The following is a 115,343-nucleotide window of genomic DNA, read 5'->3' as shown; positions in this document are numbered from 1 at the left end:
TTACTGCGATGATGGGCGGGATTTTGGGAGTCAATATAGCTGGCGGCCCACAAAAGGCATAAGAAAAGCGCAAGCGCCTTGGTCAGCCCCGACAAGCGCTGGAGGGCTGACCGGTGAAGTCGTTCTTTGACTTCATTGGGCTGACCGAAGCGACTCGAGGGGCTAGGCGCTGGAGCTGGACAATTCTCAAAGTTAATTTTACACTTCCATATTTCGTAAAAAAAAGAAGCGGATTAATCCGCTTCTTTTTTTCATATTATTTCGCAAGCATGCCACCTGCAGATTCTCTTACATCGCGAATCGCAGCGCGGTCATATGTAAGACGGCTTCCATCTCCGCACTTAATGACAACAGTTCCTTCGTCAAGTGCATCAACAATTCCATGCAAACCGCCGATCGTTACTACCTTATCACCTTTTGCAAGGTCACTCTGCATTTGCTGAACCGCTTTTTGCCTCTTTTGTTGAGGGCGGATCAGTAAAAAGTAGAACAATACAAACATAAGCAACAGCGGGAATACTGTACCTACTAATCCTTCCATTCATTTCCCCTCCTTTCGTTGTTCAAGACTGCTTCCGCATAAATACGGAAGACCTTGGTAAGCAGTTTATTTAGAAGTTTTTGGCATTCGGCTTATTGTAGCCATATTGCTCAAAGAACTCTTCTCTAAAGTCCCCCAGACGGTCTTCACGGATTGCCTGTCTGACCTGCTCCATTAATTTTAGCAGAAAATAGAGATTATGGTAAGAAGTAAGTCGAATTCCAAACGATTCATCCGTTTTAATCAAGTGACGGATGTACGCCCTGCTGTAATTTTTGCATGTATAGCAATCGCAGTTCGGATCCAGCGGTCCAAAGTCACGCGCAAACTTCGCGTTCTTGACGACCAATCTTCCCTCGCTCGTCATCAATGTGCCATTCCTTGCAATACGAGTTGGCAGCACACAATCGAACATATCAATTCCGCGGATGGCACCATCAATCAATGAATCTGGTGAACCTACCCCCATTAGATAGCGCGGCTTGTCCGCTGGCAGCCATGGTGTGGTGAATTCCAGCACTCTGTCCATGACATCCTTCGGTTCGCCAACTGACAATCCCCCAACTGCATATCCTGGGAAGTCCATGGATACCAGATCCTTGGCGCTCTGCTTCCTTAATTCCTCGTATTCCCCGCCCTGGACAATGCCGAACAATCCTTGGTCCTGCGGACGCTTGTGGGCTGTGAGGCAGCGTTCTGCCCAGCGCGACGTTCTTTCAACCGACTTTTTCATATAATCGTATTCAGCAGGATACGGAGGGCATTCATCGAATGCCATCATGATATCTGAACCAAGCGCATTCTGGATCTCCATCGCTTTTTCTGGAGAGAGAAAAAGCTTGTCCCCATTAAGATGATTACGGAAATGGACGCCTTCTTCTTCAATCTTCCTGAACTCACTTAATGAGAACACTTGGAAACCGCCTGAATCTGTCAGGATGGCACGGTCCCAGTTCATGAATTTATGCAATCCTCCTGCATCTTGGACAATTTCATGGCCTGGTCGCAGCCATAGGTGGTAGGTGTTGCTCAGGATAATGCCTGCACCCATGTCGACCAATTCCTCGGGAGACATCGTTTTCACGGTTGCCAGGGTGCCAACAGGCATGAATATAGGAGTTTCAAATGAGCCGTGAGGTGTATGGACACGCCCAAGCCTGGCACCTGTTTGCTTACAAGTTTTAATTAATTCATAACGGATTGCTGACAATTATTATTGCTCCTTCCATTGAGTCATACATTGACCCAAATTCATTCCACACAAATTACTCTTTTCGTGGAAATCATTTTTTCTAAGGGTTATTTTAGATAAACATTTAAGCACTTATAGAATCAGCATCGCATCGCCGAAGCTGAAGAAACGATACCTTTCTTCCACTGCTGTATGATAAGCATTCAAGACATGATCCCGGCCAGCCAGAGCACTGACAAGCATGATGAGTGTCGATTTTGGCAAATGGAAGTTGGTGATCATGCCATCGATTGCCTTAAACTCATAGCCAGGATAAATGAAGATATTTGTCCAGCCATTTTCGGCCGCAAATTTACCGTCGTTAGCAGCAGCAATCGTTTCAAGCGTACGCGTTGAGGTCGTACCTACGGTAATGATCCTGCCGCCTTGTTCCCGTACCGAATTCAGCAGCGATGCTGTTCCTTCCGTCACCTGGTAGAATTCAGAATGCATATCATGCTCTTCTATTGAATCGACACTGACAGGCCTGAAAGTGCCTAGACCTACATGAAGGGTGATAAAGGCAATGTGGACCCCGATTTTTTTAAGCTCTTCAAGCAGCTCTTCGGTAAAATGCAAACCAGCCGTCGGGGCTGCAGCAGAACCGCGTTCTCTTGCAAATACAGTCTGGTATCGGTCCTTATCTTCCAATTGTTCCTTGATATAAGGAGGAAGCGGCATTTCGCCAAGCTGCTCGAGCACCTCATAAAATATTCCCTCATAAGAGAATTTCAGCTTTCGGCCCCCATGGTCAGCTTCACCCGTACATACCGCTGTTAGAATTCCGTCACCAAAGACGATTTTCGTTCCTTCCTTCACACGCTTTGCCGGTTTGATAAGGGTTTCCCACTCATCTCCCTCGATCTGTTTTAAGAGAAGGACTTCAATTTTGGCACCTGTATCCTCCTTCATACCGAAAAGCCGGGCAGGAAGTACTTTTGTATCATTCAGTACAAGGCAATCTCCTGGCTGAAGATACTCCTTAATATTCTTGAAAATGTCATGTTCTATATTGCCCGATTCTTTATTTAGAACCATCAGCCGGCTTTCAGCCCGCTGTTCCAGCGGCGTCTGTGCAATCAATTCTTCAGGAAGATGGAAATCAAACAAATCTACTTTCATGTTGTCACCCTTACTATTTTTTCTCTGTAAACTAAGCGAATCCCTACAACTTTACCATTCATCCTGAACAAAAGCTCTGCATTAATCAGAGCGTTGTTCAGCGGAATCTGCCGATAAAGTAAAAAATCGCTGATAAAATGATGCTTGCTACGATCGACGTAACAATTGGGAAGTAAAAGGTCGTATTTCCCTTTTTTATGACAAGATCTCCAGGCAGCCTTCCCAGGTTGATAAATTGCATGAGAAAACCGATGATAAAAATCACTGCTCCTGCAATCATCACAAACTTCGCTGCACCAGTCATCATTCTGGCACCTCCATCTGAAAATGTCGGTATACAGCCCCCGTTACTATTCTTCCCCTTGGAGTCCGCTGTAAAAAGCCAATCTGTAAAAGGTACGGTTCGTACACATCTTCAATCGTCTGGGACTCTTCTCCGATCGTGGCCGCGATTGTCTCCAATCCAACGGGACCGCCACGATATTTTTCAATGATGCCTTTAAGTAACTTATGGTCAATATGATCGAGTCCTAAGCGGTCAACCTGCATCAGCTCAAGTGCCTCTTTTGCGAGAGTGTCCTCAATCGCGCCGTTGCCCCGGACCTGGGCAAAATCTCGGACGCGTTTCAACAGGCGGTTCGCAATCCGTGGTGTTCCTCGCGATCTTCTTGCCAGTTCTTGCGCTGCAAGCCAATCGATTTCGGTTTCCAGCAACTCAGCTGTCCTGACAACAATATCAGTCAATTGGGTCTCATTATAGTATTCCAATCGGCTCAATACTCCAAACCTGTCTCTTAATGGAGCAGACAATGAACCAGCACGGGTTGTAGCCCCTACAAGCGTGAACGGCGGCAAATCAAGCCTGACTGAACGGGCACTTGGCCCCTTTCCGATGACAATATCAAGGCAAAAGTCCTCCATGGCAGGATAGAGAACTTCTTCAATCGTTCTTGGAAGCCTGTGGATTTCATCTATGAACAGGACATCACCAGGTTCAAGAGCAGTCAAAATCGCCGCAAGATCCCCCGGCCTCTCAATCGCTGGTCCAGAAGTCGTCCTCAGGTTAACCCCCATCTCGTTGGCGATGATCGCCGCAAGTGTAGTCTTTCCCAATCCAGGAGGCCCATATAGCAGTACATGATCAAGCGTTTCTCTTCTCATTCTTGCTGCTTGTATGAACACCTCGAGGTTGGCTTTAACTTTGTCCTGGCCGATATATTGCCTGAGTGTCTGGGGACGCAGACTTTGCTCAAATGAAAGATCTTGATCGCCCGCTTCACTGGAGATGATTCGTTCTTCCATCTGTTAATCACCCTTTTATCAATCTTGGTATTATCGTAAGGCTCTATTAAACTTGTCTGTTGATTTAAGCTCCAGGCACTCACTTTCCGCAGGGCGTCCGGTGAGCCCGCAGGAGTCGAGTACCCTCCACTCCAATCAACAGGTGCTAAAAATTAACATCGACCTTTAACACAGCTTATCTCAAAAGCTTCTGCAATGCCTTCTTAATATATTGGTCTGTCGTCAATTGTTCCTTTTTCAAATCAGGCGTAATCTTGCGGATTTCCTTCTCGGAATATCCAAGCGCCTTCAGTGCAAGAAGGGCCTCATCAAACTCTGTTGAATGACTGACCGTGGCGGCAACTTCGTCAGCATTGAATAAATTCGGGAAAAAGTCAGGCACCAAATCATGCAGTTTCCCCTTCAAATCTAATATCATTTGTCTGGCTGTCTTCTTTCCGACACCAGGGAACTTGACAAGGAAAGATTCATCTTCATTTTCTATTGCCTGTACAACTTGTTCCGGCTCCCCTGAAGCCAGAATCGCCAATGCCCCTTTAGGACCAATTCCGGAAACATTCAAAAGCCTGGTGAAAAGGGCTTTTTCCTCTCTTGTCTTGAAGCCGTAAAGAGCAATGAGATCTTCCCGAACATAATGATATGTATATATACGAATCTCTTTGCCTGTTTCTTTTGCAAATACGAACGGGTTTGGTGTCATAATTTGATAACCGATCCCGTTATTTTCAACTACTATATATTCTGGCCCGACAAAATCGACGCTGCCTTTAATGAATTCAAACAATACGCTCGCCCCTCTGCTTTGCTGTAACTCATTTTAACATACTATATTTAAAGGGATGAACAAAAATATGCTAAAAAGCGAACGTATGATCATTATTTGTTTCATACAGGGAAGTTAAACGCAAATAAGAGCCGGTCAGCCCGGCTCTTAATGATTTTCATTTAGTGTATATGGTTTAAATGTCTCGAGGACTTCTTCAAAGCAGTGTTTATTCCTGATGGGAATCCCCTTTTTTAATTGATCCCGCTTAATGCTTTCAAGCCTGCCAAGATCAATTTGAAAGAACGATTGGATGATATTCGATCCCTCTGGTCTGCCATTGAAAATCGTCAGGACCCCTTCATCCGACAATCCGAAATATCCATTTGCCTTCAAAAGCGGTGAGATATCATCTACATCCTGCCTGAAAACTGCCTTTTTCTTTTCCATATCGACAAGCTGCCATTTGTCATATTTCGCCCAAAAATCCTCCATCGACCAAATTGTTTCCTGGACCTTTTCCTCACTTATTTCTCCGTCCAGATAAACTCTTTGTAAAATGATCGTTACCTCAAGAGGTTCATTGATCTCTTGAACTGTTGCTTCAGGCTTCTCAGCAAAAGCAGGTTCTGTCCCAAATGCCAAACCTAAGCAGGAAAGACTGACTAGCAGCAGTACAACTGTACTGAACGCTTTTAACATATTTTTTGAACCCATTGCTGTCCACCTCTCTTTTACTTAAATATATTGTAACAAAGTATAGATGAAGACTTATCCAATAATAGTTTAGCCAAATTTATCATGTTTATCCTTTTTGGTAAATCTCTTTTGCTGAAGCTTCTGGATTGGTAAACGAGCACTAAAATAGAAGGCAAAGATCGACTTTGCCTTCTAAATTTACCTCTGATTCAAATTGATGCTTTCCCGTGGATTTCCGTTTTTTCTGTCGTAATCGATGTTCCTTGGCCTGCTGAAGGTACCTTCATCTGTTACGATGCGTAATTCCCGGCCACCGATGTAAGGAAGTACCGCTTTCCTGATTTCCTTCTTTGTCTGTTTTTCCAATGACTTGTCTTTATAAGAAACAGCGATTTCAACTTCTCTGCCATACAGGACGGACCTTACTTTATCAACATTGTCGACAGCTTCTGCCGCAATGCCAACCTTACGTGCCAGCTTGTTGTCTTGACTTGTATTGCTGTATATCCCCGCTTTTCCGCTTCCTCTTTCTTCATTCAAATGGCCATGATAATTTAAGTCTCCACGGCTAAACCTGTTATCTTTTTGAAAAAAGTTATGGTCGTGGTCAGATCGAGGGACTGTTGGATTGGGAGGATTGCCATTTTCATCTCTTGACTGAAGCTTTACTCGCTTCTGGTCCCTGGCCACTCTTCCCTCTTCCCCAAAGTTATGGTCCATTATCTCAGTCAATGGCCCTTCCCTGTCATCCATCACATCGACCTCATTGCCTTTTTCATTCGAATAATAGCCGATTGGCTGAGCCGGATTGGCATTTCGGTCCTGAATAGCGGTTTCATTATTTCCAGTACATGCTGACATCCCCATAACGAGCAGGGATGCAAAAGGAACGAACAACATCCTCTTATTCAAACGAAAGACCCCCATCCTAACTATACTGAGCATTTTATTATGCTCATTAATAGAGTGTGGATGGGGCAGGTTTTTCATTCTGACAGATAAGTCCAAAACAGGCTTGTGTGCTGGCTTATTTCAGCCTGGATTTGACATCCTCCTGAAATTGTTTCCTTTGTTGAAACTGGCTGACTGTCATTTCTACAATCGGTGCGGTCCTGAACGGGTTTGAATTTTGCCCTTCCCGGAGCAGCCGGTTCCATTCCCTTAAAATATCAGCTGGATATAGGAGTCCATACAAAAAAGCTTCATTATTCAGCCAGTTGTTAAGATGCTTTATATTTGCAAGAGATTCAAGCTTCCATTCCAAAAAAGGCAAAATTCGATTTGCATATTGGACCATATCGTATGCCCTTGAACCTGTGGTGATTAAATCAAAATCAATTAAATACAGTTTACCTTCTTTTGATCTTAGGAAATTATGATGAGCCACATCACCATGGAGGATGGCCGGACTATCTGTTTCAAGGATCTTTCTCTTACCGATGAAACCTTGTAAAGAAAAATCGGCCCATTCTAATAAATCCCTAGTCAGTTCTTTACTTATAAAATAATTGATTTGGGTCAGGTTTTTAGTGAACTCAATTCTTCTCTGCTGCCATTTCCTCACCAAATCAGTTTTCGGAATGAGAGAAGTATACGACGGTGCAAGCCCAATCGTTTTTTCATGGAACTTATTCAATAATTCAATGCCTTCATCCCTGTCATATTCGTGCTTATAGTGAAAAGCCGTTTCATGTGGTTCAATATATTCGATGCAACCATAATATTCATTTTGAAAATACAAGGTGAGCTTAGGCTGAATATAAAAGGAATATGAATGTGCAAAACCAGATTTGCGCAATGACGAGGTAAATGCTTCCTGTATCTTTAACTTCCGAATGTCCCTATACCCTTTCAAAATAAATCGAGAAGTTTTTGTATCTACCAGATATACATTGCCTCTTAATTGTTTAATCCCCAGGATATTTGCATCAAGTTCCTTTGATAAATAAGAGAAGAGACGATTATTAAAGAAATCGTCTCCCCCTTTCTTGATATTAATATTCATTGCTTTCTTCATCATAACGCGGCATTGGCATTCCATAGCCTGCACCCATTGGTCCAACTCCATAAGGGTTCATGAACCCTTGTGGCCCAGCACCCATCTGATAGCCCTGGGGTTGAGGATACATTCCATGTGCTCCCGGATATCCATGATGTGCCGGAGGGTTAAAACCTGGTCCCATCATTCCATAAGGAGCGCCCATGGAACCCCCGCAACCGCAATCGCTGCCCATTCCCTTGACACCTTGCTTAGGCATCGGCTGCTGCATCATTCCACCGACCTGCGGCATCTGATTATCCATCATCCCGCCCACTTGTGGCATCATCGGCATCTGATCCTGCATCATTCCGCCTACCTGCGGCATCATCGGCATCTGATCCTGCATCATTCCGCCGACTTGCGGCATCATCGGCATTTGGCCCTGCATCATTCCACCGACCTGCGGCATCATCGGCATTTGGCCCTGCATCATTCCACCGACTTGCGGCATCATCGGCATTTGGCCCTGCATCATTCCACCGACTTGCGGCATCATCGGCATTTGGCCTTGCATTCCGCCTACCTGCGGCATCATTGGCATCTGGCCTTGCATCATTCCGCCTACTTGCGGCATCATTGGCATCTGGCCTTGCATCATTCCGCCTACCTGCGGCATTTGCGGCATCTGATCCTGCATCATTCCGCCTACCTGCGGCATCATTGGCATCTGGCCTTGCATCATTCCGCCTACCTGCGGCATTTGCGGCATCTGATCCTGCATCATTCCGCCTACCTGCGGCATCATTGGCATCTGATCCTGCATCATTCCACCGACTTGCGGCATTTGTGGCATTGGCATTTCTGAGGATTCGTCATCCATCATGCCACCGACTTGCGGCATCATCTGGTTATCCATCATTCCACCGACCTGCGGCATTTGTGGCATCTGATCCTGCATCATTCCGCCTACCTGTGGCATCATTGGCATCTGATCCTCCATAACCCCGCCTACCTGTGGCATGTAAGGCATTTGCGGGTACCCATATGGCATTTGTCCATATGGAGGGCAGTAGCCTGAACCAGGCAAAACAGGAGATGTAGGAACACCATAGAATGTTGGCCCAGTCATTTGTGGAGAAACCTGTGACGGCATATTTTCATCCATTACAGGGCTTAACGGCATCTGCATTTGCTGTGCAAATGATGATGACTCGATATCTTCCACAGGCATTGCCATGTTCGGCATCATTCCCGGGAACTGTGAAACTCCCTGTACCTGGGGATAAGGCATCATTTGCTGCTGGCCTGGATATCCGTATCCCGGTCCTTGCATGGTTGGTGCTCCTGGATAACAATTATATGGATAAGGGATCATAGGCTGTTGGTAACCTCCTTGAACAAATGGCATCATAGAAGGTGCTTCATCCATGAAATCATTCTTTTCGATTTTAATTTCAGGTTTTATCTCTGATTTTACCGCGCTTGGCTTTACTTCAGCTTTTGGCTGTGGCTTCACCTGAGGTTTTACCTCCTGTTTTACTTGAGGTTTCACCTGCGGCTTCAATTCCGGCTTCACTTCTGGTTTTATTTCAGGGAAAATATTGTCTGGCTTTTGCGGGAGCTTTGGCTCCGGCTTTGGCTGTGGCTTTGGCTGTGGAGGCATCTGCATGTTTGCCATATTCAGCATATAATAATTGTTTATATCAATCTCAGGCATGATCTGTTTCGGCATTTTAGGAGCGTATGGTTTTACTGCTTCCTCTTTTTTAATTGGTTTAGGTGCTTCTTGCATAGGTACTTCTTGTTTAGGCATTTCCATCTTTGGCTGCTCCTTGACCGGAGCCTCCTTTGGCACTTCTTTTACAGGTGCCTCTTTTTTCACTTCGATCGGCATCTCTTTGGCAATCGGCATTTCCTTTTTGCCACCCATATTGATTTTTGCTTGAGGCGTTCCACCAGTAATTGGAGCTTCTTTCTTTACATTACCTCCACCAGTTGGAACTTTTATTTTCATACCGGGCATAATCATATCAGGGTTGCTGAGCTGAGCGTTCATCTTTTTCAGCTCTTCAAAGTTCACGCCGTACTTCTTGGCAATCTTCCAAAGAGTATCCCCTTTCTGTACGATATGGAGCTTCATTCTGATTCCCTCCTATGGCATAAGTCCATATATTCTATGTTGGTGTGGGCAAATTGCTAACAATCTTCAAAAAAACTTATGCTTCACTATTTATAAATATGTTTCTTCAAGCGACAATAAGCTTTTCCCAAAATAAAAATTCCTTCCCATTCGGGAAGGAATTTTTATTAAGCTTGCTGCAGCATTCGGTCGAGAGCAAGCTTTGCATTTTTCGAAGTGCCAGCATCGACATTGATGATATTGCCTTCCTGCCCTTCCATAATAGAGTCAAGACTCCAGGCTAGATGCTGAAGGTCAATTCTGTTCATCGTCAAACATGGACACATATGGGGATTCAAAGAAACGATATGTTTATCAGGATGCTGTGCAATCAAGCGATTCACTAAATTCATTTCCGTCCCGATCGCCCATGCCGAACCTGACGGAGATGCTTCTATCGCTTCGATAATATAATTCGTCGATCCGGCCATGTCCGATAGCCCGACAACCTCGCGCCGGCATTCTGGGTGGACAATGATTTTCATTTCCGGGTAAGCTTCGCGTACTTTCGCAACATTTTCAACAGTGAAATTCTCATGGACTGAGCAATGCCCTTTCCAGAGGATTACCTTCACTTTTTCAAGAGGGCCATCGAATTCAAGAATATTTTCTATCGGATTGTATACCGCCATCTCATCAAGGCCGATGCCGATATTATAAGCAGTATTTCTTCCTAAATGCTGATCCGGAAGGAAAAGCAAGCGCTCTTTTTGAGTAAAAGCCCATCGTACCATTTTCTCTGCATTTGAAGATGTAACGGTAGCTCCTCCATTTGCCCCTACGAATGATTTGATTGCTGCTGTTGAATTCACGTAGGTCAAAGGCAGGATTGTATCAGCGAATAATACCTGCAGGAATTCCCACGACCGTTCTGTCTGATATATATCTGCCATATCAGCCATCGAGCAGCCTGCCCTCATATCAGGCAGATATACCTTCTGGTTTTCCATTGTTAAAATGTCCGCAGTTTCAGCCATGAAATGAACTCCGCAAAAAACAATGTGCTCCGCTTCCTTGTTTTCAGCAGAGAGCTGAGCCAACTTTAACGAATCTCCAGTAACATCCGCGAACTGAATCACTTCGTCTTTTTGATAATGATGGCCTGGAATAAATAACCTCTTGCCCATTTTCACTTTAATATCGTTGATCAGACTTTCAAGCTCGAACGTGGACATGTTCCTGTATTTTTCCGGCAGCATCCGGGTTTTAGCTTCGAGAGACTCCAATATATTCATGAGGTAATTCCCCTTTCTTTTCGGCTATTACTTTTGCGCTTATATCCAATGACTTCACAGAATGAGTAAGGAAGCCAAGGGATATATAATCCACTCCACAGCTGCGGTAGCTGTTTAAGTTATCAAGGGTAATCCCCCCTGAAGCTTCCGTTAGAATCCCTTCTGGGACGATACCGATCCATTTCTCGATTTCTTCTGGTGTCCTGTTGTCAAACATGATGCAATCAACCTTTGATCCAATCGCTTCAAGGAGCTGAGCTTTCGTTTCAATCTCCACCTCAACTTTTACCATATGTCCTAGGCTTGATTTCACTGTTTCAACTGCTTTGCTGATTGAGCCTGCAAAGGTAATATGGTTGTCCTTGATCATTACCGCATCGTATAAACCGTAGCGGTGATTGTAGCCCCCACCGCAGCGAACCGCATATTTTTCGAGCATTCTTAATCCAGGCGTCGTTTTCCTTGTATCACATATCCTTGTTTTCACGCTGTCCAAGGCAATGACCGCTTCGTTTGTTTTCGTTGCAATGCCGCTCATTCGTTGCACGAGATTCAGGATGACTCTTTCAGCTTTAAGCAAAGCAGAGACCTTGCCCGAGATTCTTGCGAGCTCCTGCCCCTTTTCCACTTTCTCTCCATCTCTTACATTTATCTTGACCAGGCAGTGATCATCCATCAAACGGAAGCCCGTAGTGATAACCTGCTCTCCACAGAAGATTCCATTATCTTTTGCGATGAAAACCATATTTCCAGTTTGTTCGTTACCAAAAATCAGCTCACTCGTGACATCGCGGTCACCGATATCTTCAATAAAAAATTGTTCAAGTAGCAATCGCAGTTTGATTGAATTCATGCTTCCCATCCTTTACAGTTTTTCGTTGGTGGATGATCTGCCTTTTCATCCAGTTGTAATTATCTTCATGAGGAAAGTCATCCCTGTAATGACCGCCCCTGCTTTCTGTCCTTTCAAGCGCTGACTCGGTAATCATACAAGCGGTGATGTACATGAATAACTTATTTATTTCAATAGCCGTCAGATGATCGAGCGATGCCTCGAACCATTCATTTAACCCTAACTGATCAAGCCATTTCTTTTGGGCAGAGAGCGATTCCTTTGTCCGGACAATCCCGGTAAGGTCCATCATCCGTTTTTTTAATTCATTAATATCCGGCAAGTCCGGCCTTGAAAAATATTGAGATTGTATGACTTGAATTTCCGGTAATGAGTTGGCAGCACCATAGGTGTTAAGCCAGTCAGCGAGATTCCCGCCAATGAACATGCCTTCAAGCAATGAATTGCTCGCAAGTCTGTTTGCTCCGTGTATACCTGTATAAGCCACTTCCCCAATTGCATACAATCCCTGGATGCTGGTTATGCCATTAAGATCGGTTTTTACGCCGCCCATGATAAAATGGCTCCCTGGTACAACCGGAATGAGGCCCTTTTCAACATCAACCCCATGCTCTGTACAAAGCTGGGTGATTGTCGGGAACCTCGCACTGAAATTAGCAATCGCAGAAACATCCAAAAATATTTGCGTTCCTTTTTTTGAGTAGTCATAAATCGTTTGCGAAACAATATGCCTTGGCGCTAAATCCTTTAACGGATGGATTCCTTCCATGATTCGTTTTCCTCCGGCAGTTACCAGGATGGCGCCTTCACCCCTGACAGCTTCGGAAACAAGGCCCCGCGTTTTTCCATCTACAAAAAGCAGTGTCGGGTGAAATTGAACAAACTCCATATCTGCCAACTCCGCGCCGGCTCTATATGCAAGCGCCATTCCATCTCCCGTTGCGGATTCAGCATTGGAGGTAAAAGAATAAACCTGGCCGCATCCACCTGTTGCGAGAACTACATGGCCAGCATAAAACACTTCATTTGTCCCATCAGGAAGCTTTGCTTTTACCCCAACGCATCTATTTCCATCTAAAATCAACTCATAGACAAAAACAGATTGTTCAATGGAGATATTCTCTTCAAGGTTCGCAAGCAAAAAATCCACCATATGCTTACCTGTGGCATCACCGCCACTATGGACAATCCTATTCATGCTGTGAGCACCTTCCATGCCCAAAAGCAGCTTTCCCTGCTCATCTTCATCAAAACTGCAGCCGGCCTGCCATAAGCCCTTGATTATTTCCGGTGCCCCTTTGGTCATTTCAAGCACGGCTTCTGCATGATTATGGTGGGCACCAGCTTCAAGCGTATCTAGATAATGCAAATAAGGATCATCGCCTTGCGCAATCGCCGCTGCCACTCCACCCTGGGCCATATAAGAATTACCCATCGTTATATCCTTTTTTGTGAGAATCATCACATTTAAGCTCTTCGTTAACTTATTGGCCAATTGCAACGCGGCAATCCCACTGCCAATAATGATTACATCTGCATGTTTCATAGAATTATAGCCTCCTGGATTAACAGGTGTCTTGACATCTATATTTACACAGTTTTACACTGTTGACAAGAACTTTTAATCTAATCCGGTAACATCGCAGACTAGCGAGGAATCACTTAGCTTATTAATTTAATGTCAAAAACATTGGAGACAGAGATGAAATATTTCGATTACGCAGCAACGTGCCCGCTCGATCCCGAGGCGGCGGACGTTTTTATCAAGGCATCAACTGAATACTTTGCAAACAGCCAGAGCCTTCATGATGCTGGCAGTGCTTCTGCGAATCTTCTTGAAGGCTGCAGGCGGGAATTTGCCAGGCTTCTTCAAGTGGACAGCGCAGGTGTTTATTTTACAAGCGGAGGGTCGGAAGCAAACTTCCTCGGAATTATGGCCCTGCTTTCTTCTGTAAGAAAAAAAGGCAATCACATCATTACTGGAGCGGCAGAACATTCATCAGTCTATAATCTTATGAAAAAGCTTGAAGCAGAGGGCTGGGAGGTCACATTTTTATCTTTAAACCGCAGCGGGCAATATGAACTTGAAAGTGTTTTGGCAGCGGTCCGCGAAGAAACGGTGCTCATATCGCTTCAGCATGGCAACCCTGAAGTCGGATCGCTGCAGCAAATTGAGGAAATCGCTAGGTTTTGCACCAGCAAGCAAATTCTCGTGCACAGTGACTGCGTCCAAACTTTTGGCAAAATGCCACTTGAAAGATTAGCTCGTTCCGTTGGTTCCCTTTCAATCTCTGGCCATAAATTTTATGGGCCAAAGGGGACAGGTGCAGCTTATGTAAACCCAAGACTTGCCTGGAAACCTTTTATTACAGGAACTGCGCATGAGAAAGGATTTCGGCCAGGTACCGTTAATGTTCCTGGGATCGCTGCAATGACTGCTGCAGCCAAGATCGCTCATTCAAAAATGGATAGCGAACTGACAAGGATGAGAGAACTTAGAAACTCCTTCCTGTGTGCACTTTCAATATCGTCGGAGAGGATTCGTATTTTTGGTGCGGAGGAAGGCTCACAGATTCCTGGAATCGTGGGAATGAGCATTAAAGGGGTTGAAGGGCAATTCGTCATGCTTGAATGCAACCGAAGAGGATATGCCATATCAACTGGCACCGCCTGCAACGTCGGGATGATGTCCCCTTCAAAAACGATGACGGCTATGGGCACTATGGGTAAAGATGCAAAGGAATTTTTCAGAATTTCATTTGGAAGAGGAACAAGCCATGACGACGTGAAAGAGCTTGGGAAATTCCTTTTAGAACTGTCTGTTCATGTTTCAGCCGTTTAACTTTAGGTGTATTTATGGTAAAATTCTCGAATGAAGAAGTAGAAGGAGAGGATCGGATTTATGAAGGAACCTACCAAAATCCTCGGGGATGAACGCCGGGCATATATCCTTAAGCGGCTGCAGGATAGCAGCGAGCCGATTACCGGCAGTGATCTGGCATCGATTACGAACGTCAGCAGACAGGTGATTGTTGGCGATATAACACTGCTTAAGGCCAGGAACGAACCAATCATTGCTACCAGCCAGGGATATTTATATATGCACGCCTCACGCCCATCCGGAGCGGAAAGGACAATAGCTTGCTCCCATGATCCCGAAAAGACAGAAGAGGAACTCATCCTTCTTGTCGATCATGGTGTCACTGTCAAGGATGTCAGGATCGAGCATCCTGTGTATGGAGATCTGACAGCTTCGATCATGGTTTCAAATCGATACGAAGTGAAGCAATTCATGGAAAAAATCCGGGCGACAAACGCTTCTTATTTATCGGAACTAACAGATGGCATCCATTTGCACACAATCTCTGCGCCAACGGAAAAAGCGTTGGATGACGCAGAAGTGGCACTAAGGAAAGCAGACCTCCTAATTGATTTAGAATAGCGTAGAAATTAAACGCAAAAAAAGATCCATCCCCTGAGATGGATCTTTTTATATGTCATGGCTTGAGTAGCTGCCAAGAAACTTGACATTGCAGCCTAATGCCTCCAATTCTGCAATAGCTCCCGGAATCAGGACATCGTCCATTTTTAAGTTAATATCAATAATGAAAAAATACTTGCCAAGACCAGTCTTCATTGGCCTGGATTCTATTTTTGAAAGATTGAGCTTCCGCCATGAAAAAGCAGATAAGACTTGATGCAATGCCCCAGCCTGGTCTGATGGCAGAGTGATCATCAAGGTCGTTTTATAATTTTCTGTTGGCTCAAGGCTAATGGCCTGTCCTTCTTTTGCCAGAATTGCAAAGACAGTATGATTGTAGCTGTAATCATGGATGTTTTCCTGTGCCTTGAACAGACCATACTCCTCTGCCGCCAGGCCATTGGCGATTGCAGCGATATTCATTTCCGGATGGCCTTTAATAAATTTAGCCGCAGCTGCAGTTGAAGCCATATTTTCCAATTGAATCCCCTTGAATTCCTTGTGCAGGAACTTATGGCACTGGGCCAGTGCATGGGGATGGCTGCAAATCAAATCAGCTTCAGGCCACCTGTCCATATTTTCCGGATGCACAAGCAAATGCTGCCTGATCGGAACAACTGCTTCACCTGCAATTTGGAGTTCAGACTCATGGACCAAATAATCGATGGTAATATTGACAGAGCCCTCAATTGAATTTTCCAATGGTACGATGGCCGCATCAATCTCACCTGCAGCGGCAGCATCCATACATTCCGGTATGCTTACAAAGGGAATTCTCTCCGCTGCACTAAATAATTGCCTGGCCGCATAATCAGTAAATGTAGCCTTTGGCCCAAGATATCCTACTTTCAAGACTGTCCCTCCCCTGCAGCAAACAAACTACGTTTCTCTCTTTTTCAATCCTTGTTCTCTCTATAAATAGTCTTATCACTAACAAACATTAAGCACCCGAACCGAGCACTTCAACTTTTTCGACAAATTCAAGCCTCTTTAATCTTGCAAGCATATCATCCATTTCCACTCTCATCTCTGTTACATTCAAGCTTAATGTAACATTCGCCCTGCCCTGGAGGGGGATGGTCTGATGGATTGTCAGCACATTGCAGCCTGTTGACGCAACTGTGCCCAATAACTCTGATAAAGTGCCTGAACGATCCTCTAGCTGGAAGAAGAGGGTGATGATCCGCTCTTTAACAATTGTATGGAATGGGAAAACAGTGTCGCGGTATTTATAAAAAGCGCTGCGGCTTAAATCGACCCGCTGCACCGCATCCCAGACAGACTCTGCTTTTCCACGTTCGATCATTTCCTTTGCCTCAAGCGTTTTCTTCATCGCTTCCGGAAGCACATCTTCACGCACGAGGTAAAACTTTTTATCCTGATTCTGCTTCAATCTTCCTCACCCCAACAGAAAAGCGTAAGCACATTTTAAAAAGGAATGCCGATCAGCCACATCATGTGGTCAATCGACATTCAGCCAGCCTTAGGCAGTCCAGCGAGTTCCAAGCTTGTACAAGGCAACCCGCGTATTTAACAATGGACTATTCCACAAATTCGAATTCAAACTCGAGAAGTTTGACAGTGTCTCCGTCCTTTGCGCCTCTCTCACGCAGAGCATCGTCAATGCCCATGCCGCGCATCTGGCGGGCGAACCTTCTGATTGACTCTTCCCTTGAGAAATCGGTCATCTTAAAGAGCCTTTCAATGCTGTCACCTGTAATGACGAATGAGCCATCTGATTCACGTGAAATCTCGAATTCTTGTTCTGCCTTTTCATGCTTGTACATGACGCGGTTCACATCAGATTCTTCTTCCACTTCTTCAATAAGCGGGAATTCCGGCGTGTTTTCAACTAAATCAGCTACTGCAAATACTAATTCACGAAGGCCATCTCTCGTCACAGCTGAGATTGGAAAAATCGGATGGTCACCCTCTAGCTTTTCTTTAAATGCTTTCAAATTCTCTTCAGCATCAGGCATGTCCATTTTATTCGCAACAATCACTTGCGGCCTTTCAGTCAGCCTTAAGTTATATTCTTTCAATTCATTGTTAATTGTCAAATAGTCATCATAAGGGTCACGGCCTTCAGTGGCGGCCATATCAATAACGTGGACGATGACGCGTGTGCGCTCGATATGACGCAAAAACTGATGCCCTAGTCCAACGCCTGAATGCGCGCCTTCAATAAGTCCCGGCAAATCTGCAAGCACAAAGCTTCGGCCGTCTTCCGTCTCAACCATTCCTAAATTCGGAACAATGGTTGTAAAGTGATATTCAGCAATCTTTGGCCTTGCTGCAGACACTACAGACAATAATGTGGATTTTCCTACGCTCGGAAACCCGACAAGACCAACATCTGCAAGAAGCTTCAATTCCATGAGGATGTCTTTTTCCTGGCCTGGTTCTCCTTTTTCAGAGAGCTCCGGAGCTGGGTTATTTGGAGTCGCAAAGCGGGAATTCCCGCGTCCGCCGCGTCCTCCTTTAGCAATGACAGCCTGCTGCCCATGTTCTACTAAATCCGCAATCACGGCTCCAGTTTTTGCATCAGTAACAATCGTACCTGGGGGAACCTTGACAATCATATCCTTGGCATTTTTCCCATGCTGGTTCTTCGACATACCGTGCTCGCCGCGTGGTGCTTTGAAATGGCGCTGATATCTGAAATCCATTAACGTACGGAGTCCTTCTTCAACCTGGAAGATTACGTTCGCGCCGTTTCCTCCGTCACCTCCGGCCGGACCGCCGTTTGGTACATATTTTTCACGGCGGAAAGCAACCATTCCGTCACCGCCGTCGCCGCCTTTTACATAAATTTTTACCTGATCGACAAACATTATGTCATTACCACCTGTCTAATATTATAAATCGCTTATTTTGTTAGAAGTCAAACTGCATTTTTTATGATTCCCTAGAGTGAACCCATAAAAACTTCAATCGTCAATTCTCCATCGACCACGCCATCGGAGATAACTTTAATCTTCCCATCCGGCTGGCCAGCCAAGAAGCTTTCCAAGCGATTTTTATCATTTATTATTCCGCTAAAATCAAAAAAGAACCCAATACCTTTATCCTGTGGATCGATTGTAACTGAGAGGTGATTTTCCTGATAACGTTCAATTGACGCATCCAGGGCTTCAAACAGGCGCTCAGTCCAGCCTGTCAGCAGCTGATCATCTAGTCTGTGGAAGTTTTGGGTGTCCATTACTTCAAATTCCAATTGAAAAAAATGGTTCTCCCAATTGCAGGTTAACAACGTAGAGGCGAATTGAGGAAGTTGTAAATTAGATAGCTTTGCATCCTGCCTGGCTTCCAAGATAATTTCTTCAATAATTTCTTTTGCCCGATCCACTTTATTCAGAGATAGATTGCCTTTAATTAATTGAAGCTGATTCATCCAATCATGGCGTGCATGGCGCAAAACCTCGATTGTATCCCACTCTTTTTTCATAGACATACTCCTACTCATAAGACTGCTTGGTGTAAGTATAACAAAAAAGCCATACTACGTAAGTAATTATGTATATGTTCATTCAAATAAAAAACAAGAAAACCCTAACCGCAGTGGTTAGGGCTTCTCTTTAGCTTACGCTTCTTGAGCTGCAGGATAAACACTTACTTGCTTGCGGTCACGGCCAAGACGTTCGAATTTAACGACGCCGTCAACCTTAGCGAATAGAGTGTCATCTCCACCTTTACCCACGTTTACACCTGGGTAGATTTTAGTTCCGCGCTGACGGTAAAGGATAGAACCACCAGTTACGAATTGACCATCTGCACGCTTAGCGCCAAGACGCTTAGAGATTGAGTCACGTCCGTTCTTAGTTGAACCTACACCCTTCTTAGAAGCGAAGAATTGAAGATCTAATCTTAACATTTTGTTCCACCTCCTACTTTTTGAAGGTTAATTTTATGTGCTTTCCGTACTCTTTTTCCATCGATTGCAATGTAATGACCATGCTTTCGAGGAGCAATTGAATTTTCTCCTGTGTATCCTCAGGCAAATTGTCCGGGATTTCACAGCGGAGAAAACCATCTGCGCCCTGTTCAATGTCCGGGGTGACTCCGGTCAATCCAATAATGGAATTGACTGTCCCAATCGAGATGGTCGAAACACCTGCACAGACAATGTCGCTGCCATGGGCAGCGAATCCCGCGTGGCCGCTAATCGTAAACGAACGGATGCTTCCGGATTTTGTACGATTAATCGTTGCACGAATCATGGTAATCCGCCTTAATTAAGCGTTGATCTTTTCGATAACAACTTTAGTGTAAGGCTGACGATGACCTTGCTTCTTACGATTGTTCTTTTTCGCTTTGTACTTGAAAACGATGATTTTCTTTTGACGGCCATTCTTTTCGACTTTAGCAGTTACAGTTGCGCCTTCAACTACTGGGCTTCCAACTTTAACGTTATCGCCACCTACAAAAAGAACCTTGTCAAAAGTTACAGTTTCGCCTTCAGCAGCGTTTAGCTTTTCAATGTAGATTGCTTGTCCTTCTTCTACCTTTACTTGCTTGCCGCCAGTTTCGATAATTGCGTACATTCCATTGCACCTCCTCATTAGACTCAGACTCGCCGACTGCAGGCGTTTGCGTATTTGCAAAGCTTAGATACCTGAAGTGTGCGGTTGTAGCACGGGTGCTACAAACAATAACATTAAAATACTATCATATGCCGAGCGAAAGTGTCAACATAATAATCGATGTGCCATACATAAATTATGACCGCTCTGTCGAAGCTCCGACCTTAAGTATTTCATAATAGGGTTTATCCCTGTGTGTCAAAGAGAATTGTATCTTAATTCCGAGCGCCTTTTCAAGCCTCAATTTATGGATATCGTTTTCTCCGGAAAAATGGTCGATGACTTCCGGGGTCGCTGCAATGAGCATATCTTCGTGATCAGAGTTCCTGTATTGCCACAGCTCCCGCTCAAGCCTGTATGCCATAGTTTCAGAGCTGATTACCTGTCCTGATCCTCCGCAAGTACTGCATTTCTCTGTCAGCGTTTCGGATAGGGACTGTTTCGTCTTCTTCCTCGTCAGCTGGAGGATTCCAAGCTCGGTAAAACCAATAATCCTTGATCTGCGATTGTCCTGGACCAATTCCTTACGCATGATATTCAGTACCAGGTCCCGGTCCTTGCTTTCCTGCATATCGATAAAGTCAATCAAGATGATGCCAGCAATGTCCCTGAGCCGCATTTGGCGCGCAGCCTCGACTGCAGCATTCATATTTGTCTTGAGTACGGTATCACGCAAGTCATTCTTCCCTGAGAACTTACCTGTGTTCACATCGATCACAGTCAAAGCCTCTGCCTTGTCAATGACCATGTATGCTCCCTTATCAAGCCAGACGATTCTCTTTAGAAGCCGCTCGATCTCCTGCTCAATTTTATAAAATGAAAAGATATTTTCCTTGCCATTGTAGAAACTGATTGTATTTCCCTCTTCGACAAGCAAAGCGATTTTCTTCTTTAAATCAAGGCTGTCGACAATGACCTCTCCTTTTTCAAGAAGTGCTAGAGCAGCTGCCGCCTGTTCATAAAAATAATCCCGGCTGTAGACTATACCCGGTTTTTTCATTCCTCCAGCGGCATTAAGCATTCCAGTATACTGAGCCCGATGCTGCTGCAGTTCCCGCGCAATGACCTCCTCGCTCTGTTTCAGGCTCTCGGTCCTGAAGATCAAGCCTTCTTCTGCCGTTTTAAGCTGTTTAGCGAATTCTTTCCAGCTGTCCCTGATTTCCGGAGTTTCCGCTTTTTTGGATACTGCTACATATTTGCCATTCGGCATGTAGACAAGATGTTCCCCCTGTATCTCAATAATACCTGTAAGCCGTGCCCCTTTCGTCCCGGCTGCGTCCTTTTCAACCTGGACAAACAGCTTCTCACCTTGATGAAGGAAGGATGATATGGAACGGTTGGCCTTAGTGCTATCCTCAGACAATACATATGCAGGCAGTTTGTCCCGTGACAGGAAGCCGCTCATTTCTTCGCCAAAATTCACAAAAGCAGCGTTCATTCCTGGAATCACCCGTTCGACGATTCCAAGATAAATATTGCCGACAAGCGATTGCTGGTCGGGCTGTTCAATATATATTTTTTCCACAGTGCCATTCTTGACGAAGGCAAAGCGTTTTTCTCTAGAAATAGTGTTTATGATTAACTGGTCCATAGTTTCTCCCTGTATAAAAAAATGCAGCGGGAAAAGGCTTCCCACTACATTAATTATCCTATTTCAATAGGTGTAAAGCAAATCTGCAATTTTCGCCGACATCAGTTTTTCACTGAAAAAAGCATGGAGCAATTCATTCTCGTCCATCACCGTTTCTTTGCCATTCAGCTTCTTGACGATGATTGGATGCTTGCAGCCGCGCTGGAATTTTTCAAGGACTCGCCCGACCATTTCGTTTTCTGCCACATTGATTGGCTTCAACTGCCTGAAGTCCGCCTGTTTACCGTAATGCCTTTCCATCAAAAAACGCATGAAGATGAATCGTCTTTGTTTCCATTCATAATAAAGTGAAAATGCCAGAAAGCCAATGATCACCCAGACATTCAGAGTCAAAGGCGCAATAATCATGAGAATGATTGAAAAGATGGTCAGTGCCACTAAAGATGTATATAGAGTCTTCACATGTGCCTCCTGAAAGGAAAAGCTCATTGAAAACAGGATGAATACCAGTTTGCCGCCATCAAGCGGCCATATTGGCATTAAATTGAATAATAACACCATCAGATTATAGTCAACGAACAGTGCATGCCATTTTTCAGGTATGACACCAGTAAGGAATAATAGATAGGCGACCGCGATCAGCCATATATGCTGAAGCGGTCCTGCCAGGACCACAATCAGCTCTTCTTTTAACGGCCTGTTCCCATGCTCATCCATTTCTGCAACCCCGCCAAAAGGCAGCAGGGCTATTTTCTTGATTCTCCACGAAAAAAAAGAGGCTGCAGCACCATGTCCCATTTCATGAACAAAAATAATCAGCAGCACCATCATCAGCTCTATAAAATGCGCGGTTGCGACAGCAAGGGCTATGACCATCCACAATAATGGATGTATCTGTATTTTTCGCAATAATTCAATGGCTTTATTCAAATTTGATCACCTGGACGGGATCAATGAAATCATCCCCTTTTTTTATCGCGAAATAAAAGGAGCCCTTTGTACCATCCGTACTGTCCATCGCTGTTCCTACCTTTGTGCCCTTTGAGATATATTCATAAAGGTTTACGTCAATATTTTCGAGATTCCCGTACCATGTTTCACTTTTATCGCCATGCTGGATAATGACCGTCTTGCCAAAACCATCCTTCATTCCGACGAAATGGACAAGGCCTTCATTCATCGACTCAACATCGGCTCCTTTTCCTGTTTCAATCATGATCCTTTGACCATTGTCGCCAAAATCCTCGAGAATTCTTCCAGAAGCAGGCAGTGCATATTCGCTATCCTCTGACAAATCCTGCTTGTCTTCCTCACCATCATTTTTTGCCGGCAGCAACGCCAGAGGTTTGCCAAATTGGTCTTCATACCAGTCGGAAACCGCAGCAAACTGGAATTCCTGATCCATGGTGTGCTTTACATAATTTTGAATGGTTTCTGCTTTTTCGGAAGGACTCCGGAAAATAATTGCCACAATCAATACCAGACATGCGGATGCCAGCACCTTGAATAAGAACACTTCTTTTTTGAATAAAGGATGGCCGCCTTCATCCGGACCAATATCATACGATGGAATCCTGTCGAAGCCATGCCGTTCTTCATCCGTAGAAAATAAACGGCTATGGTTCATTTTCTCCATTCTTTCCCGCTCTTTTTTCCTCTTCATCATCCTCTTGCGGACATCATCAGTTCTCGAGCTCATCCAATCCCCACCAATCCCCTTGTACTCTAAGTTAGTACAAGTGTATGACCTGTCCAATGAGAGTATGACTAGAAAGAAAAGACTGAGTGAAAACAAAAAGGCACATGTCCAAGGATGCAGGAATACATCAGGAACATGTGCCTTTAAATTTTGGTTCTGTTAAATTAGTCTGTTGATTTCCGTTCCAGGCGCTTCGCTTGCCGCGGGGCTGGCGGTGAGCCTCCTCGTCGCAAGCTCCTGCGGGATCTCACCTGTCCAGCTGATCCCGCAGGAGTCTGCGCGCCTTCCACTCCAATCAACAGGGTTTAATAACAACATTGTGTTTTAGCAGAGCCTGAATTTTATTAACGGACCCCGAAAAATTTCTTGATCTTTGAGAATACGCCTTTATTGTCGCTATCAAGCTGCTGCAATGGAACAGATTCGCCAAGAATCCTCCGGGCGATGTTGCGGTATGCGATTGATGCTTTGCTGTTTGGGTTCAAAGCGATAGGTTCGCCGTGGTTTGAAGCTTTGATGACTTCGTCGTCGTCGGCAACAATACCGATCAAATCGATAGAAAGATGTGTCGTGATTTCATCGACATCCAGCATATCGCCATTTTTCATCATATGGCTGCGGATACGGTTGATGACTAGTTTTGGCGCTTCGACATTCTCTTCTTTTTCGAGCAAGCCGATAATCCTGTCAGCATCCCTGACGGCGGATACTTCAGGTGTTGTCACTACGATCGCCTTGTCGGCACCGGCAACAGCATTTTTATAGCCCTGCTCAATACCTGCCGGGCAGTCAATTACGATATAATCATAGTCTTGCTTCAGTTCGTTGATCAATTTTTTCATTTGTTCCGGCTGGACCGCCGTTTTATCGCTGGTCTGTGCGGCTGGAAGCAAGTAAAGGTGGTCATCGAAGCGTTTATCTTTTACAAGTGCCTGATGGATTTTGCATCTTCCTTCAATCACATCGACAAGATCATATATAATACGGTTTTCAAGCCCCATGACAACGTCTAAATTGCGCAAGCCGATATCTGTATCGACAAGACAGACTCTTTTGCCTTGAAGTGCCAAAGCTGTACCAATATTAGCAGAAGTTGTCGTTTTGCCAACTCCGCCTTTTCCGGATGTAACTACTATCGCTTCTCCCACTTTAGAGGCCTCCTTCGAATCTAGTTAAATTAGGTCTTTTTCTCATTAAAACTTGCAATCTATCAACAACAATCTGTTGTGTGTCTGATATGTAAGCACATTCCATTACACGGTTTTCTTCATCCGGCACCTGATCAGGAGCGCGATTGATACAGTCGCTGATCCGTAGTTGCGAAGGCTTCATGACTGACGCGGCTATGACTGCATCTTCATTGCCGTCTGAGCCAGCATGGGCTATTCCTTTCAGGGCACCCATGATAAAAATATTACCTGTCGCTTTAACTGTGCCTCCAGGATTGACGTCTCCTATAAGCAGCAAATCGCCTACTATTTCAAGAACCTGGCCGGAACGTATTACCCTGGCTACAGGAACAATTTCCGTTTCTTTCCTTAGCCGTTCAGCTTCCGCTTTCGTAATCACATTTGTTTCAAGGTCCTCAACGATTAAGTTTCTTTTTTGGCGGATCAGGTCTTTCAGCTCTTCCTCCTGCTTTTCGGTCAGGTACCTATTTCCTACCTTCACCTTTACCGAGAACAATTGCTGCTCCTCCTGGACACGTGAAGAATTGGAAAGCTTTCGATCGAGCTCTTTTTTCAGTTCATCATAGGAGCAAGTATCATCCAAATGGAGGGTCAATCCATCCTTGGTCCCTTTAATTGTCACATTTTGTGTTTTTTTCATACGGATGTTCACCTCAATGGTAAAAGAAATTCGACAACTATCCGTCAATATCCTTTATTTGAATAGGCGGGGCTAAAGAATTTTCTTAATCGTTGCGCAGCCGGTCGGCAGCATTTTCAAACTGCCTTTTGAAAGGATAGGCAGCAATTACGATGAAAGCTAAATTCAATATCAATGTTGGGACTAGTCTTATTTTAACATAGGCATTAAAATCCAGGTCAGTAATTTTTATCAAGTGCATCATCTGGTAAACACCTGTTTCCAAAAGGGCTACCCCAATCAGCGATAAGAGTGACACGATGAGTACATTGGTTTGCAGCACTCTTATCATGTATGTGAAAAGGTAGGCGATGAACGGGAACATGAAAAGATAGATCCCGATGATTTCTGTGTAAACAACATCAAAAAGAAGACCGAAAATAAAACCGTACATGATCCCGTGCTTCGGGCTTAAATAAGCCGTCAAAAACAGAATTCCGACCATTAGGAAATGTGGCGCAAGTATTCGGTCACTATTGAATAACTCAGCCGGGAGAAGCTCGACAAATAAACTTTCCAGGATGAACAGAAAAGCGAACATGGCTGGCAGCAAGAATCGGATCAATTGCCTTCCTCCTCGCCTTCGCCATCTTCGGCACTATCTTCAAAATTAATAGAAGGCATCGATTTCTTTACGACCATCACGTGTTCAAGATCATAGAGATCTGCTTCTGGTTTTATATAAGCGGTTTGATTAAGGCCGAACTCATCAGGGACTACCTTAACAACCTTTCCAATTGGAAGATTCTTGGGAAATACTCCGCCCATGCCGGAAGTCACTACATTCTGGCCTTTTTCTACCTTTGCGTCATAAGGAAGACCCTTCAGCAGGAGCAATTCCTTTTCCTTATCATATCCGTCGATCGTGCCATGAAGCTCAGTTTCAGCTTGAAGCAGGGCTGATATCCTATTGGTTGGATCCAATGCGCTGACGAGCTGCACCGTGGATGAAAATGGCGTCGTGCTCTTCACCTTTCCGATCAATCCTCTCGCAGTGATCACAGCCATGTTTTTTTCGACACCGTGGGACTTGCCTTTATTAATGATGATTAGCTCGTTCCATCTTTCGGGACTCCGGGCAATCCTGATTGCCTGGATCGGTTCGTAGTCTGAAAGAGACTCTTCTTTATCTAAAATCTCCTGAAGCTCCTCGTTTTCTTTTTCAAGGGAATATACCTTTGCTTCAAGTCGTGCCATATCGTCAACACGTTTCTTCAATTCTTTATTTTCCTGATATGTATTTTGCAAGTCTTGAAGGCTCTCAATATAACCGGCAATATAATTGGCAGGTCTTGAAACAAGGGTTTGCACCCAACTGGTTGAATCCTTGATGAATTGCTCAGGCCAAGACAATTCTTCCCTGTCCCTTAAAGAAAAACCTATCAATGCCACGAGGACTATAATGCTCACAAGCAGCATTATCAGGCGTTTATTAAAAAAGAACTGTGGCATGATTTACACCTCTTCAATCTAAAAATTATGAAAAACAGAAGAGCAGGGAAGTAGGAGTTACTCCCGCTTCCCTTCTTCTCCTATCTTGATTCTTTTGCTTTGTTCTTGAATAAATCAATGTGATCCAATGCTTTGCCTGTACCGATTGCGACACAATCAAGCGGATCTTCTGCGATAAGTACTGGCATCTTTGTTTCTTCGCTGATCACCTTGTCCAAATTGCGCAGTAATGCGCCTCCTCCAGTAAGGACAATTCCGCGGTCCATGATATCGGATGCAAGTTCCGGTGGTGTTTTTTCGAGAGTCAGCTTAACAGCATCAACAATGGCGTAAACCGTGTCGTGCAATGCTTTGGCAATTTCGACAGCGGTGATTTCAATCGTCTTAGGCAGCCCTGTCAACAGGTCGCGTCCGCGAATTTCCATGTTTTCGATTCCTTCTGCATCTCCGGCAGAACCGATTTCCATCTTGATGGTCTCAGCTGTTCTTTCACCGATCATCAGGTTATAAGTTTTACGGATGTAATTAATGATTGCGTCATCCATCTCATCACCTGCGATGCGGACAGATTGTGAAGTTACAATCCCGCCAAGAGAGATGATTGCGACTTCAGTCGTTCCGCCCCCAATATCGACAACCATGCTTCCCGTAGGCTCCCATACTGGAAGGTTCGCGCCAATTGCCGCTGCAAACGGTTCCTCAATCGTGAATGCATCTCTTGCCCCAGCCTGGCGAGTCGCGTCAATGACGGCACGTTCTTCAACCGCAGTAATGCCTGATGGAACACATACCATGACGTATGGCTTTCCTGCAAACAGGCCTTTATTCTTAGTCGCCATTTTGATGTAGTACTTCATCATAGTTGCTGTCGTTTCATAATCAGCAATGACTCCATCCTTCATAGGCCTTAAGGCCACGACATTGCCAGGAGTACGGCCGATCATATTTTTCGCGTCATTTCCAACAGCGACAATATTCTTTGTATCTGTCTGAAGGGCCACTACTGATGGCTCCCTTAAAACAATTCCTCTTCCTTTTACATAAACGAGTGTATTTGCTGTGCCTAAATCGATTCCTAGGTCTCTGGTTCCAATTCCGAACATATTTGTATCTCCCTCTCTCAACAAAATGCAATAAAAGAACAGGCAATCTATTTACAAAGTGTGTTGATTGTTTATTAGCAGATTTTCTGACAAATTATTAACTTTATCCGCAAAAATCATAAATTATATTATAACCCAACGTCAATCAAAATCCTAGTATCATACATACCCTTTTTCCTTCAAACTAACATATTTATTTTCGCCAATTATCAAATGGTCAAGCAATTCGATTCCGACAATTTTCCCCGATTCCGACAAACGCTTCGTGACCTCAATATCCTCCCTGCTCGGTGTCGGGTCGCCGGATGGATGGTTGTGGACACAAATGACTGATGCAGCCGATCTGCGGACAGCTTCCTTATATACTTCCCTTGGGTGGACAATGGAAGCGTTCAGGCTGCCGATGAAAATGGTCTGCTTGTGGATTACCTGGTTTTTCGTATTTAAATAAAGGCAGACAAAATGCTCCTGAGTCAGGAAGCGCATATCGTTCATTAAATATTTTGCGCCGTCCTCTGGGGAGCGGATCACATAGCGTTCATCAAGCGTGTGGTTGGCAATGCGTCTGCCGATTTCAACAGCCGCCAGGACATGGATCGCTTTTGCTGTTCCAATCCCTTTTATTTGCGTAAGTTCTTCAAGGGTAGCATCTTTTAACAGACGAAGGCCTTCAAACTGGGAAAGCATCCTGTTTGCCAGCTGAAGGACTGATTCCTCTCTTGAACCTGTCCCTAATAATAGGGCAAGCAATTCATGATTCGAGAGGCTCTGGGGACCGTTCTGTACAAACCGCTCTCTCGGCCGTTCGTTTTGCGGATAATCTCTGATCATTAATGAAGTCGTTGACAATTGAACTTCCTCCCAGTCAATTGATTATGACGAGGAAAATGTCGAAGAAGTTTCTGTGGCAATCTTTTAATAAGGAAGGATGTAACCGATTTTTCTTAATTCCCTGACCAATCTTGATACAGGCAGCCCAACAACTGTGTAATAGTCACCACTGATTTCCCTGACAAGCATGCTGCCAAACCCCTGGATTCCGTAGCCGCCCGCCTTATCGAATGGTTCACCGCTCTTTATATAGGTGTCAATTTCTTCATCTGACAATTCCCAGAACGTCACATCTGTTTTTTCATAAAAACGCATTTCCTTCTCAGGGGAGATAATCGATACTCCTGTGTAAACTGAATGAGTGTTCCCAGACAGCTTTCGGAGCATCTCAAAGGCTTCCTGCCCGCTTTCAGGCTTCCCGAGGATCATTCCTTCATGGACAACGACGGTATCCGAGCCGATCACAAAACATTCCGGGAAATTAGCAGACACTGTCCCTGACTTTCTTGAAGCAAGCTCCATAACTGCTTCTGAAGGGCTCAATGACTCACTGAAACTTTCGTCAGCATCACTGCTCGAGATTTCGAAGTTTAAGCGGAGGTTTTCAAGAAGTTCTTTTCGCCGTGGAGAAGATGAGGCTAAAATGAGGCGTTGCATATAATCACCTTTCTTTTCTTTTTTGCATCTAAGGGAGATACAAGCTAATCGTAACAAACTTCAACATATCAAACAATCTTTAGTCGTTAAACTGGCAAAAAAAATCAGAGCCTGCCGCAATATGGCGAAGGCTCTGTTAATTTGTTCAATTTCCCGGAAAATATTCAGTTAACAGTCATTGCGGCCTTTACTTGCCGATCGATTGATAGGCAGCCAGGAATGATAGCAATCCGGCTTCCATCTCGGCAAGCTGGTTTGCATCTTTTGATTTTTGGTAACCAAGGAATGTTCCGCTTGCTCTTTCCAAGCTAGCCTTTGCTTTAAGGATCGTCTTGTCAGTGACACTTTTATCAGCAATTTTGCTTAACATCGCATGATAATCTTCGACTTTTTTGACAGCCTCTGGCGATGCCCCGGCTCCGCTAATGAGAATTGCGTAGATTTCCGGCGCCTGCTGTAAAAATTTCTCTTCCTCCGCAGTCCGACCTGTAGCAGTTCCACCCGATATCTCAAAAGGCTTTGCAAAGACCTTCACGCCTTTTGCCTCGAGCGCTTTTGCCTGCTGTTTCGCTGCCTCAATGCTGTCAGCTGTTCCTAAATAGACGGCGAACTTACCATTTACAGGAAAAATTTCACCTGTAACGCCCTGTCCTGCAAGCAAATTCAACCCTTCCTTTGCTGCTTCTTCTGACCCCCAGATGCCATTTTGGATAATAAAGACGGAGATCGGCTGTAACTCCAGCGATTCGCTAACAGCTGCAGGTTTCTCCTCAACAGGCTTAGCTGCAGGAGGGGAAACTACAGACCTAATCGTTTGAGAATCCTCTTTGACAAACTTAAGAATGGTCACTCCAAATGCCGTTCCCAGCAAAACAGCAAAAAAGACAGTTATAAAGATAGTTGTATAAAGGCGGTTATTGCGTTTAGTCTTCGTATTCCAAACAGAAATGCCCAGACCTTTTTTCTTTTGCTTTTTAGCTTGCTTCGGAGCAATTTTGTACTCCTTTACAGCTTCTTCTTCAACCGGATCAGGCAAAATCCAATCAAAGCTTTCCTCCACCTGTTCCTGGGCAGCTGCGGTTTCATATATTGCTTCATCGCGATCATTTGGAAAAACCCAGCTTTCAACCTCATCCTTATCAAGAGGATTAATCTTGATCCCCGCATCTTCTTGTTTGTGAATCAATTTATCTTCTTTTATTGGACGGTCCTTGCCATTTATCTTGATAGTGATCGTCTTTCCGTGCTTGTCCAATGCTTGTACCTCCTCCAGCCCGTTCCTGTTTTGCTCCATCCTATCATACAGGCAAAAAAAAATAACAAGACTTTTGTCGTCTTGTTATAGAATGCTTTCGTCAATTTTTTTAATAGATAAATCATCCTCATGTATCTTGTGTTACTAGTTTTCGGAATCATTGCTGACAGATGGGAAAGGATTTCGTTTGTTAGCAGGTTCAGGTGTTTCAATCTGCGTCCTGAATTCATTGGAGTCATCCATAACCGGGAAATAGAAGGCTGAAACCGTGACCGTGAACAGAATAATTTCTTTAGTGTCAGGGTCAGGAGAAATTCCCTCTCGTCCCTCGAATTCAATTGATTCAACGACCATTTCTCTTTTTGACTCCTCCAGGATTTGAATGAATTTCTCCAACCCTTCATAATCCTTGGACTCTACTGTAAGAGTTACCGATGTTTTCTGCAAGCCGTCAGGCATCTTGACCTGTGTCTTAGATATATTTTCATTTTGATTCGATGAATCCGTTTCGGCTGATTCTCCTTCTGAATCTTCAGCAGAATATTGTAGTCCTCCAGAGTTACTCTCTCCGAATTCCATAAACGTAATCGTACTGTCGGAAACAACCTCTGCTTTTTCAAAATTCAGGATCAATTGCTCAGAAAACGGTTCATTTGGAATCCTTTTTTGAAGTTCAACAGCGCTCTTAATGTCCCCTGATGGAACAGATGAAATCCTTTTTTCGTATGCCGCCTGAAGTTGTTTTTCAGTTTCAAGCTGCTGCTCTTTCAGAAGGACACTTTCCTTCATGGGATTGAGGTAGGTAAATGAGACGACTAAATACAATATGACTGCTAAGGATATTTCAGAAATTATTATGAGCATCTCTCTTTTTGAAAATTGGAGGTTCATGTTTCATCCCCTCCTGAACTTTCATTTCCCTGAGTAAAGAATTCCTTATTAAAGCTAATTTCAAATTCAGCAAAATACGCCGGCATGACAGCCGCGCTTTCAATGTCCTTGTCTTTTGCCGTTTCATCTTTTTTCACTGCCTCAATGGAAAAGACGGATGCGTTTCTGACCCATTCTGATTGTTTGAGAGAACTTAAGAAATAGGCAGCATCTCTTGAGGATTCGACTTGTATTCTGACTTTGACAGTGCCCTTGTCTTGATAGTTAAAAAATTGGATGAATCCCTGTTCTGGCAGCAAGGCAATAAGGCTTCTAAGCAATCTGACCGTTTCCGGCGTGAATTCCTCAGCCCAAATGACGGCACTTTGCAGTTCAGCAAATGAATCACTATTCTCTTTTTCAGTAATCTTACTTTGCAGGGCCGTATTCAGTTTTTGTACAGCTTCAATTTCCCGATCCAGTTCTTGCAATGATGCTTCATTGATTCGTGCCTGCCAAAAAACTAAGCTGGCACCAATAGCGAAGAGAAACAGCAAAAAAAGTGTGATAGCAAATAGAGCGGATGTCTTAGGTTCTTTTTTGGGAAGCAGGTTAATCTCTACAAGCATAGTCACACCTCTTTCAATCCAAGTCCCAATGCCAAATAAAATGCTTGTGGAATTTCGCACCCAGCTCCGGGTAGTGTTTCTTCCAAAATCACTACCTGGACTTCAAAGCGTTCTCTCATTTCTCCGGTGATTCTTGACATCATAGGATGGTCTCCATTTAATAAGATTTTTGTAATGGAGTTTTTGCCATGGGTTAAAGAATATCGATAAAAATCCTGCAATTTATTGATTTCTTTATAAATATCTTCAAACTGAAACATAAGTTCATTCGCTTCACCTATGTAGGTAAGTTCGTGTGCTCCTGTAAGGCCCAGCTTTACTTCCCAATCAGATTGCAATTCTACTGGAATATGCCTCATGAAGATCGGTATCGTTCCCTCGAATATGCACATACTTACCAAGCCTAAGTCAAATTGGATTGTCATCAGCTTTTCATTTTCTCCCGCTAAACCTAGAGTATGATAGAATCTATAGGCTGCGAGCGGAGATATATCTGCCGCTATCGGTTTTAATCTTGCATCCTTCAAGAGATTCGTATATTCGGAGACATATTGCTCTGGAGCAGCGAATAGAAGAACCTCCCGTTTGTTGTTTTCAACTCCTAGTGAAACAGTATCAAAAACGGGCTCATCAAATGGCAAATGTATGCTTGAGCCCAACTCAAGATACAAGTATCCATGAATCTCATCATCTTTAACATCCCCAGGAATATTAACTTTACGAATGATCACTAGCGAATCCGGAACTAAGAAACGGACTTCTCTATTTTTTATTTTCCATTCATCAATACATTCATCCAGGATGAATGCCAGTGTTTCGAAATCCTGAATTTTACCATCAGAAATAATGCCGGCCGGAAGGAATCGTTCACCCATTCCAGATACGGCTAGAGAGTCTCTTTGTTTCATTTCAACATATCGAATAGAGTGGTCATTTATTACAAGATTGATTGTCCTGTTTCGTCGGGAAAAGATGGATAAGGCCATGATTAAAACTCCTTCAATCAAAATCCTGATGTTAATAGATTAATATACGCTTCGAATATATATTCGCCATAGAAATATGCAATAAGAGTTCCAGTAGCAATAAAAGGTCCGAATGGAATTGCTTGTTTCCGTTTTATGAAACCGAAAAGAAGGCCAAGGACACCAAAAACCGCTCCGAACATTGTGGATAAAAAGAAGGAAAGCAGCAGCAGTTTAACTCCTAGCACAAAGCCAATCACTGCAAAAAGCTTGATGTCACCTCCGCCCATGCCACCCTTGCTGACAATGGCGATCAATAAGAGGAGAATAAAGCCCACCGCAGCACCAGCGAGGGAATCCCACCACGGCGAAAGAGGAATAAAGCTCCGTTCAATAAGAAATATGCCTGTAAAGACAACCAGCACCTTGTCGGGAATGATCATGTATGCCATGTCAGAAACTGTGATGATGACAAACAGCGATATGAGAGTTAACGCAATCACTAGCTCACTATTCCAGCCAATTATCAGAGGCGCAATCCCAAATAGAATACCGGTCAAAAACTCAAAAAAAGGATAAACGGGCGAAATGCGCGCCTTGCACTGGCGGCATTTCCCCCTCTGCAAAAAATATGATAGTACCGGGATCAGTTCCCAGGCTGTCAATTGATGGCCGCATTTCGGACAAGACGAGCGCGGTGCTACAATTGATTTTCCTTCTGGGACTCTCAGGGCTACTACGTTGTAGAAGGAGCCTAGGACTGTGCCGTATAAAAACAATAGAATGTGTATCAAGGGTTATCGCCCCTTGGAGTATTGGTATTTAATTGTTTGGGTCATCGCCGGATTCATCTTTTACAGGTGCTACTTTTTTATTTACTAACTCCTGTTCTGTAACTCCAGTTGTAGCATCCCCCCCAATAGCTGCAACAGCTTCTTCATGTCCTTCAATTGTATATTTACCATTGTCACTGTTAAACCTTACAGTAAAACTTGTATCCTTCGCTTTGCTAATATATTTTCCTAAATCATCATATTCCCATGGTCCAACAATCTCTGCAGCATTTGCTAGTTTAGCAGCACTAATTATTTGTAAAGCATCTGCTATAGCTGCATCTTTTTTTGACTTTTCTACTAATCCTCCGATGCTAGGCACAGCAATCGCAGAAATAATCCCCAAAATCACAATAACAGCCAATAATTCTACTAAAGTCAAACCTCTTTCATTCTTCAATCTCTTCTTCAAAGTTTTTAACATTTTCTTCTCCTCCTAAATAGGCTATCTTTCCCATGACTTTCGTTGTATGTATCTATCAATAGTATAACTGATTGATAGAAAAAATAGAAAGAAATATAGTGTATTTTGTTACCTTATGTCACCATTAATTTACGTGATTGAAGATTTCAAACATCGGAATCATAATCGCAGTAACAATTGTTCCTACAAGCCCTGCCAGCAGGATGATCATTATTGGCTCAATCAATGATTTAAGCTGATCGGTGCTGTGCTCTACTTCTTTTTCATAGAAGTCTGCCACTTTGCTGAGCATGGCATCTAGTGATCCTGTTTCCTCTCCAATGGCGATCATTTGGGTAACTAGGGGAGGAAATGCCCAGTGCTGCCTCATCGGGCCGGTGAGTGACTGCCCTTTTTCTAATGAATCTCTTGACTCTTTTATGACCCTTGCCATTACTTCATTTCCGACAACCTTTTCGACAATTGATAATGCTTGCAAAATTGGAACAGAGCTTGCAAATAAGGAACTTAAAGTCCTCGTCATTCTGGCAATTACCCCTTTTTGCAGCAACTTTCCGAAAATCGGAATTCGTAAAAGTGCGTAATCAAGATAATATTTTGTCTGGCTGTTTTTCTTCAATACTATGATTAAGGACGAAAAACTAATTGCTAATATTACTAAGAGCCACCAAAACGATTGCATGAAGTCACTGGCATTCAGGACGAATATTGTGATTCCTGGGAGTTCACCGCCAAAATCTGCAAACATCTCGACAAAAGTAGGTACGACAGCAACCAGCAGGAAAATGACTACTATTATTGCTAGTGTTCCGATTACTGCTGGATAACTTAGTGCAGCGACAATTTTTTTCCTGGTGTTATGCTGTTTTTCAAAGTGCTCTGCTAGCCTTTCCAATGTTTCATCCATATTACCGCCGGCTTCTCCGGCTTTAATCATATTGATATACATTGGCGAGAAAATCTTATTATGCTTTGCTGCCGCTTGTGAAAGTGGATTCCCTTCGCGCAGTTCCTGCTCGATATCAAGCAATGCTTTTTTAAGTGCTTTGCTTTCTGTTTGGGCTGCAAGAATTTTGGTTGAGTCAACCACCGATACGCCAGCTTTCAATAGGGTGGCAAATTGTCTTAAGTATATGACAAGATGCTGCAGTTTAACGGGATTCCCGATGGTTATTTCCTTCGTTAACAACGATTCCTTTACCTCAATGATTTCAGTGGTCCTGATTCCTTCTTCACGCAGCTTCTCCAGGGCTTCCCTTTTGGATGTTGCTGAAATGGTGCCTGAACGCTTTCTTGTCCGGTCTCTGCCGGTATATTTGAATCTAGCCATTGGTTACACCATTTTTTCCTGTAGATATGGTTCTGCAGATTCCTTTGAAATAATGCCTTTCTGGACAAGATCCTTTATATCCATCTCAAGTGTGTGCATTCCATAGGATCTCGAAGTTTGCATGATACTGATAATTTGATGGATCTTTTCATTACGGATCAGGTTGGATACGGCTGAATTATTAATGAGGATTTCTGTTGCCCCGATCCGCCCTTGCTTTTCTAAAGTTGGGAATAATCGCTGTGAAACCACTGAAACTAGTACGGATGCAAGCTGGATCCGAATCTGCGCCTGCTGTGCAGGAGGGAAAACGTCAATTATTCGATTGATCGTAGCTGGCGCACTGGATGTATGCAAAGTACCAAAAACAAGATGACCTGTTTCCGCTGCCGTAATCGCCGTTTGGATTGTTTCCAAATCACGCATTTCTCCTACAAGTATTACATCAGGGTCTTGACGGAGTGCTGCCCTCAGCCCGTTTGCGAAGTTGTTCGTGTCGAATCCGACTTCACGCTGGTCGATGATCGAACTACCATGCTTGTGCAAATATTCTATTGGATCTTCGAGGGTAATAACGTGCTTTTTCATCGTTTCATTCATGTATTGAATCATTGCTGCAAGAGTAGTAGACTTTCCGCTTCCTGTTGGTCCCGTCACCAGCACCAGACCTTGCGGCTTCTCAGCGATTTTTTTCAAAACTTCAGGGAGGTTGAGTTCTTCAATTGTCGGGATTCTCGTCGGGACAATCCGAATCGCCATCGATACACAGCCTCTTTGATGATAGGTATTTACTCTGAATCTTGAGATCCCTGGAAGACCATAGGAAAAGTCCAGTTCTCCTTGTTCTTTAAAACGGGGCCACATTTTTTCTGGAATAATAGCCCTCGCCATGCCCTCGGTTTCCTCAGGCAAAATAGATTCCTTACCGTACTTTCTCAAATCTCCGTTAATTCGCATAATCGGAGGCACACCGACGGTAATATGAATATCAGAGGCTCTTAGCTCAAACCCTGCTTGCAGCAGATGATCTATTTTCTCTTTCATAATTTCTCCCCACTATTCTGTAATCGCTACCCGCAGTACTTCCTCAGTGCTGGTCATTCCCTGTTTCACCTTTAACAAGCCATCATCTATCAGGAAAATAGTTTTATTTTTCACAGCAATTTCACGCAGTTTTGTGACAGGCTCTTCATTCATGATTGCTCTACGCAATTCTTCATTCATCGCTAATACTTCATGGATTGCTATTCTGCCCCGATAACCCGTCATATTGCAGGATGCACATCCTCTTCCTCTCCATACTTCAGCAATTTCAATTCCCCTTTTTGAAAAAATATCTAATTCGCGTTTAGTTGGAGCGTACGATTCGGCACAATCACGGCATACCTTACGGACTAGACGCTGAGATACTACTCCGCTTAAAGAAGAAGCAACAAGGAATGGTTCAACCCCCATATCAATCAGTCTTGATACCGAGGTCAGAGCATCATTTGTATGCAAGGTACTTAAAACAAGATGGCCAGTAAGTGAAGCCCTGACAGCTACCTCGGCCGTTTCCTTATCCCTTATTTCACCGACCATAATAATATTGGGGTCCTGACGGAGAATCGATCTTAAACCGGCGGCAAATGTCATCCCGACATTCGAATTGACCTGAATCTGATTGATTCCTTCAATTTGATATTCCACTGGATCCTCAATCGTTATAATATTGACCTCATCGCTGTTCAATTTATTTAAAGCAGCGTATAGGGTGGACGACTTACCTGAACCGGTTGGCCCTGTAATCAAAACAATCCCATTTGGTCTGGTAATCATGTTGTTGAATCTATTTAAATTAAGGGTGTTGAAGCCAAGTTTGTTAATATCGTTCAACGTGCTGCCCATATCAAGCAAACGCAGAACTATTTTTTCACCATAGACAGTAGGCATTGTCGAAACCCTCAAATCGACAGGATGGAAATCTAAATTCACTTTGAACCGTCCGTCCTGAGGCACCCGATTTTCGGTAATATCCAAATTGGCCATAATCTTAATCCTGGCTGTCAGTACGTTCTGCATATGTTTAGGCAAAAATCTTTCTACCCGCAGCATGCCGTCAATCCTATAGCGAATCACTACTTTTGTTTCCTGGGGATCGATGTGTATGTCGCTCGCCTTGCTCGTCCCTGCATTTGATAGCAATTGATTTACCAGCCTGACGATTGGGGAATCGGCTTCCGTAATCTTTTCTTCTTTTACCGTTTCAAGTGCATATTCTTGCCCGATTAACTCTTCGAATCCTTCATCGATGTCATAGTATTTATTGATTGCACGGATGATATCGTCCTTTGTCGCAATTGCAGTCTCAATTTGGAAACCAGTTGACAGGCGCAAATCATCAATTGTGTAGAAATCCATTGGATCAGACATAGCTACATAGAGTTTATCGCCTTCCTTTTTTAACGGAATCACTAAATTCCGCTTAGCCGTTTCCTTTGGAATAAGCGTGAATAAGCTTGTATCAAATGGATACCTGTATAGACTTATATGTGGAATTCCAAGCTGGAACTCCAGCACTTCAATTAATTGCTGCTCTGTTATATAACCTCTGTGGAGCAAAGCATCTCCCAGCTTTTGTTCAGCCGGTTTTTCCTGAAGGGTGGCCTTGAGCTGATCTGCAGTCAGCAATCCAGATTCAATCAATAAGTCTCCCAGTCTTCTACGAGTTTGTTTCATCTGTTCGCCTCCTGTTTATTTTGGCTCTTCATTTGGTTTCCCCCATAGCCTGTCCTCGCTGTCGCCTGTCATTTCATCAGAATTTTTTTGCTGGTTTTCTTCTTCTACTGCAGGCAACTTGACATCTGTGTTATCTATTTGGTTTTCACTCGTAGTACCGTTATTCAAATCTGCGTTGGGCAGTGATTCCGAATCGGTCTCTTCCTGTTGTCCCATTTGGGCATTTGGATCAATCCCGTGGACTTCTACTCGATGAATTGGCTGATAGAAATCTTCAGATATCAATTCCGATTTGATCAACTCACCTGAAGATGAAATAGACTCGCGATAAACTTTAATCAATAATCCTGGTTTCCCTTCTTCTTCAACCGACTTTTGGTTTGGCTCAAGAAGTGGGGTGTACCGCTTGATCGTTCTTGGTTTAAACTCTTGTTTTTCTGCAAGAATTAGCCGGTAATCTGAGGAAAAGGGTACTCCCAATATAGAGATTTCTAATTGACTCTCATTTATTGATAATTTTATTTCGTATCGATTCTCGTTTGGATTGTAAAATGAAAAATCTATATCGTTGGTAAAATCAACTTTCGCTTCAAGTCCAAGGTTTATATTTCTCGGCAGTTCCCGGCCGGTGTTTCTTTCGGTTATTGTGAAATTAGTTGACATCAATACCTCAAAGATACCTGATGTAACAATGCCTAGCTGCTGGGATGACAAATGATTCAAACCCTTTTCTTCTACTATCTGTTTTAAAGAAACGTTAGTAAGCGGATCGACTGGTATTTGAGGAAGTTCTTGTACAAATGTTTCTATGTCAGAAAACTCTTCAGATAACTCTCTTGTGGCTGTGGCAACGACCACAGGATCTTCTTTTGGCAAAAAGTCTTCTAACTTTATGCTAAGAGACGGTTCAAGTTCGGATGCTGCTGAGGATAACCTGTTTAGCAACCCAGCCATATCAAGGGCATGTATGCCTAATATAGGAGCCACCAGGTATAATGTATCTTCTATTTTCTTTTGATTCACTTCAACAAGCAAAGGATTTTCCTTACCATTCATTGCTGATTCAACAGAATCATGTACTAAGAATATAAAACTGTTGGGATCCAACTTTTGGCTGTTCCCTTTGTATGTCAGTTCATATGATGCACTTTCTTGCCAATTCTTAATTTGTTCTTCGAGCAATGAATCTGCCTGTTCAATCGATTTCTCTGAAAGGCTAATTCTCCCGATTGATGTTTGTTCATCATATGTATCCTTTTCGATGAATGAGCTATAAACAACTGTAGAAAACTGGGAGAAACCAAATATAAAGAGAGCGGCAATGGTCATAATACCTGTAAACTTGAAACTTTTCACCTTGTCCATCGTCATAACCTCCCTATTATTTGGCTTCAATATACTCTCACAATTCATGTTCTTCATCGGTTGATTTTTGCTGAAAATCCAGCATCTTCTCAATATCATTTAGATATCCTTGTAGAGTAACAGGGGTATCTTCTATCTCAACTTCTTGCTGACGTTCTATAAAGTCGATATCTTCCTCTATCTTCGGTTGGATTTTACGCGGGTCCGGCAGATCAATTGTATGTTCTTTGTCATTCTTATGGAAAGAATCTGTGTTAACCGATTGTGATATTACTTCAACAAGTGCAGGAGCTCCGGTAACATTTTCATGATTGTTGATCGCTTCAGCATTCCCGTATATCCCACTCTGTTTTTCAGCTAAGAACCCTATTAAGATAGAGAAAAGTAACATCAGCAAAATTGCTTGCCAGTAAACTAGCAATTCACCTGCACCTACGCCAAGAACCCCTATTAATAGCGCGCCAATAGCTGCATACCATTTTCCTCTTTTAGTTAATCCCAGTGGAAGAAAAATGATGAGCGGGAAGACAATTACAGCTGCTAACATTAAGAAGAAAACCTCTATCATTTCCACACCTCATTTATGGTTACTGATACGATGCATCAAGGAGCATTCTATTAACATCCCATTCAGGTGTTTGGGTCTCCTTAGGATAATAAATAACTTTCTTAGCGTAAATTCCACCATAATGTTTGGCCGATGCAATTGCTCCACAACTTTGGGAGGTGGTAGTAACCGTCCCTTCCACTTTCCCATAAATCTTTAAAGTGCCTTCTATACAAAGAAGCCCCTGGTTTCCGTTCTCTTGTTTATTCTGTTTTACATCAATGTTTTCGATATAAGTGTCTCCGTAAACGATAACTTCGCTATTACTATCAATAAACGAATCTCCTTTTAAAAAAAGATTGCTTTCAAATTTCAATTCTGTGTTAGAATTCGCTGTGAATCCCTTCATAAAATAGGTGTCCTTTATAAAAACCGGATCATGGTTTGAAGGTATTTCCACATGAGAGGTAAACAACAGAGGGGTATTAAAAGGCCCTCTGTAATTAATCGAATCAACATCCTTTACTACCATTTCGTTGTCTGGGTCAGGAAACCTTCCGTCAAGTTCTCCCCTTGAAATATTCAACTCGGCGGATATCCTACTTTCTTGTTGGTCTTCTGCTAATCCAATTGAAGTAAAGGTAATCTTTATATCCTCTTGCCCCTGTAGGGTGGAAGAAGTTATTTCTACATCTTCAATTTTGTATAGTGGGTAGGATTTATTCTTTTTTACTTTGAAAGCGTTTATTAGCGGCAGTTTATATCGAAGCGCTTTTTCGGTATCTGATAATGAAGCTATTTTATTTTTTGCAATTAATTTAGCTGCCTCCCGCTTCATATGGGTCACACCCATCTCCGCAAGATTTGTAGCTTTTATTCCACTTCCAGTATGGGCTATCTGTTTTGAGTTATTAGCAGCCATACCAACAATGGTAATTCCGATGATGGAAAATACCGTCATCATTAACAACACCACTAGCAGCACTGATCCCTGTTCATTTTTCCTCATCAGAAATTCCCCTTGCAAATAGAGTTCTCAACGTAAAGGCGTGTTCTCCTTTTTTTATCATCAATGTTAACTCTAGAGGCAATTTAGTATCGATTTGTAATCGTTCTCCTACATATATATGGTTTTCATAGACTATTTCCGCCTTATAGATATAACTCTTGGAAATGGCCTTTCCATCAATTAACACTTCATCCGCTTTTATTTCAAGTTGATAAGCAGATTCTTTCAGGTGTTTATTCCGGATTGTGTTGGCAATTAGTTGTGCTTCCTGCTGAAGGAACGCATCTTTTTTACTACTTTCTCCCTGTTTAATACCTGTTTGCAAAACAGAGAATACAAGGACAATGATAATTCCTGTCAATGCCAGAGCTGCTAATAATTCAACAAGGGTAAAACCATTCCTCTTCATCCAGGGTTCACTCCTTGTAGCCAAATGTTTCGTACACAGTTTTATATGACTCAGCTTCTTTTTCTTGTATTGAAACAACTACTAAATTCAAATCATCCGGCAGATTATCATTGAATGAGTCAGCATGCATGATTTTGACATCAGGATAATACCTTTTTTCTCCAACTTCAATGTAAAATCGTTCACTGGATGAGAAATCAGCACCATATAATAGATTCCAATCCTTAATTGTTAAATCTGTACTATAAGGCGACTTTTTCACTATATGTAAAATTTCCTGGCTTAGCTGTGCAGCAGAACTTCTTTCTTCATTATCTGAATTAAAAATCTTTGCCTGTAGGAAAAATCCCGCGAATGTTAGGAGTACGATAGACAGCAGCGCGACTCCAAGAGTAATCTCAAGCAAATGATAACCTTGTTGATTTAGTCGTGTATGCATCGATTGGCCGCTCCTTTCTATTCGTCAAAGACTCATACTTTCTTCCTATTATACTAGCAAACGACAGTATATGACACTATGAATCTGCAGCAATAAACAATAATCAAAAGATAATTGATAAGAAAAAATACCACCTTTTAAAAGTGGTATTTCGTTTATTTTACATATTCTGCAACCCTGTTCCGTCCGGATCGCTTTGCACCTACATAAAGTGCACGGTCTGCGTGCCTGATCAATGCCAATGAATCATCGGCGTCGTGGGGTGCGGTTGCTACGCCGATTGATGCGGTGATGTTGACTAGCAGCTGCTTTCCTTCTTCATCCATTGATTGCAGGAGGGTGAACGGCTTGTTGGCAATAAGCAGCCGGATCTGCTCTGCTAGTTTAAAGGCATCGCCTTTCATCATGTCTGGCAGAAGGATGACGAATTCTTCCCCTCCGTAGCGGGCCACCGTTCCGATATCTCCGATTCTTTCATTCAGGCGTTGAGCGAGCTCTATTAGAATCTCATTTCCGCTTTGATGGCCGTAAGTATCATTGACGGACTTGAAATGGTCGATATCCAGCAGGATCAGTGATAGCAGGTCTCTTTGGCCGAACTGCAGCTTTTCGAATTCGGAAGTCAGCAAATTTTCGAAGTAGCGATAATTATAAAGACCCGTTAGCGCGCACCGTTCGCTATTCTCTTTCGTTTTCTCATGGTGTCGGGCGTTTTCAACTGCGATCGCAAAGTGTGAGCAAAGGATATCGACAATCATCAGCTGCGATTTTTCAAATGCTCTTTTTTTGTTTGCAGCCAGCACGAGTACGCCGACAACTTGGTTGTTGCGAACGATCGGAACGCTAAGAATGCTTTCCGCGCTATGCGGGACATAGCCTGAATTAATTTGCTTCCACTCGTTTTTTGAATTGAAGAGGACGGGCTTTTTCTCTGCCCATACAAGCCCGCTGATTCCCTCACCTTTTCTTAAAGGGTTGGCAACCGGTTCGAGGACTTCCCCAAATTCAATCTTATGAATCAATTTCAATTCTTTGCCGTCTACAACATCGAGTATGTATGCATAATCAACCGGGAGCATCTCAATCAGCTTCTGGACAAATAGATCAAGTACCTCGTCAGCTTTCAGCCTTTCAGCCAGCTCGTGCCCTATTTCTGCGGCACTCTGCAAAAACTGGTTCACCTTATCGCTGGAATAATAGAGACTGAGAATGATAGATAAGCTTGCAAACGGGATCCCGACAAACAATAGCGACATCAGGCCCATCTCTCTATATAGCTCATAAAGCACAAAACCTATCGGGAATGTGATGAGGGTTGTTACAGTTTCCCATATAAAATCTTTCCCGAAATAAGGACCCTTCAGTTTTAAGACGAACGCTTGCAATAATACAAGGAAAATTGTATTGACTCCATAATTACTGATTCCATATACAGTACCAAGGAACAGATTGTATGGATCTTTCGTCAAATGGTCGCCATGGGACCCTCCAAGGGTATAAAACATTAAGCCGCTTAATAATGACACAATAAAGAACATTAACGAGTTCAGGGGAAACCTATATGCATCAGACTTTTGGACCCGAAGTCTCATTAAGAGGATCAGCACTGAAATCTGCATCAAGATCATTTCAACAAAAATTCCATATGTAAGGAAAACAGCGAGCGAGACCCACTGGATTAAGAAAATTGGCGTATTGTTAACCACCATTGGCATGGCTGCCACTACTGACATCAAAATCAGGAACGGCAGCACTTCCCATACTGATATCTCACTTGAAGGTGGGTGGACTTCATAAGTTATCCAGATTCCGATCGGAACGATCAGCAGCCAGGCAATCCAGATTGATTGTCTAATAATTGGTGAAACTTTCATCTGCCCACCCCCACTCTCTTAGGTAAAAAGTCACGTTTTTTTAATAGTTTAGCAAACTTTTTGTTCAATGTCATAATTTTCTTATTTATTTTTCAATAACCTTGCAATTACAGGTTTTGCTTCTGACAGGAAGTAGAGGGAGCCTGTTACCAAAAAGATTTCATTCTCTTCCAATGCATTTAATTTATGTTCGATGAATTCTTGGTAATTATTTGTTACTGCTTGATCGGCATTATTTTTGCTGACTTCCAGCAATTCTTCAGCCCTGGCCGCTCTCGGAAAATCGAACGTAGTGAAGGTCAGCTCGTCCGCAGCCTCTTTGAGAGTCGCGATTATCTTATCCAATTTCTTGTCCTTTAGTGCTGCAAAAAGGATACTAATCTTTTTATCGGCAAATCGAGATTTTATTTCACTGACCAGTGCATGAATTCCTTCTTCATTATGTGCACCATCTATGAGGACAAAGGGATGATCACTTAAAATTTCTAGCCTGCCTGGCCAGTATGCCTTTTTCAAACCATCCCGGATGTGCGCGTCTTCGATGATGAAAGAATAGTAATTCGCAAGTATTTGTGAAGCCATTAAAGCCAATGACGCATTATCGACCTGGTGGGAGCCGATCATCGAAGTCTCAAGCAATTCATATTTGTTGAACATGCTTGAAAATGAAAATTGCTCCCCATTTTTTAATGATGTTCGGGAATTAGTGAAAAAGTCTTCTCCCAGCTGGTACATTGGCGACTTAAGCTCAGCTGCTTTGTTTCGAATCACCTCTAAGGCTTGAGGCTGCTTCACTCCGGTAATAACACTTACGCCATTTTTGATGATACCCGCCTTTTCGAAAGCAATTTCTTCATATGTGTCACCAAGAATGGCAGTATGATCGAGGCCGATGCTTGTGATAATCGATAGCAGCGGATGGATGACATTCGTCGAATCGAATCTGCCGCCAAGTCCCACCTCGTAAATGACTACGTCCACGGGAGAGAGTTTGGCAAAGTAATAAATCGACATTGCCGTGATGACTTCGAATTCAGTTGGGCCGCCTAACTCCGTTTTATCTAATTCGTCTGCAAGCGGCTTGATTACATTTGTCAGTTCAATCAGCTCATCGTCGCTGATTGGCTTGCCGTTCATGCTGATACGCTCATTAAACTGTTCGAAGTATGGAGAGGTAAAAGTCCCTACCCGGTATCCGGCTGACTCCAGGATGGAACGCAGGAATGTGACAGTCGAGCCTTTTCCGTTGGTACCACCTACATGGATCGTTTTGATCCTTCTTTCAGGATGATCCAGCTTTTTGAGCATCCATTCCATTCGTGTCAGTCCGGGCTTGATTCCGAGCCTCAGCCTCGCATGGATCCAATCGATTGCTTGTTCATATGTATTAAACATGTTAGCACCTCATTTCAAGATGAAGACGAACCAAAATTGGTTCGCCTTCAAGTTTTTCATATCCCGATGTAATTAGCTTCTTAATTCATTGATGCGCGCTTCGACTGCAGCACGTTTTTCAACATAATCCTTTTCCTTGGCACGTTCTTCTTCAATGACTTTATCAGGAGCTTTTTTAACAAATCCTTCGTTAGAAAGCTTCTTCTGGACACGTTCTACTTCTTTGTCCAGCTTCTCTTTTTCCTTTTGAAGGCGGGCGATTTCTTCATCGATATTGATGAGACCTTCAAGCGGCATGATGATCTCCAGCCCTGTTACAACGGCTGTCATCGCTTTTTCTGGCCCGTTCACCTCAATGCCGATCTCAAGGTTCTCAGGATTACAGAAGCGAACGATATAGCCTCGGTTATTTTCGAGTGTGCCGAGAGTTTTTTCGTCCTTTGCTTTCAGGAACATATCAACCTTCTTGCTAAGCGGTGTGTTCACCTCAGAGCGAATGTTCCTTACTGCACGGATGACTTCAACGAGCAGTTTCATATCCTCAGCAGCTTCACGATCTGTTAATGCTGGATCAACCTGCGGCCAGCTTGCAATCGTAATTGACTCACCCTGGTGTGGAAGGTTCTGCCAGATTTCCTCGGTAATGAACGGCATGAATGGGTGGAGCAATCGCATTGTGTTATCAAGAACATATGCAAGGATCGATCTGGTTGTCTTCTTGGCAGCTTCGTCTTCCCCATAAAGCGGAAGCTTCGCCATTTCGATATACCAGTCGCAGAAATCGTCCCAGATGAAGTTATAAAGCGCTCTGCCTACTTCACCAAACTCATAGCGGTCAGACAGTCTTGTTACAGTTTCGATCGTTTCGTTCAGTCTTGTTAAAATCCACTTGTCAGCTACAGATTTCTCGCCGCTCAAATCGATTTCCTCATATTTAAGCCCGTTCATGTTCATCAACGCAAAACGTGATGCATTCCAAATTTTATTCGCGAAGTTCCAGGTTGCTTCAACCTTCTCCGTGCTGTAGCGAAGGTCCTGCCCAGGAGAGCTTCCTGTAGTCAGGAAGTAGCGGAGAGAGTCAGCGCCGTATTGATCGATGACATCCATCGGGTCAACGCCGTTGCCAAGCGACTTACTCATCTTCCGGCCGTCCTCTGCACGAACGAGGCCGTGAATCAGTACATCCTTGAATGGTCTCTGTCCAGTGAACTCAAGGCCCTGGAAAATCATCCTTGATACCCAGAAGGCAATGATGTCATAGCCTGTTACAAGGGCATCAGAAGGATAGTATCTCTTATAATCCGCTGCTTCCTCATTCGGCCAGCCCATTGTTGAGAACGGCCATAGTGCCGAACTGAACCATGTATCAAGAACATCATTATCCTGCTCCCAATTTTCAGGATCTGCAGGAGGCTGGTGATCAACGTAAACTTCCCCAGTTTCCTTATGGTACCAGGCTGGAATCCGGTGGCCCCACCATAGCTGACGGGAAATACACCAGTCACGGATGTTTTCCATCCAGCGCATATAGGTATTTTCAAAGCGCTCAGGTACGAAGTTAACTTTCTCCTCTTTGCTCTGGAGGGCGATTGCTTCATCAGCAAGCGGCTGCATTTTAACGAACCATTGAGTAGATAGATACGGCTCAACTACTGCTCCGCTTCGCTCAGAATGTCCTACTGAATGCATGTGCTCTTCAATTTTGAACAGTACGCCTTCGTCCTGGAGATCCTTGACGATTTGCTTGCGGCACTCAAAACGGTCCATACCTTGATATTTGCCCGCTCTTGCATTCATTGAGCCATCTTCGTTCATGACAAGAACTCTTTCAAGATTATGGCGGTTGCCGATTTCAAAGTCATTAGGGTCATGTGCAGGCGTGATTTTTACTGCGCCAGAGCCGAATTCCATATCGACATAATCATCGCCGACAATCGGAATCTCACGGCCGACGATTGGCAGGATTACGGTCTTGCCAATCAAATGCTTATAGCGGTCATCCTCTGGGTGTACAGCAACCGCAGTATCCCCAAGCATCGTTTCCGGTCTTGTTGTTGCGATTTCGATGTGGCCGCTTCCGTCTGCCAGAGGATATCTCATGTGATAGAAAGCACCCTGGATATCTTTATGGATAACCTCAATATCAGACAGGGCCGTTTTTGCTGCAGGGTCCCAGTTGATGATGTATTCCCCGCGGTAAATGAGGCCTTTGCGATATAGGGTAACAAATACTTCTTTAACTGCATCTGACAGCCCTTCATCCAATGTGAAACGCTCTCGGCTGTAATCAAGTCCGAGCCCAAGCTTTGACCATTGTTTACGGATATGCTGTGCGTATTCCTCTTTCCATTTCCATGATTCTTCAAGGAACTTTTCACGGCCAAGTTCATAGCGATTGATGCCCTGGCTGCGAAGTTTCTCGTCAACCTTTGCCTGTGTGGCGATCCCGGCATGGTCCATACCTGGAAGCCATAGAACATCATAGCCCTGCATCCGCTTCATGCGGGTAAGGATATCCTGAAGCGCTGTGTCCCACGCATGGCCCAGGTGAAGCTTGCCAGTTACGTTTGGCGGCGGAATGACGATTGTATAAGGCTTTTTCGTTTCATCATCCTTCGCTTCGAAAAACTTCCCTTTGATCCACCATTCATAGCGTCCCTGCTCAATCGAAGACGGATCGTATTTAGTCGGCATTGACAAATTCTCTTCCATCATTTTTCCTCCTGTCAGACTCTTTTCGTAATCTCTTCCATTACAAAAGCCTTTGATAAAATAAAAAAACTCCATTCGCCATAAAAGGACGAATGGAGTTTGTTCGCGGTACCACCTTTTTTCCCAGCAACCGTAAAAATACCTCAATTGCTGGCTCAAATCTGGATAACGGCTCTTCACCGTCGCCTGTTACTGGGAATAATCTATTCCGTTCCCAGGCGATGCTCGAGGGCGACCTTCCATTGTTCAGCTTAGAAAACCTCGCAGCTACTGGTCTTCCTCTCTTAAAGCTGAGTGATCATGTACTCTTCCCTGTCAAAGCACTAACTTTATTGTGTTTTTTGGTAAACTTTGCTGCTTTCACAATCAATGCGAAAACAACTTTTTGTATATTAGATATACTACCCAAAAAAGGGGAATGACGTCAATCATCATTTCCTTTTTTTAATTATTTTATACTTTTCATGCCTTGTTGTGCCAATTTAAAGCACATTTTAGGCAAACAGCTCATAGAATAAAAAAAGGGAAAACTGATTGTTTGGAGGGATGACAATGAAGAGACGAAGGTATAATCCATATACACTCCCGAGGTGGGCGAGGACAGCACGTGCTATCTGTGCTCAATTAATCATTCCTTTTTGCGTTTTTCAGGGGATCCGCACCCTTTTCTTCCCGACAACATTTGATGTCTTCCTGTTATCGCTTTTTATCCTGGTTGCTTTGGCAATTAAATTTGAAATCGTTTAAGGAGCCTTAGAGCATCGTTTAGCTCTCGGCTCCTTCTTGTTGTGCCTGCTTTTTTTGCCTCTCTATTTCATCTATTTTTGTGACAACATAGCCTGTATTGCTTAAAAGCCAGTATTGCCGCTGCAGCTTTTGGACGAACTTTCTTTCATCCACTTCCTTTTTACGCTGATGATAGGTTTCCGCAACGCGTATGATTCCTGAAGGAAATGCGAGATAGCTCATGAACAGGAGCATTTCATCCTCCCTGAACGGGAAATATTTAAGATAGGCATAAATCCAATCGACACAATCATCGGATTGTTTCGGCAGCGTTTTTAACGACCTTGCCAAAAACGGCAGAAGATCCTGGATTGGTGAACCCTGCCTTGCTTTTTCGAAGTTGATGAAATAGCCATAACCTCTTTCATCGAACAGGAAATGCTCAGTAGATACCTTTCCGTGCAGCGTGACTGTCCTCGTCTTTTTCTGATCCTTCGTTTTCTCATGCCAGTCCTCTAGCTTTTGTTTCGCGAAAGCAATCGCCTGGCGGATTTGGCTGTAGTACAGGCAGAAGGTTAACTCAAACGGTGACATATATACTCTGTTTTCACAGCTTTCAATGAATCCATTGATGAATTCTTCTTCTTTTTCCCATTCCTTCAATGTCTGATTATAATGCTCCTCTTTTACCACTGGATTAATTTCGAGTTCCTTCGCCGATAGCGTATGCATCCTGGCTAATTCCCTGAACATCTGCTTATGGCGTTCTGATTGAGGATCTTCTTTTGTTTCATTTGGTATCCACGGCATTAAATAATAAAGTGATTTATTATGCAATACTGCGTACCTGCCATCATTCGCCGGGTAAACAGGAACAATCCGGTTATAGCCTTTTTGGTAAAGAGTTTGGATATTCCTGATAAAATCGGCACCCTCATAAGGGTGGATTTTCTTCAGTGCAAACGTCCCCGTTTTTGTATAGACCTTTTTAATTTTCCCGAAGTCCTCCGCAAAATAGGGTTCAATCGGATATTGCTTCAAAACTGCAGATTCTTCCTTTAAAAAATTGCGATCATCCATAGGATCACTCGCCCACTTTCTAAGCTTCCTAAACATAATAATATGGGGCAGGTGTCAGACACCTGCCCATACGAAAAGCGGAAGCAATCCTGGCCAGCGACAAGCCAGCCCTGACAACTAGCTATCTTTGGACAAGGCATTGCTTCCAGGTTCAGTGTTAAGAATGGTGAACTGCTACCCCAGGAACATATAAAACCTGGCCTTCTTGTACTTCATGATCAATGCTCAGGTGGTTCACTCTTAATAGCTGCTGGACTGGTACATCATAGCGTTCAGAAATAGACTGAAGCGAGTCGCCCTGCTGTACGATGCAAACTCTTATTTTGGCAACTTCGACTTGTTCTTCTTTTCTTGCTAAAAACTCTGCGATGGAAATACCTTTTTTCATGTTCGGCTTTTTCTTTTTCATCACAGCTTCTGGGGAGGATGAGCTTTCTACCTCAGCTTCCTGAACTTCAGCAGGCTGCTGTTCTGCTTGAGGCTGTTCCTCCACTTCCATCTCGACTTCCACTTCTTCCTCTTCAACCTCTACTTCCATTTCTTCTGCAGGCACCTGCTCGCTTCTAAAGTCGCTATAGGAATATTCCGGTACAGCAAACAATTCTCTCTGCTCCTGAAGTGAGGGCTCAGCTGTCTCTTCAGCGGCTCCTGTTTTCCTGGCTTCCGCCCTGAATGGTACATACAGTTCTTCTGCAAAAGCATCTGGTTCTTCGTGATTTAAAGCTTCATTTTGCTGGACAAACGAATATGCAGGTGCTTCTGGGAAGTCAAATTCCGCTGCTTCCTCACCACTTTGAACCTCCGTTTCTGCTGTTGCCTCTTTCCGGTAGCTGACTTCCAGTTCTTCAGCTGCATCTGCGCTGTCAGCTTCCTGTTCGTCATCATGCTGCTGTTCGCCATACAAGCCTGTAATAGCCAGGTCGGCATTAAGCTTCAGCCGGTCTTTTTCCGGAAAGACATAATCGAAAGACTCGACATTGATGTCAATGTCATAGATGCTTTCAATCCTGTTTTTCGGAATCGTGATATCCACCGGAAACCGGTGGAGGAATTCATAGACACCTGCTTCTCTTTCCATGATAGAATGCACAAACTTAAGAGCCGGGATTTGGTCTTCCGCATTTTCCTGCTGCTGTTCATGGCATGTATATTCCCCAGTCAACTCCAGCGATCCGCGAATTGATACATATTGCTCGTTTTCTTGGATGGTTATATTCGGATCGAGTGAAATCGAGACAAGTTCTGCGACTTCCTGTCCTCTTTGAAACCATACTGACTCCTCTAATGAAAATCGCAGGCACGATTGATTTCCCTGAGACAAAGCGACTCCTCCTTTCATTCCTTACGCATAAAATCACTATGTCATTAACACTTTATGAGCTTATATTTAGTTTTATGATAATTTAGAACATAAAAAGGAGTTGGTATGTCCAGGTCCGGAAAAAGACATGCGAAAGTTATGGTCCTTACTTTGCGTGTAATGGTATATTCCTTAAAAGTCATGATATATTCCTGAAAACTTATAATATATTCCTTAAAAATTAGATATATTCCTTAAAAACCAATTATATTCCTGAAAAATGAATTATATTCTTAAACACTAATTTTCAAACAGGCCCTGTTAACCTTGGCTGTTGATTTCCGTTCCAGGCGCTTCGCTCTCCGCGGGCGGCCCGGGGAGTCTCCTCGTCGCTTCACTCCTGCGGGGTCTCCCCTGACCCGTTCATCCCGCAGGACTTTGATTGAACTTCCTCGAATCTGCCCACGCACGATGAAAATGCGTTAGCATTTTCGGAGGAGTCTTCGCGCCTTCCACTCCAATCAACAGAGCTTAAAAATCAACAATGAACTTTAACACAGCCTTCAAATAAAAAAAACACCCTTCAATGGAAGAGTGTCTAATTAACTAAATTATTCTGCAAGCTTAGCAAAAGCTTTCTCGGCAGCTTCGATTGTTTTTTGCAGGTCTTCGTCTGTATGGGCAGTTGACAGGAATAATCCTTCAAATTGTGAAGGCGGCAGGAACACTCCTTCATCAGCCATTTCACGATAGTACGATGCAAAGAATTCAAGATTTGATGTTTTGGCAATTTCATAATTGATGACATTTTCATTCGTGAAGAAGATGCCGATCATTGATCCCGCGCGGTTGATTGTATGTGGAATACCGTATTTCTCAGCTGCTGCCTTCAGTCCTGCTTCAAGGATGTCTGCTTTGCGTTCGAATTCCTTATACGTTTCTGGTGTAAGCTGCTTCAATGTCTCAAGACCGGCTGTCATCGCAAGCGGATTTCCGGATAGTGTACCAGCCTGGTAGATTGGACCGCTTGGTGCGATTTGCTCCATGATTTCCCTTTTTCCGCCATAAGCGCCTACTGGAAGGCCGCCGCCGATTACTTTCCCAAGACAAGTAAGGTCTGGCGTTACATTGTAATAGCCTTGCGCGCAATTGTAGCCTACACGGAAGCCTGTCATTACCTCGTCAAAAATCAATACAGTTCCATACTGGGTTGTAATTTCGCGAAGTCCCTCAAGGAAACCTTCAACAGGCGGTACTACGCCCATGTTTCCAGCTACCGGTTCAACGATCACGCCTGCGATGTCATCGCCGAATTGTTCGAATGCATAGCGGACGCTCTTAAGATCATTGTAAGGTACCGTGATCGTGTTTTTCGCCACTCCTTCAGGAACACCAGGGCTGTCAGGCAATCCAAGCGTAGCGACCCCTGAGCCGGCCTTGATGAGCAATGAATCTCCATGGCCGTGATAGCAGCCTTCGAATTTCAGGATTTTATTCCTTCCGGTATATCCTCTTGCAAGGCGGAGAGCGCTCATTGTCGCTTCTGTGCCCGAAGAAACCATTCTCACCATTTCGATTGATGGCACTCGGTCAATGACTAGCTGGGCAAGTTCATTTTCCACAACAGTTGGAGCTCCGAAGCTTGTACCAAGCTCAGCTATCTTCTTGATGCCCTCGACAACCTGGTCGTTCGTATGGCCAAGGATCAGCGGGCCCCATGACAATACATAATCAATATATTCATTGCCATCGATATCATAGATTTTGGACCCCTTCCCTCTTTCCATGAAAATCGGATCCATGTTGACAGATTTGAATGCGCGGACAGGGCTGTTCACTCCGCCTGGCAATAGTTCTTTCGCTTCTTTGAAAGCTTCAATCGATTTATCATATGAGCGCATATTAATCCCTCATTTCATTTGGATGTTTTTAGTCTTTGGAAGAGCTTTACTGTTCTTTCAGCCAGCGTGCAGCATCCTTAGCATGGTAGGTAATGATCAGGTCAGATCCTGCGCGCTTCATGCCTGTCAGCATTTCCATCACGATGCTCTTCTCATCAACCCAGCCATTTTGGGCGGCTGCTTTGACCATTGAGTATTCACCGCTTACATTGTATATGACGACTGGCAGATTAAAATTATTTTTAACGTCACGGACGATGTCAAGGTATGGCATACCCGGCTTCACAATCAGGAAGTCGGCGCCTTCCATGACATCAGATTCAGCTTCGCGCATTGCTTCAGTACGGTTCGCCGGGTCCATCTGGTAAGATTTACGGTCGCCGAACTGCGGAGTGCTTTCAGCTGCTTCGCGGAATGGGCCATAAAATGCAGACGAATACTTTACAGCATAAGACATGATAGGCACATCCTGGAATCCCGCTTCATCCAAAGCAAAACGGATAGCAGCAACGAAGCCGTCCATCATGTTAGAAGGAGCAATGATATCAGCTCCGGCTTTAGCCTGGCTTACAGCTGTCTTTCCAAGCAATTCTAGTGATGGATCGTTAAGTACCTTGCCATCCTCGATAACGCCGCAATGTCCGTGGCTTGTATATTCACACAAGCATGTATCAGCGATGACGATCATGTCAGGGAAATCCTTTTTGATGACCCGAGTCGCCTCCTGGACGATTCCGTGGTCATGGTATGCCTGGCAGCCTTCCTCGTCTTTTTCATTTGGAACACCGAAAAGCAATACTGATTTAATGCCAAGTGATTCTACTTCTGCAATTTCTTCTTTCAGATTATCAAGTGATAAATGATAGACTCCCGGCATTGAAGAGACTTCATTCTTGATGTTTTCTCCTTCGACGATAAATAGCGGATAAATCAGATCCTCTGTGCGAAGGTAGTTTTCACGTACCAGGGCGCGCATATTCGCAGATTGGCGCAGGCGGCGATGGCGGCTGAATTCAAGGTGTTTCATGTATTACCCTCCTGTATGCGGTTTTATTTTTAAGTATCCTGCGACACTTTTCAGCATTTCTTCAACAGTGTATTTATCCGGCGCTGCATGGACATGCAGTCCCCATTTCTTGGCTTTCTTAGTTGATACTGGGCCGATGCAGGCGATGATACAATGCTCCAGGTGATCACGCAGTTTATTCTCTTCTACGATTCCCATAAAGTGGTCAATCGTAGATGGACTTGTAAATGTAAGTATATCAAGACTTTTATTTCGAAGCATCTTAACAAGCTTTTCACGGCTTTCTTCAGGCAGAAAAGTTTCATAGATGATGACCTCATCTACTATCGCTCCCTGCTTCTTTAGCGAAGTTCCGATATAATCCCTTGCGAGGCTGCCTTTCGGGATCAGCACCCTGGTGCCTTGCTTTATGTGAGGCAGGAATTCTTCAACAAATCCTTCGGCAACATACTGCTGGGGAACAAAATCTGCTTTTCCCCCCATGCTTTCAAGGATTTCTTTCGTTTTTTCACCAATCACAGCAATTTTGGCAAGTTCTGTTTGCTGTTTTTTCATAAAAGAAAAAAAGGTCTCAACTGTCACATTGCTTGTAAAGATGATCCAGTCGTAAGTATGTAAATTATGAAGTATATCAAGCAGTTCTTCAGTTGCTGCAACAGGCCTAAAGGCAATTAGAGGGATTTCCACCGGAATCCCCCCTTGCCTGGCAACCAATTCGGAGAAAGACTTCGCATGAGCCTTCCCCCTTGGAATCATTACCGTTTTATTTTGCAGCGGGAGAGACTGAATCATTCAATCTCAAGCTCCTGTTTAACCTTGTCGATCAAGTCCTTCGCACCCTGGCTGATGAGTTTATCTGCAGCAAGCTGCCCAAGTTCCTCTGGATTTTTGCCTTTTACTTGTTCCTTGATGATCGTCTTTCCATCAGGAGAACCTACTAAAGCAGTCAAAACGATTTCTTTCTGTTCATTCATAAATGCATAGCCAGCAATTGGCACCTGACAGCCGCCCTCCATTTTATGAAGGAAAGCCCGTTCTGCCTTAACAGCCTCACTAGTTTCTGCGGATGTGAATTTTTCCAGCAGCTGCAGAAGTTCCTCATCGTCTCCACGGCATTCGATGGAAAGTGCGCCCTGTCCGACTGCCGGCACACAGATTTCAGGATTGATGAATTGAGTAACAGTATCATCTGCCCAACCCATACGTTTAAGACCAGCTGCTGCAAGGATGATTGCATCGTAATCTTCTGTTTTAAGCTTCTCGATTCTAGTATCAATGTTGCCGCGAATCCATTTCATTTCTAGATCAGGGCGCTGGGCCAATAGCTGGGAACTCCTGCGCAGGCTGCTCGTACCTATAACCGCTCCTGGCTTTAGTTCACTGAAAGGAACATTATCCTTGGAAATCAGCACATCACGGTGATCTTCACGGAAAGGAATACAGCCAATGACAAGGCCCTCAGGCAGTACTGCAGGCATATCCTTCATGCTGTGCACGGCCATATCAATTTCTTTGTCGAGCATTGCCTGTTCGATTTCCTTGACGAAGAGGCCTTTCCCTCCGACTTTGGATAGGGTCACGTCGAGAATTTGATCTCCTTTAGTGACGATTTCCTTTACTTCAAACTCAAAAGGAGCCCCTAATTTTTTCAGCTGCTCAATCACCCAGTTTGTTTGTGTTAATGCCAACTTACTCCGTCTGGAGCCAACGATAATTTTTCTCATGACAGCCTCCTTTTATTGATACCAAAAATGGAATGATGATAATTTTCCAAAAAGAAAAAAGTTAATTAATACAATCAGGAATGACGCGATGTTCCATAGCGCGAGCGATTTGCCATACATTTCTTTGCCGACTCGCAAATACAGGTATACGCTGTAGACAGCGAGAACGACAAAGGAACCTATTAACTTCGCATCATACCATGCCAGGTCAGGGACCTTGATCCAGGCCCATTGCAGCCCAAGGATCAGGCTGAGGATGAGCATTGGCACTCCAATGACATTCAATATGTAAGACAAGTAATCAAGCCTTGTCAGATCCGTGATCCTCCATAACAGCTTACCCCACTTTTTCCGCTTTAAAAGGTCGTATTGGATAAGATAAAGCAGGGAAAAGACAAACGAGATGGAGAAGGCCCCATACGACAGGATCGCCATCGTTATATGGATCAGCAACAGTTCGGAAATCAGCTGCTCAGACATGACATTGGAATCATAGTGTACGGGAGCGAATGTGTGGATTGCCATGATGATGAACCCAAGTACATTCGTAAAAAAGACAATAAAGTCTACTTTTAATAGTTTGTTGATTGCCAGCGACAACGTGACCAGCACCCATGCATAAAAGTAAAGCCCTTCAAAGAGGGTCAGAACAGGGAATCGGCCTTTGTCGACCATATAATAGAATAAGAATATCGTCTGGAATCCCCAAACAAATGCAAGTAACCAGAAAGCAACTTTGTTTGCCCTCCGGTTACTGTTAAGGAAATCGATAAAGTATAAGAGCACGCTGGCCGCATAGATCACAATGGTTATTTCATGGAGACGCGTAATATAAAGATCAACCATGGGCAAAACCTCGCTTACGGCTGAAAAGAAGCCTGAGGCGAAGGAACTCTGACCTGCTTGGTTTCAGCTGTTTTCATTCCTTCTTGTTCAGCGACGAGCTGTTCAATATTAAAAATCTTCACGAATAGATCAAGCGCTTCGTCTGCATCCGGCCCTGCCGCAAGCTCCTTCGCCTGAAGGATCGGATCTTTGAGAAGCTGGTTGATGATACTCTTTGTATGCTTGTTAAGGACTTTGATATCCCGGTCAGATAAATGAGGCAATTTGCGCTCAATGCTGCTCATCGTCTCTTCCTGGATTGCAAGAGCCTTAACCCGCAATGCAGAAATGACTGGTACGACTCCAAGCGTGTTCAGCCACTGTTTAAACTGGACGATCTCGCCTTCAATCATAATGAGAATCTTCTCAGCCGCTTTTTGGCGCTCTTGCAGATTCGCTTCGACAATTCCTTCAAGATCATCAATATCATAAAGGAATACATTTTCCAGGGTAGCTATTTCAGGATCCAGGTCGCGAGGAACAGCGATATCAACCATGAATAACGGTTTTCCCTTTCGCTTCTGCTCGACCTTTACCATCATATCCTTCGTTACGACGAAATCTTTGGCACCCGTTGAACTGATGAGAATATCGGCATCCGCAAGCGCGCTCTGAAGCTCTCCGAGAGTCTTCGCCTTACCGGAGAATCGGTTAGCCAGGTTTTCTGCCTTTTGGTAAGTACGGTTGATGACCGTGACTTTCTTTGCTCCATTTGCATGAAGGTTTTGAATAGCCAGTTCACCCATCTTGCCTGCTCCAAGTATCAGCACATGCTTCTGGTCAAGCGAGCCGAAGATTTTCTTGGCAAGTTCAACAGCCGCATAGCTGACTGAAACGGCATTAGCACCGATTTCAGTTTCGGAGTGGCCGCGTTTTGCAAGAGTCACTGCCTGTTTAAAGAGATGGTTGAACACTGTTCCAGTCGTGTTCCTTTCAAGTCCAAGCATAAAGCTGGAACGGACCTGGCCAAGGATCTGGGTCTCTCCCAGCACCATTGAGTTCAATCCGCAAGAAACCTTGAACAAATGCTCGATTGCTCCATCTTGTTCATAAATAAACAGAAATGGCGTGAATTCTGCCTGAGGAATCCCGAACCATTCAGATAAAAACTCTTTAATATAATATCTGCCAGTGTGGAGCTGGTCCACGACAGCATATATTTCTGTACGGTTACAAGTTGAGACGATGACATTTTCGAGAATACTCTTCTTTTCCTGAAGAGCACTCATCGCTTCGCCGAGGTTGGCCTCGTTGAATGTCAACTTTTCGCGGATTTCGACAGGGGCAGTTTTATAATTAAGTCCGACAACTATAATATGCATTTTTTAATTGACACCCCCAAATAGAAATTGCATAATTGGCTAAGGTAATTATACATGACGTTTTTTTCCTTTTTACATGCTAAATGTGAACAACTGCTGAAATAATTTTTATATAAATGCGTTAAAAGAATTAATCATTATTTATCTATATGTTTGTTTACTTTTATACTAAATAAACAGCAATTAAACATACTCCCTAATGTACCTTATCAAAGTTTGTCCCTTAATTCAAGTGAGCCTTTTTGGAAGTGGTGAAAGAATGAAAAATCAGAGAATGATCCCAGGAATGATTTTAATCGGATTTGGCGTTTATTTTTATCTTCAGCAGGCAAATATATCCCTGTTCAATGAGTTTTACACGTGGCCGACCCTCTTGATCATCGTGGGTGCGGCATTTTTAGTGCAGGGGTACTATGGCAAGGATTATGAAGCGATATTACCAGGCGTGATACTTGTAGGGTTTGGCATACATTTTCACGTCGTGAATAAGTTCGAGCTATGGCCCGATCACCTCGGAGCATTCATTTTAATCATTGCCCTTGGATTTTTGCTCCGCTATCAGAAAACAGGCAATGGCTTGTTTCATGGAGTCCTCTTCCTCATTTTAGCAGGGCTGCTGTTATTTTATGACCGGATAACCAGCTGGCTTGGCCTCCTCGAAAATGGAGTCGCGGCAGCCTGGAAATTTTGGCCGGCTGCATTGATCCTGATTGGTATTTACCTCTTATTTTTTAAAAAGAAATGACAGAAAGCCCGCATCATTTAAATGATGCGGGCTTTACTTTGCTTATTTCATGAAACTGCCTAATACTGACCAGGCCTTGTCCTTCCCCTCTCCTGTTTCCGAGGAGAAGAGAATGATTGTGTCGTCAGGATCGAGATTAAGTGTTTCTTTTGTGATTTTCAAATGCTTTTGCCACTTTGACTTTGGGATTTTATCCGCTTTTGTCGCGATAATGATGACAGGAATCTCATAATGCTTGAGGAAATCATACATCATCACATCGTCCTTTGAAGGCGGATGCCTCAAGTCAACGATCATCAGCATCGCTTTCAGTTGTTCACGTGAAGTAATGTAAGTCTCAATCATCTTACCCCATGCTTCACGTTCAGATTTTGATACTTTAGCATAACCATAACCCGGAACATCAACAAAATGAACCATTTCATTAATCAGGTAAAAATTCAATGTCTGAGTCTTTCCAGGCTTCGAGGATGTCCTGGCAAGGCTTTTCCGGTTCAGCATTTTATTGATAAAGGAAGATTTACCAACATTCGATCGGCCTGCAAGGGCGAATTCCGGAAGATTGCTTTCCGGATATTGGCTCGGCCTAACGGCACTGATCACGATTTCTGCACTATTTACTTTCATTGAGAATCACCGCTGGCGAGAGCGTGCTTCAAGACTTCATCTAAATGAGAAACTAACACAAATTCAAGCTCCTTACGTACACTTTCTGGAATATCATCAATATCTTTTTCATTATCTTTTGGACAAATAACCTTTGTAAGGCCGGCCCTGTGGGCGCTCAACGATTTTTCCTTGAGACCGCCAATTGGCAAAACGCGTCCTCTAAGCGTTATTTCTCCTGTCATTCCCACTTCCCTGCGGATCGGCTTTCCTGACAAAGCAGATACAAGTGCAGTAGCAATCGTAATGCCCGCTGAAGGACCATCTTTCGGAACAGCACCCTCAGGGACGTGGATATGGATATCATTCTTTTCATGGAAGTCCGGATCGATTCCGAGCTCCTTCGCTTTTGAACGGACGTAGCTGAATGCCGCCTGCGCCGATTCCTTCATTACATCCCCAAGCTTGCCGGTCAGGACAAGCTTGCCTTTTCCTGGAGACAGAGATACTTCGATCTGCAGCGTATCTCCGCCAACCGTAGTATAGGCTAGTCCTGTAGCAACGCCAACCTGGTCTTCAAGCTCGGCCTGGCCATACCTGAATTTAGTCTTGCCAAGGAATTCTTCAACATTCTTTGCATTCACGATGACACGCTTTTTCTCTCCGGAAACAACGATTTTCGCTGTTTTCCTGCAGATTGCTGCAAGCTGTCTCTCAAGTGAACGAACACCAGATTCTCGAGTATAATAACGAATCACCTTGGTGATTGATTCATCCTTCATTTGGAGCTGGGACTTGGATAAACCATGGTCCTTAATCTGTCTTGGCAGCAAATGGTCCTTGGCAATATGCAGCTTTTCAAGTTCTGTATAACCCGCAATATTGATAATCTCCATCCTGTCGAGCAATGGTCCCGGCACAGTCGAAAGATTATTAGCAGTAGCGATGAACATGACTTTAGAAAGATCGTACGGCTCTTCAATATAATGGTCGCTGAAGTTATGATTCTGTTCTGGATCAAGCACCTCAAGCATGGCGGCAGAAGGATCCCCGCGGAAATCGCTGGACATTTTATCGATTTCATCGAGAAGGAAAACAGGATTGATCGTCCCCGCCTTCTTCATTCCCTGGATCACTCGGCCTGGCATTGCACCTACATAGGTCCTTCTGTGGCCGCGAATCTCTGACTCATCACGGACGCCACCCAAAGAAACCCGGACAAAATTCCGGTTCAATGATTTCGCAATCGATCTTGCAAGACTTGTTTTACCCACCCCAGGAGGTCCTGCGAGGCAGAGGATCGGGCCTTTCAATGAGTTAGTCAGCTGCTGGACAGCAAGATACTCAAGTACCCTTTCCTTCACCTTTTCAAGTCCGTAGTGGTCCTTATCAAGGATTCTTTCTGCCTTACTTATATCAAGGTCATCTTCAGTTGCCTTTGACCACGGCAATGAGACGAGCCATTCGATATAATTCCGGATCACTGCACTTTCAGCGGATGTTGTCGGCACCTTTTCGTAACGGTCCAATTCCTTCAAGGCAGTTTCCTTCACATGATCAGGCATCCCGGCAAGCTCGATCTTTTCGGTAAGTTCAGAGATTTCGCCAGTTTTGCCTTCTTTTTCTCCAAGTTCTTTTTGGATAGCCTTCATTTGTTCACGCAAATAATATTCCTTTTGCGTCCGTTCCATTGAGCGTTTAACTCGCTGGCCAATCTTTTTCTCAAGGCCAAGCACTTCTTTTTCATTATGGATAATTTCAATGACACGATTCATACGTTCTTTAATATCAATCGTTTCTAAAATTTCCTGCTTCTCCTTAAGCTTTAGAGGCAGATGTGAAGCTATGATATCAGCCATTCTTCCAGGCTCTTCGATGTCAGAAACTGATGCATACGTTTCCGCGGAAATTTTCTTGGACATTTTTATGTACTGTTCGAAATACTCAAGCATTGTCCTCATTAATGCTTCATCTTCGACATCCTTCGTTTCCTCGTCTTCAAATGTCCTCAGGCTGCAGGCATAATGGTCTTTTTCATCAAAAAGCTCCATGATTTCTCCCCTTGCCAACCCTTCAACAAGTACGCGAATCGTTCCGTTCGGCAGTTTAAGCATCTGCTTGACACGAGTCAGTGTACCCATCTGGTACAAATCCTCTTCGGCCGGTTCATCTATAGAAATATCCTTTTGGGTCGTAAGAAAAATTAAATGGTCATCCACCATTGCCTTCTCCAAAGCCTGTACCGACTTTTCCCGTCCAACATCTAAATGAAGCACCATTGTCGGGTAAACGAGCAGACCGCGCAGCGGCAGAAGAGGGACAGTGAACTCATTTTTGTTCGCCATGACATTGCACCTCCAACATGCATTGTATCATTCCACAAGCATTATAATACTTTGTTGTTCAATTCTATCGTATTTATTTTCTAGTGTCTAATATCAAGAGCGGGATGTACTCTTTCTAAGCCTTGATCATCTAATAGTTAGTATCCTGATATTGAGCAAAAAATATGTCCATATGTCATCGTGTTGGCAGATATTAAATAGGTTTCCTATTAAGAGTGTTTCATCATGTTCTGATTTCACCTAAAAAAGTCCCAAAAACAATTTGTTGATTTCCCCTCTGGTCACTCGCTTTCCGCGGGGGTCCGGTGATCCCGCAGGAGTCGAGTGCCCTCCGCTCCAATCAAAAGGTGCTAAAAATAAACAATGACCTTTGACATAGCCTAATTTTAATTGTCAAAACAACAAAATGTCCGAAAATAGCCTAAAAAAAGAACGCTAGCTCGCGTTCTTTTTTACAAAGCTTTAACTCGTTTCCTTTTTTGTTAAATCTGGTGCGGCCGAAATGATCTGTTCCCTCGGATGCTCTTTAAGCAGAGCGATATCAAACACTTCATCGAGGTGGGTGACAGGAATGATTTCAATACCGGTGATTTCATTCAGGATAGTTTGCATGTTTTCTTTTGGAATGATCACCTTTTGTGCGCCTGCTTTCTTCGCAGCTTTAACTTTTGGATAAACCCCGCCAATCGGCTTCACATTTCCATGGATGCTGATTTCTCCAGTCATCGCAACAGTATTGTCCATCGGTATTTTGTAAATGGCCGAGTAAATGCCTGTCGCCATCGCAATCCCGGCAGAAGGGCCATCAATCGGAGTCCCGCCCGGGAAGTTAACGTGGATATCAAATTCATCAGCAGGAACACCCATTGATCGGAGGACCGTGATGACGTTTTCAATCGAGCCTCTCGCCATGCTCTTTCTCCTGATCGATTTACCCTGACCGCCGATACTTTCTTCATCGACGATGCCCGTTATATTAATCGAGCCTTTATCTTTGGCTTTAATGACTGTGACTTCAATTTCCAGAAGAGCACCGGTGTTCGGACCGTAAACTGCAAGGCCATTGACAAGTCCAACCGCCGATTTTTCATTGATCTTCCGTTCCATCCTTGGTGTCAGCTGGCTGGAATGGACAACCCATTCGATTTCATCTTCCTTAATATACGAGCGCTCATCGGTGATCGCTAAACCTGCAGCAATCTGGACCATATTGACAGCTTCACGGCCATTTCGCGCGTAGTTAGAGAGAATTTCTATAGCCTTTTCACTCATTGTAAGCTGAACTTTTTCGGAAGCATTCTTCGCCACCGCAGAGATTTCCTCCTGGGTCAACTCACGGAAAAAGACTTCCATGCATCTTGATCTGATTGCAGGCGGAATTTCACTTGGAGTTCTTGTCGTTGCGCCAACAAGGCGGAAATCCGCTGGAAGGCCATTTTTGAAAATATCGTGGATATGGCTTGGGATTTGCGCGTTTTCTTCATTATAATACGCGCTTTCCAGAAACACTTTCCGGTCTTCAAGAACTTTTAGAAGCTTGTTCATCTGGATTGGGTGCAATTCTCCAATCTCATCTATAAATAAAACACCGCCATGCGCGTTCGTTACTGCGCCTTGCTTAGGCTGGGGAATTCCTGCCTGGCCCATCGCACCGGCTCCCTGGTAAATCGGGTCATGGACAGATCCGATTAACGGGTCAGCAATCCCTCTCTCATCAAATCTAGCAGTTGTCGCATCAAGCTCTACGAAAACTGAAGATGATTTAAAAGGAGATTTTTGATTCTGTTTCGCTTCTTCTAAAACAAGCCTGGCAGCAGCCGTTTTTCCGACTCCAGGCGGCCCGTAAATTATGACATGCTGCGGATTTGGTCCACATAACGCAGCTTTCAAAGCTTTAATTCCATCCTCCTGTCCGACAATGTCGTTAAAGCTGGACGGTCTTACTTTTTCGGCCAGAGGCTCACTTAGTGACACCGATCTCATCTTTCTTAACTGTTCCATTTCCTTTCTGGATTCCCGATCAATCGAAACCTTTTGCGTCCGCTGATTCCTTAATAGATTCCAGAAATACAGCCCAATAATAATCCCGAAAAACAGCTGTATGAATAAGGCGATTCCGGTCCAACTCAATATAAATTCCCTCCCATAAGTTGATACTATTCGCTTTAAACTAGTATCCCCTCGACGGTGTTGGAATAAACAATATTTTCAAGTGATTTTTTCCTTGGATAGTTCTAGCTAAGACTAGATATCGGCATGCTTTCATTAACAGAAAAATAATTAAACACTACTGGATTTCAGTTGCTAACTACTGTTCACTTTGTGAGAAACACAAAAAAAGTCCGGTGAAATTCACCGGACTTTACTGTTATTATGCAGAGTTTCTTTCATCTTTAAGGACAGTACCATCTTCAAGCACTAGCTTTGGCGGCATGTTGTTCTCGATTGTTTCCTTAGTGATGATACATTTCACGATATCATCGCGTGAAGGAAGATCGAACATGACATCCAGCATGATGCCTTCGATGATTGAACGAAGACCGCGGGCACCTGTCTTGCGCTCGATTGCACGCTTAGCGATTTCAACTAGGGCATCGTCTTCGAATTCAAGTTCAACATTATCAAGTTCAAGCATCTTTTGATACTGCTTCACAAGTGCGTTTTTCGGCTTCGTCAGGATTTCGACCAACGCTTCTTCGTCAAGCGGAGTCAAGCTGGCGATTACCGGAAGACGGCCGATAAATTCCGGAATCAATCCGAACTTCAACAAATCTTCTGGAAGCACTTTAGACAGTAATTCTTTCTTGTCTAATTCTTCTTCTTTCTTATCGGATCCGAAGCCAATTACTTTTTGGCCGAGACGGCGTTTAATGATGGACTCGATACCGTCAAATGCTCCACCGCAAATGAACAGGATATTCGTAGTATCAATCTGGATGAATTCTTGGTGAGGATGCTTTCTTCCACCCTGCGGCGGAACGCTGGCAACCGTTCCTTCAAGAATTTTCAATAGCGCCTGCTGGACGCCTTCGCCGGAAACGTCTCTAGTAATAGAAGGGTTTTCGGATTTTCTCGCGATTTTATCGATTTCATCGATATAGATAATTCCTTTTTCAGCTTTCTCAACATCATAATCAGCTGACTGGATCAACTTGAGAAGGATATTTTCTACGTCTTCACCAACATAACCTGCTTCAGTAAGTGACGTAGCATCAGCAATCGCGAATGGAACATTCAGGATGCGGGCAAGAGTTTGCGCAAGCAAAGTTTTACCGCTTCCAGTGGGTCCAATCATCGCAATGTTACTCTTTGAAAGCTCTACATCATCAATCTTGCTGTTTGAGTTGATACGCTTATAGTGATTGTAAACGGCTACAGACAAGTTTTTCTTTGCCTGGTCCTGCCCGATTACATACTCATTAAGGATATCACGGATTTCCATTGGTTTTGGAACGTCTTTAAATTCAACTTCTTCTTCAGTGCCCAATTCTTCTTCAACGATTTCAGTGCATAATTCAATACACTCATCACAGATATAGACGCCTGGCCCTGCTACTAATTTGCGGACTTGATCCTGCGTCTTGCCGCAGAAAGAACATTTAAGCTGCCCTTTTTCATCATTAAATTTGAACAATGCCTTCACCCCTTGAGAACTTCTAAACGATATATAAAGCTGCGATTCATAAGCAAACGAAAATTTAAGTAACGGTTTTCTGCTGCTTTCGAGCAGGTATGTATTGCATTGTATCACATTTTGCCAAGATACAGGAAATAATAACTCTTGACATGGACGGTTTCGTGCTTATGAATCGTTGAAAAAAATATGTACTAAATCATCTTAACCATAAATCGTGCCATTAAATCGGCATATGGGAAATTGCTAAAAAATTATGTATGTATATATGTATTTATTGTAGAAAACAAGGCACGATTACTCGCGCCTTGTTTCTATATATCCTGATTCTATTATGCAACAGTTTTGCTGTTTTCTACAAGGAAATCAACTGCTTTTTTCAATTGAAGATCGCCTTTGATTCCTTCAAGGCTTCCGCCAAGTGCAGCTTTGATGTTGTCAACAGTCATGTTGTACATTTCAGCCATTTTATCAAGCTCTGCATTCACTTCTTCATCAGTAACTTCGATGTTTTCAGCTTTTGCAATTGCTTCAAGCGTTAGGTTTACACGAACGCGAGTAGCAGCTTCTTCTTTCATTTGAGCGCGAAGAGCAGCTTCATCTTGACCAGAGAACTGGAAGTATAGCTCAAGGTTCATGCCTTGCATTTGCAGGCGCTGTTCGAATTCGTTGATCATGCGGTCAACTTCAGTGTCGACCATTGCATCTGGAACTTCGATTTCAGCGTTAGCAGCCGCTTTTTCCACGATTGTGTCACGAACGTGGTGTTCTTTTTGATGCTCTTTATCGTGAGTTAAACGATCTTTGATTTTAGCTTTAAGTTCATCCAAAGTTTCAACTTCTTCGTCAGCATCTTTAGCAAACTCGTCATCTAGAGCTGGAAGTTCTTTTCCTTTGATTTCGTGCAGTTTCACTTTGAATGTTGCAGGCTTTCCAGCGAGTTCAGCAGCGTGGTACTCTTCTGGGAAAGTAACCTCTACATCTTTTTCTTCGCCAGTAGCTGATCCAACTAGCTGATCTTCGAAACCAGGAATGAATGAACCTGTTCCAAGTTCAAGTGAGTAGTTTTCTGCTTTTCCGCCTTCGAAAGCTTCGCCATCAACGAATCCTTCGAAATCGATAACAACAGTGTCACCATTTTCAGCAGTGCCTTCTTCTTTAACAACAAGCTCTGCCTGCTTCTCTTGCATTGTTTTTAATTCGTTTTCTACTTCTTCGTCAGCTACGTTAGTGTCGAATGCTTCGACTTCAAGTCCTTTGTACTCGCCAAGCTTCACTTCTGGCTTAACTGTAACAGTTGCCTTGAAGATGAGGCTCTTGCCTTTTTCGATTTGTTCTACATCGATTTCTGGGCGGTCAACCGGCTCGATTCCAGTTTCTTCGATTGCATTTGCATATGCTTCTGGAAGAAGGATATCAATTGCATCTTGATATAAAGATTCTACGCCGAAACGCTTTTCGAACATTTGGCGAGGCATTTTTCCTTTACGGAAGCCAGGTACGTTAACTTTAGTAACGACTTTCTTGAATGCAGCGTCAAGACCTTGATTGACCTTTTCTGCATCAACTTCGATTGTTAGAACCGCTTGGTTCTTTTCTAATTTTTCTACCTTTGCAGACATACAGTTTCCCTCCAAAAATAATCTATTGTCATTTTCATTCGACGATGAATACTCTTGTTTACCAAGCAATATTCCAGATTAAATGTAAAATAGAATGATTTTTACATAATACAACCACTACATTATAACACAGGTTCATTTTGTTTCAACAGCTAGGACTACATTATCGGGTAAGAAATTTCTTCTAGCGTCCGGATAAAAACCAGGACCTGGCCAGCTTCTTCATTCGTACTATTGTAAATTTCAGCAAAAGACTCGAGCGGATCCTCGAATCCATAATACTGATTGGCCGTAAAATGATAGGCTGCAGCCCATGCCTCCGCAGAGCCATTCGGCAGCTCAAATGGAAAAATCAAAAAGAAATGTCTCTCAATGAGGCTCTGTACATTCTCGAATAATACAGGATCCTCACTCTCAATTTGACTGCTTAGCAATTGAATGACATCGTTCGTCCCGATGAAATCCTTCAATTCAGGCAGCTTTGCCGGAATGAATGATTTCTCCCAGCCAAATTTGCGTACGTCTATTTCCTCAGCGTACTCCTGCTCTTTCAATATATTGAGCAGCATTGTTTTCTGAAAAGGATGGCCTTCCTCAGAAGCAACATACTCTGTTATTTCTTTTATGTAAGGACGGATATTTTCCTTCGCGAGCCTTGCTGCAACCATGATCTGGTCTTTTGGATCCTTATAGTTGAATAAACCAAGCAGCTGCTCCTCGGATGCCCTCTCGAAAACTTCGGCATTCCCCGCATCCATCTCGCCGTCGAGCATCCGCCTGCCGAAATCAAGCAATCTCATAAAATGCTCATGCTTGTCAGTCGGGATTTCCCTTTCCTCGAGAAGAGCTTCTATAGTAGTCACTATCTCATTGTATTCATTTAACTGGACAAGGATCATCAGGTATAGGTCAATTACCTGAATATAATCACCCAATCCGCTCTTGAGCATCTCAGCGGCAATCTGTTTTGCCTGCTTGACGTATCCTGCTTCATAATTAGCCAGTACAAGTCCAACATAAATATCGCTATTTTCGGGATCATGCTCTAGTGCCTGCTCGAGATATTGGATGGCATCCCTGTACTTTTTCTGTTTTAGGTAATCAAGGCCTTTTTCTAACAAGCGCTTTTCAAGACCGGGAAACAGGATCACATTGTCCTTTTTTGAATCCCGTTTATTCATATACATACCGCCCTACTATTTTTTTGAATTCTTTTCTATACCGCTTATGTAAAATCCCTGTTCTTTTCGAAAAGTGTAGCATGAAACACCGAAAAAACAAAAAGATTCACAAGCAGGGCTTGTGAATCTTTCGATTTTTTATGAAATTCGTGTACTATTACCTGAATGTTCCGCTTCATATTCTCTTATGCGTTCTTCCAATTGCAGCGTCAATTCAATTTCATCCCACCCATTCAGCAGCATATTGTACCAGTAGGGATGTATGTCAAATTCTGCTTTGAATCCATCTGAGCCAAGTACTGACTTATTTTCTAAAGAAACAGTCAGTTCATACGGCTGTTTGCGTGATTGTTTTAGCAAGTATGCTACTTCGTCCTCCTTTAAAACAATCGGAAGGACACCGTTCTTCAGGCAGTTTTGGTGGAATATATCGGCAAAGGACGGAGCTATAATAACTTTGAAGCCATAATCCATTAATGCCCACGGAGCGTGTTCCCGTGATGAACCGCAGCCGAAATTCTCATTGGCAATCAAAATAGATGCACCATGGTTTTCCGGAAGGTTAAGTTCAAAATTTTCATTCAGCTCTCCATTGGGTTTGAAGCGCCAGTCGTAAAACAGGTATTGTCCAAAACCCGTTTTCTCAATCCGTTTAAGAAATTGCTTTGGAATGATTTGATCTGTATCCACATTTGTCCGATCCATCGCAACGGCTTTTCCTGTCATTTCTTTAAAACTAGACATACCAGGCTCCTTTCCTCTTAGGTTCTATCAACTAAACTTCCACTGCAGCTAGATTTCTGACATCAACGAAATGTCCATGCAATGCAGCCGCGGCTGCCATTTGCGGGCTGACGAGATGCGTCCTCGCTCCAGCTCCCTGTCTTCCTTCAAAGTTCCGGTTCGAGGTGGATGCACAGTGCTCCTCTGGATTTACAATGTCAGCGTTCATGCTCAGGCACATGCTGCAGCCCGATTCTCTCCACTCAAATCCCGCTTCCATAAAAATTTGGGCGAGCCCTTCCTCTTCAGCCATTTTTTTGACATTTTGGGAACCAGGTACAACAATTGCCTGGACTCCCGCTGCTGCCTTTTTGCCCCTGATGACTTCTGCGGCTGCCCGGAGGTCCTCGAGCCTTGAATTCGTACATGAGCCGATGAAAACCTTTGTCACATTGATATCTGTAATTTGCTGTCCTTCTTCTAGTCCCATATATTCAAATGCTCTCTGGACCGCTTTCCTTTCTGCCTCAGTGTCGCATTCGGATAAATACGGCACCCTGCTATTAACTGGTGCTGTCATCGATGGGTTCGTACCCCAGCTCACCATCGGGGCGATTTCGTTTCCATCAATCTCGATCGCATTGTCGTACTCAGCATCATCGTCAGATTCAAGCTGCTTCCATTCAAGGATGTTATCCAGGAAGTCATCACCTTCGGGAACATATTTCCTTCCATTCAAGTAAGTAAACGTTTTATCATCCGGGGCAACAATTGACGCCTTAGCTCCCCCTTCTATCGACATATTGCAGATCGTCATCCTTTCCTCCATCGACATATTCTTGATGACATCTCCGCAAAATTCGATTACGTACCCTGTTCCGAATTTGACTCCATGCTTGCTGATGATATACAGGATGACATCCTTTGCACTCACTCCTGGGCCGAGCGAGCCAGAAACCTCCACCTTCAACGTTTTCGGTTTTGCCTGCCAAAGAGTTTGTGTTGCAAGGACATGCTCGACCTCACTTGTTCCAATCCCGAAGGCCAATGACCCGAAAGCTCCGTGTGTGGAAGTATGGCTGTCTCCACAGACAATCGTCATTCCCGGCTTCGTCAAACCAAGCTCAGGACCAATTACATGGACGATTCCCTGGTCGGGGCTATCCAGATCAGCCAAGGGAATGTCAAATTCCAGGCAATTGCTCCTTAATGTATCCATCTGGTTTTTAGCAACAGGATCAACAATCTGATTTCGGTTGACTGTTGGGACATTATGGTCCATGGTAGCAAAAGTCAGGTCCGACCTCCGTACCGGTCGATTTTTCATTCTCAGTCCTGAAAATGCCTGTGGGGAGGTCACCTCATGAACCAGATGAAGATCGATATAAACCAGGTCAGGCTTTCCGGCCTCCCGATGGACGACATGTTTTTCCCAAATTTTTTCGATGATTGTATTTCCCAAAAGCAGCCTCCCCCTTTGATTGAATCTCCAGTTTTAATTAAGCATAGGCGCTCATGATATTCAGGATTGCTTCGTTATCCATAAGCGCTGCTTTGATCTCCTCTACCATTGCTTCAGTTGTGATAGTAACATTACCAAAGTCGGCAATATCACGAGTCCTGCTGCCTGAATCCAGCACCTGCTTTACGGCATTTTCGACAGCCTCAGCCTCCTCTGCCATACCGAAGGACATCCTTAACATCATTGCTGCCGAAAGGATCATCGCGATTGGATTTGCAGCGTTCTGCCCTGCAATATCAGGAGCTGACCCGTGAATCGGTTCATAAAGATATGGCCCTTCAACCGCTACGCTCGCAGATGGCAGCATGCCAAGTGATCCGGTCAGCACAGATGCTTCATCGCTTAAAATATCACCAAACATATTCTCGGTGACAACCACATCAAACTGGCGCGGATTCTTGATCAGCTGCATCGCCGCATTATCGACGAGCATATGCTCAAGATGTACACCAGGAAAGTCCTTTGCTACTTCCTCTGCCGTTTCACGCCACATTCGGCTTGATTCCAAAACATTCGCTTTATCCACTGATGTCACTTTGCTCCTTCGGCCAGATGCCAATTCGAACGCATAGCGGATGACTCTTTCAATCTCTTTTTTCTGGTAGAATAATGTATCGACTACAGAAGCCTCCCCTTTTTGCATTGACCTCTCGCTTGGCTTCCCAAAGTACAAGCCTCCAGTCAATTCCCTGACAACGACCATATCTGCACCTTCAATGACTTCCTTACGAAGAGGGGAAACGCCTGAAATACTAGAATAGTATTGTACCGGGCGGACATTAGCATACAAGCCAAGATCCTTCCTGATTTTCAGCAGACCTTTTTCGGGGCGAAGATGTCCTGGAAGCCGATCCCATTTTGGACCTCCCACGGCCCCTAAAAGGACCGCGTCGCTTTCTTTGCAAAGGTCGAATGTGTGCTGAGGCAGCGGCGTTCCGTATTCATCGATTGCTCCTCCGCCAATGTCGCCATATGCAAAATGAAATTTATGTCCAAAAAGCTCACCTACGGCCTGGAGGATGCTGACCGCCCCCCTGCTTACTTCTTTGCCTACGCCATCGCCTGGCAGGACTGCGATCCTTTTCTCCATATCCTTCGCCTCCAATTTTTTAGTGGTTTTGTTGTTTGTATCCAGACTAACCGTTGACTGCTATTTTCTTTGTTTCTTCTATATATAGGACTCTATTGACTGCATTCAGGTAAGCCTTTGCCGATGCTTCAAGCACATCCTGGGCAAGGCCTCTTCCCCTCGTCTCGATGCCGCCAAACTCTAGTTTCACATATACCTGGGCGAGAGCATCCCTTCCGGCTCCAACAGACTGAATCCGGTAATCAAGCAAACTGGCAGATTCCTTCAAGCATTTTTCAAGCGTATTATATAAAGCTTCGATACTTCCGGAACCTGTTGAGGCCTCTTGGATGATCTCATTTTGACACCCGTAAAGGGTTACTGTCGCAGTTGGCACCTGGTTCGTTCCGTACTGGACCTGGATGGAATTAAGCCGGTAATATTGCTGTTCCTTTGAAAGCTTCTCCTCCAAAATGATTGCAGCCAAATCCTCGTCTGTCATTTCCTTTTTGCGGTCGGCCAGTTCCTTGAATACAGAGAATAGATGGTTAATATCCTGCTCTGGCACCGTAAGTCCTATCTCATTCAGACGATTGCGGAAGGCGTGCCGTCCAGAATGCTTTCCAAGAACCATTGAGTTATTCTGCAGGCCGACGAGCTCGGGAGAAATGATTTCATATGTTGTTTTCTCTTTCAGTACGCCATCCTGATGAATCCCAGATTCATGGGCAAATGCATTACGGCCAACTACAGCTTTATTTGCCGGGACAGCCATTCCGGTAAGCTTGCTGACTAAGCTGCTTGTTCTGCTGATTTCCTTAAGATTCATCCTCGTCTCTGCTTGATAAAAATCTTTACGGATATGAAGGGCTACAGCGAATTCTTCCAAAGCCGCATTTCCTGCCCTTTCGCCTATCCCGTTAATCGTTCCTTCGACCTGGGATGCACCAGCTGACACCGCAGCAAGCGAGTTGGCAATGGCCATTCCCAGATCGTCATGACAGTGAGCCGAAAGTTCAACTTTACTAATAGAAGGAACATGATCATGCAAGTATTTAAAAATGCTGCCGTATTCCACCGGCGAGATATAGCCGACAGTGTCAGGAATATTGATGACCTTCGCCCCTGCTTTGATCACCTCTTCAACGATTTCTGCAAGGAAATCAAGTTCGGTCCTGCATGCATCCTCAGCCGACCACTGGATGACAGGGAATTTTGCGGCTGCATATTTCACTGTCCTTACTGCTGTTTCAAGCACTTCAGCCTTTGTCTGCTTTAACTTGTGCACCCTGTGGATGGGAGACGTTGCGATAAACAGATGCAGTCGCGGTTCTGCCCCGTATCTAAGCGCCTCCCAGGCCGCATCAATATCTGTCAGTACCGAGCGTGCCAGTCCTGTCACTGAACAATCTTTGATTTCACGCGAGATTTCCGCTACTGAAGCAAAGTCTCCTTTTGAAGCAGCAGGAAATCCAGCTTCAATAATATCGACGTTCAGCCTCTCTAGCTGTTTTGCAATTTCCAGTTTTTCCGAGAAGTTCAAATTGACCCCGGCCGATTGCTCTCCATCTCTCAAAGTCGTGTCAAAGATTTTAATTTTTTGCACTGGCAGCCACTTCTCTCTGCTTTTGTTTATTGACAAAAGGCATCATCTTTCTCAGTTCTCTTCCTACCACCTCAATTTGGTGTCGGTTTTCTTTTTCATTAGTTGCGTTGAATACAGGCCTGTTTGCCTCATTTTCTGCAATCCAGCCTTTTGCGAATGTGCCCTCTTGAATATCTGTCAACACTCTTTTCATTTCTTGTTTTACTTGGTCATTGACGACTCTCGGACCGCTGACGAAATCTCCCCATTGTGCTGTGTCCGAAATGGAATAGCGCATTCCTTCAAGTCCGCCTTCGTACATTAAATCGACAATTAGCTTCAGTTCGTGCATCGTTTCAAAATAGGCCAATTCTGGCTGATAGCCCGCTTCCACAAGTGTTTCAAAGCCTGCTTTTACAAGTGAAGTCAACCCGCCGCATAGCACTGCCTGCTCGCCGAACAAATCCGTCTCGGTTTCTTCTTTGAAGGTCGTTTCCAGTGCCCCCGCTCTTAAAGCGCCGATTGCTTTCGCATATGCAAGCGCCAGTTCTCTTGCCTCTCCCGAAACATCCTGGTGGACCGCAAATAACGCTGGCACGCCGGCTCCTTCCTCATAGGTCCTTCTGACAAGATGCCCTGGTCCCTTTGGAGCGACAAGCAATACATCACAATTTTCAGGAGGTACGATCTGGTTAAAGTGGACATTAAAACCGTGGGCGAACATGACAGCCTGGTTCGTCAGCTGGGGTTCGATCTCGTTTTTGTATACAGCTGTCTGGCGTTCATCAGGCAAGAGGATCATGACAACATCTGATGTAGCCACCGCTTCAGCAACAGCTTTAACTTCGAACCCATCTTGTACGGCGTTATCCCATGACTTACCCGGCCTCAAACCGACGACAACCTCCACGCCGCTGTCCCGAAGATTCTGTGCATGTGCATGGCCCTGTGAGCCGTAACCCACGACCGCCACTCTTTTCCCGTTAAAATAAGCCTCATTCGCGTCACCGTTATAATACATTTTTGCCATGTTCCCTCTCCCTTTCTAAAAGAAAATTTATTTTTAATAGAATCTATATCAAACAAATGAAAATGCTTTTTGCTGGCTGACACGCTGGTTTCCTCTAGGAAACGCGGTTGTTCCAGTCCGGGCCATTTCCTTTATCCCATAAGGTTTGATTAAGTCGATGAAAGCCTCAATCTTTTCCGTTTCACCTGTCAATTGGATAATGATGCTATCCTTGCTTACATCTATCACGGAAGCCCGGAATGGCTCGATGATCGAGTAAATTTCTGAACGGTTATGAGGCAGGACAGGTACTTTTACAAGAACAAGTTCACGGGCGACAATCGCCTGGTCACTTATATCAGCAACCTTGAGGACATCGATCTGTTTGTTCAGTTGTTTTGTAATTTGCTCGACCATCCTGTCATTTTCCACATGGATTACGCATGTCATTCGCGAAACTCCCTCTTGCTCGGTAAGCCCTACTGAAATGCTCTCGATATTATAATTCCTTTTTGTAAACAAATTCGTAATCCTGTTCAATACTCCCGGCCGATTCAACACTGTCATTGTTATGATTCTTTTCATTTCTTCACTCCCACCATTTCGTGGATTCCTTTACCTGTAGCAATCATCGGATACACATTTTCTTCACCATCGACCCTGAAATCGAGCAGCACTGGCTCATTGTCATTCAGCACCTCGTTCAAGATCGCATGTGCTTCTGCTTCAGTGTGGATTTCATAACCTTTTATGCCATAGGCATCTGCCAGTTTTACAAATGATGGCTGTACCGGGTTTTTGCTATGGGAATATCGGGCATCATAAAAGATTTCCTGCCACTGCCTTACCATCCCGAGCGCCTTATTATTGAAAATGGCAATTTTGATTGGAAGCTGATATTCTGCTATGACCGCCAATTCCTGAGTGGACATTTGGAATCCGCCATCCCCAAGTACCGCCACTACACAAGCTGATGGATCTGCGAACTGAGCGCCTATGCTTGCCGGGAGCCCAAAGCCCATTGTCCCGAGCCCACCTGAGGTAACCCAGCGGTCAGCTGTCTTGAATTGGTAATATTGTGCAGCCCACATTTGATGCTGGCCGACATCGGTGACGACAATTGCTTCACCTGCTGTTTTTTCAAAAAGAAGCTCCATGACCTTTTGCGGTTTAAGAAGATCCGTATTTTCATAGTGATATGGATAATCCCGCTTCCACGATGTTATCGTTTCTTTCCACTCATCTTGTTCCGGCGGATTGCCTACCTGCCTGATCAATTGCCGCAGCGCTTCACCTGCATCACCTACTACCGGAATGTGAGTCGGTACGTTTTTTCCGATTTCGGCTGGATCGATATCGATATGAGCCACTGTTGCATTTGGAGCAAAATGCTTTAAGTTGCCGGTCAGCCGGTCATCAAACCTGGCCCCTATATTAATCAATAAGTCACATTGATGGAGCGCCATATTCGCTGCATAACAGCCATGCATCCCCGCCATTCCGAGAAACAGTTCATGCCCTGCAGGAAAGCCGCCCAATCCTAGAAGCGTGTGGACAATGTGAAGCTTCTGCTGCTCTGCATATTCCTTTAATAAGGTCGACGCTTTGGCGTGGAGGACGCCTGCTCCGGCGAGAATTACCGGCCGCTTCGCCCTGCTGACTGCTTCTGCGAGCTTTCTCACCTGGAGAAAATTCGGCTCAGTGGTCGGCTGGTAGCCAGGCAGGAAAATATCCTGCTCAGCAGGCTCCTCCGACACTGCCGCTGCCAGATCCTTCGGAAAATCAATCACTACCGGTCCGGGCCTGCCGCTAGTCGCGATATAAAAGGCTTCCTTGATCACTCTTGGAATATCTTTCGTATCCCGGATTTGATAGTTGTATTTCGTAATAGGAGTTGTGATTCCGAGTATGTCAGCTTCCTGGAAGGCATCTGTGCCAATTACCCCTGTCGCTACCTGGCCTGTGAATACTACGAGCGGCAATGAATCCATCATCGCATCCGCAAGTCCTGTAATAATGTTGGTCGCTCCCGGTCCAGATGTGGCAATCACAACTCCCGGCTTGCCGCTGATCCTCGCATAGCCCTCGGCAGCATGGATTCCTCCCTGTTCATGCCTTGGCAGGACGTGAAGAATTTTAGAATCATAGAGTTTGTCATAGATCGGAAGGACAGCACCTCCTGGATAACCAAAAATGACTTCGACGTTTTCCTTCTCCAAAGCTTTAAGCAGCAAGTCCGCACCGCTTAATTCACTGGTTTTAGCCTTCGTTTCCTTCAAGGCAGCTTCCATTTATCGAACCTCCCATTTTTTAATGCATGGCGCATGGCCAATCTGACGCTTTTTTCAAAATAAAAAAGCCTGCTCCATCTCCATATGCCCGGGCTTACCAGGCAAAGGGATGGAATAGGCTTTATCTCCTGTTCCACGGTACCACCCTTCTTCACGCGATTACACGTGCACTCGTGGCAGCTGCTGCTGCCGGCTTTTGATAACGAGTGCCAATCACTCGACCAGTTTTACTAGGGTTCCTTTCAAACTGGCGCTCCAGGGTGAGTTCATTCAATGCGGCATCACCGGTTCTCAGCTATCCCGGCTCTCTGTCCATGCTGATCGCAAAAAATTACTTGTCCCTGTCTTCGCTTTCTCTTTATTCAATTAGCTGACTTGATGAGCTTTTTTTGGATATACCTGAACTCCTTCGGCGACGACTCTTGCCCTGAACTCACGCAAAATATTTTGTGTGTGGCTCCCTGGCACTCCTTCCCCTATCACTCTTCCGTCTACTTTTACTACCGCAATCACTTCTGCGGCAGTGCCAGTTAGGAAAACTTCATCCGCTGTGTAAACATCATGACGGGTAAACGGTTCCTCCTTTACCTCATATCCAAGATTTTTCGCTATTTCGATGACTGCATTCCTGGTGATTCCTTCTAACGCCCCTACATACCCCGGCGGTGTCATGAATACATTCCCGCTGACGATAAATACGTTATCAGCGGATCCTTCTGCAACATAACCCTGGTCGTTCAGCATCAGTGCCTCACTGACGTTTGCCAGATGGGCTTCAATCCTTACCAGGACATTATTTAAGTAGTTCAGTGATTTTACTTTAGGGCTCAAGACGTCCGGCCTGTTCCTTCTTGTCGCGACAGTCACGATTTCGAGACCTCGTTCATATAATTCTTTTGGAAAAATAGCCAGTGGTTCAACAATGATGACCACATTCGCGTTGGGGCACTTATAAGGATCCAATCCCAGGTCCCCAACACCTCTGGACACAACGATTCGGATATAAGCATCTCGCAATTGATTCCGTTCCACTGTTTCTACAACCAGGTCAGTGAACTCATCCTTAGAGTGTGGCATATTCAGCATGATCGATTTTGCTGACCGATAGAGTCGGTCCATATGTTCTTCCAGCCTGAAAATGTTGCCGCTGTATACCCGTACCCCTTCAAAAATACCGTCTCCGTATAAAAAACCATGATCATATACCGAAACCTTAGCATTTTCCTTGGTGACAAACTCACCGTTTAAGTAAATCCATTGATCGGGCACAATTTAACACTCCTTTAACGATTAGACGCTTTAAATTAATAAAATTAAGGTTTAAAAAAATACAATTTTATTCAATTTATAATTGATATAAAACTGTCTTTCATTTTGGCGGGGTGCCAACTTGTTTTTTTTATTTGAGGATTATCTTACGCCCCTATTTAACTCTCGTCAACAGCTTTTTTCCAAATTATTTGATAATTTAGATTAGTTTGTTTATTTGTATACGCTTACATTGTTGATATATTCACATTTATAAAAAACAAAAAAAAACAAAAAAAATAAAAAAAATGTTCTTCTTATTCGCGTTTTAGACGATCAGGATTTTAAGGAAACAAAAAAAACTCACCTTTCGAAAAAGGTGAGTTAAGGTATGTAGTTTAAATGGCGTCCCAGGAGAGATTCGAACTCCCGACCGCACGCTTAGAAGGCGTGTGCTCTATCCAGCTGAGCTACTGGGACATGAATGTTTTTTAAAGACAAGATTTATTATATTAGCCAAATAACTAAAAGTCAATAAAATAATTCATTCTTTTTTTGAGGGAAGTCGGTAAACTCCCCTCAGAAAAATATTATAGTTGTTTTATTGTGTTTTGTGAAGCGAAAATTCCTGCCTTAATCCGGTCATTTCTCCATGGCCATAGTCATAGATCTGCAATGTTGCTTTTTCCTCGTCCAGTTCAAGGATTGCATAGGTCCTTTCGGCCCTGCCACGTGGAAGCCGGATGCTGCCCGGATTGATAAACAGGACATCGTCTACCATTTCTGCACCGAGAATATGTGAATGCCCGAAACAAACGATATCAGCCTGCAATTCTTTTGCCTTGTAAAATAAATTCACCAGGGTTGTCTTTACTGAATATAAATGCCCATGGGTGACAAAGAATTTCACGCCATTTATCACATGCGTGTCATCCTCAGGAAATTTGCCATAGAAATCACAATTACCTTTAACGGACCTGAAATTTTTAATGGCAGCAGCATCTTCTTCAAGTTCGGAATCCCCACAATGAATCATCAATTCCACTTCATTTCCATGGAGTTTTTCGATCCCCTCCAATAGTTCCGTTGAACCATGGCTGTCACTGACTATCAAAACCTTACTCATGGCGATCTTCCCGCTCCTCGAGCACTACTTCCAGTTTTCTGATAGCATTTGCCCTGTGGCTGATCTTGTTCTTAGCTTCAGATGGCAGTTCAGCCATCGCCTTCCCTTCTGCTTCTACAAAAAAGATTGGATCATAGCCAAAGCCATTGGACCCTCTCCGTTCTCGCAGGATCCTGCCTTCGCATGTTCCAAAGACGGTCAGCGTCTCCATGCCAGGCTCCGCCATAGCCAAGGCGCAACAAAATCTGGCAGTACGCTCGTTTTCTGGCACATTCTGAAGCTCTTCAAGAACTTTGTCGATGTTCGCCTCATCATTTTTTTCGCTTCCGGCATAACGTGCCGAATAAACGCCCGGCCGCCCTTCCAATGCATCTACCTCTAGGCCGGAATCATCCGCAATTACTCGTACGCCAAGAACATTCGCGATTGTCTCCGCTTTTAGTACCGCATTCTCCTCGAACGTTGTTCCAGTTTCCTCAACGTCTTCAAGCTCAGGATAATCGAGAAGTGTCCTTACCGCCAGTCCCTTTGGCAAAAACAGCTTTTCAAATTCCTTGGCTTTCCCTTTATTTTTTGTAGCGATTATGACTGTGTCCATTTGAGATCTCCCCTATCTCTTTTTTGCAGCCTCAATCTTCGCTGCCAATTCCTCGCCGAGAGCTTCCTTCTGCATTTCAAAAAGTTCTGCGATGCCTTCTTGCGCCGCCTTTAATAGCTCCTGCAGCTGGCTGTATGAAAAAGTTGCTTCTTCTCCAGTACCCTGAAGCTCAACGAATTCACCATTGCCTGTCATTACGACATTCATATCAACATGGGCTGCGGAATCCTCTACATAATTCAAATCTACCACAGCCTGGCCGCTTTCCAATATCCCAACACTTGTAGCCGCAAGAAAATCATTCACAGGAAATGCAGATAGCTTTTTTTGTTTGCTAAGCTTGTAAAGCGCCTGTGCCATTGCCACATAAGCACCAGTAATCGAAGCAGTGCGAGTGCCTCCATCGGCCTGGATAACATCACAATCGATCCAAACCGTCCGTTCCCCAATCGCCGCTAAATTGACTACTGCCCTCAGTGCCCTGCCGATCAAGCGCTGGATTTCCATCGTCCTTCCGGAAATTTTTCCCTTTGCTGCTTCCCTGATATTCCTTTGCTCGGTCGCTCGCGGCAGCATCGAGTATTCCGCCGTGATCCAGCCTTTTCCTTCACCGCGCATGAAAGGAGGTACTCTGTCCTCTATGCTGGCTGTGCAGATTACTTTTGTATCGCCAACCGAGATCAATACAGAGCCTTCTGGATGCTTCAAATAATCAGTCTCAATATGTATTGGTCTTAACTGTAAGGGTTCACGCCCGTCAAATCGCATTTTCATTAAGCCCTCCTTAGCATTATGAAAGGCAGACGCATGATTTGTATCTGCCCGTTTGCCACAATAAATAAGAGGCAGCCAGATGCCTGCCTCTTTACATGTCTTTAATTAGTATACCAAAATCTTGCTATTAAAAACTACCAGTGTTAACTTTTTCAGGTCTTGTTACTGGTTCGGAAAGCTTCTCGCCTTTCTCTGTCACCACGTCCGTTTCCCCTTTTACAGTAAGAGCTACACTTTCCACGCCAGTCTGCTCAGTCAATGACAGCACAAGGGAGTTAAGAACATGCTCTGAAACCATTTTTTCTTCAAAGCTGCCATAAATCGATTCGTTAAAGTTCAACGTAACCTTTCCTCCCTCAAGCTTAGGAGCATCGAGCAGCTTTACATCAGGCTGGAATTCTGATAAAAGATTTGAAGCAAAGGCAGGCCCTTCGACCAGCTCGTTCACAATAGCAGTGATGTTATCTTTAAAGTCATTGCTGACACGGCGGGTTACTGGCACATAATAATATGCGCCTTCTTCACCGCCAATATAATAGACTGTCAACGCTTTTGTATTTGTAATGTCCACCACGTCTGAGTTATCCATATTAATGCCGTCAGCACGGCTAAGTTCTTCCCCTACCGGAGTGCCATTCACAGGCATCTCTTCAAGCGGTGTGCCATTCATCTGCAGTTTAACATCATTAACTGAGTCAAATTGCGTAAGCGTCCATGTCACAGCCTGCAAAATCTTTTTCTCATCTTCTTTTTTATAGTTTGCAAATTCCTTAGAGAAATCAACTGTAGCCGTTCCATCCTTGATGTTAACCGTCATTTGCGTATCAGCTGGAAGGACAGCCCGGAAGCCATTCGGAAGCATCTCCTGGACTGGTCCATCTGCAACTAGATACATAAGAGCCTGCTTGGCGACGCTCTCAGTTTTAGGGAGCTCCATAGCCTGTGATACAACATAACCATTTTTGTCGATCAAATACAGTTCTGTCTGGATTGTAGTTTCAACTGCTTCCTTTCCATCCTGCTTCGTTTCTGAAGAGACATTCTCATCCGCTGCTTTCCCATCTTCCATTAAGGTGACATCCTGCGGCGGATCAATTTTCTTCTTCTCCTCGCCTCCGAACAGCCCGCAGCCTGACAGGAAAACGGTAGTTGCCAATGTTGCTGCAGTAACAATCACAGCCTTTTTATTTTTTGACATATAAATCCCTCCAAAGACAGTTTGTACTATCATGTATACGAGCCTTTGGATATTTTAGACCGTCTTTGTAAAGTTTTTTTAACCTATTATTAAAACAAAAGACCTCCAATCCTGGAGGTCTGCCTTACCCTAATTTAATTTTCTCGACACCAACGATCGGCATCTCAAGCCACTGTGAAGCGATGCTGGAAAAAATCGTCCTGGAGCCGGTGATATAAAACGAATGCTCAGGCAGTTCATCCCGGTCCGCAAACACATCGTTATGGCCAAGGATTGTGCTGACCTCGCGCGCGGTTTCCTCTCCAGAGCTGATCACCTTGACTTCATTGCCCATGACCTCTTTGATTAAAGGCTCAAGCAGGGGATAGTGCGTGCATCCGAGTATCAGCGTATCCAGTCCGCGATTGCGCAGCGGCTCCAAAGTTTCGGTTACTACCTTCCTAGCAAGGGTGCCATTGTATTCCCCACTTTCAACAAGCGGTACAAACTTGGGGCATGCGAGAGCCTCAACCGCTGTTTTGCGGTTGATGGATTTCAGTGCATGTTCATATGCACGGCTTTTTACAGTGCCTTCTGTTCCAATGATGCCTATTCTATAATTGTCCGTAACCTTGATTGCAGTCCTCGCGCCAGGCTGAATGACTCCAAGAACAGGAATCGACAGTTCATTCCTGATTTCATCAAGTACGACAGCTGTTGCTGTATTGCATGCAATCACAAGCATTTTAATATTCTTATCAAGCAGGAATCGGGTCATTTCCCAGGTGAATCTTTTTACTTCCTCCACAGGCCTCGGCCCATATGGACAGCGCGCAGTATCACCTACATAAATGATCTGTTCGTAAGGCAGCTGCCGCATGACTTCTTTGGCAACTGTTAACCCGCCCACACCTGAATCAATGATTCCTATTGGTTGGTTCAAAAAACTCGCCTCATTCTCCACGCATTTCATGATGTAATTTCGATAAATTATTCTTCAGTGAGAGAATTTCCTCTCCGGAAAAATCTTTCAATACTTCCTGAAGATATAATTGGCGTTTCTTGATCACCTCATCAATGATCCTTTCGCCTTCTGTAAGAAGATGAATACGAACAACCCGCCTGTCATTCGGATCCTTTACCCTGACAACAAGTTCATTTTTCTCCATGCGGTCAACAAGGTCTGTTGTCGTGCTGCAAGCCAGGAACATTTTGTTCGACAATTCGCCGATTGTCATATCCCCATCCTCAAACAGCCATTGCAAAGCAACGAACTGGGGAGGTGTAATCGTGTAATTGCTAAGAAGCTCACGGCCCTTTTGCTTTATGATTCCCGATATGTACCTTAAATCTTTCTCGATATCAGCAACCGTCTCCAGCTCCTGATTGTTTTCGATCCCTTCAAGTTTCATCCGTAACAACTCCTAAAATAATTGCGTTCGCCAATTTATCTACCATAAAACTTGATTTACAAGCTGACATGACATTTTATACTATTGCCCTTATTTTCTACTTTTTTCGAGCAAATTTCAAGACAGAATTCATATTTAGGTATTGGCGGCATTGTTTTAACCCCATATAAACATCTTAACCGGCCTCCCAATAGGTCGGCCGGTCTAGATTAAAGTTCTAGCTCTCCCATACGCAGGAGCTCTACAACAGCTTGGGAACGCCCCTTTACACCAAGCTTTTGCATGGCGTTTGAAATATGGTTCCGAACCGTTTTTTCGCTGATAAATAATTCACTAGCGATCTCTTTTGTTGTTTTATCTTGTACTAACAGTTCGAAAACTTCTCTTTCGCGTTTAGTGAGTAATGGCTTGTGAGTATATTCATTTTCCTTCAAGTATTGTAACCCTCCTTGCCTTCGCCAGCTGTGAACTGCGGGGTGGGTATAAATTTAGTCAACATATCTTATGTGAAGGAAAGAATTGAAGTGACAACATTTAAAGGACTTCGTGCTGTTTTTTCATAATTTATTCCAAACCTTATTAAACTGCTGATTTTTTGCTTTTCGAAAACAAGTATCTCATGTCCTCCGTCCAAGCTGCTCCCTTGCCGGTTTTCTTGGAAATTTGCACGATCGTTCCCCGGCCAGCCAGGCAAATGGAACCATCAGATTTTTTTGCCATGTAATGTAAATCGACTGAGGAATTGCCGATCGTATCAGCTTTCACATAAATCTTCAAGTCTTCATCAAAAAATATCTGGCTTAAATAATCACACTGCAGGTCGGCAACCACAGGAATCGTTTCATTTTCCGGCTTGACCCAATCCTGCATGAATCCCTGGCTCTTGAAATATTCAATCCTCGCTTGCTCAAAATAAGTAAATGGTACAGTGTTATTTAAATGGCCGAACATATCTGTTTCAGAAAATCTAACTTTCACTTTATAAAAAAACTCAAACTCCTCTTCCCAGCTTGTGATTTCTTCAACGTATCCCATTTTCTTCATGATGTTACCTCCTGAAAAAATGAATGAACATTCATTGTTTTCTTTATTATAAATATATTTAATTAAATTTAAAATAAAAAGCGGCTATTTTAAATTCAAAAAAAAACAAAAGTACTTTGAGTGCCTATAAATTCAAAGAACAAAAAGCGCAAGCGCCTCGTTCAGCCTTGACAAGCGCTGGAGGGCCGACCGGTGAAGTCGTTCTTTGACTTCATTGGGCGGACCGAAGCGACTCGAGGGGCTAGGCGCTGGAGCTGGATTAAGAAGACTACATATAGTTCACCACAACTAAATAATTTTATAATTTCCTAAAGAACTAGAAAAACCAGCCAGAATTTTAGAACCTGGCTGGTTTAAGCAAACTTTTTTTGATATTCACTTGCCATCAGAAGTTCTCTTGGCATACATAATATACCTGTCCGGCGCATCCCCAACATAACTAAATGGATAACATGTTGTCAAAATCAGTTCTTCTTCTGAGTTTTGCAGGGTTATGATGCTCGTATCATCCGCACTGACAATTTTCGTTCCAACAATCTCGTATGTATATTCTCCATATGGCATTTTCATTGTAAGGACATCACCTAGTTCAAGTTCCCCAGCCTTTCGGAATACTGTATCGCGATGGCCCGAGAGGACGATCTGTCCATTTTCCTCTGGATAAAATGAGCCTTTATAATGGCCAACGCCTTTCTCCAGATCATCTGGATCGGTTCCCTCGACAATGGCTAATTCAGCATTGATTTTAGGGATGACCAGCAATCCCGATGCTTTGCCTGTTTCAGGCAGAAACTCTTCTTTTTTAACTTTTGGTTTATTTCCCTCAACTAATTCCTTCGCTGCTTCTAGCGATATCCGTTCCTGCTGTTTTATGTCCCAAAGCTGCCATAATCCGATTCCCAGAACCACTAACCCGCTAATGACAATTAATATCGCAAATATCTTCGTCACTCTCATTTTCCGCTCCAAATTTTGTCTTTTTTATCAGTATACCAGTACTTTTGCCCTGTTAAAAAGAACTAAATTTTTAGTTAGATTGACATCGCCATTCAAGAACAAAATTTTCATTCAGGCAGTTTTCGCATAGATTGTTGCACATAGTTACAACAGTTTCGTTTAAGTGTTTTAAAACCAAGAAATGCATCTTAAAAACAACTAATTTTTAACATGATTTTAATAAAGAAACCTCCTCTTCCGATTTGGAAAAGGAGGTTCCGTTTTTATTATACCTGATCGCTTCCGAAGAAGTTCTTGAATGCCTGAATGCTAGTATCGCGATTCAATGCAGCGATTGAAGTAGTCAATGGGATGCCTTTAGGGCAAGACTGGACGCAGTTCTGGGAGTTACCGCAGTTTGCAAGTCCTCCATCTCCCATGATTGTTTCGAGACGCTCACCTTTGTTCATGGCTCCTGTTGGATGTGCATTGAACAGGCGAACCTGTGACAATGACTGCGGCCCGATGAAGTCTGATTTGCTGTTAACGTTCGGGCATGCCTCAAGGCAGACACCGCAAGTCATACACTTGGAAAGTTCATAAGCCCATTGGCGCTTTTTCTCAGGCATACGAGGTCCAGGTCCAAGGTCGTAAGTACCATCGATTGGAACCCATGCCTTCACACGCTTCAGAGAATCGAACATACGGCTGCGGTCAACCTGAAGGTCACGCACAACTGGGAATGTTCTCATAGGCTCAAGCCTGATTGGCTGCTCAAGCTGATCGACAAGCGCGGAACAAGACTGGCGCGGACGGCCATTTATGACCATTGAACAGGCACCGCACACTTCCTCAAGGCAGTTCATGTCCCAAGCGATTGGAGTCGTAGCTTCACCCTTTGCATTTACAGGGTTACGGCGGATTTCCATCAATGAGGAAATGACATTCATATTAGGACGATAATCAAGTTCAAATTCTTCCTGATAAGGGGCAGAATCAGGAGTATCCTGGCGGCTTATTATAAAACGGACAGTTCTTTTATCTGACATGCTTCATTACTCCCCTTTCTTCTTCGAATAATCGCGCTTACGCGGTGTGATTAATGAAGTATCAACTTCTTCATAATGGAAAGCTGGCGCTGAATTTGCGTCAACAAACTTCGCCATCGTTGTCTTCAAGAAGTCTTCATCATTACGATCTGGGAACTCAGGCTTATAATGTGCTCCACGGCTTTCGTTACGGTTATATGCACCGATCGTGATAACACGTGCAAGCTGGAGCATGTTTTGAAGCTGGCGTGTAAACACTGCCCCCTGGTTGCTCCATTTTGCTGTATCGTTAATGTTGATTCGCTTGTAGCGATCCATCAATTCAACGATCTTCTCATCAGTTTTCAACAGTCTGTCATTGTAGCGGACTACTGTTACATTGTCAGTCATCCATTCACCAAGTTCTTTATGAAGGACATATGCATTTTCATTGCCATCCAGTGTCATGACGTTATTCCACTTCTCCTGCTCCTTCTGTACGTGCTCATCAAAAATTGCAGAAGATACAGCATCTGAACTCTTTTCAAGTCCATTGATGTAACGGATCGCATTTGGACCTGCAACCATTCCGCCATAGATTGCTGATAACAATGAGTTAGCACCAAGACGGTTCGCACCGTGCTGTGAGTAATCAACCTCACCTGCAGCAAATAGTCCAGGAATATTAGTCATCTGGTCATAGTCAACCCATAGTCCGCCCATAGAATAGTGAACGGCAGGGAATATTTTCATAGGAACTTTTCTAGGGTCATCGCCCATGAATTTTTCATAGATTTCAATGATTCCGCCAAGCTTGATATCAAGCTCTTTAGGATCTTTATGAGAAAGGTCAAGATAAACCATGTTTTCGCCATTGATTCCGAGCTTCTGGCTTACGCAGACGTCAAAGATTTCACGTGTAGCGATATCGCGCGGAACAAGGTTTCCGTACGCAGGATATTTCTCTTCAAGGAAATACCATGGCTTGCCATCTTTATATGTCCAAACCCGTCCACCTTCACCGCGAGCCGACTCACTCATCAGGCGAAGCTTGTCGTCGCCCGGGATAGCTGTAGGGTGGATTTGGATGAATTCACCGTTTGAATAATACGCTCCCTGCTGGTAAACGATCGCAGCAGCTGATCCCGTATTGATGACAGAGTTTGTTGTTTTTCCGAAAATGATTCCAGGTCCGCCAGTTGCCATGATGACTGCATCAGCAGCAAATGACTTGATTTCCATTGTTGTCAGGTTTTGAGCAGTAATACCGCGGCAAACGCCCGCTTCATCAAGAACTGCACCCAGGAATTCCCAGCCCTCGTATTTAGTAACTAAGCCGGCAACCTCATGGCGGCGCACCTGCTCATCCAATGCGTATAATAGCTGCTGGCCTGTAGTAGCACCTGCAAACGCTGTACGGTGATGCTGTGTTCCTCCGAAACGGCGGAAGTCAAGCAAACCTTCTGGAGTACGGTTGAACATAACACCCATACGGTCAAGAAGGTGGATGATTCCAGGCGCTGCTTCAGCCATTGCCTTTACAGGCGGCTGGTTGGCAAGGAAGTCACCGCCATATACTGTATCATCAAAGTGCTCCCATGGAGAGTCGCCTTCACCTTTTGTATTTACTGCACCGTTGATCCCGCCCTGTGCACAAACAGAGTGTGAACGCTTTACCGGCACTAGAGAAAACAGTTCAACAGGCGTTCCTGTTTCTGCTGCCTTTATTGTAGCCATTAAGCCAGCTAAACCGCCGCCGACTACGATAACCTTACCTTTACTCATCGTGACTCACTCCCTTAAATCCATGTCTGTCTTTCAAATCCGATCCGACGAATATCTCCTAGTAATTAATACATCTAGCAGAAGTTTCATGGATACCGTGCTCTTTTCACTATACAGATGAAATTCTTTTATAAATTAAAGGCTAAAAAGGACCTAATTCAATAGTGAATATGAAAAAAGCTTATACAAAAGCTAAAATTGCGCGAACTCCCACGATGGAAAGCGCAATGAATACTCCAATTGTAATGTAAGTAGAAATCACTTGTGAACGAGGTGTTACAGTGATGCCCCAGCTTACGAAGAATGACCATAGTCCATTAGCAAAGTGGAAAGTAGTCGAGATGACACCGATTAAATAGAACCATAGCATGAATGGGGAAGAAAGGATCGTCTCCATCATCTGGAAGTTAACGTCTGCACCAAATGCAGCTGCGATACGAGTTTCCCATACGTGCCATGCTACGAATATTAATGTGATAACACCGGATACACGCTGAAGCATGAACATCCAGTTCCTGAAATAGCCGTATTGACCTATATTGTTCTTAGCAGTGAAAGCAATATAAAGTCCGTAGATTGCATGGAATAATAATGGCAAAAAGATAATGAATATTTCTAGAAAATACCTGAAAGGCAGCTGCTCCATGAAATGAGCCGCTTTGTTGAATGATTCTTCTCCCCCAGTAGCAAAATGGTTGACTACAAGGTGCTGCATAAGAAAAAGACCTACTGGAATTACCCCCAGCAAAGAATGCAGCCTGCGCCAATAAAACTCTTGTTTACCCGCCATATGTATACCCCCCTTGAAATTTGGCCGTGATGTCAAGGCTTTTCTCCCCAACTATTAAATTAATAGAATGATTAAACCCAACATCATAAAACAAAGCAATTCTTACAATTATGTGACATGTTCATTTTACTCCCATCATATTAGAGCGTCAAGAAAACGTATACATAAAAATGTTTATATAAATAAAATTTTTAAAATATATTGATATTGTAAAAATCCCACTTTCTAATTATTTTAACGTTTTAAAGAGTATATTAAAATAATAGTATTGCCTATATATACATCAGATAAAAATTTCCCGTGTGATTAAATTTTTGATTCATCAAGTTTCGGGTATGGTATAAACATGGAAATGAATAATAGAATTCCTAATGCCAATCTAAAATTTAACAACTTTTAAATTGATAATCACAGGTTGTTTTTTCGGCAAATTGTTTATAATAGATTAATAGAAAGAGGGGAGAACATGAGTGAATTAACAACTTCAGAGCAAAAAACGGAAAGCGAGCCACTTTCTGTTTCCACTTTCGGATATGAATTGATCCGAGAAGTCCTTGTTCCAGAACTGCTAGGCAAGGACACCGCTGAAATCCTTTATTGGGCAGGGAAACGCCTGGCCCGAAAATATCCATTATCAACCCTGGAGGAGACCATCCGCTTTTTTCAGGATGCAGGCTGGGGCACACTTACCATCAAAGATGAATCAAGAAAAGAAATGGTGCTTGAACTTGGCAGCGAACTGATTTCCTCCCGACTTAAAAACAACCCAAACACCACATTCCAGCTAGAAGCAGGATTCATCGCCCAGCAAATGGAACAACAGAAAAAAGTAACAGCCGAAGCCTTCGAACACCCCAATAAAAAGGCATCAAGAATCCAATTCACAATTAAATGGGATAAGAATGATTTTATTAATGAATGATTTAATGCCGGCAATCGAGTTCCATATCTCTTTTGCTGCACATGAGCCTTTTTTGTAATCTAATCTCGCCACGATTTCTTTTGCAGGCACATACCAAAGAAAATATTGGCAAATAGCTGCTCTAAATGAAAAAAGCTTTCCAGGCTTTAAGTTTCAGTTCCTGGAAAGCTTTTTTCCTGCTATCTATTTCGTTCTCACTGCTTCTGAATATAGCTCGAACGCTTCGTGCAGGGATTCTACCGCGTTCACCATTTGTTTTTCCTCGATGACGGTAGAAACCTTGATTTCAGATGTGCTGACCATCTTCACTTGGACGCCGCTTCCTTCCAGCACTTCAAACATTTTTGCCGCTACGCCTGGGTTTGAAACCATGCCCGAACCAACTATTGATACTTTAGCAAGGCCAGTTTCTGATTCGATCGCTTTGTAGTTCAAAAGTTCTTTATTGCTTTCTAAAACGTCTAATGTTTCCGAAAGATCATTGCTCTTGATGGAGAATGAAATATTTGCGGAATCTGCTTCTGTCCTGCTTTGTACAATGATATCGACATTGATGTGATTTTGGGCTAATGTAGTAAAAATCGTTGAAAGCCCTTTTAATGAAGAGCTGACGCCAAGAACTGACACCCTTGTAATCTGGTCTTCAAATGCTACTCCGCGTACAATTAGATTCTGTTCCATTTCATTCTCCTCCTCGATGATCGTACCTCTTTCTTTTTCCATGCTTGACCTTACCTCGATTGGCACCCCGTAGTTCTTGGCGAATTCCACCGCTCGCGGATGAAGCACGCCTGCGCCAAGGTTTGCCAGCTCAAGCATTTCATCATAAGAAACACTCAACAGTTTTCTTGCGCTTTTTACATAGCGCGGATCCGTTGTGAAGACTCCTGTCACATCTGTATAAATATCACACTTATCAGCCTTTAAAGCTGCAGCCAGCGCTACTGCTGTTGTATCAGATCCGCCACGCCCCAATGTTGTGATCTGACTGTCTTCCGTTATTCCCTGGAAACCGGCGACAATGACAACTTTGCCACTGTTCAGTTCTTTTTCGATTCTGTCCGTATCAATGTCTATGATCCGTGCGTTTCCGTGGACGGCTTCGGTTTGAATTCCTGCCTGCCACCCTGTATAAGAAACAGCCTCTATCCCATTTTGTTGCAAAGCCAATGAAAAAAGAGCGATCGTTACTTGTTCTCCTGTGGTCAGAAGCATATCCATTTCCCTTTTTGATGGTGCGCTTGAGATTTCATTTGCCATGTCTACTAAATGGTCTGTCGTCTTGCCCATTGCTGAAACGACGACGACGACGTTATTGCCATTCTGCAGTTCTTCTGCAGTCCTGCTGGCAGCGTTCCTGATTCTCTCAACATTGCCGACCGATGTTCCACCGAATTTTTGTACGATTAATCCCATTGTTCGTTCCCCCTGCCTCATCCTTCAGTTTTTCGCCTCTGTAAGAGCTTCTTCATGGCTACGCCGCATATGTATCTTTCCCCAAGGCTTCCTAAGAATTTCATGCAATAAAAAGCCCTTAAAAAACAGAAAAAGCAATGAGAGTGTCTCCCATTGCTTGATAAACGTGTATATACGCTGCAACATGAGATAGCACTCCAAGATGGCAATCTTGACAATCCTGCGTTTATTCAACGAAGGACCAGCGAGAAAATGGATAGGCATTTCCCCACTTCGGCAAACATCCCCTTTCAAAGCCCATCGCTGAATCCTATAATTCTCCAGGCTTTTACTCTTGAAGTTTGCACCTCTATCTTCACTTTAATGCTCTAAAGTGATAGCTATATGAAATTTTTTTCTTATTATAGCATACTAAAATCTAGATAGCTATCATTAATTCTGCAATATATTATAAAGCTCTTGAGCGACAATTGCGGGCAGTCCCGATTCTGTCAGTTCTTCAAGAGTTGCTTCCCTCATTTTTTTCACAGATCCAAAATGCTTCAATAAAGCTTTTTTGCGTTTCTCACCAATTCCCGGTATATCATCCAGCAAGGATTGGAAAGCACTTTTCCCCCTCAGCTGTCGATGGAAGGTAATTGCGAAGCGGTGGACTTCATCCTGGATCCTTTGCAGCAGGTAAAACTCCTGGCTGTTCCTTGGCAGGCTGATCACCTGAAGGGGATTTCCGTATAACAGCTGGGATGTCCTGTGCTTTTCATCCTTTGCCAGGCCAGCAATCGGGATGTCGAGCCCGAGTTCATTCTCAAGCACGTCCCGGGCTGATTCGATATGTCCCTTTCCGCCATCGATAATAATCAAATCAGGCAGGGGCAGTCCTTCTTTCAGCACCCTGGTATACCTCCGCCTTACTACTTCCCTCATCGATTCATAATCGTCGGGCCCTTTCACCGACTTGATTTTATACTTGCGGTATTCCCTTTTTTCGGGCTTGCCGTCAATAAAAACAATCATCGCCGATACAGGGTCAGTGCCCTGGATATTCGAGTTATCGAAGGACTCAATCCGATGAGGAGTATAAATACCCATTTGCTGCCCGAGGTTTTCAACCGCATTGATTGTCCGTTCTTCATCGCGTTCAATAAGTGAAAACTTCTCAGTCAAGGCGATACCGGCATTCTTTGACGCCAGGCGGACAAGCTCTTTTTTCTGCCCACGCTGGGGCTGCAAAACTTTTACCTCAAGCAGCGCCTCGGCCATTTCCGTATTCACGCCAACCGGCACCAGCACTTCCTTAGGCTTGAAATGCTCATTCTTCGAGTAAAATTGTCCCAGGTAGGTCAGAATATCTTCTTCCGGTTCATTGTGGATCGGGAACATCGAAACCTCGCGCTCTATCAATTTTCCCTGGCGGATGAAAAAGACCTGTACGCACATCCATCCCTTATCCACCGCATAACCAAAGACATCTCTGTCGGTAAAATCAGTGGTTGTCATCTTCTGCTTTTCCATCGTTGCTTCAATATGAGCAATCTTGTCACGGAATTCCTTCGCCCGTTCGAAATCAAGCTCCTCCGCTGCGGCGGCCATCTTGGCGGTTAAGTCCAATTTGATATCTTTGAAGCCGCCATTCAGAAAGCGGGTAATCTCATCCGTGATCTGCTTGTACTCTTCCTTGCTTACATCCTTGACACACGGAGCGAGACACTGGCCCATATGGTAATAAAGGCAGACGCGGTCAGGAAGTGTAGAGCATTTCCTGAGCGGATAAATCCTGTCCAGCAGTTTCTTCGTCTCATTGGCAGCCTGTACATTCGGATATGGGCCAAAGTATTTACCGCTGTCTTTTTTCACCTTGCGCGTAATGATCAGCTTAGGATGACGCTCGGCTGTCAGTTTGATGAACGGGTAGCTTTTATCGTCCTTGAGCATGATATTATACTTAGGATCATATTTCTTGATCAGATTGATTTCCAGAACCAGGGCTTCCATATCGGAGGAAGTGACAATATACTCGAAATCTTCTATTTCATTTACGAGGCGCAGAGTCTTCCCATCATGCGAACCGGTAAAGTAGGAGCGAACCCGGTTTTTCAGCACTTTCGCTTTTCCTACATATATAATTGTCCCTTGTCGGTCTTTCATTAAATAACATCCTGGCTGGGCCGGAAGAAGAGCAAGCTTATTCTTGATCTGATCATTCATGTCGTTCACCTCCTGTTACGGTGTCCATTTATATAAGATAATTTCGTGATAGACTGGATCAAATATTTTATAAGAATCGAAAACCTTTACTTTCTCGATCTTTTTGCTGATGTCGGCTCCTTGAGACCGGAACCCCTCGGCCACACTGTCTGTCAAATAAATGGTCTTTCCCTTATATAAACCCTGGTCATGCAGAAAGACATTGTAGGTATACACTCTTTTATGTGGATAAGGCATTTTAAGATACTGAAGCACCCTTGTCTCTTCCCAGGTATATAAAACAAACTCTTCTTGCTGCTGCTCCAGAAAATGCGCAAGCTGATAGACTGCCGGCTCTTCAGAAGCCTGTTTTTTTACAATATTTGAAGAAACGATTGCCTGGGCAATTATGAGCAACAGGATGAGCAGGCTGGAATAAATCGTATTTTTCCTTTGAAAAAAAACTGCCAAAACGAGAAAAATCAGGATCAATGCCAGCGGCAGGATATGCCGCGGCTTATCGATATTCTGGGCAAACAACGCCCATAGACCGTATGCGCCCATCATAAAAGCACCTAAAAGAAAGGTGCTATTTTTATATGATTTGTCGTTGGCTGCAGGCAGAAAAAGAAAGATGCCGATAACTATATATAATACCATCAAAACAGTCGTTCTTGAAAATATTCCCCACCACAAAATGTTGGTAAACAAAAATGTTTTCACCCTGGCAATAATGGATAAATCATTCGATGCAGTAGTGCCGCCCCATTCCTGAAAATGGCCGCCCGTGAATCCAAAGGCAAGGTCAAAGAAATTCATGATGCCCCCTTCAGTCACGATCAGTGCACCAAGCCAGATCATCTGAGACAATCCAGCTATAAGGACATACTTTACAAGACCAAGGGCATCAATTTGTTTGTGGTTCCATTTTTTATACAAAAGGAAAATCAATCCGACTCCCATCGGAATATAGCTAAGCCGGATTCCCAGCAGCACACTGAATAAAAATAATGGCAGCAGCATCCATTTGCCTGCAGGCCTATCCACAGATGCAGCGATACTCCAGAAATACCACCAGAAAGCTGCAAGAGCAGCTCCCTCGGACATCGGCTGATTAACGATGATCAATGGGTAGCTCGCAGTATATATCACTGCCGCCACCAAAAAAGCATGCGGCCTTGATATTATTTTTGAGGCGAGAAGATACACCGGCAGAATCGCACTGGCATACACTAAAACATTAAAAAGAACTAATGCCTGATTGGGGGTCTCCGTCAGAATCCCCGTGAGCATTCCCCCCAGTATAAAATAAGGATATCCTGGGAAATGCGGCTGCATCGCTCTAATGTCATACCTGTCCAGCGCCAGCGAAAAATCAACCATATCCCATGAGGACACAAAGGGATTGAGTGACATCAGCTGTGATGCGAATACGTATAGGACCGCAATCGAGCTCACGCCTATAATAATTGCTCTTTTTGATTTTTCGGAAGTCATCAATTCTTCACCAACTAACTTTTTAACGTATGAAAAAAGTACAAGGAAATCCCTGTACTTTTTCTGGAGAGAGGATAGCGCATTATAAGCTATTTTTCGTATCTATTTTACTTGTGGATTCAGTACATTTACTTGCTTGTTTTCTGCTGGTTTGTTTTCTGCAGCCTTTTCTTTCTTAGGGCTGCGTGAGGAGGTCAGCAGGAAGATGGCTGCAAAGTAGCCGATATAGGCAATGACTTCTTCGATTGATGGCATGGATGAATATCCGAACAACGCCTTCAGAAAGATGCCTACATCACCTGAGATTAGCGGTGCGACACCGTTGTCTCGAAGATAATGCGCATAATCAATCGGGTGTTCCGGCAGGAGCCATGTAATATCGTAAACATGGTACATTACACTGCCAATCAAATTCACATCCTGCATCATCGAAATCGCCTGTACAAGCAATCCAGCTGAGATCAGAATGATGAAAGCGCCTGTGATTTGGAAGAATGTCTTAAGCTTAACTTTCATTGTACCTTTAAAGAACATGTAAGACACGACTACAGCAATTAGTGTTCCTGTAATCGCTCCCCAGCCCTGCATCGCAGCACCAATGTTTCCGCCAGTGATGGCAGCAAAGAAGAATACAGTTTCAATACCTTCGCGCAATACTACAAGGAATGAGTGAATGACCATGCCGACAATATTTCCAGTGGAAATGAACTTTTTCATTTTCCCTTCCATATTGCCCTTAAGGTCCTTGCTGTGGCTGGCCATCCAGAATACCATCTGGGTCAAGAGCACGGTCGACACGATCATGATGCCGATTTTCAGGTAAATCTCACTGCCCATTGCTGCAAATCCGGTGAACACTACTTGGAACAGGATTGCCACCCCAATACTTGCTAGAACGGCAAGGCCCGCGCCAAGCCAAACATATTTCGTATACTTAGAGTTATCCATCCTCTTTAAGTATGTTGTGATGATTCCGATGATTAATAACGCTTCCAATACTTCACGAAAAGTAATCAATAATGCTTGAATTTCCATTGCTGATTCTCCCCTCTCCAAGGTGTCATCAAAATTTTATGCTCTTCTTTTTCTAATTCCAATGAATACTACTGCCGCAATGACTCCAACAATCAGGATCAGCGGAATCCAGTTGCGGACATTAGATAAGTCTGTCCAGTCTTTTTTTCCAGTGCCTTCTTCTTCAGTTGCACTTTCTGTAAAGTGGCCTACTTCCAGGCTGGCAAGATTAAATTCCTTTTGCAAAGATTTCAGGATTTCTTCTTTATTATTTTTAAAAGCTTCAATGTCAGATGGCTTCTTTCCAACTCCAAAAAGTCCAGGGTTTCCTAATGCCGCCAGTGCTGCATCAAAGTCAGATTTAATTTGTTTGTCAGCTTCGGGGTTTTCTGCCTCAACCTTTGACGATAGAGCTTGATATGTAGCAAATCCTTTTGCGAGGAGTTTTTTAGAAGTGTCATATTCCTCGAAATTCTTTTCAATGCTTTCAAGCCTTCTCGCAATATTCAAAACAAGGAGTTTCTCCATATTTTCGAGTGTTGCTTCCTTATCTTCATCATTCAAACTCTTCATAATGACTTCCCCAGGCTCTTTTCCCATGTGCATGTCAATTTCTTCTTTGACCGTTTCGAACAGGGACTTGGCTGCCGAGAAGTTTGGAGGGTTCTCATCCAGCTTCAACTGCATTTCCTTGTAGACCTCCGCAACCTTTTCTTCATTTGGATCCCCATATGAATAGGCATTGGCAGGCTGTGGATTGCCGTTAATGAGAATCAATATCAGTGAAAAACAAAAAAATATGGCTTTTTTCATTCGTTGTTTCCCTCCTACAATGATAATGATAATGATTATCATTATTTATGTCAATCATATTTGAAAATCGTCACTTTTTTGTCACTATTTTTACTGCTTTTAAGTTGGGAACTCTCTCTTCCTGAACCACTTTTGGTACCGGCCTGGTCACCTCGCGAAAGACTGCTGGCACGACATTCGTCATATATTTTTTGAATGAAATAAAGGAAGTTCCCGTCGTCCTTACACGGTACTGGATTGGCACTTCTAGCACCCTGAAACCTTTTCGGACAAGATTCAGCGTCAATACTTGGGCATAATTATAGTCATGAATGATTTCGGCATGCTTGAGTACCTGACGTGAAAATGCCCGCATTCCCGATTGGCCGTCATATAGCCATTTTCTCAATAACAATGTTTGCAGAAAGGTGAAGAAGTAATTCCCCATCCTGCGATGAAACTTCATTCCTCTTATTGTGCCCATAAAGCGCGATCCCATTGTATAATCTGTTTCCCCATTCAGGATTGGCTTGACCAAATCGGGAATTTGCCATGCCGGATATTCTCCATCTGCGTCAATCATAACACCGACATCAGCACCCATACTGTAGCATTCTTCAATGCCTTTTCTTACCGCGGCACCAAGGCCGCGGTTCTTTTCAAAGCTTATGATATGATCTGCTCCTGCTTTTCTTGCCTCTGTTACTGTACGGTCTGTCGACCCGTCATCAATCACCAATACCTCAACAAGTTCAGCACCTGCAAATTTTCGTGGAATGTTTTCGATTACTTCTCCGATTGATTCTTCTTCGTTGTAAGCTGGTAAAAATACAATTACTTTACTCAATTCAGTTCTCTTCCTTCTCTACATTTATAGCGTCTATAAGTACTTTCCCCCGGCTGCTGCCTGGATATGGCGCACCCAGCAAATAGGAAATTGTCGGTGCCAGCGATACAAGGCTGTGCTTTTCCTGAACTTTAGTTCCCTTGGAAATATGCGGCCCATGCATAAAGAACGGCACGTACCGCTCCCCTTCATCCAAATGTCCATGTCCGCCTATTCCGTCGGCCTGCCCATGGTCCGCACAGATGACAAGGGTCGTATTTTCCATTTTGCCTTCACTTTCAAGCCACTCGACAAATTCCTTGATTAGAGCATCGGCTTCTTCTATTTTTTCAATATAGTCGTCATAAAGGACACCGCGGCTATGCCCCACTTGGTCGGTTCCGATCATTTGGACAACAAACAGGTCAGGGTCCTGCTCCTTCATGATTTTCCTTGCCTTTGCCAGCATATTGGGGTCAGCTTTGTCCTTATGCATGACAGCCGTCACTGTTTCCACATCGCTGCCCATCGCATCGACCAGATGAGCAATTCCAAGAAGCCTCCCTCTTTTTCCGACTTTGCGCAGCGAGTCAAAAATCGTTTCTGTCTTCACGCCCAGCCTATAGACCATATTCGATTTAATCCCGTGTTCAAACGGGTAAGTCCCGGTAAACATTGAGCTAAAGCAAACAACAGTCCGTGCAGGATATAAGGTCTCCATATTAAGGTACTCAGTTCCGTTTTCTTTCAATTGGTCAAGGTAGGGGGTATTCGCCTCATAAAAACGTTCTTTCCTCATACCATCAATTACAATGACAATGACCTTTTCTGACAACCCATTTTCCGGAACTTCGGGACCTTCGTTTTTAGTATAGCTTTCATATGCTTTTGGCTTCCAATCGAACAAGTAGCGGTGCAAAACATAAGCAAAGATCAAAATGAAACCATAAAAAATCGCTAAATCACTTATAGGGACTGCAGAATCTACCGTTAATGCTGTGTATACAAATTCCCAGATTGATAACAGCAAGAGTACTTTCGGCAGCTGTTCCTGCGCATTTCCGCTTGTTGAATCACTGTTTTTCAAGACGAGCTTCCAAAATCGTGTGAAGTTCAGCCACGATGTGCCAATCCTTAAATGGTAATAAAGGGTACCCCAGAAAAAGACTGTAAAGAAAAAATACAGTCCAGCCGCAAAAAATAGCAGATCGATATTAAGATCAGGCCAAATGACGATAAAAACGATAAAAGGAATCCATAAATAGTTTCTCAAAAACAGCGGAAAATCATAAATAAAATACATAACAAGCAGTGGAAGGATGGCCAGCAGCGCCAGGAAAAAATCCAACGTCCTTTCAGTGCTGTCCAAATCCCCGAGATGGAACAATACCATTGTGCCAACTGTGAAAATTGGCGTAAAAGGCTTTCCTTCATTAAGTAAATTCCAGCTCCGGGCCGCGAATTTTTCAAACTTAGAAGCACTCTTCATTACTCGTTGCCCCTTTCTCTAGTCCATTTCTTTAATAAATGCGTCGGTACTGGGTAAGCTGCAAAAGCCGCACCGCCGACAATAAATGTAAATATATATTTCAAGCCATGGGTAATGATTGCAGCGGAGTATGCGTTTTCCCCGGCAATCCCAGATGCCCCAAGAGCGAATACCATGACGGCTTCATAGCTGGCAATAGCACCAGGAGTGATTTGGAAAATCTGCCCAGCCACCGTGATGCTGTTGACCCAAATTGCTTGGATAAAACTGAACTCGCTTCCTCCATTTAAAATAACCCCATATACGACTGCTGCTTCGAGAATCCAGCTTGTAAAGGTTAAAGCAACGATATAAACTCCACTCCATCCTGAAAAAGCTTTTTTCATGATGGTTATGTGCCTGTCAAAAAAGGAACGGAACCGAAAAGAAATAAATATCGCCACTGTTGCTGCACCTGCAGCCAGCCATACAATTAGCATTGCGTTCATCGGAAGTTCAAGAAAAGCAAGACCCGTGAAAGCCATGCCAAACAAAATAGCTGTATCCAGCATCCGCAATACAATTACTGAATTAAATGCTTCATGTGAGGAGATTTGGGGTTCCCTTGCTTTCAAGATGCCGACTCTTGCAAAATCGCCTGCTTTCACTGGCAGCAGGTGGTTAAGCAAAAGGCTGTAGAACAGGCCGTACATGCACGTTTTAAGGCTTGTTTTATTTTTCAAATAGATTTTCCAGGCAATGCCTCTCGCTAAAAAAGCAAAAAAATAGCTTGTTAAAATAAACAAAATAACAGCCGGCCGGGATGCCAGGATCTTGATTTCATTCAACATGCTGCCAGGATCTAGAAAATAAAAAGTCAAAATCAAAAAAGCGGCGAGAAGAAGTGATGATACAGTCTTCCTGAAATACTTCTTAAAGAATTTTTTCATACTGATCAGCCCAGGCTACCGTTTCTTCAATCCCTTTGCTAAAATCCACCTTTGGTTCATAGCCAAGCATTTCCCTGGCAAGTGATAGATCTGCCCAGGTTCTTTCCACATCACCAGCTCGGTCACCCTCATGCCTAATCTTCATATCTGGAAAATACCTTTTCAGTTCGTATAGCAGCTGCTCCATTGAAATCGGCCTGCCAGAACCGATATTAATGATCGAGCTGCCCTGGAGCTTGTGCAAAGCAAGGCTTATCCCATTCACAATATCGCTAACATATGTATAATCACGTGAACCACCTTGTCCAAAAACCGTTATCTCTTCCCCATTCTTCAATTTCTTGATGAAATTTGCGATTGCCATATCTGGTCTGCCCCATGGCCCGAAAACGGTAAAAAAACGCAGGATTTTCATTTCCATTCCGTACAGATGCCCGTATACATGGCAAAATGATTCGGCAGCATATTTAGAAGCTGCATAGGGTGAAATAGGTTTGCCTGTTGCCATTTCTTCTTTAAATGGGATGTTCCTCATACTGCCATATACTGAAGAAGATGAAGCAAAGATGACTTGTTTTACGCCCGCCTGACCAGCACCTTCCAGCACGTTCACAGTGGCCTTCACATCATAGTCAATGTACTCCAGTGGGCGGAGAATTGAGTATGCAACTCCCGGTAATGCTGCTAAATGTACAACAGCATCAGGAGATATTCTTTTTATAATACCAATAGTCTCTTCGCGATTAAGCAAATCAGCTTGATAGAAATCAAAATTGCCGGATTGTTTTATTACTTCGAGATGCTGCTTTTTTCTCTCAGGAGAATAATAAGGATGCAGATTATCAATAATCGACACTTCCTGCTGTTCCTCGAGCATTTTTACGGCAAAATGGCTCCCGATAAATCCCGCTCCCCCTGTGATTAGTATTTTCACGGTAAACACCTCTTTCTTTCCTCAAGCCATTTTAGCATAGTTCAGAATAAATCTATTATAAAGCTTCTTCTATAAGGCACTATTTATAAATGTTATTGTATCTTACTTTAAGTCACCCATTCGACAAGGTGAGAATCCAATTTACTTGGGGTTAGAGGCCTTTATATGCCCTTTAATATAGGAGAATCTCTAACCTAAAAGAAGAGCCGCATAGCTGCGGCTCTCTCTTTTTATTGAAGCAATCCATCAACTGCAGTGATCACAGATTCACCTTTTGCTTTCGCTTCTTCAGGTTTGTTGCCAGCAATTCCATTAAACCAGGCTTCAGCGTCAGCAAAGACCATATTTGCTTTTTCTTCACCTAATTTTTCAGTTAGTTGTCCTTGCAGCATTTTCAGGAACATGTTTCCTTCCATAGCCCCTACTTTTGCTTCAACTGCATTGTTTTCTGCAAGTAATTGTGGTGCCTTTTCATAGTAGCCTTTGATTTTTCCTGCAATTGCTTTAGCAAATAAAGCGTTTGTTTCTGATGCTTTGATAGTTGCAGGATCAGTTTCATTTAATGTAAAGGTCTTGTCTAGCTCCGCAGCAGCAGCTTCATCTCCACCGCCAAGAGAGCCTTTAATTGCCTGGAAGAATCCCCAAGCTTCCGCTTGCATGATAGATAATTCTTTCGCATCTTTTCCTTCTTTTGCTCCCGCTTCAATCTTTTCACCATATGACTTAGCTGCTAAATAATAGCTTCTGTAAATCGATTTATCCGTTACCTGCAGGTATACTTGGAAATCTTCTGCATTATCAGCATTTAAAGCTTCTTCCTGGGCAGTCAAACCAGAATTGATATTTTCTACAAGACTAGAATCTCCACTTAATTCGTAATAGGTATCTCGCTTTTCAGCTGTTGGGATAAATACTGATTCAGCAAGGTGCTTAATTTGGATAAATGCAAGATTAGCTTCATCTTTTTTACCTTCTGAAAGAGCTGTTGCTGCTTCTTTTTGCAATGCTTTTTGGTTTTGATAGAAATATGATTGAGTCGTTTTATCGATTAATTGAACGGCAAGAATTGGTTCTAGTTCTCCGCCTTTACCTGCAGCGATAGCAGCCTCGATCGCCTGGTCAAATTCAGGGCTTGTTTCAGCTACATCCTTTTGAAGTCCAGCTTCATACTTCTGTTGAACAGTGTCCCAATTAACTTCCTGGTTTTCTTTTGCTTTTTCTAATTCAGATTTCATTTCACTGAAAACAACTGTCTGTTTTCCAGCATCCGTATCTTCAACCTTAACTTCCTTTGGTTCTTCTTTTTGATCTTCTGCTTTATCTTTTGTCTCTGTCTGCTGTTTCTCTTCAGGCTTCTGAGCAGTTTCTCCGCCGCTATTACAGCCTGCCAACACAGCGCTTGCCATTAAAAAACTTGCAAATATTATTTTCAAATTTCTCTTTTTCATTTTAAGTACCCCTCACTTGATAAATTATAAGTTTAATTGATAATGATTTTCATTAACTATGGATAGTATAATAGAGAATGATTATCAATGTCAACGGATAATTAAAGTAAAGTATGGCAAACTCATGAACATGATGATAATAGTAATAACCTCAAAACCAGATTTTAGACAAAAAAATCCGCTCTCCAAGTTGGGAGAGCGGATTTTGAATTACATGTGCTGTTGAAGTCTGCCAGCAAGTGCTTCTTTAGGCTGGAAACCAACTACTTTATCTACCTGTTGTCCATCTTTAAGGACAAGCAGAGTTGGAATGCTCATGATGCCGTGTTTTGCTGCAGTTTCCTGGTTATCGTCAACATCAAGCTTAACGATTTTCACTTTGTCGCCCATTTCTGCATCTAATTCTTCAAGAACAGGAGCGATCATCTTACAAGGTCCGCACCAAGGAGCCCAGAAGTCTACAAGAACTAGACCTGATCCTGTTTCGTTTTCAAAATTTGCGTCAGTAGCGTGTGTAATTGCCATTTGAATGCCTCCTAATAAATCTGAATAATAACGACAGTATATCATCGTTTCCCAAATGATGCTATTTATTTGCTCTTGTTGTAATTTACCCTTTTGACTAGTGAATATTCCTTAAATAGTCATTTAATTCGACAAAAAACGGACGTATATGACGTCCGTTTTTCCCGCATTAAACTAGCTTCATGCTCCTATGCAATAGAGCTTTACAATTACGCATTTACCTTAAGCTTCTTGAACTCTTCAGTAAGCATTGGAATGACTTCGAATAAATCTCCAACAATGCCATAGTCGGCAACTTTAAAGATATTGGCTTCCGGATCCTTATTGATCGCAACAATGACTTTAGAGTTGGACATACCTGCAAGGTGCTGGATTGCTCCCGAGATTCCGGCTGCGATATATAGATCAGGAGTGACGACCTTTCCTGTCTGGCCAATTTGCAATGAATAATCACAGTAGTCAGCGTCACAAGCGCCACGAGAAGCTCCTACAGCTCCACCAAGGACATTCGCAAGCTCTTTAAGCGGCTCGAATCCATCTTCACTTTTCACTCCGCGGCCGCCAGCTACGACAACCTTCGCTTCTGAAAGATCGACGCCTTCAGTCGCTTTACGGACTACATCCTTTATGATCGTTCTCAAATCCTTGATTTCAGCTGCAACAGCTGCGACTTCTCCGGATTTGCTTTCATCCTTTTGAAGCGGCGCGATGTTGTTTGGACGGATAGTCGCAAAAACGAGGCCGTCAGTGACAATCTTCTTCTCAAATGCCTTGCCTGAATAAATTGGACGTGTGAAGACTAGATTTCCGCCAGCTTCTTCAACTCCAATCGCATCTGAGATTAGACCGGAATCCAATTTGCTTGCGATTTTAGGCGCAAGGTCTTTTCCTAAAGATGTGTGCCCAAATACAAGTCCTTCTGGGTTTTCTTGTTCAATTACCGCCATCAAAGCTTGTGAATAGCCATCTGGTGTATATTGCGCAAGCTTTGAATCTTCTACCGCTACAACTTTGTCAGCGCCATAATGATAAAGTTCATTGCCTAAGGAACTGACAGAATCGCCAATCAATACTCCGACCACTTCTCCGCCCTCAGCAACTGTCTTAGCTGCTGCAATAGCTTCAAAGGAAACATTTCTAAGTGATCCGTCACGCGCTTCTCCCAATACTAATACTTTTCTCGCCATTTGATTTACCTCCTGCGTATTTATTCTTCCTTTTATGTCTTAAATGACTTTCGCTTCTGTATGAAGCAGGTTGACAAGTTCCTTTACCTGGTCGGCTAAATCGCCTTGAAGGACTTTTCCTGCCTCTTTTTTAGGAGGAAGATAAATTTCGATTGTCTTAGTTTTTGCTTCTACATCGTCTTCGTCCAGATCTAGATCATCAAGCTCAAGCTCATCAAGCGGCTTTTTCTTCGCTTTCATGATTCCAGGAAGAGACGGATAGCGTGGCTCGTTAAGGCCCTGCTGTGCAGTTACAAGAACCGGAAGGCTTGTCTCAATGACTTCGGAATCACCTTCTACATCTCTAGTAATCGTAGCAGTTGAACCATTGATTTCCAGTTTCGTAATGGTAGTAACATAAGGAATGCCAAGCTGGTCAGCGACACGAGGTGCTACCTGGCCAGAACCGCCATCGATTGCGACATTGCCTCCCAGAATCAAGTCAGCATCTTTATCCTTCAGGTATTCAGCAAGGATTTTCGCCGTAGTGAACTGGTCGCCATTTTCCACGTCATCCTCAATGTTGATCAATACTGCTTTGTCTGCTCCCATTGCAAGCGCTGTTCGCAGCTGCTTTTCAGTTTCCTCGTTGCCGACTGAGACAACAGTTACCTCTCCGCCTTGAGCGTCCCTTACCTGGATCGCTTCTTCAATCGCATACTCATCGTATGGATTAATGATGAATTCTGCGCCATCCTCATTGATCTTTCCATTTGCAATCGCGATTTTTTCTTCTGTATCAAATGTCCTTTTCATTAGAACGTAGATATTCATTAGTTCCCCTCCTAAGTATTCAAACATTTTAGCTGTTCTAAAGATTAAAAAAATTTATGATAAAAAAATTGATGCTAAAAGGTTTGTTTATCTGCCTTTGAAATCAGGAGTCCTCTTTTCGAGGAAGGCCTGGATTCCTTCTTGGCCATCCTCCGACAGGAAGACATCTCCGAAGAGCTTTGCTTCTTCCTTTACTCCCTTATAAAAGGAATCTGTCTTTGAATGATTTAGCAGTTTAATAGCCGCCCCGATTGATACAGGACTCTTTTTTGCTATTTTACTAGCCATCTTGTATGCGTTTTCAAGCAGCTCCTCTTCAGGGTATGCATGGTTGGCAAGTCCGTATTGAACTGCTTCCACACCTGTGATTGGATCGCTCGTGAACAGCATTTCCGCTGCTCTTGAAACGCCTACATATCGAGGAAGTCGCTGGCTGCCTGCAAAACCTGGTATTAATCCAAGCTGCAGTTCCGGTAAGCCTAGTTTAGCATTTTCAGCTACAAGACGGAAATGGCAAGCCATCGCAAGCTCCAATCCGCCTCCCAAAGCTGCGCCATGGATGGCAGCAATGATCGGTTTTGGATAATACTCCATGCGTTCGAATAAGTCCTGGCCATACTCTGCGAGTTTCGCAAAATCTTCGCCAGTTTTAATTGTGGTGAATTCCTTGATATCTGCCCCCGCAGAGAAGAATCTTCCTTCTCCATGGATCAGAACCACCCTGATTTCCTCGTTCCCCTCAATTTCATCGAGCACTGCTGAAAGTTCTTTCAGCAGTCCGGAAGCAAGGGCATTCGCTGGTGGACGGGCAATCGTAATCGTTGCAATCCTGTCCTCCGATGACCATTTAAGATACTCCACATTTTCCCCTCCTTTTACATGAAGGCAGATTTCGTATGTATGTCAGCATAGCACCTTCATACGAAACAAGCCTTATTACGCTCTCTTTTCATAGCCAATCCCCATTGGTCAATAAATCTCCATCCATAATGAAGATTTACGTTTTGTGAAAAGAGACTGATTAAAGGGCCGGTTTGGTGTCCTGATTACCACAGCCATTGATCAGCAGTTGGTGTACCGCTTTTGCAAGGTCTGGAAGATTGTATTTCTGTTCATTCATGACCCATGAAGTAACAGTTTCATCTACTGTCCCAAAAATCATCTGCCTTGCAAGACGCAAATCGAGGGAGTTCGAAAACTCTCCATTCTCTATGCCTTCCAATATGATCTTGTCAATCAGCATTAAGTAGCCTTTCAGCACCTCGTTGATTTTATGCCGGAGATCCTTATTTGACTGCCTTAGTTCCAGCTGGGTTACAATTGCAAGATGCCGGTCTTGGGAAAGCATCTTAAAATGCGTTTCCACCAACATGTATAATTTCTCTGTTGCTGTTTTTTTTCCTGCAATTTTTTCCTGGATATTTTCAACAAAGTAACCCATCTTCTCCTGGAACAGAGAAATAAGTATGTCTTCCTTATTCTTAAAATACAAATAAATGGTTCCATCGGCCACTCCAGCCTGCTTCGCTATTTTAGACACTTGAGCCTGGTGGTAGCCGTTTTCAGCGATAATGACTACTGCTGCGTCGATTATTTGCATATATTTCGGCCTGTTTTTCTTCATTTCTATCACTCCCGCTCCAGGAAAAGCACAAGCATTAAATGCTACAGTGGCACACTCCCGTTTACGATTTTAGTCTGCAATACTTTTTACTGAATGAATCGTCATTCATAATTTTATAATAGTATTCACTCACATTTCTGTCAAGGAAATGTGTTTCATTTGGACAACCCTTATATCCCAAAAAGAAAGAGCCGATTGAGGAGCCGGCTTCAAAATTAAGCTCGCTTCTGTTCGTCTTCCTGTCTTTTCGCTTTTTCTTCGTCCACCAATGCTCTTCGCAGGATTTTTCCGACTGCTGTCTTTGGCAGTTCTTTTCTGAATTCGTATAGTCTAGGAACCTTATAGGCTGCAAGATGTTTCCTTGAATACTCATTTAGTTCCTCTTCGGTAACTTTTGCGCCTTCCTTAAGCACTACATAAACTTTTACTGTTTCACCCCTGTATGGATCCGGTATGCCTGCAGCAACAACCTCCTGTACAGCTGGATGCTCGTAAAGCACCTCTTCGATTTCACGAGGATAGATATTGAAGCCCCCGGCAATGATCATATCTTTTTTCCGGTCGACGATGTAAAAATATCCTTCTTCATCCATATAACCAAGATCACCGGTCAACAGCCAGCCGTCTTTAAGGACTTGCTCTGTTTCTTCCGGCCTGTTCCAGTATCCCTTCATTACTTGCGGGCCTTTGACTGCTATCTCTCCGATTTCTCCCGGTGGCAGCGGTTCACCCGTTTCCATTGACAGGATGATTGAATCTGTATCAGGCCAAGGTACTCCAATACTTCCTTTCACACGTTTTTTATCCCAGAGGAAATTCGCATGAGTGACTGGTGACGATTCAGTAAGGCCATAACCTTCAACGAGCTTGCCTCCTGTTATCTCTTCGAACTTCTCCTGGACCTCAACAGGCAGAGGAGCTGAGCCGCTTATACAGGAATCGATGGAAGACAGGTCATATTTTTTCAAGTCAGGATGGTTCAGCAAACCGATATAAATCGTTGGTGCTCCTGGAAACAATGTAGGCTTCTGCTTCTGGATTGTCTTTAGGGTGGTTTCAGGATCGAATTTTGGCAATAGGACCATTTTCGAACCTTGCATTACGGACAGAATCAATACAGCCGTCATGCCATAAACATGAAAAAATGGGAGAATCCCAAGTACTACTTCTTCGCCTGGCTTGCATTTATACAGCCACGCATTGCTCATCGCCGCGTTTGCAACAAGATTTTTATGTGTCAGCATTACGCCTTTCGGGAAGCCCGTTGTCCCTCCCGTATATTGTAAAAGGGCCAAATCTTCTTCAAAATCAGAATCATATTCTTTAATTTTCCCAGCTGGCATTTTCATGATTTCAGTGTAAAGGTGGTTCTGGCCTTCATGTTTAACATTTACAATGATCCCGTATTGTTTTTTCTGGATGAAAGGGTAAACAAGGTTCTTAGGGAAAGGGAGATAGTCCTTGATAGCGGTTACAATTACATTCTCCAAATCCGTGTTCGCGATAACTTTAGAAACCCTCGGGAATAAAATATCCAAGGTGATGATTGCTTTTGCGCCAGAGTCCTTCATCTGGTATTCAAGCTCTCGTTCCATATACAGAGGATTCGTCTGGACGACAATCCCGCCAGCCATAAGAATTGCATAGTAACTGATGATCGATTGCGGAGTATTAGGCAGCATGATTGCAACCCTGTCCCCTTTTTCAATTCCTAATGCTTGCAGATAAGCAGCCAATTTTTTCGCATAATTGTATACCTGCTTATACGTGAGTTCCTTACCCATAAAGTGAATTGCGACTTTATCCGGGAACTTCTCTGCCGTCTGCTTCAGATAATCCTGGACCGTTGCTGCCTGAAGATCTAAGTGAGCAGGAATTTCCGGAGGATATTGCGACAGCCATGGCTTATGTTCCACCATCTTGTTACCTCCCTTATTTAAAATTTTTTGAAAATTCTTTGTTATTGTTCATTATAATATAATGGTCATTTTATGACAATTAGAATAGTTTTTTGTAGGCTTTAAGGACTAATTAATAGGGGATCTAAGAATGAAGGCTCATTGCAGCTGGCACTCTATACGAAAAAAAAACCGCCATTGGCGGTTTTTCACGTAAAGAACATCATGTAGACAAAGCCGACTAACAGGAATACTCCACATAGAATCAGCAATATTTTTGCCAGTGTTTCCATCTGATCTATCCTCCTGTTATATTCCTGCACCGATGATATAGGACAGCCCGATGGAGATAATCATGGATATTAGTCCAACAGCACGGTTGTCGTTTTCTATTTCGTTATCGATGTTGAATTTTGGTGTCAGGAATTCAAATATAAAATAGCCAATCAGAAGAAGGACAAATCCGAAGACTCCCCAGCTGACCATTGTTAGCAGTGAATCATGCTGACTGATGGAATGGCGAAAAATATTGGCTACACCGAATATTTTTCCTCCAGTGGCCATTGCAACTGAAAGATTGCCTTTCTTGATTTCATCCCAATTACGGTATTTCGTGACCAATTCGAAAACAGCCAGGAATACGACCATGCAGAGAATCGCTACACTATAATAACCAGCTGTCACCACAAATTCATTTTCCCAGAAATGATTCATATCCAATCTCCCTAAATAATTTAAAAACGAATACTAGACATATTATAAATCCATCAGCAAAGTTTTTAAATTGTATATTTAAAGCTCTTACCTTAAACTTTGTTGCTTTCACAAACCGATACGGGTTTTAATACACATCCCTGTTTAGAAACCTCCTCGAAAAGAGCTCGAAGTCAAGAGGAATCCTTGATGAGTACTTGGCTTGAAAAACAACGATTTATGCGAAAACAGTCTTATTTAAACTCAACAACCGTTACTCCAGTACCACCCTCACCGGCATCGCCGAACCTTATCTTCTTTACTGAACGGTGGTTCCGAAGATACTCCTGGACGCCTTGCCTTAATGCACCCGTTCCTTTTCCGTGTATGATGTTAACGCGGGGATATCCGGCCAATAGGGCATCATCGATGTATTTTTCTACTCTCATTAGTGCATCTTCATAACGCTCTCCCCTGAGGTCAAGCTCCAGGCTTACATGAAAATCCTTGCCTTTTACAGTCGCAATTGGTTTTGTTTCGACTGGCTTTGGAGAATTTATATATTCCAAATCGGATTCTTTCACTTTCATTTTGAGAATGCCGATCTGCACCTGCCACTCTTTCCCAGACACCCGTTCGACGAGGTGGCCTTTTTGGCCGAATGTCAATACCTTGACCTCATCGCCAGGCTTAAACTCATGCTTGCCTGGCTTTGCCTTGCCGCCTTTTCTTACCTGGTTCAGTTCAGGTGCCGCATCACTCAGGCGCTTTTTCGCATCGATTAACTCATGCTCCTTAATCTCAGCTCCTTTTTCAAGACGGAGCTTGCGAAGATCACGGATGATTTCCTCAGCTTCTTCTTTCGCCTTTTCAACAATCGAAGCAGCTTTTACCTTTGCTTTTTCTGCCAGCTCGTCTTTTTTCTCATAATAAGCGGCCATCTGCTTTTGCATATCCTGATGCAGGTATTCTGCATCCTTCAGAAACTGGTGGGCTTCATCTCGGTCTCTTTCTGCCTGCTTCCTGCTCGACTCTAGGGAAGCTATCATGTTTTCAACTTCATTGCTGTCCTCGCTTATATAGGACCTTGCCGTTTCTATGACTGATTCTTTCAGCCCAAGCCTTTTTGAAATCTCGAATGCATTGCTTCGTCCTGGAACACCGATCAATAGCTTGTAGGTAGGACTGAGCGTTTCTACGTCAAATTCGACGCTGGCATTTATGACGCCTTCGCGGTTATATCCATAGGCCTTTAGCTCAGGATAGTGAGTTGTAGCAATCACCCTTGCCCCGCATTTATAAACTTCATCGAGAATTGAAATGGCAAGCGCTGCACCTTCCTGCGGATCCGTTCCCGCTCCAAGTTCATCGAAAAGTACAAGGCTGTTATAGTCCACCTTGTTAAGAATCTCGACGATATTGACCATATGGGATGAAAAAGTACTCAAGCTTTGCTCAATAGATTGTTCATCGCCGATGTCTGCGTAAACAGATTCAAAAACAGCTACTTCTGATCCATCATGCGCCGGGATCTGCAAGCCAGCCTGGGCCATTAGCGTACAAAGGCCAACTGTCTTCAAGGTAACGGTTTTACCACCGGTGTTGGGACCAGTAATGACAATCGTCGTATAATCCTTCCCAAGAGCGATGCTGTTTGGAACTACTTCATCAATCGAAATCAGAGGATGCCTTGCCTGGAAAAGGTTGATGCGTCCCTCATTGTTCACGATTGGTTTCGAGGCCTTGATCTTGCTTCCATAGCGAGCTTTCGCAAACATGAAATCAAGTTCTCCCATGATGACGACGATTTCAAGGAGCTCATCATGGTGGTCAGCAGTCAATGCCGAAAGTTCCGAAAGTATCCTTTCGATTTCCTGCTGTTCTTTTACCCTGATGCTCTGAAGTTCGTTGTTCAACTGGACGACAGATTGCGGTTCGATGAACAGTGTTTGCCCAGAAGAGCTCTGGTCATGGATGATGCCGCCATAATGCGCACGATACTCTTGTTTGACTGGAATGACGAATCTGTCATTCCTGATCGTGATGATCGCATCAGACAACATCTTTGATGCATTTGAGGAGCGAATCATGCTCTCAAGCTTTTCGCGCACCCTTGCTTCTCTCGTTCTAATCTGCTGGCGGAGCGACCTAAGCGTTTCGCTCGCCCCGTCAAGCACTTCGCCGCCCTCATCGATTGCATTTCTAATTGATTCTTCCAAATTAGCCAGCACGATGATTCTTTCCGAATAGCTCAATAAAATCGGTACCTCTGTTAGTTCCTGCAAGTCTTCAATGAATCGCTTCATCTGTCTGCTCGCATGGACAGTACTTGCTACATGGATCAATTCATGCGGGCTCAGCATTCCGCCAATTTGGGCCCTTTTAACATGAGGCCTGATATCATGGATGCCGCCCAAAGGAATGTTCCCCTTGAGCCTGAGCACCTTTGCTGCTTCGTCCGTTTCGTCCTGCAGCCGTGCTACCTCATCAAAGTCAACAGACGGCACTAACGCCAGTGCTTTTTCCCGTCCCAGTGAGGATGATGTATGTTCAATCAGCTGGTTCCTGACCTTATCAAATTCAAGTGTTTTCATGACTCTTTGCTGCACAAAATTTCCTCCTTCTTCTCATTCGAAGGTTCTTTTTAGAAAAGCGCAAGCGCCTTGGTTAGCCCCGACAAGCGCTGGAGGGCCTGACAGTGAAGTCGTTCTTTGACTTCATTGGCAGGACCGAAGCGACTCGAGGGGCTAGGCGCTGGAGTTGGACATTTCTCGAAGTGAAATGTATATTCCTTCTAATTTATTGATTGCGGCCATGCAGGAAATCAAGCAATCCCTTCAGATCCAACGCATTCACAACAGTGGATTCCTTGATCCAGCCTTTTCTTGCCGCAGTAACGCCTATGCCCATATGTTCAAGTGTATCTACCTTATGGGCATCTGTGTTGATCACAATTTTCACGCCCGCATCCTGCGCTTTTCTTAAGTATTCTGATGCTAAATCGAGCCTGTTAGGGTTTGCATTCAGCTCCAGAGCTGTATTCGTATCCTTTGCCAGTTCAATCAGCATCTCCATATCCACCGAATACCCCTCGCGTCTGCCAATCAGCCTTCCGGTCGGGTGGGCAATGATATCGACATGGGCATTCATAAGAGCTGTTTTCAGCCTGTGCATGATTTTTTCAGTCGGCTGTGAAAATGAAGAATGGATTGATGCAATGACCAAGTCCAGCTCAGAGAGCAAATCATCTTCAAAATCCAGGCTGCCATCCGGTAAAATATCCATTTCAATACCCGTAAGAATCGTGAAATCATCGAATTTCTTATTCAATTCCCTCACTTCTTCAATCTGCTTTCGCAACCGTTCTGGCGTCAGCCCGTTCGCTACCTTCAAATACTGCGAATGGTCGGTGATCGCCATATATTTATAACCTCTCGCGATACATTCATTTGCCATCTCTTCAATTGAATGACCGCCGTCACTCCACGTAGAATGCATATGAAGGTCGCCTTTAATCGATTCCAGTGTGATGAGTTTTAATTCTTCTTTAAATAATTCCACTTCCGATCCGTCTTCACGCAGTTCTGGCGGTATGAACGGAAGTTCGAAATACTGGTAAAATTCTTCTTCGGATTTAAACGTTGTAACTTTTCCAGTTTCAACGTTTTCCACTCCATACTCACTGATCTTCTCGCCTTTTTCCTTCGCAAGCTGGCGCATTCTGACATTGTGGTCCTTCGAGCCAGTGAAATGGTGAAGAGCAGTCGCGAATTCTTCAGGATCAACGAGGCGAAAATCGACATTTACATCGTAATCAAGCCCCAGCGTCACGGAAACCTTTGTATCGCCTGCTGCGATGATTTCTTTTATTTTTGGCAGCTTGACCAATTCATCCTTCACTGAAGCCGGGTTTGAAGAAGCAATAATAAAATCGAGATCCTTTATTGTCTCTCTCATCCTTCTCAAGCTTCCTGCCCTGGAAAACTGATCGATATCTTCTATCTTTTGAAGATATGATTCAATTAATTCTGAGACTGGCAGCATATATGCTAATGGCAGCCGTTCCGGCCTTGTCCCAAAGTTTTGAATAGCTGCAAGGATTTTCTCTTCCGTTTTCTTGCCGAAGCCTGCAAGATCACGGATTTTCCCTTCCTTTGCTGCTTCCTCCAAGTCATGGATGCTTTCGACTCCAAGCTCCTTATACAGCTTGGCAATTTTTTTGCCGCCCATACCTGGCAGCTGCAGCAGCGGAATCAATCCACTTGGGACTTCTTCTTGTAATTCTTTTAGCTCGGTTGATTGTCCTGTCTCCATGAATTCAATGATGACTCCAGCTGTCCCTTTGCCAATTCCTTTGAGTTCAGTAGGGTCCCCCATCTCTGACATGCTTCGTTCATCGGCCTCAAGAGCAGCTGCCGCCTTTCTGAATGCCGACACCTTAAATGGGTTTTCTCCTTTTAGTTCCATATATATAGCAATTGTTTCAAGCAATTGTACGATATCTTTTTTATTTACAGACATAATGCCCACCTGCCTTTTAAGATCTTTCCAGCATACTTGCCTGGAATATTAGTCATTGTTATCTATTTTATAGAAAACAAGCGCCACTGTGAAATTAAATGAAGTTATATATGCTGAGCCTCGAGCTCTTTTCGAGAAATGCCGGTACATAGAAAGTATTGGTAACTGCAAACTTTTGAGTGTGAAGGCAACTATGTTTACGAAAAGAGCCTTTATAAAAGAAAAACTTCTCCGCAACAGAGAAGTTATGCAGCCATATATTCAATCCATAGTTGTTTAATTTGCTGGGAAAAAACAGGTGTATTTTTTATGATATTTTCGGCAAGAATTGAATCGTTCAGAGGTCCCTGGATTGCCTGGATTGGCAGTAATGCTGCTATGTACAGAACGATGAACAAAACAAGGTAAACTTCAACAAATCCTAACAATCCGCCAGCCCAAACGTTCAACTGGTGCAGTATTGGCAGGTTTGCCACAAAATCCAGCATCGACCCGATAATCTGGAGCAAAATTTTCACAGCGAAGAAAATCGCCGCAAACGCGATTGCCCGGTAATAAGCACCTTCTAGATTGGCATTTTCAAATAGCAAGTTTAATGTAGCATTGCTGCCAAGGTTAGGATAAGGTATCCACAATGTCAGCTTTGGTGCCAGCTGGTCATAGTATATGTATGCAACAATGAAGGCGGCGATAAATCCGGCTAAATGAATGGATTGCAGGATGAACCCCCTCTTCAGCCCCACGATAAAGCCAATAAGCAAAATAGCTAAAACTGCAAGATCAAGCATGAATAAGTTCAGTCCTTTAACCTTTTAATTTCCGCTTCGAGCGATTCAACACGATCTTTCATTTTTATGTAATCATTAACGGCATTTACAGCAGTTAATACAGCTAACTTACTAGTATCAAGTGAAGGATTCGCTGAGCCGATTTCTCGCATTTTATCGTCTACCATCGAGGCAATGAGCCGGATATGGCTTGTGCTTTCTGAGCCGACTATGACATATTGCTGTCCAAATATATCTACAGTCGAACGATTTTTTTTTATGTCTGACAACATTTATGCCCCCATTCGTAAGAATCCTATTTTATACTATAACATGAACGCAAATCACTGGGAAGTATTTGCCTGTCAGATGCATATGTTTTTTGGAAGATAATGTCTAACTTTGAAATGTAAAACAGGGAGTGTAATGCAATGGGAAATAGTGTCCTCCAGAAAAGTCCGGAAGAAATCAAAAAAATGAAAGAATATTATAGCAAGTTCCTTATTGACAAGCTTCCGCCGGGCAGCGTTTTTGCTGCAAAAACACCTTCCTGTGCGATAACTGCCTATAAATCAGGAAAAGTATTGTTTCAGGGAAAAGACGGGGAAACTGAGGCAGCAAAATGGGGAACTGCAGCTGCGCCTGCCAGTAAAAAAACCGCTGCACCTTCCATAGCATCACATTTACCGCGTAATATTGGGGAAATCTCCATCATCGGTTCTGATGAGGTCGGAACAGGCGACTTCTTTGGCCCAATAACCGTCGTCGCAGCCTACGTAAGGCGGCAGGATATTCCGGTCCTGAAAGAGCTTGGTGTGCAGGATTCAAAAAATCTAAAAGATGATAAAATCACTGAAATCGCAAAACAGCTAGTAACCTTTGTTCCACACAGTCTGCTAACATTACATAATGAAAAATACAACCAAATGCAGATGAAAGGAATGTCGCAGGGAAAAATGAAAGCCCTGCTCCATAACCAGGCAATCAATCATGTTCTTGAAAAAATCGCTCCCGAAAAGCCTGAGGCCATCCTGATCGACCAATTTGCCAAAGAAGAAATCTATTACGCCCACTTAAGAGGCCAGAAAAATATCATGCGAGAGAATGTGTTGTTCAGCACCAAGGCTGAGGGAATCCATCTCGGTGTAGCGGCAGCATCGATGATTGCACGCTATGCATTTGTCCGCCACTTTGAAAATCTCAGCAAGCGCGCCGGCTTCACGATTCCGAAAGGTGCTGGGGCTGCAGTAGACAAGGCTGCTGCAAGACTGATCCAGGAAAAGGGCATTGAGGTGCTGCCTGAGTTCGTTAAGCTTCATTTTGCCAATACGGAGAAAGCTAAGAAGATTGCGAGGGTATAAGTCATAAACCTGGATACAAACGAGTGCTTTTCTGAGTTGCGGGATTTCGACAAGAATTCGCGGAATAACGGGGAGTTCCCGCGGGATTTCGACAAGAACTTGCGGGATTTCGACAAAATTTCGCGGAATACTAGGAAGCTTTAGCAGGATTAACCCAGATATTCGCGAGGGATACTCGGTTGTTTTCGCGGAAAAAGTATCATGCTTATACGATTCAGCTAATATCATATTAAAAAGGCAGCCCGCGGGCTGCCTTTTTCCTGTTTATCCTCGTAAAACGGCTCCAGCCTGTTCTTCAAGGGCTTTAAGCACTTTAGTATGGGCTTTTGCAATATCTTCATC

At 43.7% G+C, this 115,343-nt stretch carries 110 protein-coding genes, 1 tRNA gene, 1 riboswitch and 3 other annotated features (2 of these 115 cut by a window edge); of the genes, 7 read left to right on the top strand and 104 right to left on the bottom strand.

The window, feature by feature from the left end; translation table 11 throughout:
- On the top strand, positions 1-62 hold the 3' portion of the coding sequence (locus M3204_RS05530; RefSeq protein WP_251479384.1) for a TIGR04086 family membrane protein. Its footprint begins 325 nt before the window's first position; only the last 62 of its 387 coding nucleotides appear in the window; its start codon lies beyond the left edge, outside the window; its stop codon occupies positions 60-62.
- 194 nt (positions 63-256) lie between these two features.
- Here M3204_RS05530 and yajC read toward each other — a convergent pair whose 3' ends face one another.
- From yajC to nadB, 13 genes are all read right to left on the bottom strand, one after another.
- Positions 257-541: a preprotein translocase subunit YajC gene (gene yajC, locus M3204_RS05525; RefSeq protein WP_251479381.1), complete on the bottom strand. Its 285-nt coding sequence runs from the start codon at positions 539-541 to the stop codon at positions 257-259.
- A 70-nt stretch (positions 542-611) separates the two neighbouring features.
- Entirely contained in the window at positions 612-1,751 is a 1,140-nt protein-coding gene (tgt, locus tag M3204_RS05520) for a tRNA guanosine(34) transglycosylase Tgt (protein ID WP_251479379.1), read from the bottom strand.
- 114 nt (positions 1,752-1,865) lie between these two features.
- A complete protein-coding gene (gene queA, locus M3204_RS05515) occupies positions 1,866-2,894 on the bottom strand; it encodes a tRNA preQ1(34) S-adenosylmethionine ribosyltransferase-isomerase QueA (RefSeq protein ID WP_251479377.1) in 1,029 nt (342 codons plus the stop codon).
- 97 nt (positions 2,895-2,991) lie between these two features.
- Positions 2,992-3,198 carry a DUF2905 domain-containing protein gene (locus tag M3204_RS05510; protein WP_251479917.1) on the bottom strand — a complete coding sequence of 69 codons (207 nt, stop codon included), beginning with the start codon at positions 3,196-3,198 and terminating at the stop codon, positions 2,992-2,994.
- Complete coding sequence (gene ruvB / locus M3204_RS05505; RefSeq protein ID WP_251479374.1) at positions 3,198-4,196, bottom strand: Holliday junction branch migration DNA helicase RuvB; 999 nt, start codon at positions 4,194-4,196, stop codon at positions 3,198-3,200. Before ruvB ends, M3204_RS05510 begins: the two co-directional genes overlap by 1 nt.
- Positions 4,197-4,371: 175 nt before the next feature.
- A complete protein-coding gene (ruvA, locus tag M3204_RS05500) occupies positions 4,372-4,980 on the bottom strand; it encodes a Holliday junction branch migration protein RuvA (protein ID WP_251479373.1) in 609 nt (202 codons plus the stop codon).
- 147 nt (positions 4,981-5,127) lie between these two features.
- Positions 5,128-5,676, bottom strand: coding sequence for an intercompartmental signaling factor BofC (locus M3204_RS05495; RefSeq protein WP_251479371.1), 549 nt, complete (start codon positions 5,674-5,676; stop codon positions 5,128-5,130).
- A 180-nt stretch (positions 5,677-5,856) separates the two neighbouring features.
- Positions 5,857-6,570 carry a YhcN/YlaJ family sporulation lipoprotein gene (locus M3204_RS05490; RefSeq protein WP_251479369.1) on the bottom strand — a complete coding sequence of 238 codons (714 nt, stop codon included), beginning with the start codon at positions 6,568-6,570 and terminating at the stop codon, positions 5,857-5,859.
- Positions 6,571-6,685: 115 nt separating this feature from the next.
- On the bottom strand, positions 6,686-7,699 hold the full coding sequence (locus tag M3204_RS05485; protein ID WP_251479367.1) for a phosphotransferase: 1,014 nt from the start codon (positions 7,697-7,699) through the stop codon (positions 6,686-6,688).
- Positions 7,653-9,779, bottom strand: coding sequence for a SafA/ExsA family spore coat assembly protein (safA, locus tag M3204_RS05480; RefSeq protein WP_251479365.1), 2,127 nt, complete (start codon positions 9,777-9,779; stop codon positions 7,653-7,655). Before safA ends, M3204_RS05485 begins: the two co-directional genes overlap by 47 nt.
- 167 nt (positions 9,780-9,946) lie before the next feature.
- The gene (gene nadA, locus M3204_RS05475) at positions 9,947-11,053 is read right to left on the bottom strand and encodes a quinolinate synthase NadA (protein ID WP_251479363.1); all 1,107 of its coding nucleotides are present in this window, start codon (positions 11,051-11,053) and stop codon (positions 9,947-9,949) included.
- Entirely contained in the window at positions 11,025-11,906 is an 882-nt protein-coding gene (gene nadC, locus M3204_RS05470) for a carboxylating nicotinate-nucleotide diphosphorylase (RefSeq protein WP_251479361.1), read from the bottom strand. The genes nadA and nadC overlap by 29 nt, the downstream gene beginning before the upstream one ends.
- Positions 11,875-13,452, bottom strand: a complete 1,578-nt coding sequence (gene nadB / locus M3204_RS05465) for an L-aspartate oxidase (RefSeq protein ID WP_251479359.1) — start codon at positions 13,450-13,452, stop codon at positions 11,875-11,877. Before nadB ends, nadC begins: the two co-directional genes overlap by 32 nt.
- Positions 13,453-13,608: 156 nt before the next feature.
- Here nadB and M3204_RS05460 point away from each other — a divergent pair, with 156 nt between their 5' ends.
- Together M3204_RS05460 and M3204_RS05455 are read left to right on the top strand one after the other, a co-directional pair.
- Positions 13,609-14,748, top strand: coding sequence for an IscS subfamily cysteine desulfurase (locus M3204_RS05460; protein ID WP_251479357.1), 1,140 nt, complete (start codon positions 13,609-13,611; stop codon positions 14,746-14,748).
- 60 nt (positions 14,749-14,808) lie between these two features.
- Complete coding sequence (locus M3204_RS05455) at positions 14,809-15,348, top strand: transcription repressor NadR (protein WP_251479355.1); 540 nt, start codon at positions 14,809-14,811, stop codon at positions 15,346-15,348.
- A 48-nt stretch (positions 15,349-15,396) separates the two neighbouring features.
- On the opposite strand, the gene pheA is transcribed toward M3204_RS05455, so the two are convergent.
- From pheA to M3204_RS05285, 34 genes are all read right to left on the bottom strand, one after another.
- Positions 15,397-16,239, bottom strand: coding sequence for a prephenate dehydratase (pheA, locus tag M3204_RS05450; RefSeq protein ID WP_251479352.1), 843 nt, complete (start codon positions 16,237-16,239; stop codon positions 15,397-15,399).
- 88 nt (positions 16,240-16,327) lie between these two features.
- Entirely contained in the window at positions 16,328-16,780 is a 453-nt protein-coding gene (locus M3204_RS05445) for an ACT domain-containing protein (protein ID WP_285856916.1), read from the bottom strand.
- Between the two features lie 148 nt (positions 16,781-16,928).
- On the bottom strand, positions 16,929-18,221 hold the full coding sequence (gene obgE, locus M3204_RS05440) for a GTPase ObgE (protein ID WP_251479350.1): 1,293 nt from the start codon (positions 18,219-18,221) through the stop codon (positions 16,929-16,931).
- A 74-nt stretch (positions 18,222-18,295) separates the two neighbouring features.
- Positions 18,296-18,835, bottom strand: coding sequence for a Spo0B C-terminal domain-containing protein (locus M3204_RS05435; protein ID WP_251479348.1), 540 nt, complete (start codon positions 18,833-18,835; stop codon positions 18,296-18,298).
- Positions 18,836-18,970: 135 nt separating this feature from the next.
- Positions 18,971-19,261, bottom strand: a complete 291-nt coding sequence (gene rpmA / locus M3204_RS05430; RefSeq protein WP_023627149.1) for a 50S ribosomal protein L27 — start codon at positions 19,259-19,261, stop codon at positions 18,971-18,973.
- A gap of 13 nt (positions 19,262-19,274) precedes the next feature.
- Positions 19,275-19,607, bottom strand: a complete 333-nt coding sequence (locus tag M3204_RS05425) for a ribosomal-processing cysteine protease Prp (protein WP_251479346.1) — start codon at positions 19,605-19,607, stop codon at positions 19,275-19,277.
- Positions 19,608-19,622: 15 nt separating this feature from the next.
- The gene (rplU, locus tag M3204_RS05420) at positions 19,623-19,931 is read right to left on the bottom strand and encodes a 50S ribosomal protein L21 (protein WP_023627147.1); all 309 of its coding nucleotides are present in this window, start codon (positions 19,929-19,931) and stop codon (positions 19,623-19,625) included.
- A 15-nt stretch (positions 19,932-19,946) separates the two neighbouring features.
- Positions 19,947-20,027 (bottom strand) — a sequence feature (ribosomal protein L21 leader region).
- Between the two features lie 79 nt (positions 20,028-20,106).
- Positions 20,107-21,561, bottom strand: a complete 1,455-nt coding sequence (locus M3204_RS05415; RefSeq protein WP_251479344.1) for an Rne/Rng family ribonuclease — start codon at positions 21,559-21,561, stop codon at positions 20,107-20,109.
- Positions 21,562-21,624: 63 nt separating this feature from the next.
- Positions 21,625-22,491, bottom strand: coding sequence for a M50 family metallopeptidase (locus M3204_RS05410; RefSeq protein WP_251479342.1), 867 nt, complete (start codon positions 22,489-22,491; stop codon positions 21,625-21,627).
- Positions 22,484-23,260: a M23 family metallopeptidase gene (locus M3204_RS05405; protein ID WP_251479339.1), complete on the bottom strand. Its 777-nt coding sequence runs from the start codon at positions 23,258-23,260 to the stop codon at positions 22,484-22,486. Before M3204_RS05405 ends, M3204_RS05410 begins: the two co-directional genes overlap by 8 nt.
- Positions 23,261-23,604: 344 nt before the next feature.
- The gene (gene minD / locus M3204_RS05400; protein WP_251479337.1) at positions 23,605-24,408 is read right to left on the bottom strand and encodes a septum site-determining protein MinD; all 804 of its coding nucleotides are present in this window, start codon (positions 24,406-24,408) and stop codon (positions 23,605-23,607) included.
- A gap of 1 nt (position 24,409) precedes the next feature.
- Positions 24,410-25,090: a septum site-determining protein MinC gene (gene minC / locus M3204_RS05395; protein WP_285856915.1), complete on the bottom strand. Its 681-nt coding sequence runs from the start codon at positions 25,088-25,090 to the stop codon at positions 24,410-24,412.
- An 85-nt stretch (positions 25,091-25,175) separates the two neighbouring features.
- Positions 25,176-25,694 (bottom strand): rod shape-determining protein MreD, encoded by a 519-nt coding sequence (gene mreD, locus M3204_RS05390; RefSeq protein WP_251479336.1) that lies wholly within the window; start codon positions 25,692-25,694, stop codon positions 25,176-25,178.
- Entirely contained in the window at positions 25,691-26,581 is an 891-nt protein-coding gene (gene mreC / locus M3204_RS05385) for a rod shape-determining protein MreC (RefSeq protein ID WP_251479334.1), read from the bottom strand. The genes mreD and mreC overlap by 4 nt, the downstream gene beginning before the upstream one ends.
- 80 nt (positions 26,582-26,661) lie before the next feature.
- The gene (locus tag M3204_RS05380; protein WP_251479332.1) at positions 26,662-27,684 is read right to left on the bottom strand and encodes a rod shape-determining protein; all 1,023 of its coding nucleotides are present in this window, start codon (positions 27,682-27,684) and stop codon (positions 26,662-26,664) included.
- A gap of 159 nt (positions 27,685-27,843) precedes the next feature.
- Positions 27,844-28,533 (bottom strand): RadC family protein, encoded by a 690-nt coding sequence (radC, locus tag M3204_RS05375; RefSeq protein WP_285856914.1) that lies wholly within the window; start codon positions 28,531-28,533, stop codon positions 27,844-27,846.
- A 66-nt stretch (positions 28,534-28,599) separates the two neighbouring features.
- The gene (locus M3204_RS05370; RefSeq protein WP_251479330.1) at positions 28,600-29,172 is read right to left on the bottom strand and encodes a Maf family protein; all 573 of its coding nucleotides are present in this window, start codon (positions 29,170-29,172) and stop codon (positions 28,600-28,602) included.
- A gap of 187 nt (positions 29,173-29,359) precedes the next feature.
- Positions 29,360-30,427: a VOC family protein gene (locus tag M3204_RS05365; RefSeq protein ID WP_251479328.1), complete on the bottom strand. Its 1,068-nt coding sequence runs from the start codon at positions 30,425-30,427 to the stop codon at positions 29,360-29,362.
- Between the two features lie 144 nt (positions 30,428-30,571).
- A complete protein-coding gene (locus M3204_RS05360; RefSeq protein WP_251479326.1) occupies positions 30,572-31,318 on the bottom strand; it encodes a hypothetical protein in 747 nt (248 codons plus the stop codon).
- Positions 31,315-31,926, bottom strand: coding sequence for a PilN domain-containing protein (locus tag M3204_RS05355; RefSeq protein WP_251479324.1), 612 nt, complete (start codon positions 31,924-31,926; stop codon positions 31,315-31,317). Before M3204_RS05355 ends, M3204_RS05360 begins: the two co-directional genes overlap by 4 nt.
- Positions 31,927-31,928: 2 nt before the next feature.
- Positions 31,929-32,912, bottom strand: coding sequence for a type IV pilus biogenesis protein PilM (pilM, locus tag M3204_RS05350; RefSeq protein ID WP_251479322.1), 984 nt, complete (start codon positions 32,910-32,912; stop codon positions 31,929-31,931).
- Positions 32,913-32,929: 17 nt separating this feature from the next.
- A complete protein-coding gene (locus tag M3204_RS05345; protein WP_251479319.1) occupies positions 32,930-33,685 on the bottom strand; it encodes a prepilin peptidase in 756 nt (251 codons plus the stop codon).
- Between the two features lie 28 nt (positions 33,686-33,713).
- A complete protein-coding gene (locus M3204_RS05340) occupies positions 33,714-34,148 on the bottom strand; it encodes a type IV pilin protein (RefSeq protein WP_251479317.1) in 435 nt (144 codons plus the stop codon).
- A 124-nt stretch (positions 34,149-34,272) separates the two neighbouring features.
- Positions 34,273-35,478 (bottom strand): type II secretion system F family protein, encoded by a 1,206-nt coding sequence (locus tag M3204_RS05335; protein WP_251479314.1) that lies wholly within the window; start codon positions 35,476-35,478, stop codon positions 34,273-34,275.
- 3 nt (positions 35,479-35,481) lie between these two features.
- Entirely contained in the window at positions 35,482-36,522 is a 1,041-nt protein-coding gene (locus tag M3204_RS05330) for a type IV pilus twitching motility protein PilT (RefSeq protein ID WP_251479312.1), read from the bottom strand.
- Positions 36,523-36,534: 12 nt separating this feature from the next.
- Positions 36,535-38,196, bottom strand: a complete 1,662-nt coding sequence (locus tag M3204_RS05325) for a GspE/PulE family protein (RefSeq protein ID WP_251479310.1) — start codon at positions 38,194-38,196, stop codon at positions 36,535-36,537.
- Positions 38,197-38,211: 15 nt separating this feature from the next.
- A complete protein-coding gene (locus M3204_RS05320; RefSeq protein ID WP_251479308.1) occupies positions 38,212-39,561 on the bottom strand; it encodes a G5 domain-containing protein in 1,350 nt (449 codons plus the stop codon).
- 37 nt (positions 39,562-39,598) lie between these two features.
- Positions 39,599-40,129 carry a hypothetical protein gene (locus M3204_RS05315; protein ID WP_251479305.1) on the bottom strand — a complete coding sequence of 177 codons (531 nt, stop codon included), beginning with the start codon at positions 40,127-40,129 and terminating at the stop codon, positions 39,599-39,601.
- A 19-nt stretch (positions 40,130-40,148) separates the two neighbouring features.
- Positions 40,149-41,117 carry a hypothetical protein gene (locus tag M3204_RS05310; protein ID WP_251479304.1) on the bottom strand — a complete coding sequence of 323 codons (969 nt, stop codon included), beginning with the start codon at positions 41,115-41,117 and terminating at the stop codon, positions 40,149-40,151.
- Complete coding sequence (locus M3204_RS05305) at positions 41,104-41,526, bottom strand: prepilin-type N-terminal cleavage/methylation domain-containing protein (RefSeq protein ID WP_251479302.1); 423 nt, start codon at positions 41,524-41,526, stop codon at positions 41,104-41,106. Before M3204_RS05305 ends, M3204_RS05310 begins: the two co-directional genes overlap by 14 nt.
- A gap of 7 nt (positions 41,527-41,533) precedes the next feature.
- A complete protein-coding gene (locus M3204_RS05300) occupies positions 41,534-41,965 on the bottom strand; it encodes a type IV pilus modification PilV family protein (protein WP_251479300.1) in 432 nt (143 codons plus the stop codon).
- Positions 41,966-42,120: 155 nt separating this feature from the next.
- A complete protein-coding gene (locus tag M3204_RS05295; RefSeq protein WP_251479298.1) occupies positions 42,121-43,839 on the bottom strand; it encodes a sensor domain-containing diguanylate cyclase in 1,719 nt (572 codons plus the stop codon).
- Between the two features lie 81 nt (positions 43,840-43,920).
- The gene (locus M3204_RS05290) at positions 43,921-45,234 is read right to left on the bottom strand and encodes a bifunctional folylpolyglutamate synthase/dihydrofolate synthase (protein ID WP_251479296.1); all 1,314 of its coding nucleotides are present in this window, start codon (positions 45,232-45,234) and stop codon (positions 43,921-43,923) included.
- 72 nt (positions 45,235-45,306) lie between these two features.
- A complete protein-coding gene (locus tag M3204_RS05285) occupies positions 45,307-47,949 on the bottom strand; it encodes a valine--tRNA ligase (RefSeq protein ID WP_251479294.1) in 2,643 nt (880 codons plus the stop codon).
- Positions 47,950-48,027: 78 nt separating this feature from the next.
- Positions 48,028-48,274 (bottom strand) — a binding site (T-box leader).
- A 224-nt stretch (positions 48,275-48,498) separates the two neighbouring features.
- On the opposite strand from M3204_RS05285, the gene M3204_RS05280 reads away from it, so the two are divergent.
- Positions 48,499-48,693 carry a hypothetical protein gene (locus tag M3204_RS05280; protein ID WP_251479291.1) on the top strand — a complete coding sequence of 65 codons (195 nt, stop codon included), beginning with the start codon at positions 48,499-48,501 and terminating at the stop codon, positions 48,691-48,693.
- Positions 48,694-48,711: 18 nt separating this feature from the next.
- On the opposite strand, the gene ysxE is transcribed toward M3204_RS05280, so the two are convergent.
- The 8 genes from ysxE to hemA form a co-directional block, all read right to left on the bottom strand.
- Positions 48,712-49,752, bottom strand: a complete 1,041-nt coding sequence (ysxE, locus tag M3204_RS05275) for a spore coat protein YsxE (RefSeq protein ID WP_251479290.1) — start codon at positions 49,750-49,752, stop codon at positions 48,712-48,714.
- Between the two features lie 157 nt (positions 49,753-49,909).
- Positions 49,910-51,073, bottom strand: coding sequence for a stage VI sporulation protein D (gene spoVID, locus M3204_RS05270; RefSeq protein ID WP_251479288.1), 1,164 nt, complete (start codon positions 51,071-51,073; stop codon positions 49,910-49,912).
- Between the two features lie 590 nt (positions 51,074-51,663).
- The gene (gene hemL, locus M3204_RS05265) at positions 51,664-52,953 is read right to left on the bottom strand and encodes a glutamate-1-semialdehyde 2,1-aminomutase (protein ID WP_251479286.1); all 1,290 of its coding nucleotides are present in this window, start codon (positions 52,951-52,953) and stop codon (positions 51,664-51,666) included.
- Between the two features lie 46 nt (positions 52,954-52,999).
- On the bottom strand, positions 53,000-53,980 hold the full coding sequence (hemB, locus tag M3204_RS05260; RefSeq protein WP_251479284.1) for a porphobilinogen synthase: 981 nt from the start codon (positions 53,978-53,980) through the stop codon (positions 53,000-53,002).
- Positions 53,981-53,983: 3 nt separating this feature from the next.
- Positions 53,984-54,772 (bottom strand): uroporphyrinogen-III synthase, encoded by a 789-nt coding sequence (locus tag M3204_RS05255; protein WP_251479281.1) that lies wholly within the window; start codon positions 54,770-54,772, stop codon positions 53,984-53,986.
- Positions 54,769-55,704 (bottom strand): hydroxymethylbilane synthase, encoded by a 936-nt coding sequence (gene hemC / locus M3204_RS05250; protein ID WP_251479279.1) that lies wholly within the window; start codon positions 55,702-55,704, stop codon positions 54,769-54,771. Before hemC ends, M3204_RS05255 begins: the two co-directional genes overlap by 4 nt.
- 12 nt (positions 55,705-55,716) lie before the next feature.
- Positions 55,717-56,550: a cytochrome C assembly family protein gene (locus M3204_RS05245; RefSeq protein ID WP_251479277.1), complete on the bottom strand. Its 834-nt coding sequence runs from the start codon at positions 56,548-56,550 to the stop codon at positions 55,717-55,719.
- Positions 56,551-56,564: 14 nt separating this feature from the next.
- A complete protein-coding gene (gene hemA, locus M3204_RS05240; RefSeq protein ID WP_251479276.1) occupies positions 56,565-57,911 on the bottom strand; it encodes a glutamyl-tRNA reductase in 1,347 nt (448 codons plus the stop codon).
- A gap of 259 nt (positions 57,912-58,170) precedes the next feature.
- Here hemA and M3204_RS05235 point away from each other — a divergent pair, with 259 nt between their 5' ends.
- On the top strand, positions 58,171-58,656 hold the full coding sequence (locus M3204_RS05235) for a LiaI-LiaF-like domain-containing protein (protein ID WP_251479274.1): 486 nt from the start codon (positions 58,171-58,173) through the stop codon (positions 58,654-58,656).
- Positions 58,657-58,698: 42 nt separating this feature from the next.
- Here the strand turns inward: M3204_RS05235 and yihA are convergent, their stop codons facing one another.
- From yihA to M3204_RS05100, 27 genes are all read right to left on the bottom strand, one after another.
- On the bottom strand, positions 58,699-59,283 hold the full coding sequence (yihA, locus tag M3204_RS05230; RefSeq protein WP_251479271.1) for a ribosome biogenesis GTP-binding protein YihA/YsxC: 585 nt from the start codon (positions 59,281-59,283) through the stop codon (positions 58,699-58,701).
- Positions 59,280-61,607 carry an endopeptidase La gene (gene lon / locus M3204_RS05225; RefSeq protein ID WP_251479269.1) on the bottom strand — a complete coding sequence of 776 codons (2,328 nt, stop codon included), beginning with the start codon at positions 61,605-61,607 and terminating at the stop codon, positions 59,280-59,282. The genes yihA and lon overlap by 4 nt, the downstream gene beginning before the upstream one ends.
- 462 nt (positions 61,608-62,069) lie before the next feature.
- Positions 62,070-63,737, bottom strand: coding sequence for an ATP-dependent protease LonB (lonB, locus tag M3204_RS05220; RefSeq protein WP_251479267.1), 1,668 nt, complete (start codon positions 63,735-63,737; stop codon positions 62,070-62,072).
- 241 nt (positions 63,738-63,978) lie between these two features.
- Positions 63,979-65,241 carry an ATP-dependent protease ATP-binding subunit ClpX gene (clpX, locus tag M3204_RS05215; protein ID WP_251479265.1) on the bottom strand — a complete coding sequence of 421 codons (1,263 nt, stop codon included), beginning with the start codon at positions 65,239-65,241 and terminating at the stop codon, positions 63,979-63,981.
- A gap of 332 nt (positions 65,242-65,573) precedes the next feature.
- Positions 65,574-66,863, bottom strand: a complete 1,290-nt coding sequence (gene tig, locus M3204_RS05210; RefSeq protein ID WP_251479263.1) for a trigger factor — start codon at positions 66,861-66,863, stop codon at positions 65,574-65,576.
- A 158-nt stretch (positions 66,864-67,021) separates the two neighbouring features.
- Positions 67,022-68,044, bottom strand: coding sequence for a tetratricopeptide repeat protein (locus M3204_RS05205; protein WP_251479261.1), 1,023 nt, complete (start codon positions 68,042-68,044; stop codon positions 67,022-67,024).
- 138 nt (positions 68,045-68,182) lie between these two features.
- Entirely contained in the window at positions 68,183-68,788 is a 606-nt protein-coding gene (leuD, locus tag M3204_RS05200; RefSeq protein ID WP_251479259.1) for a 3-isopropylmalate dehydratase small subunit, read from the bottom strand.
- A gap of 31 nt (positions 68,789-68,819) precedes the next feature.
- Complete coding sequence (leuC, locus tag M3204_RS05195) at positions 68,820-70,229, bottom strand: 3-isopropylmalate dehydratase large subunit (protein ID WP_251479257.1); 1,410 nt, start codon at positions 70,227-70,229, stop codon at positions 68,820-68,822.
- Positions 70,230-70,266: 37 nt separating this feature from the next.
- Positions 70,267-71,379: a 3-isopropylmalate dehydrogenase gene (gene leuB, locus M3204_RS05190; RefSeq protein WP_251479255.1), complete on the bottom strand. Its 1,113-nt coding sequence runs from the start codon at positions 71,377-71,379 to the stop codon at positions 70,267-70,269.
- 46 nt (positions 71,380-71,425) lie between these two features.
- Positions 71,426-72,964 (bottom strand): 2-isopropylmalate synthase, encoded by a 1,539-nt coding sequence (locus M3204_RS05185; protein ID WP_251479253.1) that lies wholly within the window; start codon positions 72,962-72,964, stop codon positions 71,426-71,428.
- Entirely contained in the window at positions 72,951-73,973 is a 1,023-nt protein-coding gene (gene ilvC / locus M3204_RS05180) for a ketol-acid reductoisomerase (protein ID WP_251479251.1), read from the bottom strand. Before ilvC ends, M3204_RS05185 begins: the two co-directional genes overlap by 14 nt.
- A 48-nt stretch (positions 73,974-74,021) precedes the next feature.
- Complete coding sequence (ilvN, locus tag M3204_RS05175; RefSeq protein ID WP_251479249.1) at positions 74,022-74,537, bottom strand: acetolactate synthase small subunit; 516 nt, start codon at positions 74,535-74,537, stop codon at positions 74,022-74,024.
- Complete coding sequence (ilvB, locus tag M3204_RS05170; RefSeq protein WP_251479247.1) at positions 74,534-76,243, bottom strand: acetolactate synthase large subunit; 1,710 nt, start codon at positions 76,241-76,243, stop codon at positions 74,534-74,536. The genes ilvN and ilvB overlap by 4 nt, the downstream gene beginning before the upstream one ends.
- Before the next feature lie 102 nt (positions 76,244-76,345).
- Positions 76,346-76,600, bottom strand: a binding site (T-box leader).
- A 9-nt stretch (positions 76,601-76,609) separates the two neighbouring features.
- Positions 76,610-77,512: a branched-chain-amino-acid transaminase gene (gene ilvE / locus M3204_RS05165; RefSeq protein WP_251479245.1), complete on the bottom strand. Its 903-nt coding sequence runs from the start codon at positions 77,510-77,512 to the stop codon at positions 76,610-76,612.
- Between the two features lie 382 nt (positions 77,513-77,894).
- Positions 77,895-77,971, bottom strand: a tRNA-Arg gene (locus M3204_RS05160).
- Between the two features lie 121 nt (positions 77,972-78,092).
- Positions 78,093-78,617 carry a metallophosphoesterase gene (locus M3204_RS05155; RefSeq protein WP_251479243.1) on the bottom strand — a complete coding sequence of 175 codons (525 nt, stop codon included), beginning with the start codon at positions 78,615-78,617 and terminating at the stop codon, positions 78,093-78,095.
- Positions 78,610-79,215 (bottom strand): XTP/dITP diphosphatase, encoded by a 606-nt coding sequence (locus M3204_RS05150; RefSeq protein ID WP_251479241.1) that lies wholly within the window; start codon positions 79,213-79,215, stop codon positions 78,610-78,612. The genes M3204_RS05155 and M3204_RS05150 overlap by 8 nt, the downstream gene beginning before the upstream one ends.
- 12 nt (positions 79,216-79,227) lie before the next feature.
- Entirely contained in the window at positions 79,228-79,983 is a 756-nt protein-coding gene (gene rph, locus M3204_RS05145; protein WP_251479904.1) for a ribonuclease PH, read from the bottom strand.
- Between the two features lie 133 nt (positions 79,984-80,116).
- Positions 80,117-81,187, bottom strand: coding sequence for a GerMN domain-containing protein (locus M3204_RS05140; protein ID WP_251479239.1), 1,071 nt, complete (start codon positions 81,185-81,187; stop codon positions 80,117-80,119).
- 124 nt (positions 81,188-81,311) lie between these two features.
- Complete coding sequence (racE, locus tag M3204_RS05135; protein ID WP_285856913.1) at positions 81,312-82,109, bottom strand: glutamate racemase; 798 nt, start codon at positions 82,107-82,109, stop codon at positions 81,312-81,314.
- 10 nt (positions 82,110-82,119) lie between these two features.
- The gene (locus M3204_RS05130; protein ID WP_251479235.1) at positions 82,120-82,578 is read right to left on the bottom strand and encodes a MarR family winged helix-turn-helix transcriptional regulator; all 459 of its coding nucleotides are present in this window, start codon (positions 82,576-82,578) and stop codon (positions 82,120-82,122) included.
- Positions 82,579-82,787: 209 nt separating this feature from the next.
- A complete protein-coding gene (gene gerE, locus M3204_RS05125; protein ID WP_019154738.1) occupies positions 82,788-83,012 on the bottom strand; it encodes a spore germination transcription factor GerE in 225 nt (74 codons plus the stop codon).
- A gap of 145 nt (positions 83,013-83,157) precedes the next feature.
- Positions 83,158-83,622 (bottom strand): acyl-CoA thioesterase, encoded by a 465-nt coding sequence (locus M3204_RS05120; protein WP_251479233.1) that lies wholly within the window; start codon positions 83,620-83,622, stop codon positions 83,158-83,160.
- A gap of 375 nt (positions 83,623-83,997) precedes the next feature.
- On the bottom strand, positions 83,998-84,573 hold the full coding sequence (locus M3204_RS05115) for a class D sortase (RefSeq protein WP_251479901.1): 576 nt from the start codon (positions 84,571-84,573) through the stop codon (positions 83,998-84,000).
- A gap of 272 nt (positions 84,574-84,845) precedes the next feature.
- Complete coding sequence (gene sdhB, locus M3204_RS05110) at positions 84,846-85,607, bottom strand: succinate dehydrogenase iron-sulfur subunit (RefSeq protein WP_251479231.1); 762 nt, start codon at positions 85,605-85,607, stop codon at positions 84,846-84,848.
- Positions 85,608-85,613: 6 nt separating this feature from the next.
- On the bottom strand, positions 85,614-87,371 hold the full coding sequence (sdhA, locus tag M3204_RS05105; protein WP_251479229.1) for a succinate dehydrogenase flavoprotein subunit: 1,758 nt from the start codon (positions 87,369-87,371) through the stop codon (positions 85,614-85,616).
- Positions 87,372-87,552: 181 nt separating this feature from the next.
- Complete coding sequence (locus M3204_RS05100; RefSeq protein ID WP_251479227.1) at positions 87,553-88,161, bottom strand: succinate dehydrogenase cytochrome b558 subunit; 609 nt, start codon at positions 88,159-88,161, stop codon at positions 87,553-87,555.
- 466 nt (positions 88,162-88,627) lie between these two features.
- On the opposite strand from M3204_RS05100, the gene M3204_RS05095 reads away from it, so the two are divergent.
- Positions 88,628-89,083, top strand: a complete 456-nt coding sequence (locus M3204_RS05095) for a YslB family protein (RefSeq protein ID WP_251479225.1) — start codon at positions 88,628-88,630, stop codon at positions 89,081-89,083.
- Positions 89,084-89,266: 183 nt separating this feature from the next.
- Here the strand turns inward: M3204_RS05095 and M3204_RS05090 are convergent, their stop codons facing one another.
- From M3204_RS05090 to zapA, 21 genes are all read right to left on the bottom strand, one after another.
- The gene (locus M3204_RS05090) at positions 89,267-90,499 is read right to left on the bottom strand and encodes an aspartate kinase (protein WP_251479223.1); all 1,233 of its coding nucleotides are present in this window, start codon (positions 90,497-90,499) and stop codon (positions 89,267-89,269) included.
- Positions 90,500-90,681: 182 nt separating this feature from the next.
- Positions 90,682-90,859, bottom strand: a riboswitch (Lysine riboswitch).
- 72 nt (positions 90,860-90,931) lie between these two features.
- Complete coding sequence (uvrC, locus tag M3204_RS05085) at positions 90,932-92,704, bottom strand: excinuclease ABC subunit UvrC (protein WP_251479221.1); 1,773 nt, start codon at positions 92,702-92,704, stop codon at positions 90,932-90,934.
- A 15-nt stretch (positions 92,705-92,719) separates the two neighbouring features.
- On the bottom strand, positions 92,720-94,180 hold the full coding sequence (locus M3204_RS05080) for a hypothetical protein (RefSeq protein WP_251479219.1): 1,461 nt from the start codon (positions 94,178-94,180) through the stop codon (positions 92,720-92,722).
- 102 nt (positions 94,181-94,282) lie between these two features.
- Positions 94,283-95,215 (bottom strand): FTR1 family iron permease, encoded by a 933-nt coding sequence (locus tag M3204_RS05075; protein WP_251479217.1) that lies wholly within the window; start codon positions 95,213-95,215, stop codon positions 94,283-94,285.
- A gap of 36 nt (positions 95,216-95,251) precedes the next feature.
- Positions 95,252-96,007, bottom strand: a complete 756-nt coding sequence (locus tag M3204_RS05070) for a hypothetical protein (RefSeq protein ID WP_251479215.1) — start codon at positions 96,005-96,007, stop codon at positions 95,252-95,254.
- A gap of 70 nt (positions 96,008-96,077) precedes the next feature.
- On the bottom strand, positions 96,078-96,833 hold the full coding sequence (locus M3204_RS05065) for a glycosyltransferase family 2 protein (RefSeq protein ID WP_251479213.1): 756 nt from the start codon (positions 96,831-96,833) through the stop codon (positions 96,078-96,080).
- A 1-nt stretch (position 96,834) separates the two neighbouring features.
- The gene (locus M3204_RS05060; RefSeq protein ID WP_251479211.1) at positions 96,835-98,301 is read right to left on the bottom strand and encodes an alkaline phosphatase family protein; all 1,467 of its coding nucleotides are present in this window, start codon (positions 98,299-98,301) and stop codon (positions 96,835-96,837) included.
- A complete protein-coding gene (locus M3204_RS05055) occupies positions 98,301-99,230 on the bottom strand; it encodes a lysylphosphatidylglycerol synthase transmembrane domain-containing protein (protein ID WP_251479209.1) in 930 nt (309 codons plus the stop codon). Before M3204_RS05055 ends, M3204_RS05060 begins: the two co-directional genes overlap by 1 nt.
- Positions 99,214-100,164 (bottom strand): NAD-dependent epimerase/dehydratase family protein, encoded by a 951-nt coding sequence (locus tag M3204_RS05050; RefSeq protein WP_251479207.1) that lies wholly within the window; start codon positions 100,162-100,164, stop codon positions 99,214-99,216. Before M3204_RS05050 ends, M3204_RS05055 begins: the two co-directional genes overlap by 17 nt.
- A gap of 230 nt (positions 100,165-100,394) precedes the next feature.
- On the bottom strand, positions 100,395-101,612 hold the full coding sequence (locus M3204_RS05045) for a hypothetical protein (protein ID WP_251479205.1): 1,218 nt from the start codon (positions 101,610-101,612) through the stop codon (positions 100,395-100,397).
- A gap of 210 nt (positions 101,613-101,822) precedes the next feature.
- Positions 101,823-102,137, bottom strand: a complete 315-nt coding sequence (gene trxA / locus M3204_RS05040; protein WP_251479203.1) for a thioredoxin — start codon at positions 102,135-102,137, stop codon at positions 101,823-101,825.
- Positions 102,138-102,346: 209 nt separating this feature from the next.
- Positions 102,347-103,324: an electron transfer flavoprotein subunit alpha/FixB family protein gene (locus M3204_RS05035; protein ID WP_251479202.1), complete on the bottom strand. Its 978-nt coding sequence runs from the start codon at positions 103,322-103,324 to the stop codon at positions 102,347-102,349.
- Between the two features lie 39 nt (positions 103,325-103,363).
- Entirely contained in the window at positions 103,364-104,137 is a 774-nt protein-coding gene (locus tag M3204_RS05030) for an electron transfer flavoprotein subunit beta/FixA family protein (RefSeq protein ID WP_251479201.1), read from the bottom strand.
- Positions 104,138-104,224: 87 nt separating this feature from the next.
- Positions 104,225-104,998, bottom strand: a complete 774-nt coding sequence (locus tag M3204_RS05025; protein WP_251479200.1) for an enoyl-CoA hydratase — start codon at positions 104,996-104,998, stop codon at positions 104,225-104,227.
- 160 nt (positions 104,999-105,158) lie between these two features.
- Positions 105,159-105,761, bottom strand: a complete 603-nt coding sequence (locus tag M3204_RS05020; RefSeq protein ID WP_251479199.1) for a TetR/AcrR family transcriptional regulator — start codon at positions 105,759-105,761, stop codon at positions 105,159-105,161.
- 215 nt (positions 105,762-105,976) lie between these two features.
- On the bottom strand, positions 105,977-107,680 hold the full coding sequence (locus M3204_RS05015; RefSeq protein WP_251479197.1) for a long-chain-fatty-acid--CoA ligase: 1,704 nt from the start codon (positions 107,678-107,680) through the stop codon (positions 105,977-105,979).
- Between the two features lie 288 nt (positions 107,681-107,968).
- The gene (locus tag M3204_RS05010; protein ID WP_251479195.1) at positions 107,969-108,373 is read right to left on the bottom strand and encodes a DUF350 domain-containing protein; all 405 of its coding nucleotides are present in this window, start codon (positions 108,371-108,373) and stop codon (positions 107,969-107,971) included.
- Between the two features lie 233 nt (positions 108,374-108,606).
- Positions 108,607-110,961 carry an endonuclease MutS2 gene (locus tag M3204_RS05005; protein WP_251479193.1) on the bottom strand — a complete coding sequence of 785 codons (2,355 nt, stop codon included), beginning with the start codon at positions 110,959-110,961 and terminating at the stop codon, positions 108,607-108,609.
- Between the two features lie 190 nt (positions 110,962-111,151).
- Positions 111,152-112,873 carry a DNA polymerase/3'-5' exonuclease PolX gene (gene polX, locus M3204_RS05000; RefSeq protein ID WP_251479191.1) on the bottom strand — a complete coding sequence of 574 codons (1,722 nt, stop codon included), beginning with the start codon at positions 112,871-112,873 and terminating at the stop codon, positions 111,152-111,154.
- Positions 112,874-113,118: 245 nt separating this feature from the next.
- On the bottom strand, positions 113,119-113,661 hold the full coding sequence (locus tag M3204_RS04995; protein WP_251479189.1) for a CvpA family protein: 543 nt from the start codon (positions 113,659-113,661) through the stop codon (positions 113,119-113,121).
- Positions 113,662-113,669: 8 nt separating this feature from the next.
- Complete coding sequence (gene zapA, locus M3204_RS04990; RefSeq protein ID WP_251479898.1) at positions 113,670-113,930, bottom strand: cell division protein ZapA; 261 nt, start codon at positions 113,928-113,930, stop codon at positions 113,670-113,672.
- Positions 113,931-114,071: 141 nt separating this feature from the next.
- Here zapA and rnhC point away from each other — a divergent pair, with 141 nt between their 5' ends.
- Entirely contained in the window at positions 114,072-115,001 is a 930-nt protein-coding gene (gene rnhC / locus M3204_RS04985) for a ribonuclease HIII (protein ID WP_251479187.1), read from the top strand.
- A 264-nt stretch (positions 115,002-115,265) separates the two neighbouring features.
- Here rnhC and pheT read toward each other — a convergent pair whose 3' ends face one another.
- Positions 115,266-115,343, bottom strand: the 3' end of a protein-coding gene (pheT, locus tag M3204_RS04980) for a phenylalanine--tRNA ligase subunit beta (protein WP_251479185.1). Its footprint extends 2,337 nt past the window's final position; the window shows 78 of its 2,415 coding nt (coding positions 2,338-2,415); its start codon lies off the right edge, out of view; the stop codon is at positions 115,266-115,268.

The sequence above is a fragment of the Mesobacillus subterraneus genome (genome assembly GCF_023715485.1).
GTDB lineage: Bacteria > Bacillota > Bacilli > Bacillales > Cytobacillaceae > Mesobacillus > Mesobacillus subterraneus_B.
Note: the sequence above shows the minus strand (reverse complement) of the source record. Positions and strands in the feature narration are given on the sequence as shown.

Excerpts from the sequence above, each read along its gene's own strand:
- yajC (WP_251479381.1), bottom strand. The coding sequence starts at position 541 with ATGGAAGGATTAGTAGGTACAGTATTCCCGCTGTTGCTTATGTTTGTA.
- queA (WP_251479377.1), bottom strand. The coding sequence starts at position 2,894 with ATGAAAGTAGATTTGTTTGATTTCCATCTTCCTGAAGAATTGATTGCA.
- M3204_RS05510 (WP_251479917.1), bottom strand. The coding sequence starts at position 3,198 with ATGACTGGTGCAGCGAAGTTTGTGATGATTGCAGGAGCAGTGATTTTT.
- ruvB (WP_251479374.1), bottom strand. The coding sequence starts at position 4,196 with ATGGAAGAACGAATCATCTCCAGTGAAGCGGGCGATCAAGATCTTTCA.
- M3204_RS05495 (WP_251479371.1), bottom strand. The coding sequence starts at position 5,676 with ATGGGTTCAAAAAATATGTTAAAAGCGTTCAGTACAGTTGTACTGCTG.
- M3204_RS05485 (WP_251479367.1), bottom strand. The coding sequence starts at position 7,699 with ATGGAATGCCAATGCCGCGTTATGATGAAGAAAGCAATGAATATTAAT.
- safA (WP_251479365.1), bottom strand. The coding sequence starts at position 9,779 with ATGAAGCTCCATATCGTACAGAAAGGGGATACTCTTTGGAAGATTGCC.
- nadA (WP_251479363.1), bottom strand. The coding sequence starts at position 11,053 with ATGAATATATTGGAGTCTCTCGAAGCTAAAACCCGGATGCTGCCGGAA.
- nadC (WP_251479361.1), bottom strand. The coding sequence starts at position 11,906 with ATGAATTCAATCAAACTGCGATTGCTACTTGAACAATTTTTTATTGAA.
- nadB (WP_251479359.1), bottom strand. The coding sequence starts at position 13,452 with ATGAAACATGCAGATGTAATCATTATTGGCAGTGGGATTGCCGCGTTG.
- M3204_RS05460 (WP_251479357.1), top strand. The coding sequence starts at position 13,609 with ATGAAATATTTCGATTACGCAGCAACGTGCCCGCTCGATCCCGAGGCG.
- M3204_RS05455 (WP_251479355.1), top strand. The coding sequence starts at position 14,809 with ATGAAGGAACCTACCAAAATCCTCGGGGATGAACGCCGGGCATATATC.
- obgE (WP_251479350.1), bottom strand. The coding sequence starts at position 18,221 with ATGTTTGTCGATCAGGTAAAAATTTATGTAAAAGGCGGCGACGGCGGT.
- M3204_RS05435 (WP_251479348.1), bottom strand. The coding sequence starts at position 18,835 with ATGAAAAAAGAGTGGGATACAATCGAGGTTTTGCGCCATGCACGCCAT.
- rpmA (WP_023627149.1), bottom strand. The coding sequence starts at position 19,261 with ATGTTAAGATTAGATCTTCAATTCTTCGCTTCTAAGAAGGGTGTAGGT.
- M3204_RS05425 (WP_251479346.1), bottom strand. The coding sequence starts at position 19,607 with ATGATTCGTGCAACGATTAATCGTACAAAATCCGGAAGCATCCGTTCG.
- rplU (WP_023627147.1), bottom strand. The coding sequence starts at position 19,931 with ATGTACGCAATTATCGAAACTGGCGGCAAGCAAGTAAAGGTAGAAGAA.
- M3204_RS05415 (WP_251479344.1), bottom strand. The coding sequence starts at position 21,561 with ATGGACCAGTTAATCATAAACACTATTTCTAGAGAAAAACGCTTTGCC.
- M3204_RS05405 (WP_251479339.1), bottom strand. The coding sequence starts at position 23,260 with ATGAGCTCGAGAACTGATGATGTCCGCAAGAGGATGATGAAGAGGAAA.
- minC (WP_285856915.1), bottom strand. The coding sequence starts at position 25,090 with ATGAAAAAAACACAAAATGTGACAATTAAAGGGACCAAGGATGGATTG.
- mreC (WP_251479334.1), bottom strand. The coding sequence starts at position 26,581 with ATGCCACAGTTCTTTTTTAATAAACGCCTGATAATGCTGCTTGTGAGC.
- M3204_RS05380 (WP_251479332.1), bottom strand. The coding sequence starts at position 27,684 with ATGTTCGGAATTGGAACCAGAGACCTAGGAATCGATTTAGGCACAGCA.
- M3204_RS05370 (WP_251479330.1), bottom strand. The coding sequence starts at position 29,172 with ATGCAACGCCTCATTTTAGCCTCATCTTCTCCACGGCGAAAAGAACTT.
- M3204_RS05360 (WP_251479326.1), bottom strand. The coding sequence starts at position 31,318 with ATGAACCTCCAATTTTCAAAAAGAGAGATGCTCATAATAATTTCTGAA.
- M3204_RS05355 (WP_251479324.1), bottom strand. The coding sequence starts at position 31,926 with ATGCTTGTAGAGATTAACCTGCTTCCCAAAAAAGAACCTAAGACATCC.
- pilM (WP_251479322.1), bottom strand. The coding sequence starts at position 32,912 with ATGGCCTTATCCATCTTTTCCCGACGAAACAGGACAATCAATCTTGTA.
- M3204_RS05340 (WP_251479317.1), bottom strand. The coding sequence starts at position 34,148 with ATGTTAAAAACTTTGAAGAAGAGATTGAAGAATGAAAGAGGTTTGACT.
- M3204_RS05335 (WP_251479314.1), bottom strand. The coding sequence starts at position 35,478 with ATGGCTAGATTCAAATATACCGGCAGAGACCGGACAAGAAAGCGTTCA.
- M3204_RS05330 (WP_251479312.1), bottom strand. The coding sequence starts at position 36,522 with ATGAAAGAGAAAATAGATCATCTGCTGCAAGCAGGGTTTGAGCTAAGA.
- M3204_RS05325 (WP_251479310.1), bottom strand. The coding sequence starts at position 38,196 with ATGAAACAAACTCGTAGAAGACTGGGAGACTTATTGATTGAATCTGGA.
- M3204_RS05320 (WP_251479308.1), bottom strand. The coding sequence starts at position 39,561 with ATGGACAAGGTGAAAAGTTTCAAGTTTACAGGTATTATGACCATTGCC.
- M3204_RS05315 (WP_251479305.1), bottom strand. The coding sequence starts at position 40,129 with ATGATAGAGGTTTTCTTCTTAATGTTAGCAGCTGTAATTGTCTTCCCG.
- M3204_RS05310 (WP_251479304.1), bottom strand. The coding sequence starts at position 41,117 with ATGAGGAAAAATGAACAGGGATCAGTGCTGCTAGTGGTGTTGTTAATG.
- M3204_RS05305 (WP_251479302.1), bottom strand. The coding sequence starts at position 41,526 with ATGAAGAGGAATGGTTTTACCCTTGTTGAATTATTAGCAGCTCTGGCA.
- M3204_RS05300 (WP_251479300.1), bottom strand. The coding sequence starts at position 41,965 with ATGCATACACGACTAAATCAACAAGGTTATCATTTGCTTGAGATTACT.
- M3204_RS05295 (WP_251479298.1), bottom strand. The coding sequence starts at position 43,839 with ATGAAAGTTTCACCAATTATTAGACAATCAATCTGGATTGCCTGGCTG.
- M3204_RS05290 (WP_251479296.1), bottom strand. The coding sequence starts at position 45,234 with ATGTTTAATACATATGAACAAGCAATCGATTGGATCCATGCGAGGCTG.
- M3204_RS05285 (WP_251479294.1), bottom strand. The coding sequence starts at position 47,949 with ATGATGGAAGAGAATTTGTCAATGCCGACTAAATACGATCCGTCTTCG.
- M3204_RS05280 (WP_251479291.1), top strand. The coding sequence starts at position 48,499 with ATGAAGAGACGAAGGTATAATCCATATACACTCCCGAGGTGGGCGAGG.
- ysxE (WP_251479290.1), bottom strand. The coding sequence starts at position 49,752 with ATGGATGATCGCAATTTTTTAAAGGAAGAATCTGCAGTTTTGAAGCAA.
- hemL (WP_251479286.1), bottom strand. The coding sequence starts at position 52,953 with ATGCGCTCATATGATAAATCGATTGAAGCTTTCAAAGAAGCGAAAGAA.
- hemB (WP_251479284.1), bottom strand. The coding sequence starts at position 53,980 with ATGAAACACCTTGAATTCAGCCGCCATCGCCGCCTGCGCCAATCTGCG.
- M3204_RS05255 (WP_251479281.1), bottom strand. The coding sequence starts at position 54,772 with ATGATTCAGTCTCTCCCGCTGCAAAATAAAACGGTAATGATTCCAAGG.
- hemC (WP_251479279.1), bottom strand. The coding sequence starts at position 55,704 with ATGAGAAAAATTATCGTTGGCTCCAGACGGAGTAAGTTGGCATTAACA.
- M3204_RS05245 (WP_251479277.1), bottom strand. The coding sequence starts at position 56,550 with ATGGTTGATCTTTATATTACGCGTCTCCATGAAATAACCATTGTGATC.
- hemA (WP_251479276.1), bottom strand. The coding sequence starts at position 57,911 with ATGCATATTATAGTTGTCGGACTTAATTATAAAACTGCCCCTGTCGAA.
- M3204_RS05235 (WP_251479274.1), top strand. The coding sequence starts at position 58,171 with ATGAAAAATCAGAGAATGATCCCAGGAATGATTTTAATCGGATTTGGC.
- yihA (WP_251479271.1), bottom strand. The coding sequence starts at position 59,283 with ATGAAAGTAAATAGTGCAGAAATCGTGATCAGTGCCGTTAGGCCGAGC.
- lon (WP_251479269.1), bottom strand. The coding sequence starts at position 61,607 with ATGGCGAACAAAAATGAGTTCACTGTCCCTCTTCTGCCGCTGCGCGGT.
- tig (WP_251479263.1), bottom strand. The coding sequence starts at position 66,863 with ATGTCTGCAAAGGTAGAAAAATTAGAAAAGAACCAAGCGGTTCTAACA.
- M3204_RS05205 (WP_251479261.1), bottom strand. The coding sequence starts at position 68,044 with ATGAATAAACGGGATTCAAAAAAGGACAATGTGATCCTGTTTCCCGGT.
- leuD (WP_251479259.1), bottom strand. The coding sequence starts at position 68,788 with ATGTCTAGTTTTAAAGAAATGACAGGAAAAGCCGTTGCGATGGATCGG.
- leuB (WP_251479255.1), bottom strand. The coding sequence starts at position 71,379 with ATGGAGAAAAGGATCGCAGTCCTGCCAGGCGATGGCGTAGGCAAAGAA.
- ilvC (WP_251479251.1), bottom strand. The coding sequence starts at position 73,973 with ATGGCAAAAATGTATTATAACGGTGACGCGAATGAGGCTTATTTTAAC.
- ilvN (WP_251479249.1), bottom strand. The coding sequence starts at position 74,537 with ATGAAAAGAATCATAACAATGACAGTGTTGAATCGGCCGGGAGTATTG.
- ilvB (WP_251479247.1), bottom strand. The coding sequence starts at position 76,243 with ATGGAAGCTGCCTTGAAGGAAACGAAGGCTAAAACCAGTGAATTAAGC.
- M3204_RS05155 (WP_251479243.1), bottom strand. The coding sequence starts at position 78,617 with ATGAGTAAGGTTTTGATAGTCAGTGACAGCCATGGTTCAACGGAACTA.
- M3204_RS05150 (WP_251479241.1), bottom strand. The coding sequence starts at position 79,215 with ATGGACACAGTCATAATCGCTACAAAAAATAAAGGGAAAGCCAAGGAA.
- rph (WP_251479904.1), bottom strand. The coding sequence starts at position 79,983 with ATGCGATTTGACGGGCGTGAACCCTTACAGTTAAGACCAATACATATT.
- M3204_RS05140 (WP_251479239.1), bottom strand. The coding sequence starts at position 81,187 with ATGTCAAAAAATAAAAAGGCTGTGATTGTTACTGCAGCAACATTGGCA.
- M3204_RS05130 (WP_251479235.1), bottom strand. The coding sequence starts at position 82,578 with ATGAAACTTGAAGGGATCGAAAACAATCAGGAGCTGGAGACGGTTGCT.
- M3204_RS05120 (WP_251479233.1), bottom strand. The coding sequence starts at position 83,622 with ATGAAGAAAATGGGATACGTTGAAGAAATCACAAGCTGGGAAGAGGAG.
- sdhB (WP_251479231.1), bottom strand. The coding sequence starts at position 85,607 with ATGTCAGATAAAAGAACTGTCCGTTTTATAATAAGCCGCCAGGATACT.
- sdhA (WP_251479229.1), bottom strand. The coding sequence starts at position 87,371 with ATGAGTAAAGGTAAGGTTATCGTAGTCGGCGGCGGTTTAGCTGGCTTA.
- M3204_RS05100 (WP_251479227.1), bottom strand. The coding sequence starts at position 88,161 with ATGGCGGGTAAACAAGAGTTTTATTGGCGCAGGCTGCATTCTTTGCTG.
- M3204_RS05095 (WP_251479225.1), top strand. The coding sequence starts at position 88,628 with ATGAGTGAATTAACAACTTCAGAGCAAAAAACGGAAAGCGAGCCACTT.
- M3204_RS05090 (WP_251479223.1), bottom strand. The coding sequence starts at position 90,499 with ATGGGATTAATCGTACAAAAATTCGGTGGAACATCGGTCGGCAATGTT.
- uvrC (WP_251479221.1), bottom strand. The coding sequence starts at position 92,704 with ATGAATGATCAGATCAAGAATAAGCTTGCTCTTCTTCCGGCCCAGCCA.
- M3204_RS05080 (WP_251479219.1), bottom strand. The coding sequence starts at position 94,180 with ATGACTTCCGAAAAATCAAAAAGAGCAATTATTATAGGCGTGAGCTCG.
- M3204_RS05075 (WP_251479217.1), bottom strand. The coding sequence starts at position 95,215 with ATGGAAATTCAAGCATTATTGATTACTTTTCGTGAAGTATTGGAAGCG.
- M3204_RS05070 (WP_251479215.1), bottom strand. The coding sequence starts at position 96,007 with ATGAAAAAAGCCATATTTTTTTGTTTTTCACTGATATTGATTCTCATT.
- M3204_RS05060 (WP_251479211.1), bottom strand. The coding sequence starts at position 98,301 with ATGAAGAGTGCTTCTAAGTTTGAAAAATTCGCGGCCCGGAGCTGGAAT.
- M3204_RS05055 (WP_251479209.1), bottom strand. The coding sequence starts at position 99,230 with ATGAAAAAATTCTTTAAGAAGTATTTCAGGAAGACTGTATCATCACTT.
- M3204_RS05045 (WP_251479205.1), bottom strand. The coding sequence starts at position 101,612 with ATGAAAAAGAGAAATTTGAAAATAATATTTGCAAGTTTTTTAATGGCA.
- trxA (WP_251479203.1), bottom strand. The coding sequence starts at position 102,137 with ATGGCAATTACACACGCTACTGACGCAAATTTTGAAAACGAAACAGGA.
- M3204_RS05035 (WP_251479202.1), bottom strand. The coding sequence starts at position 103,324 with ATGGCGAGAAAAGTATTAGTATTGGGAGAAGCGCGTGACGGATCACTT.
- M3204_RS05030 (WP_251479201.1), bottom strand. The coding sequence starts at position 104,137 with ATGAATATCTACGTTCTAATGAAAAGGACATTTGATACAGAAGAAAAA.
- M3204_RS05020 (WP_251479199.1), bottom strand. The coding sequence starts at position 105,761 with ATGAAGAAAAACAGGCCGAAATATATGCAAATAATCGACGCAGCAGTA.
- M3204_RS05015 (WP_251479197.1), bottom strand. The coding sequence starts at position 107,680 with ATGGTGGAACATAAGCCATGGCTGTCGCAATATCCTCCGGAAATTCCT.
- M3204_RS05010 (WP_251479195.1), bottom strand. The coding sequence starts at position 108,373 with ATGAATCATTTCTGGGAAAATGAATTTGTGGTGACAGCTGGTTATTAT.
- polX (WP_251479191.1), bottom strand. The coding sequence starts at position 112,873 with ATGTCTGTAAATAAAAAAGATATCGTACAATTGCTTGAAACAATTGCT.
- M3204_RS04995 (WP_251479189.1), bottom strand. The coding sequence starts at position 113,661 with ATGCTTGATCTTGCAGTTTTAGCTATTTTGCTTATTGGCTTTATCGTG.
- rnhC (WP_251479187.1), top strand. The coding sequence starts at position 114,072 with ATGGGAAATAGTGTCCTCCAGAAAAGTCCGGAAGAAATCAAAAAAATG.